This window comes from Acetobacterium sp. (assembly GCF_030652775.1).
Lineage (GTDB): Bacteria > Bacillota > Clostridia > Eubacteriales > Eubacteriaceae > Acetobacterium.
In genome coordinates this window covers 1-92,610 of record NZ_JAUSPS010000030.1, presented here as the reverse complement: position 1 = coordinate 92,610, position 92,610 = coordinate 1, and the positions used below count along the sequence as shown (strand labels likewise).

The 92,610-nt window shown below is 40.7% G+C and carries 89 protein-coding genes, 2 tRNA genes and 3 riboswitches; of the genes, 81 read left to right on the top strand and 10 right to left on the bottom strand.

Going from position 1 to position 92,610, the window contains the following annotated elements; translation table 11 throughout:
• The 9 genes from Q7J41_RS05585 to Q7J41_RS05550 form a co-directional block, all read left to right on the top strand.
• Positions 1-552 (top strand): amino acid--tRNA ligase-related protein (locus Q7J41_RS05585; RefSeq protein ID WP_304886039.1); only part of this gene is annotated, 552 nt, incomplete at its 5' end.
• Positions 552-1,022 carry a SoxR reducing system RseC family protein gene (locus Q7J41_RS05580; protein ID WP_304886037.1) on the top strand — a complete coding sequence of 157 codons (471 nt, stop codon included), beginning with the start codon at positions 552-554 and terminating at the stop codon, positions 1,020-1,022. The genes Q7J41_RS05585 and Q7J41_RS05580, both read left to right, overlap by 1 nt.
• A 130-nt stretch (positions 1,023-1,152) precedes the next feature.
• Positions 1,153-1,229 (top strand) — tRNA-Pro (locus tag Q7J41_RS05575).
• 142 nt (positions 1,230-1,371) lie between these two features.
• Positions 1,372-2,487 (top strand): hypothetical protein, encoded by a 1,116-nt coding sequence (locus Q7J41_RS05570; RefSeq protein WP_304886035.1) that lies wholly within the window; start codon positions 1,372-1,374, stop codon positions 2,485-2,487.
• Between the two features lie 14 nt (positions 2,488-2,501).
• Complete coding sequence (locus tag Q7J41_RS05565; protein WP_304886034.1) at positions 2,502-3,149, top strand: YggS family pyridoxal phosphate-dependent enzyme; 648 nt, start codon at positions 2,502-2,504, stop codon at positions 3,147-3,149.
• Positions 3,150-3,163: 14 nt separating this feature from the next.
• A complete protein-coding gene (locus Q7J41_RS05560; RefSeq protein ID WP_304886033.1) occupies positions 3,164-3,652 on the top strand; it encodes a cell division protein SepF in 489 nt (162 codons plus the stop codon).
• Positions 3,636-3,929, top strand: a complete 294-nt coding sequence (locus tag Q7J41_RS17770; protein WP_370650984.1) for a YggT family protein — start codon at positions 3,636-3,638, stop codon at positions 3,927-3,929. Before Q7J41_RS05560 ends, Q7J41_RS17770 begins: the two co-directional genes overlap by 17 nt.
• A 38-nt stretch (positions 3,930-3,967) precedes the next feature.
• The gene (locus tag Q7J41_RS05555) at positions 3,968-4,705 is read left to right on the top strand and encodes an RNA-binding protein (RefSeq protein ID WP_304886031.1); all 738 of its coding nucleotides are present in this window, start codon (positions 3,968-3,970) and stop codon (positions 4,703-4,705) included.
• Positions 4,706-4,726: 21 nt separating this feature from the next.
• Complete coding sequence (locus tag Q7J41_RS05550) at positions 4,727-5,644, top strand: RluA family pseudouridine synthase (RefSeq protein WP_304886030.1); 918 nt, start codon at positions 4,727-4,729, stop codon at positions 5,642-5,644.
• 1 nt (position 5,645) lies between these two features.
• Here Q7J41_RS05550 and Q7J41_RS05545 read toward each other — a convergent pair whose 3' ends face one another.
• Positions 5,646-7,415, bottom strand: a complete 1,770-nt coding sequence (locus Q7J41_RS05545; RefSeq protein WP_304886028.1) for an NFACT family protein — start codon at positions 7,413-7,415, stop codon at positions 5,646-5,648.
• Between the two features lie 349 nt (positions 7,416-7,764).
• On the opposite strand from Q7J41_RS05545, the gene Q7J41_RS05540 reads away from it, so the two are divergent.
• The 13 genes from Q7J41_RS05540 to Q7J41_RS05480 all read left to right on the top strand — a co-directional run bounded on the left by Q7J41_RS05540 (position 7,765) and on the right by Q7J41_RS05480 (position 21,109).
• On the top strand, positions 7,765-8,643 hold the full coding sequence (locus Q7J41_RS05540; protein WP_304886026.1) for a YicC/YloC family endoribonuclease: 879 nt from the start codon (positions 7,765-7,767) through the stop codon (positions 8,641-8,643).
• A 17-nt stretch (positions 8,644-8,660) separates the two neighbouring features.
• On the top strand, positions 8,661-9,332 hold the full coding sequence (gmk, locus tag Q7J41_RS05535; RefSeq protein ID WP_304886025.1) for a guanylate kinase: 672 nt from the start codon (positions 8,661-8,663) through the stop codon (positions 9,330-9,332).
• Between the two features lie 2 nt (positions 9,333-9,334).
• Complete coding sequence (gene rpoZ / locus Q7J41_RS05530) at positions 9,335-9,628, top strand: DNA-directed RNA polymerase subunit omega (protein ID WP_304886024.1); 294 nt, start codon at positions 9,335-9,337, stop codon at positions 9,626-9,628.
• 10 nt (positions 9,629-9,638) lie between these two features.
• On the top strand, positions 9,639-12,032 hold the full coding sequence (gene priA / locus Q7J41_RS05525) for a primosomal protein N' (RefSeq protein WP_304886022.1): 2,394 nt from the start codon (positions 9,639-9,641) through the stop codon (positions 12,030-12,032).
• Positions 12,033-12,069: 37 nt separating this feature from the next.
• Positions 12,070-12,510: a peptide deformylase gene (gene def / locus Q7J41_RS05520; RefSeq protein WP_304886020.1), complete on the top strand. Its 441-nt coding sequence runs from the start codon at positions 12,070-12,072 to the stop codon at positions 12,508-12,510.
• Complete coding sequence (gene fmt, locus Q7J41_RS05515) at positions 12,507-13,448, top strand: methionyl-tRNA formyltransferase (protein ID WP_304886018.1); 942 nt, start codon at positions 12,507-12,509, stop codon at positions 13,446-13,448. The genes def and fmt overlap by 4 nt, the downstream gene beginning before the upstream one ends.
• A 57-nt stretch (positions 13,449-13,505) precedes the next feature.
• Positions 13,506-14,207 (top strand): zinc metallopeptidase, encoded by a 702-nt coding sequence (locus Q7J41_RS05510; RefSeq protein ID WP_304886016.1) that lies wholly within the window; start codon positions 13,506-13,508, stop codon positions 14,205-14,207.
• On the top strand, positions 14,207-15,529 hold the full coding sequence (gene rsmB, locus Q7J41_RS05505; protein WP_304886013.1) for a 16S rRNA (cytosine(967)-C(5))-methyltransferase RsmB: 1,323 nt from the start codon (positions 14,207-14,209) through the stop codon (positions 15,527-15,529). Before Q7J41_RS05510 ends, rsmB begins: the two co-directional genes overlap by 1 nt.
• A gap of 181 nt (positions 15,530-15,710) precedes the next feature.
• Positions 15,711-16,742 carry a 23S rRNA (adenine(2503)-C(2))-methyltransferase RlmN gene (rlmN, locus tag Q7J41_RS05500; RefSeq protein ID WP_304886010.1) on the top strand — a complete coding sequence of 344 codons (1,032 nt, stop codon included), beginning with the start codon at positions 15,711-15,713 and terminating at the stop codon, positions 16,740-16,742.
• Positions 16,739-17,485, top strand: a complete 747-nt coding sequence (locus tag Q7J41_RS05495) for a Stp1/IreP family PP2C-type Ser/Thr phosphatase (RefSeq protein ID WP_304886008.1) — start codon at positions 16,739-16,741, stop codon at positions 17,483-17,485. The genes rlmN and Q7J41_RS05495 overlap by 4 nt, the downstream gene beginning before the upstream one ends.
• Positions 17,475-19,394 carry a Stk1 family PASTA domain-containing Ser/Thr kinase gene (gene pknB / locus Q7J41_RS05490; protein WP_304886006.1) on the top strand — a complete coding sequence of 640 codons (1,920 nt, stop codon included), beginning with the start codon at positions 17,475-17,477 and terminating at the stop codon, positions 19,392-19,394. Before Q7J41_RS05495 ends, pknB begins: the two co-directional genes overlap by 11 nt.
• A 192-nt stretch (positions 19,395-19,586) precedes the next feature.
• On the top strand, positions 19,587-20,477 hold the full coding sequence (gene rsgA, locus Q7J41_RS05485) for a ribosome small subunit-dependent GTPase A (RefSeq protein WP_304886004.1): 891 nt from the start codon (positions 19,587-19,589) through the stop codon (positions 20,475-20,477).
• A complete protein-coding gene (locus tag Q7J41_RS05480; protein ID WP_304886002.1) occupies positions 20,474-21,109 on the top strand; it encodes a thiamine diphosphokinase in 636 nt (211 codons plus the stop codon). The genes rsgA and Q7J41_RS05480 overlap by 4 nt, the downstream gene beginning before the upstream one ends.
• A 170-nt stretch (positions 21,110-21,279) precedes the next feature.
• Here Q7J41_RS05480 and rpmB read toward each other — a convergent pair whose 3' ends face one another.
• On the bottom strand, positions 21,280-21,468 hold the full coding sequence (gene rpmB, locus Q7J41_RS05475) for a 50S ribosomal protein L28 (protein ID WP_304886000.1): 189 nt from the start codon (positions 21,466-21,468) through the stop codon (positions 21,280-21,282).
• A gap of 138 nt (positions 21,469-21,606) precedes the next feature.
• On the opposite strand from rpmB, the gene Q7J41_RS05470 reads away from it, so the two are divergent.
• The 14 genes from Q7J41_RS05470 (at position 21,607) to Q7J41_RS05405 (ending at position 39,559) form a co-directional block, all read left to right on the top strand.
• The gene (locus Q7J41_RS05470) at positions 21,607-21,951 is read left to right on the top strand and encodes an Asp23/Gls24 family envelope stress response protein (RefSeq protein WP_304885998.1); all 345 of its coding nucleotides are present in this window, start codon (positions 21,607-21,609) and stop codon (positions 21,949-21,951) included.
• 12 nt (positions 21,952-21,963) lie between these two features.
• Positions 21,964-23,577 (top strand): DAK2 domain-containing protein, encoded by a 1,614-nt coding sequence (locus tag Q7J41_RS05465; protein WP_304885996.1) that lies wholly within the window; start codon positions 21,964-21,966, stop codon positions 23,575-23,577.
• 44 nt (positions 23,578-23,621) lie between these two features.
• Positions 23,622-25,661 carry an ATP-dependent DNA helicase RecG gene (gene recG / locus Q7J41_RS05460; RefSeq protein WP_304885995.1) on the top strand — a complete coding sequence of 680 codons (2,040 nt, stop codon included), beginning with the start codon at positions 23,622-23,624 and terminating at the stop codon, positions 25,659-25,661.
• An 8-nt stretch (positions 25,662-25,669) separates the two neighbouring features.
• Entirely contained in the window at positions 25,670-26,266 is a 597-nt protein-coding gene (gene rsmD / locus Q7J41_RS05455) for a 16S rRNA (guanine(966)-N(2))-methyltransferase RsmD (RefSeq protein WP_304885993.1), read from the top strand.
• Entirely contained in the window at positions 26,229-26,726 is a 498-nt protein-coding gene (coaD, locus tag Q7J41_RS05450; protein ID WP_304885991.1) for a pantetheine-phosphate adenylyltransferase, read from the top strand. The genes rsmD and coaD overlap by 38 nt, the downstream gene beginning before the upstream one ends.
• 14 nt (positions 26,727-26,740) lie before the next feature.
• Positions 26,741-27,169, top strand: coding sequence for a hypothetical protein (locus Q7J41_RS05445; protein ID WP_304885989.1), 429 nt, complete (start codon positions 26,741-26,743; stop codon positions 27,167-27,169).
• A gap of 73 nt (positions 27,170-27,242) precedes the next feature.
• Entirely contained in the window at positions 27,243-28,082 is an 840-nt protein-coding gene (locus tag Q7J41_RS05440; RefSeq protein ID WP_304885986.1) for a S1 RNA-binding domain-containing protein, read from the top strand.
• Positions 28,072-29,247 carry a DUF362 domain-containing protein gene (locus tag Q7J41_RS05435; RefSeq protein ID WP_304885983.1) on the top strand — a complete coding sequence of 392 codons (1,176 nt, stop codon included), beginning with the start codon at positions 28,072-28,074 and terminating at the stop codon, positions 29,245-29,247. The genes Q7J41_RS05440 and Q7J41_RS05435 overlap by 11 nt, the downstream gene beginning before the upstream one ends.
• 111 nt (positions 29,248-29,358) lie before the next feature.
• Positions 29,359-31,002, top strand: a complete 1,644-nt coding sequence (gene ilvB, locus Q7J41_RS05430) for a biosynthetic-type acetolactate synthase large subunit (protein WP_370650987.1) — start codon at positions 29,359-29,361, stop codon at positions 31,000-31,002.
• Between the two features lie 11 nt (positions 31,003-31,013).
• A complete protein-coding gene (ilvN, locus tag Q7J41_RS05425) occupies positions 31,014-31,511 on the top strand; it encodes an acetolactate synthase small subunit (protein WP_304885981.1) in 498 nt (165 codons plus the stop codon).
• Positions 31,512-32,083: 572 nt separating this feature from the next.
• Positions 32,084-33,241: an iron-containing alcohol dehydrogenase gene (locus Q7J41_RS05420; protein ID WP_370650983.1), complete on the top strand. Its 1,158-nt coding sequence runs from the start codon at positions 32,084-32,086 to the stop codon at positions 33,239-33,241.
• A gap of 476 nt (positions 33,242-33,717) precedes the next feature.
• On the top strand, positions 33,718-34,290 hold the full coding sequence (gene nuoE / locus Q7J41_RS05415) for an NADH-quinone oxidoreductase subunit NuoE (protein ID WP_304885979.1): 573 nt from the start codon (positions 33,718-33,720) through the stop codon (positions 34,288-34,290).
• Positions 34,287-36,038 (top strand): NADH-quinone oxidoreductase subunit NuoF, encoded by a 1,752-nt coding sequence (locus tag Q7J41_RS05410; protein WP_304885977.1) that lies wholly within the window; start codon positions 34,287-34,289, stop codon positions 36,036-36,038. The genes nuoE and Q7J41_RS05410 overlap by 4 nt, the downstream gene beginning before the upstream one ends.
• A gap of 14 nt (positions 36,039-36,052) precedes the next feature.
• Entirely contained in the window at positions 36,053-39,559 is a 3,507-nt protein-coding gene (locus Q7J41_RS05405) for a molybdopterin-dependent oxidoreductase (RefSeq protein ID WP_304885974.1), read from the top strand.
• A gap of 162 nt (positions 39,560-39,721) precedes the next feature.
• Here Q7J41_RS05405 and Q7J41_RS05400 read toward each other — a convergent pair whose 3' ends face one another.
• Genes Q7J41_RS05400 through Q7J41_RS05390 form a run of 3 tightly spaced genes read right to left on the bottom strand, consistent with a single transcriptional unit; the run spans position 39,722 to position 40,996 of the window.
• Complete coding sequence (locus Q7J41_RS05400; protein WP_304885973.1) at positions 39,722-40,024, bottom strand: hypothetical protein; 303 nt, start codon at positions 40,022-40,024, stop codon at positions 39,722-39,724.
• Between the two features lie 26 nt (positions 40,025-40,050).
• Positions 40,051-40,794: a DUF3169 family protein gene (locus Q7J41_RS05395; protein ID WP_304885972.1), complete on the bottom strand. Its 744-nt coding sequence runs from the start codon at positions 40,792-40,794 to the stop codon at positions 40,051-40,053.
• 4 nt (positions 40,795-40,798) lie between these two features.
• Positions 40,799-40,996 carry a helix-turn-helix transcriptional regulator gene (locus tag Q7J41_RS05390; RefSeq protein WP_370650986.1) on the bottom strand — a complete coding sequence of 66 codons (198 nt, stop codon included), beginning with the start codon at positions 40,994-40,996 and terminating at the stop codon, positions 40,799-40,801.
• Positions 40,997-41,201: 205 nt separating this feature from the next.
• Here Q7J41_RS05390 and polA point away from each other — a divergent pair, with 205 nt between their 5' ends.
• From polA to Q7J41_RS05355, 7 genes are all read left to right on the top strand, one after another.
• Positions 41,202-43,844: a DNA polymerase I gene (gene polA / locus Q7J41_RS05385; protein ID WP_304885968.1), complete on the top strand. Its 2,643-nt coding sequence runs from the start codon at positions 41,202-41,204 to the stop codon at positions 43,842-43,844.
• Between the two features lie 12 nt (positions 43,845-43,856).
• The gene (gene coaE / locus Q7J41_RS05380) at positions 43,857-44,462 is read left to right on the top strand and encodes a dephospho-CoA kinase (RefSeq protein WP_304885967.1); all 606 of its coding nucleotides are present in this window, start codon (positions 43,857-43,859) and stop codon (positions 44,460-44,462) included.
• 115 nt (positions 44,463-44,577) lie between these two features.
• Positions 44,578-44,663: transfer RNA gene (locus Q7J41_RS05375), tRNA-Leu, on the top strand.
• Between the two features lie 188 nt (positions 44,664-44,851).
• Entirely contained in the window at positions 44,852-45,679 is an 828-nt protein-coding gene (locus tag Q7J41_RS05370; protein WP_304885965.1) for a DUF1002 domain-containing protein, read from the top strand.
• A 259-nt stretch (positions 45,680-45,938) separates the two neighbouring features.
• Complete coding sequence (locus Q7J41_RS05365; protein WP_304885964.1) at positions 45,939-47,009, top strand: HD-GYP domain-containing protein; 1,071 nt, start codon at positions 45,939-45,941, stop codon at positions 47,007-47,009.
• Positions 47,010-47,035: 26 nt separating this feature from the next.
• Positions 47,036-47,686: an adenylate kinase gene (locus Q7J41_RS05360; protein ID WP_304885961.1), complete on the top strand. Its 651-nt coding sequence runs from the start codon at positions 47,036-47,038 to the stop codon at positions 47,684-47,686.
• Between the two features lie 167 nt (positions 47,687-47,853).
• Positions 47,854-48,822 carry an aromatic ring-hydroxylating dioxygenase subunit alpha gene (locus tag Q7J41_RS05355; protein WP_304885959.1) on the top strand — a complete coding sequence of 323 codons (969 nt, stop codon included), beginning with the start codon at positions 47,854-47,856 and terminating at the stop codon, positions 48,820-48,822.
• 53 nt (positions 48,823-48,875) lie between these two features.
• Here Q7J41_RS05355 and Q7J41_RS05350 read toward each other — a convergent pair whose 3' ends face one another.
• Complete coding sequence (locus Q7J41_RS05350) at positions 48,876-49,148, bottom strand: DUF5661 family protein (RefSeq protein ID WP_304885956.1); 273 nt, start codon at positions 49,146-49,148, stop codon at positions 48,876-48,878.
• Between the two features lie 185 nt (positions 49,149-49,333).
• On the opposite strand from Q7J41_RS05350, the gene Q7J41_RS05345 reads away from it, so the two are divergent.
• The gene (locus Q7J41_RS05345; protein ID WP_304885955.1) at positions 49,334-49,669 is read left to right on the top strand and encodes a Rieske (2Fe-2S) protein; all 336 of its coding nucleotides are present in this window, start codon (positions 49,334-49,336) and stop codon (positions 49,667-49,669) included.
• 113 nt (positions 49,670-49,782) lie between these two features.
• On the opposite strand, the gene Q7J41_RS05340 is transcribed toward Q7J41_RS05345, so the two are convergent.
• The 3 genes from Q7J41_RS05340 to Q7J41_RS05330 all read right to left on the bottom strand — a co-directional run bounded on the left by Q7J41_RS05340 (position 49,783) and on the right by Q7J41_RS05330 (position 55,470).
• Positions 49,783-52,353, bottom strand: coding sequence for a chemotaxis protein CheW (locus tag Q7J41_RS05340; protein ID WP_304885953.1), 2,571 nt, complete (start codon positions 52,351-52,353; stop codon positions 49,783-49,785).
• Positions 52,354-52,554: 201 nt separating this feature from the next.
• Positions 52,555-54,111: a carboxylesterase/lipase family protein gene (locus Q7J41_RS05335; protein WP_304885951.1), complete on the bottom strand. Its 1,557-nt coding sequence runs from the start codon at positions 54,109-54,111 to the stop codon at positions 52,555-52,557.
• A gap of 75 nt (positions 54,112-54,186) precedes the next feature.
• Entirely contained in the window at positions 54,187-55,470 is a 1,284-nt protein-coding gene (locus Q7J41_RS05330; RefSeq protein ID WP_304885949.1) for a nucleotidyltransferase, read from the bottom strand.
• Between the two features lie 148 nt (positions 55,471-55,618).
• Here Q7J41_RS05330 and Q7J41_RS05325 point away from each other — a divergent pair, with 148 nt between their 5' ends.
• From Q7J41_RS05325 to Q7J41_RS05235, 19 genes are all read left to right on the top strand, one after another.
• A complete protein-coding gene (locus Q7J41_RS05325; RefSeq protein ID WP_304885947.1) occupies positions 55,619-56,809 on the top strand; it encodes an acetate/propionate family kinase in 1,191 nt (396 codons plus the stop codon).
• A 70-nt stretch (positions 56,810-56,879) separates the two neighbouring features.
• Positions 56,880-57,338, top strand: a complete 459-nt coding sequence (locus tag Q7J41_RS05320; protein WP_304885945.1) for a DUF177 domain-containing protein — start codon at positions 56,880-56,882, stop codon at positions 57,336-57,338.
• Positions 57,339-57,371: 33 nt separating this feature from the next.
• Complete coding sequence (gene rpmF, locus Q7J41_RS05315; protein ID WP_084504954.1) at positions 57,372-57,551, top strand: 50S ribosomal protein L32; 180 nt, start codon at positions 57,372-57,374, stop codon at positions 57,549-57,551.
• A gap of 125 nt (positions 57,552-57,676) precedes the next feature.
• On the top strand, positions 57,677-58,672 hold the full coding sequence (gene plsX, locus Q7J41_RS05310; RefSeq protein WP_304885939.1) for a phosphate acyltransferase PlsX: 996 nt from the start codon (positions 57,677-57,679) through the stop codon (positions 58,670-58,672).
• Between the two features lie 3 nt (positions 58,673-58,675).
• Positions 58,676-58,900: an acyl carrier protein gene (gene acpP, locus Q7J41_RS05305; RefSeq protein WP_026394766.1), complete on the top strand. Its 225-nt coding sequence runs from the start codon at positions 58,676-58,678 to the stop codon at positions 58,898-58,900.
• Positions 58,901-59,050: 150 nt separating this feature from the next.
• On the top strand, positions 59,051-59,716 hold the full coding sequence (gene rnc / locus Q7J41_RS05300) for a ribonuclease III (RefSeq protein WP_304885936.1): 666 nt from the start codon (positions 59,051-59,053) through the stop codon (positions 59,714-59,716).
• Positions 59,717-59,725: 9 nt separating this feature from the next.
• The gene (gene smc, locus Q7J41_RS05295) at positions 59,726-63,298 is read left to right on the top strand and encodes a chromosome segregation protein SMC (protein ID WP_304885935.1); all 3,573 of its coding nucleotides are present in this window, start codon (positions 59,726-59,728) and stop codon (positions 63,296-63,298) included.
• 86 nt (positions 63,299-63,384) lie between these two features.
• Entirely contained in the window at positions 63,385-64,287 is a 903-nt protein-coding gene (ftsY, locus tag Q7J41_RS05290) for a signal recognition particle-docking protein FtsY (RefSeq protein ID WP_304885933.1), read from the top strand.
• A gap of 126 nt (positions 64,288-64,413) precedes the next feature.
• Entirely contained in the window at positions 64,414-64,770 is a 357-nt protein-coding gene (ylxM, locus tag Q7J41_RS05285; RefSeq protein ID WP_304885932.1) for a YlxM family DNA-binding protein, read from the top strand.
• A 9-nt stretch (positions 64,771-64,779) separates the two neighbouring features.
• Complete coding sequence (gene ffh / locus Q7J41_RS05280) at positions 64,780-66,117, top strand: signal recognition particle protein (protein WP_304885930.1); 1,338 nt, start codon at positions 64,780-64,782, stop codon at positions 66,115-66,117.
• Positions 66,118-66,178: 61 nt separating this feature from the next.
• Positions 66,179-66,424, top strand: coding sequence for a 30S ribosomal protein S16 (gene rpsP / locus Q7J41_RS05275; RefSeq protein WP_304885928.1), 246 nt, complete (start codon positions 66,179-66,181; stop codon positions 66,422-66,424).
• 16 nt (positions 66,425-66,440) lie between these two features.
• Positions 66,441-66,671: a KH domain-containing protein gene (locus Q7J41_RS05270; RefSeq protein WP_304886045.1), complete on the top strand. Its 231-nt coding sequence runs from the start codon at positions 66,441-66,443 to the stop codon at positions 66,669-66,671.
• A 68-nt stretch (positions 66,672-66,739) separates the two neighbouring features.
• Positions 66,740-67,255, top strand: a complete 516-nt coding sequence (gene rimM / locus Q7J41_RS05265) for a ribosome maturation factor RimM (protein ID WP_304885926.1) — start codon at positions 66,740-66,742, stop codon at positions 67,253-67,255.
• A complete protein-coding gene (trmD, locus tag Q7J41_RS05260) occupies positions 67,252-67,947 on the top strand; it encodes a tRNA (guanosine(37)-N1)-methyltransferase TrmD (protein WP_304885924.1) in 696 nt (231 codons plus the stop codon). Before rimM ends, trmD begins: the two co-directional genes overlap by 4 nt.
• 120 nt (positions 67,948-68,067) lie before the next feature.
• Positions 68,068-68,415 (top strand): 50S ribosomal protein L19, encoded by a 348-nt coding sequence (rplS, locus tag Q7J41_RS05255; RefSeq protein ID WP_370650985.1) that lies wholly within the window; start codon positions 68,068-68,070, stop codon positions 68,413-68,415.
• Between the two features lie 76 nt (positions 68,416-68,491).
• Positions 68,492-69,019, top strand: coding sequence for a signal peptidase I (gene lepB, locus Q7J41_RS05250; RefSeq protein ID WP_304885918.1), 528 nt, complete (start codon positions 68,492-68,494; stop codon positions 69,017-69,019).
• A gap of 2 nt (positions 69,020-69,021) precedes the next feature.
• Positions 69,022-69,861, top strand: coding sequence for a ribosome biogenesis GTPase YlqF (gene ylqF / locus Q7J41_RS05245; protein WP_304885916.1), 840 nt, complete (start codon positions 69,022-69,024; stop codon positions 69,859-69,861).
• Positions 69,862-69,882: 21 nt separating this feature from the next.
• Positions 69,883-70,662: a ribonuclease HII gene (locus Q7J41_RS05240; RefSeq protein ID WP_304885915.1), complete on the top strand. Its 780-nt coding sequence runs from the start codon at positions 69,883-69,885 to the stop codon at positions 70,660-70,662.
• Positions 70,662-71,027, top strand: coding sequence for a YraN family protein (locus Q7J41_RS05235; protein WP_304885913.1), 366 nt, complete (start codon positions 70,662-70,664; stop codon positions 71,025-71,027). The genes Q7J41_RS05240 and Q7J41_RS05235 overlap by 1 nt, the downstream gene beginning before the upstream one ends.
• An 80-nt stretch (positions 71,028-71,107) precedes the next feature.
• On the opposite strand, the gene Q7J41_RS05230 is transcribed toward Q7J41_RS05235, so the two are convergent.
• A complete protein-coding gene (locus tag Q7J41_RS05230; RefSeq protein ID WP_304885911.1) occupies positions 71,108-71,428 on the bottom strand; it encodes a nucleoside triphosphate pyrophosphohydrolase in 321 nt (106 codons plus the stop codon).
• 425 nt (positions 71,429-71,853) lie between these two features.
• On the opposite strand from Q7J41_RS05230, the gene Q7J41_RS05225 reads away from it, so the two are divergent.
• The 18 genes from Q7J41_RS05225 to Q7J41_RS05140 all read left to right on the top strand — a co-directional run.
• A complete protein-coding gene (locus Q7J41_RS05225; RefSeq protein WP_304885909.1) occupies positions 71,854-73,101 on the top strand; it encodes a glycosyl hydrolase family 28-related protein in 1,248 nt (415 codons plus the stop codon).
• Positions 73,102-73,199: 98 nt separating this feature from the next.
• Positions 73,200-74,321, top strand: coding sequence for a DegT/DnrJ/EryC1/StrS aminotransferase family protein (locus Q7J41_RS05220; protein ID WP_304885907.1), 1,122 nt, complete (start codon positions 73,200-73,202; stop codon positions 74,319-74,321).
• On the top strand, positions 74,314-74,928 hold the full coding sequence (locus Q7J41_RS05215) for a sugar transferase (protein WP_304886043.1): 615 nt from the start codon (positions 74,314-74,316) through the stop codon (positions 74,926-74,928). Before Q7J41_RS05220 ends, Q7J41_RS05215 begins: the two co-directional genes overlap by 8 nt.
• A gap of 65 nt (positions 74,929-74,993) precedes the next feature.
• Positions 74,994-75,614 carry an acetyltransferase gene (locus Q7J41_RS05210; protein ID WP_304885905.1) on the top strand — a complete coding sequence of 207 codons (621 nt, stop codon included), beginning with the start codon at positions 74,994-74,996 and terminating at the stop codon, positions 75,612-75,614.
• Positions 75,614-76,867, top strand: coding sequence for a glycosyltransferase family 4 protein (locus Q7J41_RS05205; protein WP_304886041.1), 1,254 nt, complete (start codon positions 75,614-75,616; stop codon positions 76,865-76,867). The genes Q7J41_RS05210 and Q7J41_RS05205 overlap by 1 nt, the downstream gene beginning before the upstream one ends.
• A gap of 14 nt (positions 76,868-76,881) precedes the next feature.
• Positions 76,882-78,186 carry a nucleotide sugar dehydrogenase gene (locus tag Q7J41_RS05200; protein ID WP_304885903.1) on the top strand — a complete coding sequence of 435 codons (1,305 nt, stop codon included), beginning with the start codon at positions 76,882-76,884 and terminating at the stop codon, positions 78,184-78,186.
• A gap of 12 nt (positions 78,187-78,198) precedes the next feature.
• Entirely contained in the window at positions 78,199-79,281 is a 1,083-nt protein-coding gene (locus Q7J41_RS05195; protein WP_304885901.1) for a Gfo/Idh/MocA family protein, read from the top strand.
• Positions 79,278-79,838, top strand: coding sequence for an N-acetyltransferase (locus Q7J41_RS05190; protein WP_304885899.1), 561 nt, complete (start codon positions 79,278-79,280; stop codon positions 79,836-79,838). The genes Q7J41_RS05195 and Q7J41_RS05190 overlap by 4 nt, the downstream gene beginning before the upstream one ends.
• Positions 79,839-79,867: 29 nt before the next feature.
• Positions 79,868-80,989: a DegT/DnrJ/EryC1/StrS aminotransferase family protein gene (locus Q7J41_RS05185; RefSeq protein WP_304885896.1), complete on the top strand. Its 1,122-nt coding sequence runs from the start codon at positions 79,868-79,870 to the stop codon at positions 80,987-80,989.
• 12 nt (positions 80,990-81,001) lie between these two features.
• A complete protein-coding gene (locus Q7J41_RS05180) occupies positions 81,002-82,105 on the top strand; it encodes a glycosyltransferase family 4 protein (protein WP_304885894.1) in 1,104 nt (367 codons plus the stop codon).
• Between the two features lie 24 nt (positions 82,106-82,129).
• Positions 82,130-83,314, top strand: coding sequence for a glycosyltransferase family 4 protein (locus tag Q7J41_RS05175; protein ID WP_304885892.1), 1,185 nt, complete (start codon positions 82,130-82,132; stop codon positions 83,312-83,314).
• On the top strand, positions 83,292-84,626 hold the full coding sequence (locus Q7J41_RS05170; RefSeq protein ID WP_304885890.1) for an O-antigen ligase: 1,335 nt from the start codon (positions 83,292-83,294) through the stop codon (positions 84,624-84,626). Before Q7J41_RS05175 ends, Q7J41_RS05170 begins: the two co-directional genes overlap by 23 nt.
• On the top strand, positions 84,616-86,364 hold the full coding sequence (locus Q7J41_RS05165; protein ID WP_304885888.1) for a glycosyltransferase: 1,749 nt from the start codon (positions 84,616-84,618) through the stop codon (positions 86,362-86,364). The genes Q7J41_RS05170 and Q7J41_RS05165 overlap by 11 nt, the downstream gene beginning before the upstream one ends.
• A 254-nt stretch (positions 86,365-86,618) precedes the next feature.
• The gene (locus Q7J41_RS05160) at positions 86,619-87,719 is read left to right on the top strand and encodes a DegT/DnrJ/EryC1/StrS aminotransferase family protein (protein ID WP_304885886.1); all 1,101 of its coding nucleotides are present in this window, start codon (positions 86,619-86,621) and stop codon (positions 87,717-87,719) included.
• Between the two features lie 151 nt (positions 87,720-87,870).
• Positions 87,871-89,361, top strand: coding sequence for a lipopolysaccharide biosynthesis protein (locus Q7J41_RS05155; RefSeq protein WP_304885884.1), 1,491 nt, complete (start codon positions 87,871-87,873; stop codon positions 89,359-89,361).
• A 20-nt stretch (positions 89,362-89,381) separates the two neighbouring features.
• Positions 89,382-90,842: a lipopolysaccharide biosynthesis protein gene (locus Q7J41_RS05150; RefSeq protein ID WP_304885882.1), complete on the top strand. Its 1,461-nt coding sequence runs from the start codon at positions 89,382-89,384 to the stop codon at positions 90,840-90,842.
• Between the two features lie 58 nt (positions 90,843-90,900).
• Positions 90,901-91,620: a WbqC family protein gene (locus tag Q7J41_RS05145; protein ID WP_304885880.1), complete on the top strand. Its 720-nt coding sequence runs from the start codon at positions 90,901-90,903 to the stop codon at positions 91,618-91,620.
• A gap of 444 nt (positions 91,621-92,064) precedes the next feature.
• Positions 92,065-92,140, top strand: a riboswitch (cyclic di-GMP riboswitch).
• A gap of 65 nt (positions 92,141-92,205) precedes the next feature.
• A riboswitch (cyclic di-GMP riboswitch) is annotated at positions 92,206-92,281 on the top strand.
• 32 nt (positions 92,282-92,313) lie between these two features.
• Positions 92,314-92,388, top strand: a riboswitch (cyclic di-GMP riboswitch).
• Positions 92,389-92,400: 12 nt separating this feature from the next.
• Positions 92,401-92,610, top strand: a 210-nt coding sequence (locus Q7J41_RS05140; RefSeq protein WP_304885878.1) for a hypothetical protein, incomplete at its 3' end; no start/stop codon positions are given.

The following is a 92,610-nucleotide window of genomic DNA, read 5'->3' as shown; positions in this document are numbered from 1 at the left end:
GCTTTGGGTCAATTACGATTGGAACTGGCACGTAAATTGGAATATGATTTAAAAGACCAATACAATTTCCTCTGGGTAACTGATTTTCCTTTGTTGGAGTATGATGCGGAAGCAGGTCGTTATACGGCGAAACATCATCCCTTTACGATGCCGCTGGAAGAAGACTTGCAGTATCTGGAAACAGATCTGTTAAAAGTCCGGGCGGACGCCTATGATATGGTCGTGAACGGTGTCGAACTGGGGGGCGGAAGCATTCGTATCCACAACCAGGATATCCAGGAAAAAGTATTCAAAGCCTTGGGCTTTACCCAGGAATCAGCATGGGAACAGTTTGGATTTCTGCTGGAAGCCCTTAAATATGGAACGCCACCCCATGGTGGACTGGCATTTGGTTTGGATCGTCTGGTGATGCTGCTTACCGATAATGATAATATCCGTGACGTTATTGCTTTCCCGAAAACTCAAAATCATGGTTGTCTGATGATGGATGCACCAGCTAGTGCAAGTCTGGATCAACTCATCGATCTGGGCATCTCTGTGGATGAATTGTAATGAAAGAAATAGGAACGGTTAAAGCGCTTCGGGGAAATAATGCCGAAGTTGAGATTAAGCGTAATTCAGCGTGCGGTGATTGCGGCGCCTGTCATGTCAGCAAAGACCAATCGGTTATGTTGACAACAGCTAAAAACTCAGTCAATGCTCACAGCGGCGAAACCGTTGAGGTGGAGATGCAATTTGCAAATGTCTTTGTTGCGGCATTTATCATGTATGGCATACCGTTGATTGCCTTCATCTTGGGAAGTTGTGTTGCGTACTATCTGGTTGACGCTTTAAGCGTCGGGTGGGATCAAGTGCTGACCTCGTTTTTAACAGGTATTGGCCTGACTGCCATAGCTTATCTGGTGATCCGTTATTTTGATCGGCAGGGGCGGTTTAATAGTAAATACCAGCCGGTGATCATCGCTGTCATTGAGAACACTGAAACCATCTCCACACCCATGGAAAAACGCATGGGGAATTAAATAAAAAGCGGTATCTGCGGGTATTTGACGCAGATACCCTTAAATATTTATATATTTTAATGGGTTTAAATGAATTAAATAAAAAAAAGCTTGATTAATCCTTCATTTATCATTATAATATATTTACTGTCTGGGTGTAGCGCAGCTTGGTAGCGCGCTTGACTGGGGGTCAAGAGGCCGGAGGTTCAAATCCTCTCACTCAGACCATTTTTTATTAAGGTGAAAATATGGGACAAATTAAAAGAAAAAATAATAGACGAGTCAATTCTTTAAGAAAAATTGTTGTTGGCATCGTTTTTTTTTTATTGTAGCAATAATTATTATTTCGAGTTATCGAGGTAATATGAGCATGCTGCTCGAAAAAAAGGATTATACCGAATCGTACAAAACAGAGATGTATTTTTTTAAAGATATTGACTATCGGGTGATCGATGATTTCCAGGCCAGTGATCTTTCCCTGCTGGAAGGAGAAAAAGCCAACGGGTACAAACCGTTGACAAATGCACCAAAGGTTGTCAATACAGATTACTTAAACGAACAAATTGCTGTCATTGACACGATTATCAAAGAAGAGTATTATAATAATTGGGGTCGGATTGTTGGTGACATCGTGTCGAACTATCAGGGCATTTCGAGTATTACCAATCAAATCGGAGAAACTGAACGGGAACGAAAAAACTTCCTAATTGAATCGGTTCAATATATGGGTCTTGATTTGGCGGCGCTTCAACAAAAACGGCAGACACTTGTTGGACTGCTTGGTGGAGAGACCAGAAATATTGCACTTAATGAATTGGGTCTGCTGTCAAGTGGATATGTATACACATCCATTCAGCCAGTTGAAAAAGCCTTAAGTGAAAGCATGCTTCCGTACATTAATGCAACATTTCTAAAAACTGCGAGCAAAGTTGATCAGGAATCTGAGGGACTTTTGAAGGTTGTCAATAACGACCATATTTATGTGGCTTTTTCGATGCCCACTGATATGACCATTATGGGTGAAGAAGAAGTTGTTACCCTTAAAACTGAATTAATGGGTACAGCTGACAGTGGGATAAACCAGGACTACTATGAATTTTTGGTCAAGCGGGTAGATCAGCTTTACTATTTTCCCAAGCTGCGCTTTGAATATGAAGATAAGGTTTATTCCGGCTACTTTGTCGATGTTGTAGATGAAGGAAGTCAAAAAATTGTCGTTTTGATGCTTAAAGATTATGTCAATGATTTTTCAAAGGTGGTAATCGGCAAAACAGACATTTATATTCAGGACTACAGTGCTTATGAAATCCCCAAAAGCGCCGTTTACAAAAAAAATGAAGAAACAATGATTAATACCGTTACAAAAGGATACTTCAGCGATTCCCGGTCAGTTGTTGTCGAAAAATATAACAATGGCAATGCGGTTTTAAAAACAGTAGACAATCCAAACTTAAACAGCGGGATGCGCATCAGTATTTACCCTTAAGGATGTGAAAAACAGTGATTTCAGATAATATAAATCGGATAAAGTCAGAAATACCAGATCAAGTCACCCTTGTTGCAGTTTCCAAATATCAAAGTTTAGAAGATACCAAAGCGGTGCTGGAGTCAGGGGTCGATGATCTCGGCGAAAGCAGGGTTCAGGATTTTCTCAAAAAGTACGAGGTTCTGGGAGATCGTCCCCGGTGGCATTTTATTGGACATTTGCAAAAAAATAAGGTGAAATATATCATTGGCAAGACATTTCTGATTCATTCAGTCGATTCAATTGAATTGCTTGATGTACTTGAACGCGAAAGCAAGAAACAGGGAATTGTTACTAATGTGTTACTTCAATTGAATTTGGCTCGGGAAGATAGTAAATCAGGAATTCTGCGGGAAGATCTGAATGCTATTTTGGAAGCATTGACCGGATATCAGTTTGTCAGAGTCAAAGGACTGATGGCAATGGGACCATTAACCCAAAATAATGACAAAATTCGTGAGATTTTTGTGGAATTAAAGAAAATTTATGATAGAATAAAAGAAGAATCTGTGGACGGGATTATTCAAATGAATTATCTGTCTATGGGTATGACTGATGATTATACCATTGCAATAGAAGAGGGATCCAATATGATAAGAGTTGGACGCAAAATATTTAGTTAGTTAGGAGATATACAATGGCAGCAGAGAAATTTAAGGATAAAATTATTAAGGTTTTTGGCATGGAAGTAGACAATGAGGATGGTTACGACGAGATTTACGAAGAAGATGTATATGACGACGATGTCGAAGATACAAAAAGTGCCTTTAGTGCGCCAAAAGCAAAGAGAACGGCACCTTCAAGACGAAGCGAATTATCCCTTGACGACGGTCCAGAAGTTTTAGTGTTGGAACCTGAAGTTTTCAAAGATGCTCCGAGTATTTGCAATAAAATTCGCAATAACAAAACAGTAGTGCTGAATTTAAAAAATACCGATTATGAAAATGGTCGTAAGATTTTCGATTTCTTAAGTGGTGCTCTATTTGCATTGGATGGTTCAATTAACAAAATAGCGGACAATGTATTTATATTAGCTCCGAAAGCGGTTGCTGTTTTAACAAATCCTCAGCATGATGATTTGGATTTCAATGCCCCGATTTTAGAGTGGGATGAGGATATGGAATAGGTCGTTTATGATCCAGGGAATTCTTATACAAGCGGGTAATCTATTATTTGAATTGGTCACGCTATTAATCTTTGTGAACATTATTTTCAGTTGGGTAAGCCCTGATCCAAATAATATTTTTGTTAAGACAATTTATGGCTTAACGGAACCCATTTTATCACCGCTACGACGTTTTACAGTCATAGGGCCATTGGATTTATCAGCTTTTGCCGCTATTCTTTTAATGCAAATTGTGCTGTTTCCGCTTTATAAAATGATCGTAATGTTCATTTTTTAAAATTAAATTCTGACATTTAAATGTTGAAGGGATGTCTTATGACAGATAAAAAAGATATTTTTTTATTATCACGTATTGCAGATGCGTGCGATAAAAATTTTGAACCCCGATTCTTTGATTTTTATGATGAAGTGTTTCAACAAAAAATAAAGGACACCATTAAGCATAGTGGTGTCCCTTATCTATTTTTTGGAGGACACCCGGATGCCGAGCGAAAAATGCTATGTATTTATCCGGATTATGTATCATCGGAGGATCTGGAATGGCCAATTTTTGCCATTGAGTTTGACAAAATAATTCCCATCGATCATCGAAATGTATTGGGAGAACTCATGCATCTGGGGATAACCCGGGAGAGCATCGGCGATATCGACGTGGGTGAAGATAAGGTGCAGATTATTGCTCATCAGCGACTGCAGGACTTTTTATGGATCAATTTGAATCAGGTTAAAGGCCGAGAAATAAAAACCACGATTAAAGACTGTCAGCAGATTCAGAGCTTTGAAAAGAGTTTTAAGCGGATGTCTGTGGTTGTCGCTTCGAACCGGATCGATGGGATCATCAATAAAATATGGGGCTTTTCCAGACAGAATAGCCTTATTTTAATCAAACAGGGTAAGGTGCGGGTGAATTATACGGAGATCAATAAAAATGATTTCCGGCTGAAATCCGGCGATATTATTTCACTGCGAGGAAAAGGCAAGGCAAAAATAATTGGGATGGATGAGCGGACAAAAAAAGGAAACATCCGTCTAGAAGTGGATCGATACATATGATTGATAAAAAGGGAGAGCTATATGACTAAAGAGCGAAATGAATTTATTGTCCCAGAAGAGACCGAGCAGCGACTGGATCATTTTTGCTGCGCTTTGCCGGGGGATTATTCAAGAGAATATATTAAGCGATTGATTGCGACCGGGGATGTTTTGGTTAATGGGCTGAAAAAGAAAGCCAGTTATCATGTTAAACCAGGAGAAAACATCACCTTGATGATTCCTGAACCGGTGGCATGTCATATGGCAGCAGAAGACATTCCGCTTGTCATCATCTATGAAGATGAAGATGTGATCGTCGTTAATAAGCCCCAGGGAATGGTAGTGCACCCTGCCCCGGGGAACAGCAGCGGGACCCTCGTTAATGGATTACTGTATCATACAAAAAATTTGTCAAATATAAATGGCGTCATGCGGCCGGGCATCATTCACCGGATTGATAAGGATACCTCAGGATTACTGATGATTGCCAAAAATGACATTGCGCATCGAAGTTTGTCTGAACAGCTAAAGGAGCATAGTATCCTCAGACGCTATTATGGTCTGGTCAAGGGAAATGTCAAACCCAACCGTGGTACGGTGGATATGCCCATTGGCAGACATGAACAGCTCAGGATAAAAATGGCAGTGGTGGAAAAAAACTCAAAACCGGCGATTACTCATTTTGAAGTGGTTAAGCGGTATGCCCAGTATACCCTCCTCCGTTTTCAGCTGGAAACCGGTCGAACCCACCAAATCCGCGTGCATATGGAGAAAATCGGTCATCCGCTGGCCGGCGATCCCTTGTATGGCAAAGGAGACAAGAACAATCCCTTTAAAACAGCGGGTCAATGTCTCCACGCCCATACTCTGGGTTTTACCCATCCCAGAACCGGGGAAAGTCTCGTTTTCAGAGCTCCGGTTCCACCGGCGTTTAAATCAATATTAAAAAATCTGAAATAGGCTAAATAGTATCGGTGATGATTTCCATTGTTTCAACCCCCTCCTGAGTTGGGGTTACATACATGGTATTTTGGTTGGTAAAGATAACCATGCCCGGTTTTGCCTTGCTGGGCTTTTTTAGATATTTAAACTCAAGATAATCAACCGGAACATTGCTGGAACCTCTTGATTTACTGTACCAGGCGGCCAAATTACCAGCTTCTAACAGGGTCTTCTCGGTGATGAAACGACCGCCAGCCATAATCAGCACATGGGAACCAGGGGCATCTTTGACATGAAGCCAGCAGTCCTCGCTCTTGCCCATTTTTGTCGATATGAAATCATTCTGATAATTGTTTTTACCAACAAAAATATGGAACCCTTCGGAGGAAACATAGTGCAGGGGTTTAGAAGGAATCTGTTTTTTCTTGTCTTCCTTGGAAAGGGCTTTTTTATTAAATTCGGAATGGAGAAATTCGTGACGGATTTCATCCAGTTCGGCCAACTCAGTGGATTGATCCAAGCTGTTGACCAGGCTCTCCAGATAGTAAACTTTTTCTTCAGTTTCTAAGATATAGCCAGCCAGATGTTTCAGGGCAATTTTGCTTTTGTTGTATTTTTTATAATAGTGTTGGGCGTTCTGGGCGGGAGTTCGGTTGACTTTTAGCGGAATATCAATAGTCTGAGCGTCAGGATCGTAATAGTTAACCAGTGTCGCAATTTCCTGACCTTTTTCAATGGCATAGATATTGGCGGTGATTAAATCGCCGTAAAGCTTAAACTTCTCGTTTTTGTGAGAAGCGTCCACATCTTGTTGGAGGTTGTTCAGCTTTTTTTTATTCTTTTTAACAAGAATATCAAGCTGTTGACGAAGATTAGCTGCCCGTGTTTTGAAGCGCAGGGCTTTATCCCGTTTAAAATAATATGCCTCGAGCATTTCTGAAATGGAGGGGTAGGATTCATAACGATGATCAGCCCGTAAATAATGGAGGTCGACCGTTGAAAAGTCCACCATTTTTCGACCAAGGTAGATAATGACAGGTTCAGCTTTTTTTTCTATTTCCGAAATAACCTGAGTAAACCCTTCGCATAAAAATTGCTTTTGCTTTTTGGTGAGATTGGTTACGAGGCAATTGGAGTCGATGCCGCTTCTGAAAGCAATCTCTTTACCAATGTTGGGGCTGATTCCCAGAAAAGCCTGAATAAAGAATTTTTCCACCGTCGCTTCGCTATAATTGGTCAGCAACGCATTAAAATGTTCTGCTTCAAGATCAAAAAACCCATGACGGTTATTTTCCGGGGGATAAATATAATCTCGACCAGGAAGAATTTGGCGGTAGCGACTGGAAGTTGAACCGACTTTTTTCATCGAATCGAGGATTTTCATCGATTCATCAACCAGGATAATATTGCTGTTTCGTCCCATTATTTCTACCAGCAGTTTGCGGATCACCGTTTCATTAAAATCATTTTTTGATGATATGGAAATTTCCATGATTCGATCCGTTTCATGCTGGGTGATATCAACAATCGTTCCGTTAAGAATGTACTTCCTCAATACCATACAAAAACTGGGTGGTGCACTGGGATTTTCTTTGATCTTTTCGGTCATATAAGCGCGCGGATTACTAGCGTTGGCCGAAAGTAAGACATGATGTTTTTGATTTCCATGATTCACTAAAAGCCGGATTTCATCGATTTCCGGTTGATAGATTTTTCGTATACGACCTCCAATTAAGAGGGTTTTAAATTCTTGTATTAAGTGATATAGGGTAACGCCATCATAAGCCATATAAAAATGCTCCTTTCAAATAGATGGATAGAGATGGGATGATTTTATCACGTTCTCCAAGGATGTAAAAGGGTTTTTAAATGATAGACATAAGGAACCATTAAGGAAAGTAAAATTAAATGCTATTTAGTGTTTAATAAGTAGGGAATCGTTGACTTTTTTATGGGAATTAGATATAGTATATTGATTAGGTAGCTATGTAAAAAACGCTTTTATGTCATAGTACTTAATAATCTTGCAGTAAAAATACGAATGCAATTACTAAAAAAAGCAGTGGCCGGGCAATAATTTCACTAAACTATTTAACTGAAATTAACCGGGTGGATTAAAATGGAAATGGAGAAACATCATGAAAAGTATGACAGGCTTTGGGCGGAAAGATTATCGTGATGAGGCAATTGATTGTTCAATTGAGATTAAAACAATTAACCATCGTTTCAGAGATTTTTTTGTTAAAATTCCCAAAACGCTTAATCCAATCGAAGAGAAAATCAGAAATACGGTTTCGCAAAGTGTTGCGCGAGGACGGATTGAGATATTCATTAAATATTCGGAATTGGGCACAAAAAATCGTCGGATTGTCTTTAATCGGGATTTAGCCAAAAATTATATTTCGGTATTAAACGAAATTCGTCGACTTGATTCAATGATTGGCGATGACCTGAGTTTATCGCTGATTTCGAAATTTCCGGATGTCATTATGATTGAAGAAGACATTGATGATTATGAAAGCATCTGGTTGAAGCTTCAACCGGTTTTGGTAAAAACACTTGAAGAAGTCGATGCCAGCCGTGAATGCGAAGGAAGTGCATTAAAAAAGGATGTGGTCAATCGCTGCTGCGTCGTCCGGGAGCATGTTAAAAAGATCAAAGAAAAAAGTCCGGACATGCTGGAACGGTACAGAAATGAATTGCGGGAAAAAATATCTTCCTATATCGATTCGGTTGAAATAGACGAAAAACGTTTATTAACTGAGGTTGCCCTAATGACCGATAAACTGAACATCGATGAAGAATTAACCCGGCTTCAAAGCCACTTGGATCGGTTGGAAGGCATGGCCGAGGAAACGGAACCGGTTGGCCGAAAACTGGATTTTCTGATTCAGGAAGTGAATCGAGAAATCAATACCATCGGTTCAAAAGCCAGTGATTTAGCCATTGCAAATATTGTTGTTGATGTTAAGAGTGAGATTGAAAAAATAAGAGAACAAATTCAAAATATTGAGTAGGGGTGTTAAATAAGTCTATGAGTGATTGTCCAGTAGTAAATAAGGAATTAAAAGAAGAACAATTAACTGAAGCTTTTTTTGAACGTGAAAAAGGTATTCTCATTGTTATATCAGGACCATCCTGTGCCGGCAAGGGAAGTGTATGTAAGATCATCTGCCGAAAAAATCCAGATTTGCGGCTGTCAATTTCGGAAACAACACGTCAGCCAAGAAACAGTGAGAAGCATGGACGGGAGTATTTTTATATTTCCAAAGAAAGTTTTGAAGAAAGAATCAAACAAGGACAATATCTGGAATATGCAACAGTCTATGAAAACTATTATGGAACACCTAAAGATTACGTCGAGGATTTATTGGAATCTGGATTTGATGTGATCCTGGAAATTGACATCCAGGGAGCCGCAAAGGTTCGAACCAATTACAAAGAAGGTATTTATATTTTTATCGTTCCGCCATCGATGCAGGAACTGCGACGGCGAATTGAAGAACGGGGAACCGAAAGCAAAGAACAAATGGAAATACGTTTAAATTGTGCCTATGAAGAAATGAAAAATGCCGATGATTATAGTTATATTGTCATCAATGACGATCTGGACGATGCGGCACAACGGGTACAAAGCATCATAACGGCGGAAAAATGCCGAACCGAACGACTTAAAAATAAAATTGAAGATATTCTTGGGAGGTAACAATGCGATATCCAGCATTAAATGAGTTAATTGCTAAAGCAGAAAATAAATATTCTCTGGTTCTGGCAACAGCAAAGCGGGCAAGAGAAATAGTGGATGGGGATGAGCCGCTGGTAAAAATTAAAATTGACAATCCGGTTACGATTGCGACCAATGAGATTGCCGAAGATATGATTCACTGCGTTCACAAGGTTCCTGAACCGGAGGCTGATCAACATCATGAAGCGGTCAAAGAATCAGATTCGGTTTTATTTAGCAGTAACGAAACTGAAGAAAAAATAACGATTACTGAATAGGTTATTGACCGTGAAAATTGCCGAAGTTTTTTTAAACCAGACGAACAAACGTATCGATCACGCCTATGACTATCTAATTCCACAGCAGCTGGAAGCGGTTATTGCAGCGGGGATGCGCATTGTTGTTTCATTTGGATTCGGAAATCGGCGGGTTGAAGCTTTCGTCATACGAATTAAAGAAACAACTGATTATTCGGGCAAAATTAAAGAAATTAATGAAAATATTGATAATCAGCCAATTTTAAATAAAGAACAAATAGAATTGTGTCTTTGGATGAAGACCACCTATTGTTCTTTATTTTATGAAGCCCTTTCTTATTTTACCATGTCGGTTCAAATCAAACAGGAGACCTATTATTATAAAAAACAGGGTAGCTTTGATCTGGATTTGAAAGAAAACTGGTTTCTAGAGCACTATTTTAGTGATGACAGCAGTGCGCTTTTAATAAAAAGAGTAAAACCGGAAGATCGAGTTATTCTAACTGGCCTGGCCGAGAAAAAAATTGTCGATGCTAAGAAGAATTGGAGAATTCTGAGCGATCTAAACGGAGAGGATGATTCGCCCGAAACAAGCTATCATCTTACCGACATAGGGCGGGAAGCCATTGACAGGGATAAAAAAATTGGTAAAAAACAGCGCGAGCTGATGGACTGCCTGTGCCATCATGACATGACGGCAGGAGATCTGAAAATGGTATCGGCACAATTTGAAAAAAGCTTGAATCCTTTAATTCAAAAAGACTATGTTATTAAATACAAGACTTTATCACAAGCGCAGCGGCTTAATTCGCCAGGAGCAGAAAAAGAAGACCAGTCAGTCATTTTATCAAACCAAGAACAACAGTATTACAGCCGGTACCAGGAATTGACAAAAGTGATGGCGGGTGTTTTTTTTCATGTTTTTGATGGGGCCAGTAAATATCGGCTGTTTTTCAAAGCCATTGAAGACCAGTTGAAAGCTGACAAGTCTGTCGTTATTATCTTTCCAGAAGTCAATATGACATTTCAGCGGATGGAAATGTTCTACAAATACTTTGGTGATCAGGTTGGTGTTTTTCACGGACGGCTCACCCAAAAACAACGCGCAGAACTGTATCAGCGGGTTCAAACCGGGGAGATAAAAGTTGTGATTGGGGTACGATCAGCGCTGTTTTTGCCGTTTGAAAATTTGGGTCTGATCATCATTGATGACGAACATGATCCGTCTCATATCAGTATCTCAACACCACGGTTTCACATCGTTGATATTGCCAAAAAAGCATGTGAAATAATGGGGGCTACTTATATCATCGCAGATGACACGCCCCGGGTTACCACCTGGTACCAAATCGAAAAAAAAGCGATGGCAATGATTCAAATCGGTTCAGAACAGAAACTTCGACACGCCATTGAAATCGTCGATATGCAAAAAGAAATGCACCAGGGAAATATGGGCATTTTAAGCCGGATCTTACTTAAGTATATGCAAAGCGGCTTTGAGCAAAAACGCATGAGTGTACTATTTATTAATAATAAGGGCTATGCCAACAGCATCTTATGCCGTAATTGCGGCCATATCGAAAAATGTCCTCACTGCGGTGTCTCATTAAAATACTTTAATTATGATCATTCCCTGCATTGTCATTATTGCGGATATAAAATGGCGGTTCCTTTGCGATGTCCGGATTGCGGCAGCGACAAAATCAGACACATGGGTTTTGGGATCGATCAATTAGAAGAGTATCTTGGAAAAGTTTTTCCAGGGATCCGAATCGGCTCCGTTTCGGGGAATATGAAGCGAACTGAAATAAAAAAAATGAACAGGGCTATTGGCAACGGTGAAATTGATGTTTTAATCGGAACTCAGGTTATTATCAAGCACTTTAATTTAACAAATGTTGGGGTTGCGGCCGCCGTTCTTATTGATCGGGATCTTAATCAGGGGAACTATCAGGCCTCGGAAACAGTTTATCAGACATATAGCCGTTTTTTTGAAAAAGCGATGGATGACGAAACAAAGGGACTGATTCAAACCCATGAACCGGAAAATGAAACAATTTATTCGATCAGAAACGAAAGCTTTCAGGAGTTTTACCGGGGCGAAATTCACTATCGAGAATTGCTGAAATATCCGCCGATTGTCGACATGGTCAGTTTCGGGGTTTTTCAAAAGAATGAAAAGGAAGCGGAAAATGACGCATTTCGACTGTATGTTGCCATCAAAGAAGAATTGAAAGAATACGGAATTGGACATGGGGTTTACAAACCGGTGCGAATTGGTGTGACTAGGGGTGGGAATATCACCTATCAAATTGTCCTTAAGACATCGGAAACAGGTGTTTTTCGAAATTTAATGCCAAAAATCATCAGGCTTGGTATAATAGAAGAATTGAAATCAAAAGTTTCCATTCAAATAAATGTATAAAAAACAGATTTAATGATCAGCGAATCAGGAGGAAAAAATGGCTACACGACAAATCAGAATCGATGAAGACCCAATTCTTAGAAAAAAATCTCGGGTGATCGAAGAAATAGACGAAAAAATAAAAATATTAAATGATGACATGGTGGAAACCATGAATAATGCCGATGGTGTTGGATTGGCAGCCCCACAGGTCGGCATTTTAAAACGCTTGTTTGTGATCGATGTTGGTGACGGAGCGATGACCTTTATTAATCCCACCATCATATCGACCGAAGGTGAAGAAGAGGATGAAGAGGCCTGCCTCAGTCTTCCGGAACAGTCGGGTTTGGTTAAACGACCACAATCATTGGTGGTTGAAGCAACCGATCTGGAAGGCACGGTTTTTCAACTTTTCTGTTCGGATTTGCTGGCGCGAGCTGTTTGTCACGAACTTGACCACCTAGATGGGATCTTGTTTATTGATCGAGTCGAGAAATGAAAAAAATTAAGGTGATATTTATGGGGACTACCGATTTCGGTGTTCCCGCCCTGGAAAACCTGGTATCTGACGAGTATCAAGTTGTCGCAGCAATCTGCCAGCCGGATCGACCCAATAAGAGAGGAAATAAGGTAGAAATACTGCCGTTAAAAGCTAAAGCATTAGCACTGGGTATCACAGTTTTACAGCCCGAACAAATTAAAGATCCCCAATTTATTGAACAATTGAAGAGTTTTGAAGCGGATATTTTTATTGTTGCGGCGTATGGACAGATCCTGTCTAAAGAAATCTTAGAAATGCCGCCTTTGGGGGCATTAAATATCCATGGTTCACTATTACCGGAGTATCGCGGCGCAGCACCGATCCAACGGGCTATCATCGATGGAAAAGTAAAAACAGGGGTCACCATTATGCAAATGGGTGAAGGAATGGACACCGGAGATATGTTGTCAAAGGCAGAATGTCCGATTAACGAGACCACAACTTTTCAGAGTCTTTACCAGGATTTGTCTGTTTTAGGCGGAGGTCTATTAATTGAAACCCTGAAAAAGGTAGTGGAAGGATCGCTAAAACCAGTTCCCCAAGACGAAGTGATGGCCACTTATGCAGAGAAGATACTTAAAGATACCGGCCATATCAATTGGGGCAAAAACAGCCGGCAAATATTATTTCTGATTAATGGAACGGATCCGGCACCAGGGGCTTATGTAATGTACCATGATGAAAAAATTAAGTGCTTTCATCCGGAGATCATGGCCTGGGAAGGGCAGGAAAACCCGGGAACCATTCTTATTGCCAACGACCGGGATGGTCTTGTGATTAAAACCCAGGACGGCGCCCTTAAAGTTGGATCAATTCAAGCACCAGGTAAAAAGCGGATGGATGCCACTGTTTTTTTACGCGGGAAAAAACTGGAGATTGGAACTACTTTAAACTAGTCTAAGCAGTTCTTTAGAAAATTATGCTAAGATAAAAAAATTACAGGAGGATATGCGATGTTTTTTTTAGAATATTATTGGACACTGTTGATACTTGTTCCGGGAATCATTTTCGCCGCCTATGCTCAGCACCAGGTGAGCAGTGCCTACAAAGCATACAGCAAAGTGCCGACTAAAAATGGGATGACCGGAGCCGATGCAGCACGGCGATTATTAAATGCCAATGGTTTGAATGCCGTTGGCATCGAAAATGTGGCTGGTAATCTGACCGACCACTATGACCCCCGGAGTAAAATCATGCGCTTGTCTTCAGGGGTTGGCCAGCAGGCCAGCGTGGCAGCAGTTGGCATTGCCGCCCATGAAACCGGGCATGCCATACAGGACAAGGAAGGATACTGGCCACTGCGGTTTAGAGGTTTTATTGTGCCGATTACCGGTTTTGCCTCAAATTTAGCCTGGCCGATTTTCTTTATCGGACTTTTCTTCGGGCAAACTTCTGGCTGGGGGACGATGTTTATGAATCTGGGAATTATTCTGTTTTCATTTAGTCTCTTCTTCACGGTGATTACCTTACCGGTCGAATTCAATGCCAGCAAGCGTGCCATTACGGCACTGGTTGACAACAATCTGCTGCAGCCGGGCGAAGAAGTTGGGGTGAAAAAGGTTTTAAGAGCCGCCGCCCTGACCTATGTCGCAGCAGCGTTGATGTCTTTGTTAACGTTGATCAGACTAATCGTATTAAGAGGTTCGAGAGATTGATGAATATTCGAAAACTTGCGTTAGAAACCCTGCTGAAAATTGACTATGATGGCGCCTACTCTAATTTGGAAATCAAGAGAAATTTACAGCGCTTTTCCATTAAAGATGATGACCGTCGGCTTTATTTAAATATTGTTTATGGTTGTCTTCAGAATCAGATCTATCTGGATTATTTAATTAAACAGCAAAGTAGCCGACCAGTGAATAAATTGCATAAAGAGGTCAGTGAAATATTAAGAATAGCTATTTATCAACTCTATTTTTTGGATAAGATTCCCAACTATGCCATTGTTAATGAATCGGTCAATTTAGCCGCTGAAATTCAACCCCAGGCGAAAGGCTTTATCAACGGCGTGTTGCGAAACATTATGCGAAAAATAGAAAGTGACGGAAAAGGATTCAAGTTCGAAAACTGGGATAATGAAAAGGAAGCTTTATCAATCCGTTATTCGCTACCGCTGTGGATTGTCCATAAATATTATGAAGTCTATGGGGTCGAGAAGGCCGAGGCGATTATTCCCTTGCTGAATGAAAAACCCCCCTTTACAGTGCGGTGTAATACCCTGAAAACGTCACAAAAACAATTAATTCAAGATTTACAGGAGGCCGGAGTCGAGGCAATACCCGGAAACCTGTCGCCTAATGCCATTCATCTGACAAACCTGGGGATTTTTGAAAACAACATTGAAAATTCCCATTTGTATCGAGATGGCCATTTTCTGATTCAGGATCAGGCTGCGATGCTAACGGTCGAACGGCTGAATCCCAAGCCGGGGAATCGCATTTTGGACATGTGTGCAGCACCTGGCGGGAAAACAACCTATCTTAGCCAGATGATGGATAATGACGGGCAGATCATTGGACGCGATGTTTATGCCAGCCGGCTGAAACTTATTGAACAAAGCATGCAGCGGCTGGGTTGTACGAATATCAGACTGGAAGATCAGGATGGCTGCGATTTTTCACTGGCCGATGAAGCCTCTTTCGACAAAATTCTATTGGATGCCCCCTGTACAGGGCTTGGGGTTGTCAGACGAAAACCAGAAATAAAATATCACAGTACCAAAGAAGGCCGCAAGGCCTTGGTAAAAATACAGGCCACCCTGCTTGAAAACGCCGTCCGGTATTTAAAACCCGGAGGTGAGCTGCTTTATTCAACCTGCACCATTAATAAAGATGAAAATGAAAACCAGATCAGTAAACTGCTGGTTAAATTTCCTAAGCTTCAGATCATTCCTGATGACAACGGCAATGACTATACCTATACCAGCCCTCAAATGGATGGCTGCGACAGTTTTTTTATGTGCTTACTAAGAAAATAGCACGGCCAGTCAGCAATTGACTGGCTGTAAGAATAATGACCAAAGAAAAGATACCACTTTAAACAGAGAAAAAAAGAATTTTGAAAAAATTGAATTCGATCAATTATTTTGATATAATAGAATAATCTATGTAAAGCATCCCGTTGAGTGTAATGCTTCTCTGATAGTATAGGAGTAAAACATGAAGGAAAATATTTTTGGCAAAGACATCAATGAGTGTGAAGGACTCATGACTGACCTTGGCGAGGCCAGGTATCGTGGGAAACAGTTGTATCAATGGCTGTACGAAAAAAGATGTGAAAAATTCAGTGAGATGAGCAATTTTTCCAGTGGTTTAAGGGAAAATTTGGCTGATCAATATGAGTTGTTTCATGGTAGAATTGAAACCAAACAAGAAGATCATCATGATGGTACAAAAAAATATTTAATTAAGCTAAAAGATGACCAATACATTGAAGCTGTGTTAATGCACTACGAACATGGCGCTTCGTTATGTGTGTCAACACAGGTTGGATGTAATATGGGGTGTAAATTCTGTGCTTCCACAAGAGGCGGAAAAATCAGAGATTTAAGCGCCGGAGAAATATTGGCTCAAATCTATTTAGTGGAAAAAGAAGAAAAACTGCGAATTTCAAATGTCGTGATTATGGGGATCGGCGAGCCGCTTGATAATTATGATGAAGTGATCAAATTTATTCGTATCGCCAATACAGGCTTTGGAATCGGACAGCGAAAAATCAGTCTTTCCACTTGTGGAATCATTCCGGGAATTGAGGCTTTAGCTGAAGAAAATCTCCAGATTAACCTTGCCATATCGCTTCATTCGGTTTTTTCAGAACGTCGAAAAATGTTAATGCCGATCGCAAACCGCTATGATTTTGAGTCGTTGATGGATGCCTGTAAAGCTTATTTTAAAAAGACGGGAAGACGGATTACTTATGAATATGCACTAATTGACGGTTATAATGATCGTGACGAAGATATAGCCGGATTGATCAAACTTTTAAAAGGAAGTCAAAACCATTTGAATCTGATTGGTTTGAATGAGATCCAGGAAACCGCTTATAAAGAGAGCCTGCGATTGAGTTATTTTCTGGGGGAGCTGGAAAAGCACGGAATTAATGTTACGATGAGACGCAAAATGGGAAGAGAAATTGATGCGGCATGTGGTCAGCTTCGAAAAAAAAGAGATGAGGATAAGGTGAGTTTATGAAATGTGCCTATGGATCCAACGTTGGATCACTGAGAAAGGTAAATCAAGATGCCTACTTGGCAGCAACCATAAAAAACGTTGATCGTATTTCTTATGTTTTTGCAGTGGCTGACGGATTGGGAGGACATCGCAGCGGCGAAATAGCAAGTAAAACGGCGGTGGACTTTATCAAGAACAATTTATCAGGGATAAAGAATTATTTTGATCCTGAAGAAATGATGTCGTTTGTAAAATCTATTAACTTAGAGCTTAAAAAAATTGGTGATGATGAACCCGCACGTTTGGGCATGGCAACCACCTTAACCATGTGTATCGTTGACGGGAATTATTTATGTATTTGTCATGTCGGTGACAGCCGCACCTATAGCATCACAGCGGACGAAATCATCCGCATGACGAAAGACCACTCGCTCGTGCAGATCCTCGTTGATGAAGGAAAAATAACCCAGGAGGAAGCAGAAATACATCCTCAAAAAAATGTAATAACTCGGGCGTTGGGAACCGATAATTCCGTGAATGTTGATTTTTACCGTTATCAGATCAATCCGGAAGCAATCTATCTTATCTGTTCGGATGGCCTTTTTAATATGGTTTGCGATCAGGATATGAAGACCATTATTTTGGAAAATAGTCTGGAAGATGCAGCTAAAAAACTCATCGATCTAGCAAACATAAACGGAGGCAAGGATAATATAACCGTTGTCCTATTCAAGCCTCTGGAAGGAGTGCCTAATGCTCAGTAGAACTTTAGGAAAACGATACGAAATAGTGGAGCTGATTGGACGAGGTGGTATGGCCTATGTTTATAAAGCTCGGGATTTAAAGCTGAATCGTTATGTGGCAGTCAAAGTACTGCGTGAAGAATATACCGAGAATGAACAGTTCATTAAAAAATTTGATCGGGAATCCCAGGCCGTTGCCTGTTTATCCCATCCTAATATAGTCGGTGTTTATGATGTCGGGGTTCAGGATAATATCTATTATATCATCATGGAATATATTGATGGGATTACCCTGAAACAATATTTAATGAGAAAAGGGCGTCTGGATTACACCGAAGCGACTCGATTTGTGATGGATATATCCAATGCCTTGCGCTGTGCCCACGAAAACAAAATTATTCATCGGGACATAAAACCCCATAATATCCTGTTAACCAGGGATCTGGTTCCTAAGGTGGCAGATTTTGGAATCGCCCGGGCGATTACCAGTTCAACCGTCACCATGACCAATCAAACGATGGGCTCGGTTCACTATATTTCACCGGAACAGGCCAAGGGTGGATTTGTCGATGAACGTTCAGATCTCTATTCGCTGGGGATTTTATACTATGAATTACTAACCGGGAAGCTTCCCTTTGATGAAGAAAACACGGTTACCATCGCCATTAAACACATTCAGGAAGAGATTGTCCCACCCAAGATGCTGGAACCAAAAATACCAGAACGGGTCAATCAGATTGTTGTTAAACTGACTCAGAAAAAACCGGACGAGCGATATCAGAATACGGATGAACTGATGGAAGATCTTGAAGCAGTATTGGAAAATACGAGTTTTGCTGCCGGGGATGGCAATCATCTCAGTAATGATACCCACATTATTCGGGAAGGTCTTTTTCATGTCGAAAATACTGGCAGTCACGCCACTGTTCGTCCCGACGAAGAAGAGGACGATGACGAATATTATTATGAAACACCAAAAGAAACAGCCGCCAGGAAAAAGAAGCGCAAGATCATTCTTATTTCGGTTTTTGCAGCGGTGGCCATCCTGGCTATGGGCGTTATGGCATACGCTTTCTTTTCGGGAAAGACGGTGCAAGTACCGGATATTAAAGGTAAAACGACGGCAGAAGCTAAAACAGCGCTGGAGAAACTGGATCTGGTTCTGGAAGTTGAAAAAGAAGTTTATAACGCAGAGGTTGAAGCAGGGCTGATCATTACGCAAAATCCGGAAAGTGGGCAAGAACTTCAAAGTGGAAAAACCGTCAAAGTTACGGTCAGTAAGGGTGTTAAGACCGGAACCGTGCCCTCTGTTATTGGCTTAAGTGAAACAGAAGCAGTTAAAGCCATTGAAACCGCTAATTTTGTGGTCGGTGAAATAAAAAGAGAGTATAACAGCAACTATAGTGCCGATATTGTCTTTCAAATGAATCCCAATGCCAATACGACCGCCAATGAGGGAACCAAGGTAACAATTTATGTTAGTAAGGGCGAAGATCTGATCACCGTGCCAAGCGTAATCGGTCAAACTGAAGCTGATGCCAAAAGCACCATTGCAAATGCTGAGTTGACAGTCGGGGCGATCACCCATGAGACCAGCGCTGATTATTCCAAAGGCATGGTTATGAAACAGTCTCCCGCTGATGGTAATCAGGTTGCAAAAGGTTCAGAAGTAGCGATTGTGGTCAGCAGCGGTAAGAAATCAACCCAGAAATTAACCATTGATTTAAGTGAATATATTGACAAAAATCCATCAAAATCAGTTAAGGTCAAGGTTGTTTTAACCGCCTCTGATAAAACCGAGACAGTGATTTATGAAGGCACAAATATGTCAGACGATGTGTTCTCGGTGAATGTCGAAGGCATTGGCCGAGAAAACTATGAGGTATTTATCGATGGGTCCAGTGTTGGAACTGGTTACATTGATTTTTGATAATGGTTGATTAAAGATTTAAATGATATTTACGGGTTTATATAACAATTAAGCATTCAATTCGTACATTTCCTTGAAAGGTTCGACTGGAACGATGTTTCAATTGTTTATAGAAACCCGTATTTAATTTACAAAAGGTATTGCGATTGCGATATCAGAAAGAATTTATTATTTAAAAGAGGAGGATTAATATTGATATCAAACGAACAAGTGCCAGGAAAAATTATTAAGGGTATTGGCGGATTTTATTATGTAAAAACTGATCGGGATAATGATGTGCTAGAATGTAAGGCAAGAGGCGTGTTAAGACACCAGAAAATTATTCCCACCGTTGGTGATGAAGTGCTGATTCAATCGGATAATCCCGGAGAATGGATGATTGAGTCAATTCTACCCCGAAAAAATATTTTTTTAAGACCGCCTGTAGCTAATGTCGATATTGGGCTCATTGTTTTTTCAATGACAAATCCGAAACCGAATCTATTGCTGTTGGATATGCTTCTAATCAGCTCAGAAATTCAAAATGTTATTCCAGTTGTTTGTTTTACAAAACGGGATTTAACAAGTTCGGCTGAGGAGATGGCGATTAGAGAAATCTACGAAAAAACCCCATATAAACTGTTTTTTTTCAGCAAGAACGATACCGATACGATGGATAAGATTATCGCCGAAATAGGTGGTAAAACGGCTTTTATGGCAGGTCCGTCAGGCGTTGGCAAATCGACCATGGCTAACTATTTATGTGCTGATCAAACCATGGAGACCGGTGCCCTGAGTCAGAAATTAAAAAGAGGGAAACATACGACCCGTCATGTCGAGTTACTGGATACCAAGAATGGTGGTTACCTGCTGGATACCCCGGGGTTTTCTTCGTATCAGATTTCGGAAATGATCAAACCGGAGGAATTGCGGGAATATTTTCCAGAATTCTCCCGCGGCGAGTGTCGCTTTAAGAGCTGTCTTCATAATGAAGAGCCTGGCTGTGATGTTAAGAAATCAGTAGCGGCAGGAGAAATAAGTGCCGTCCGATATGAACATTATTTAAGTTTGCTGGATGAAATTAAAAAGGATCAATACCGATGAAGGTGATCATTTTTACAAATGGTGAGTACAAGAATAAAGTTTTTTATGAGGAATATTTAAAAGATATCAAGGCCGACTATCTGATTTGTGCTGATGGTGGAGCAAACTACGCCAGAGAACTTAATCTCATACCAAATATTATTATTGGTGATATGGATTCAATTACCGCTGAAACCAGGGCGTTTTTTAAAGCCGTAAAATATGAGTCTTATCCATCAAAAAAAGATGAAACAGATACCGAACTGGCGATTACCCATGCTATAAAAATGGGGGCCGATAAGGTAATCATTCTTGGCGGTATAGGTTCCCGGATAGACCATAGTCTTGGTAATATCTATTTGCTGAAACGGTTCGTGGATGTTGGGATCGATGCTGAAATGGTTAATGAAAACAATCACATTCGGCTAATTGCGAAAACAACAACATTTCACTTTCCGATTGGTACGATTGTATCACTATTGCCGATTTGCGGAGCTGTTGAAGGACTGACGATTACTGGATTTGAGTATCCCATTAATGAGGGACAAATGACGATCGACAAACCATATGGCATCAGCAACGTGACAAACGAAAACAGACAGCACATTGCTTTTAAAAAGGGGATGCTGCTGATGGATACGCCAGAAGATTAAAGAGAACTGAGAAGGATTTACTGAAAATAGGATGATCAGAGAGTTGCTTTTTTAATTGGTGTCGGACAACTGCCAAACGAGTAAAACACTCGCCTGGCAGTTTGTTTTGACACAAGAAAAAAGAGTCTATTTAAAGACTCTTCAACGATGGTTCCGTAGATAAAAGAGAACTAAGCTCTTTCGACTTTACCGGATCTCAAACAACGTGTACAAACACTAATTCGTTGTGGTGTGCCTTCAATTACAACTTTAACTCTTTGCAAATTGGGTTTCCAAACTCGTTTACTGTGTTTATTTGAATGACTAACCTGGTTGCCACTAACAACGGTTTTTTTACATACAAAACATTCTTTAGCCATGACATAACCTCCCTTACGCTTACCTTTTATAAAACAAGGTGTATTATATCATGAGAATTAAAAATAAAGCAATAGAAATTTTGACTTAGCAGGATTTATTATGTAAAATAGAGAAATAAAAATAAAAGGAGCAATTCGATGAAAGTAAATAATGAGTTAGGATATATTGATATTACCCGAAAAGCGATTGCAGATATTGCCGGAAACGCCGCAATGGAATGCTATGGATTGGTGGGAATGGCTCACAAACGCGGAAAAGACGGTCTGATCGAAATTCTTTCAGGTGATCAGGCAAATAAGGGAGTGGGTGTAATTATCGAAGATGATCGATTAGTGATTGATCTTTATGTCATTGTCGAGTATGCGATAAAAATATCGGTTGTTGCTGAAAATATCATTTCCAATGTAAAATACCGGGTGGAAAAGGAAACATCATTAAAAGTGAAACGTATCTCTGTGAATGTAGTCAGCGTGCGTGTGTAAATGGAGGACAGTATGAAAACCCAGACAGTTGACGGTGAAATGCTCATAAAAATGTTTCGTTATGGGGCGAAAAATCTAGAAATCAACAAACGAATTGTGGATGAACTTAATGTTTTTCCAGTGCCGGATGGTGATACCGGAACGAATATGTCACTTACATTTAGTCATTCGGTTTCAGAATTTGATAAAATTGAAAAACTGAATGTCTACAGTGTGGCCAAGTCGGCCTCATCAGGCGCTTTGATTGGTGCTCGGGGGAATTCAGGGGTAATTCTCTCGCAGTTGCTAAGAGGGTTTGCCGAAGGTTGCAAAGCCCAGGAAAATCTTGATATCCCAACATTGGCTGGTGCTTTAAAACTGGCATCAGATGTCGCTTATAAGGCGGTGATGAAACCCACCGAAGGAACGATTCTCACGGTTGCCCGGGAAATGGGTGAGTTTGCCATGGCGAAATACAACGCTTATGACAACCTGGAAAGTTTCATTGCAGATGTCATTGCCCATGGTAAGGTCACATTGGAAAAGACCCCGGAGATGCTTCCGGTATTAAAAGAAGCGGGCGTAGTTGATGCCGGTGGGCAGGGTCTGATTTGTATTGTTGAAGGAGCTCTTAAGGCACTACTTAACGAAGAATTAGGAGTGGAGCTGGAGATCAAACCAAGCAACCTTGATAAGTTTGTCGACGACTCCCATATGAAACCTGAAGACATTACCTTTGGTTATTGTACTGAGTTTATTATTCAGGAAGCTGAAGAAGTAGATGAGGGTGAACTAAGAGGTTATTTAGACACCCTTGGAGACAGCATTGTTGTTGTTAAAGATGATGCCATCGTCAAGGTTCATCTACATACCGATAATCCTGGGTTGGCATTGGAACGGGCTGGCAGTCTTGGTAGTTTAATCCGCATCAAAATAGACAATATGCGGGAACAATTTGCAGCCAAGGGAACCGAAGCCGATGAGGCTCAGATACCCTATGGGTTTATTGCAGTTTCGCCGGGCGATGGATTAACGAAACTCTTTAAAGACCTTGGTGTGACCCGAGTTATTTCAGGCGGTCAGACGATGAATCCCAGCACCCAGGATTTTTTAAATGAAGTAGATAAATTGAATGCGGAAACCATTTTTATTTTTCCTAACAACAGCAATATTATTATGGCCGCCAAACAGGCCAGTGAAATATCTGATAAGCAAGTTCATGTGATCGCTTCCAAAAATATTCCCCAATGTATTGCGGCGATGCTGGCTTTTTCGCCGGAAACTGTGCCAGCAGAGAATGCGTCAGCAATGTCGGAAGCCATTAATCATGTGGCAACCGGGGAAGTGACCTACGCTGTCAGAGACACGAAAATTAATGGCTTGAAAATTAAGAAATCCAATGTCATCGGTATTACCGGGGGCGAAATCAAGTTCACCGGAAAAAGTATTAAGGCGGTTACCGAAGAACTGCTCAGTGATATGGTCGACGAGGATAGTGAGCTGATCTCGATTTATTACGGAAAAGATGTTTCCGAAGAAGATGCCAATACCCTGGCCGAGGAACTGGCCGATAGTTTTGAAGAATGCGATGTAGAAATGCATTATGGCGGACAACCCCTGTACTATTACATTGTGTCAGTGGAGTAGCCTTAAATCGAAATTTATTCACAAGATAAACACGAGGAAAAACCATGAAATGGGAAGATTCACTGGAAAAAATAAAAGGTGTTGGACCCAAGCGGCGTGAAGCCTTGGCCAAGGCCGGGATTAAAACAGTCGGGAACCTATTGTCCTACTATCCCAGAAAATACATTGATCGCAGTGTTTTTGGAAACCCGGAACAATTTTTTGAGGATCAGGAAATTTCGATCAAAGCCACTGTTTTAAATAGCGGTCGACTCAATCGGATTCGGGGAAATCTCTCGATTTTCACAGTGCCGCTGTTATGGGAAGAAAAAAAAATATCGGCGGTATTTTTTAATCAGCCTTATTTAAAAAGCAGCTTCCAGGAGAATCAGGATTATTATTTTTATGGCAAGGTTAAAAAAGCCTATAACGGAACAAAGATCACCAATCCACAGTTTGTGATCGCCAGTAATCCCGGTAATTTTTTTGAGTTGACACCGGTTTACCGGAATATTCAGGGGATCCCCGGCAGTGTCATCCCCAAAACCTTGAGTCAAATTTTTGCCGCCGAGCTGGACGTTCTGGATGCGATGCCGGAAGAGATCCGTTTAGCTGAAAAATTGCTGGACATGAAAAGAGCCTTAAAGGTCATTCATTTTCCCCAAAAGGCAGAGGATGTGATTCAGGGAATAAAACGGCTCAAATTTAATGAAGCCCTGAAAATAAATATGGGGATCATGTCAGGGGCTCGGGAAAAAAGGTACTCAGATATTGACATTAATTTATTTGCGGGGTTAGAACCTTTTATCAACAGCTTACCCTATGATCTGACCGCCAGCCAGCGATTGGTGATTGATGACGTCATTGCTGATTTGAAAAGTGGCCAGGTCATGAATCGGCTGGTTCAAGGTGATGTCGGTTCCGGGAAAACCGTTATTGCGGTAATTGCAGCCTGTCTGATGGCACAAAATGGCTATCAGACCGCTTATATGGCTCCCACCGAGATATTGGCTCAGCAGCATGGCCGCAGCTTTAAAGAGCTGTTAAAAAATACCGGCATTACTGTGGCCGTGGTGACCGGTAGTCTGAAAGTCAAAGAAAAACGCGAGATTCTTGAGCGGGTTGCGCAGGGTCAGGTATCGGTGATTATCGGGACCCATGCCCTGATCCAACAGGCGGTGGATTATTATAATCTGGGGCTGGTGATCACTGATGAACAGCATCGATTTGGGGTTAAGCAGCGGAGCCAGTTATCATTAAAGGGAAACCAACCCCACACCATGGTTATGAGCGCCACGCCGATTCCCCGAACTCTGGCTCTGATACTGTATGGGGATTTGTCAGTTTCTTATATCGATGAACTGCCCAAAGGCCGGAAACCGATTAAAACCTACTGTTATAATGAAGCCTCACTGCATAAAATTCTGGGCTTTGTTCAGGAGCAAATGTCAAAAGGCCGGCAGACCTTTGTGATTTGCCCATTTATCGAGGCGTCCGAAGAACTGGAAGAGGTTCGCGATACGGAATCGGTGTATTTGGAACTATTGCAAAAAATTGATCCTAAATATCGGATGGCATGCCTCCATGGTCGTTTAAAAAGCGAGGCTAAAGAATCAATCATCCAGGAATTCAACCAGGGCGAGATCGATTGTCTGGTCGCAACCAGTATTATTGAGGTTGGTATCGACGTGCCCAATGTCAGCGCAATGGTGATTCTCAGTGCCGAACGATTCGGACTATCCCAGCTCCATCAGTTGCGCGGTCGGGTAGGACGGGGAAACCATCAGTCGTTTTGTTTTCTGGTTACCAATTCCAAAAGTGCGGATACCCTGGCTCGGATGAGGGTAATTGTGAACAATCGCAATGGCCGAAAGATTGCTGATGAGGATTTTAAATTACGGGGGCCAGGGGATTATTTTGGTTTTAAACAGCATGGCTTGCCGAAGCTCGGTTTGCTTAATCCCACCGAAGAATTGGCCTTGATTAAACGAACCAAAGAAATTGCCGAGGTCATTTTTGAATCCCATAATCAGGAAATGATGACCTTTCGACATGACGTGCTAAAATCATTTTATATCGATATAGCTGATATATCATTTAATTAGGAGGAAAAATGCGAATAATTGCCGGCGAAAAGCGTGGTAAAAAATTGGTGTCCATCACTGGGGACCGGATCCGACCAACCGCTGACAAAATCAAGGGGGCAATTTTTAATAGCCTCCAGAATGAAATAAGGGCGGCCGCCGTATTTGCGGACTTATTTTCGGGAACTGGCGCTATGGGCCTGGAAGCTCTGAGCCGGGGCGTGGCGTTGGGATATTTTTTTGATCTCTCCAACGAGAGTATTCAAACAACAAAAAAAAACATCAGCCTTCTGGGTTATGAAAATCGCACCCGGGTGTTTAACCAGTCTGCCCGTAGCGGAGTAGAAATGCTGGCGCACAATAAGGTTCAGTGTGATATTATCTTTATGGATCCGCCTTATTGTCAGGTCGATGAGATTTATCAATTACTAGAAATCATTTCCGAAAAAGAAATTCTTTCGGAAAATGGAAAATTAGTGATAGAAACAGAAAAATCTGTTATAATGCCATTAGTAAAAAATAAATTAACGTGTTACAAGTCAAAAAAATACGGTATCACGACAATTAGTTATTATTCTAGGGAGAATTATGAGCACAAAAATTGCAGTTTACCCCGGGAGTTTTGATCCCATAACAAAAGGTCATCTTGATATGATTGAAAGAGCAACAAAAATATTCGATAAGGTGATCGTTTGCGTGATGGTTAACAGCACCAAAAATTATCTTTTTACCTGTGAGGAACGGGTGGAGTTGATTAAGGATGTTCTTTCTGGAATCGAAAATGTTGAGGTTGATTTTTATAACGGACTTCTGATCGATTATGTCAGACTGAGAAATACCAATATCATTGTCAAGGGGCTTCGGGCTTTTTTGGATTTTGAATATGAATTTCAAATGGCATTAACCAATAAGCATCTTGATAATGAGATTGAAACATTTTTTATGATAACGAGCAATAAGCACTCTTATTTAAGCTCGACTTTAGTAAAAGAGCTTGTTAAATATCAGGGAGATGTTTCCGATTATCTCCCTAAAAACGTAGAAAAAGCGATACAAAAGAAGTATGAGGAAGGATGTATGAAATGAGGGTACTTGACTTATTGGCAGAATTAGAAGAAGTCGTGGAAAAAGGAAACACGCTTCCCTTTTCATCTAAAGCGTTAGTAAATCCTGAAGAAGTTATAGAGATCATTGATGAAATCAGAGATTCATTACCAGAAGAACTGGCAGAAGCAAAAAAAATCGTAGCAGAACGGAAAAAAATTATTTTTGCCGCCCAAAGTGAAGCAGACCATATTAAAGCAGAGGCAGAAAAACGGCTGAGAGAATTAATCGACACCAATGAAATAACTAAAAACGCCACTGCCAATGCTAATGAGATTATGCGAAATGCAAACATGAGTGCGAAGACTTTAAAAACAGGAACGCAAAACTATGCAGACAAGCTGCTCTATAGTTTTCAGATACAACTAAAAGAAATGAACGATCAAATTGAACAGAATCGACGAGAATTAAAAAACATGAAATAATTGGTAAAATGAGGGTTGTGTGATGAACACGGCCTTTTTTATGCCTAGCTACTAAAATAAAAGAGGTAAAAAAATGATAGAAATAGGAAAAGTACAAACACTGACCATCGAACGGATTACACCCATTGGCGCATATTTATCGGATGGATTTGATACAACTGACGTGGTTTTGTTACCAGAGAAAGAAGTGGCAAAGAATTCCCGGGCGGGTGATCAAATCGAAGTATTTATTTACCGGGATTCTAAGGATCGGTTGATATCGACAACCCGGGAACCGAAAATTCAAGTTGGCGAATTCGCAGCGCTTAAGGTTGCGGATGTTACCAAGGTTGGTGCCTTTCTTGATTGGGGACTGGAGAAAGATCTGTTATTGCCATATAACGAGCAAACCGTCAAGGTACAAAAAGGCCGGGAGTACCTGGTAAATCTGTATACTGATAAAAGTGATCGCTTATGTGCAACCATGAAGATCTACCCACTGCTGAAAGTCGGCGCACCCTACAAGATGGGTGATTGGATTGAAGGTTACGTATATCAGATCAATCCCGAAATTGGCGCCTTTGTGGCCATTGATAATCTGTATCACGGATTGATTCTGACCAAAGATGCAAACTCAGACATTCATTGCGGCGAAAAAGTCCATGCCCGAGTATCTGAAATCCGGAATGATGGCAAGCTGGTCTTGAGTCCCAATAAAAAGGCTTACAAAGAAATTCCTAAAGATGCCGTTGTTATTCTGACGAAATTAAATGAAAGTCAAGGTTTCTTACCATATAATGATAAAACCGATGCGTTTGTAATAAAAAAAGAATTTGATATGAGTAAGAGTTCTTTTAAGCGCGCTGTGGGTAAATTATTAAAAGAGAAAAAAATCAGAATAACGGAGAGAGGCATTGAGAAAAATGGAAAATAAAAAATCGCGAGTTGTTATTATGGGTTGTGAATCCTATGACAATGAACTGGTTTATGAAAAATTGAAAGCGGCCGTCGATCTCCTCGGCGGGATCGGGCAATTCGTAAACGGACAAGAGCGGATTTTACTCAAACCCAATTTGCTTAGAGGAAAAACTCCAGACGCTGGCATTACCACCCATCCGGCAGTATTTGAAGCGATGATCAGGCTGCTACAGGAAGCGGATTGCCGCCGCCTTTCCTATGGGGACTCGCCAGGCTTTGGCTCACCGTCTGGAGCCGCTAAAGAAAGCGGTCTCGCTGCCATTGCGGCAAAGTATGAGATACCTCTAAAAGAATTCAGTCACGGTCAGCAGATGGATTTCTTTCTGGGTATCGGAACCAAAAAATTTGATATCGCCCAGGGGGTTTTAGAGAGTGATGCCATTATCAGTCTTTCAAAAATGAAGACCCATGGTCTAACTCGCATCACCGGAGCCATCAAAAACCAATTCGGTTGTGTTTATGGTTTAAATAAGGGGATGTCCCATGCTCATTATCCAAATGTCAGAAGCTTTTCAAAAATGCTGGTGGATTTAAACCGTTATCTCATTCCCAAACTGAGACTTTTTGTGATGGATGGAATTGTTGCCATGGAAGGTAACGGCCCGGCATCGGGAAAACCCGTGCCAATGAAGGTATTGCTGGTATCGGAGGATCCCGTTGCGCTGGATGCGACCTTTGCCAGAATGATTAATCTGGATCCCACCTTCATTCCAACGATTACCTATGGCGAAGAAATGGAACTGGGATATTGGACAGAAGAAAACATTGAAATCCTGGGGGAGCCACTCGAAAAGTTTTACAATCCTGACTTTGATGTGGTTCGGATTCCCGTTCATGAAAGTGAACCGTCTACCCTTTCAGCATTAAAACCGATTCAGGATTTTATAATTCAGAAACCAGTGGTTGATAAGGAAAAATGCATCGGTTGCGGAGTCTGCGAAGCGAGCTGTCCAGTTGAGAACAAGGCCATCCGCATTGTAAAACGAAAACGGAGAAAATATCCTTTGTATTTCTATAATCGTTGCATTCGCTGCTATTGCTGTCAGGAAATGTGTCCGGTCGGCGCAATTTCAGTCAAAACCCCGCTACTGGGAAAACTGACCATTTATAAAAATAGTTAACTTGACTTTCAGGTGCTTCCATACAAAAATCTCTTCGTCCAGAGGGAAAAAAGTCATTGACAAAATGCTTAAATTTTAATATGATAATTCGAAATACTTAAAAAGGGAGTGATTCCACTGTTAGCATCGAAATTAATTTTAAAATGTCTCGAACGAGAAAATGTTGAGTTTGTGTTTGGTTATCCGGGAGGTGCCCTGCTGCCTCTCTATGAAGCATTTAGAACATCTCCGATCAAACATATTTTAGTGCGAAACGAGCAGACGGCACCGCATTATGCGAGTGGATATGCCAGAGAATCTGGGCGTGTTGGCGTATGTTTAGCAACATCAGGACCTGGCGCAACCAATCTGGTAACCGGTATTGCAACCGCTTACCTTGATTCAATTCCAATTGTCGCCATTACCGGCCAGGTGGATCGGGCACTTATCGGAACAGATGCCTTCCAGGAGGCAGATATCACCGGTGCAACCGCTCCCTTTACAAAACACAGTTATTTGGTTCAAAATGCGGCAGATATCCCCAGAATCATCAGAGAAGCTTTTCATATTGCTTCAACAGGTCGTCCGGGACCGGTTCTGGTCGATATTCCCAGAGATGTTCAGTTGGAAAATGTTAAAACCGGGCTGACCTATGACAAAGTTGACATTATGGGGTATAAACCAAATTTGAATGGCCACAGCGGCCAGATCAAACGGGCTATCAAAAAAATTAAAGAAGCGGAAAAACCGATTATTTATGCCGGCGGTGGTATAGTTCTGGGAAATGCCCAAAAGGAGCTGCTTACTTTTGCGGAGAAAAATAACATTCCGGTGATTACCTCGTTGATGGGGATTGGTGCTTTCCCGGAAGATCATCCCTTATATTGTGGTATTGTTGGCAGCCATGGCTATAAATATTCCAACGTGGTGATGAATGGAGCCGATTTAATCATTAATATTGGTGCTCGGATGTCCAATCGAGCCACATCCCATCTGACTAAATTCGAAAAAGATACAGATTTTGTTCATATTGACATTGATCCGGCGGAAATTGGCAAAAACATGGAGACGAGCATCCCCATTGTAGGGGACGCCAAAACTGTTTTAGCCGAGCTGATCCCAAAAGATACCATCACCGATCATGCGACCTGGTTGGCCGAAATAGAAACCATTCGTCTTGACAACCCCCTGGTATACGATGCCGATCCGCCATGCAGCGATCTGATTAATCCCAAGGTGTTATTTAGAGATATGTCCGAGATGACTGCGGATAATACGACGGTTGTTGGTGATGTTGGTTTGAATCAGATCTGGTCTGCTTTGTATTACCGGATTATTAAGAATCGAAGATATTTTACTTCCGGCGGATTGGGAACCATGGGTTACAGCATTCCGGCAGCCTGCGGTGCTTCATTCGCAACCTTAGACAAACCCAAGGAAATTTTCATCGTCTGCGGAGATGGTAGTTTTCAGATGAGTATGGGTGAGCTGGGAGTCATTGCTGAACATCAGCTGAATGTTAACATCATTTTGATTACTAACACCAAATTGGGGATGGTGCGGCAACTACAGTTTGATACCTATGGAAAAGGACATTACAGTGGAACAGATATTAATTTTGATATTGATTTTATGAAACTGGCCGAAGCCTATGGCATAAAAAGTTATAAGGTTGATAAAAACGCCGACTTTAACAAGGTACTCCCGGAAGCAATTAAACACCAGGGTCCGACCTTGATTCAATGCCAGGTTCATCCTGATTTCATAAGGATTTAGGGAGAGTGATTATGGAAAAAAAAACCTGTTTATCATTATTGGTAGAGAATAATTTTGGAGTATTAAGCCGCATTTCTGGTCTTTTTGCAAGACGTGGTTATAATATTGACAGCCTGACAGTAGGGACCACCGAGAATGCTGAGCTTTCCCGGATTACCATCACGGTTACCGGAGATGATCAAATCTTAACCCAAATAAAGAAGCAGTTAAATAAACTCATTGATGTGATTACGGTTATTGAACTCAAAACCGATGAATCCATTATCAGAGAGTTGGTCTTTATTAAGGTGAAGGCAGATGATACAACCCGATCTCAGATTGTTGAGATTGCAAATATGTTTCGGGCTAATATTGTTGATGTATCCAGAGAAAGTCTGGTCATCGAAATTACCGGTACCCGGTACAAAATTGAAGGCTTCTTTGAAATGGTTGAACCTTATGGAATTTTAGAATTTGTCCGATCGGGAGACACTGGTTTACAACGGGGTGGAAAAATTCTATCAGTCTAAATAGTCTGCCGCTGTGAGATTCGATTTAAACGCTAACTTCATAATAAAACGAAGACCTTTTGAAGATTTTTTTCAAAGGGTCTTTTTGATGTTCATTAATTACATAGTTGAAACTTGGATGGCTCCCATCGCATTTTGGTGTGACCGCATCAATATGGCATAAGGACGCGGATCGGCGGATATCGTAATCGTTTAAAGAAAAGATATCCTGATTTTTGAAAGAATTAGTTTAGAGGGATATTAAATATGATATGTTACCTCAACAAAATAGATATGTAATGATAGTAAAGGTTTCGTTGATAAATGATAAAATCGGTGTTACCATGAATTTCAAGAGGAAGGGGTGAACTTGCAGAGCACAGTTTAAATGTGATGATGCTTAAAGGTGTAATCAATTACACTCATAGGCTAGTAGGTGGTTATTCAAAAGGGGATGTATTTTGAAGAACGAACAAATCCCAAACTTGCTTATCCAATGACTGTGTTTAAATTAAAGCAATGATCAGAATTTGGTTGTAACGCAGTGGTAGGATTTACGGATAACAAATTAAAAATTTCAAGGAGGAAATAAAATGGCATTGAATTGGTTTAGAGTTCCGAAAGATATTGTATTTGGAGAAGGTGCACTTTCATATTTGGCAGGACTAGAAGGTAAAAGAGCAACGCTGGTAACGGGCGGAAGCTCAATGAGAAAGAATGGATTCCTGGATGAAGCAAAAGCCCAATTAGAAAAAGCGGGTATGGAAGTTTCTATTGTTGATGGTGTGGAGCCAAATCCATCTATTGAAACAGTCATTCGTGGCGGCAAGGAAATGGCGGAGTTTGGACCGGACTGGATTGTTGCCATTGGCGGTGGATCGGCATTAGATGCTGCCAAAATAATGTGGGTATATTATGAATATCCTGATACAAAATTTGAAGATTTGGTCGCAGGAAAGTTTCCGAAGCTGAGAACAAAGGCAAAATTTATCGCAGTGCCATCAACAAGTGGAACAGCTTCAGAAATTACGGCCTTCTCAGTTATTACGGATACCCAAAATCACATCAAATATCCATTGGTGTCGTATGAAATGACTCCAGACATAGCGTTATTGGATGCTGTAATTCCGTCAAAAATGCCAGCGCATATTACCGCTAATACTGGCATGGATGTTTTGGCTCATGCAGTGGAAGCCTGGGTCTCGACAGAAGCCACAAGTTTTACAGATCCATTAGCTTATGAAGCCATTCGATTGGTGTTAAAACAATTGCCGGTGGCATATAACGAACCAAGTGATATCAAAGCCAGAGAAGATATGCATAATGCCTCAGCACTTGCCGGGATGGCATTTACAAATGCTTCCCTCGGTCTTATTCATAGTCTGGCACATAAAATTGGCGGCGAATTTGGGATCACTCACGGCCTTGCAAACGCAATATTAATGCCGTATATTATTGATTACAATAGAAAATCAACCAACAAAGTAGCAGAATTAGAAAAACAATTAGGAATTGAAAACTTAACGGTTGCAATTCAAGACTTAAATCAACAACTAAACATTCCACTAACACTTAAAGAAGTAGATGAAGTTGAAATTAATGAAAAAGAATACCTTGAAGTGCTTGACAGAATGAGTAAAAATGCTTTTGAAGATCCGTGCACATTGACGAATCCAAGAAAGTCATCGCCAGAAGATGTCAGAAAAATTTATGAATGTGCTTATTATGGAAAGTCAGCCTTAGAAATTTAGTTAAAAAAACAATGTAATGAAAGCTATTTAATGAAAGTTATTAAAAAAAAGTAATTATCAAACGATGTTTAAATAATATTGATAGAATTACAATTGCGGGTTATTCGTACCGAAGCACAAGCCGGAAAAAAATGTTGCGCTTGGGAACGGATGACCCGCATAAAAATTCTAGTCGAGCTGTCAATGTTCCAATTGACACGAGGATTTTCATCAATTTAATAAGAATAATCAGATATTAAGTTTGACACCGCAACCAAGAAATTAATTTAATATAAATTTCATTCTTTTTTCTTTTTTTTGCTTTTAACTATTGGTAAATATGGTAAACTATCCATGTATACTCCTGATCGCTAATAGTTTTCAAATCTGAATTTTCCGCAGTCAGTTGGGAGTATTTTATTCAAAAAAAACGTTTTATTACAGGCATTAGTGTTCTACTAATGCCAATTATTAGTTGAACCTGAAAGGAGTCTTATATGAGTCAAGAAAAACAAGAACATGGACATGGATGCGACTGCGGCTGTCACGGAGAACAACCAAATCCCTTTGTGGAACTGAACCCAGTACTGGACCACTACGCCGACATTCCTGGTAGTTTAATTACTGTCCTGCAGAAAGCTCAAGAACTTTATGGATTTTTATCCATCGAACTGATGCGCTATATTGCCATCGAAACCCATAACAGCATTGCCAAGGTTTACGGGGTTGCTACCTTTTATACCCAGTTCAGGTTTGAACCCGTTGGGAAATATCTGATTATGCTATGTCAGGGAACGGCCTGTCACGTCAACGGTTCAAAAATGATCGAAGAAGCCGTGATGGACTTTCTTGAGATCAAAGAAGGAGAGACCACTCCTGATGGACTGTTTACATTAAACAACGTGGCCTGTCTGGGTTGTTGCAGCTTATCCCCAGTGATGATGATCAACGACGACACTTATGGTCAGCTGACCAAAGACAAAGTGACCCATATTCTAGCTGAGCTGAAAGAAGCCGTTAACAATGAAGCTACCGTTTCTGAGACAGTCTCACAGGAGGTGACGGCATGAAAATCGTAATCGGAGAAGGAAGTTGTGGGATTGCCGCCGGTGCCCATAAAGTTCAGAATGCATTTGAAGAAATAATCGCCGAAAAAGGCCTGGATCTAAGTGTTGAAAAAACCGGGTGCATTGGCACCTGTTACCTGGAACCAATTGTTGACGTGGTTGACGATGGCGGAAAGAAGATAACCTTCGTTAATGTCACCGCTGACGATACCCGACGCATCATTGAGGATTATGTCCTTGGCGAGAATGAACTGAAAGAGTTGCAGATATCAGAATCTGACATTACCATGATTGGTAAACAGAAACGGATTGTTCTTAGGAATTCCGGTATCATTGATCCTGAACGAATTGAAGACTATCTGGCTGTTGACGGTTACCTCGCTGCTAAAAAATGTCTCACCGAACTGACCCCGGAAGAAATAATCGAAACCATCAAAATTGCCGGTTTAAAAGGCCGGGGTGGCGCCGGATTCCCGACCTGGTTCAAATGGGATGCCGCTAAAAAATCCCCCGGTAAAACCAAATATATGGTCTGTAACGCCGACGAAGGCGATCCCGGTGCCTTTATGGATCGATCCGTTCTTGAAAGCGATCCCCATGCCCTGATTGAAGGGATGCTGATTGGCGCCAAAGCCATCGGTGCCAACGAAGGGGTTATCTATGTCCGGGCTGAATACCCGTTGGCGATTGTTCGTTTGCAGAACGCCATCGATCAAGCGCGGAAAAAAGGCTTCCTGGGACACAACCTCTTTGAAACCGGATTTGACTTTGATCTGCGGATTAAAGCCGGTGCTGGAGCTTTTGTCTGCGGTGAAGAAACGGCTCTGATTGCATCCCTGGAAGGGGAACGGGGAATGCCGCGGTTAAAACCACCCTTCCCGGCGCAAAAAGGTTACTGGAATAAACCGACTAACATCAACAACGTCGAAACCTTTGCTAACGTACCCTGGATCTTCCGTAACGGTGGTGACGCATATGCGGCTCTGGGAACGAAAGAAAGCAAAGGCACCAAAGTCTTTGCCCTCACCGGTAAGGTGAAAAAAGGCGGTTTGGTGGAGATCCCCATGGGACTGACTTTGCATGATGTTATTTTCGATATCGGTGGTGGCATTAAACAGGATAAAGCCTTTAAAGCCGTACAAATGGGCGGGCCATCTGGCGGATGTATTCCGGCCAGTCTACTCGACACCCAGATCGACTATGCTGAAATCACCAAAACTGGGGCGATCATGGGCTCCGGTGGGATGGTTGTCATGGACGAAACCACCTGTATGGTGGACATGGCGCGGTTCTTCCTGGACTTTACCTGTAAAGAATCCTGCGGAAAATGTACCTATTGCCGTGTCGGCACCACCCGAATGCTGGAAATCCTCAATCGGATTACTCATGGTAAAGGACAGGATGGTGACATCGAACTGTTAGAAGAACTCTGTTACAAGATCAAAGACGGTTCCATGTGCGGTCTCGGTCAGACTGCGCCTAATCCGGTGCTGACCACCATCAAATATTTCCGAAACGAATATGAAGATCATATTTATCATAAAAAATGCACCGCCAAAAGCTGCAAGCCGTTGCTGACCTACACCATTGATGTCGAAAAATGCGTAGGCTGCGGAGCCTGTAAGAAGAACTGTCCCGTCGACGCCATTGCCGGTGAAAAGAAAAAAGTCCATGATATCAATCAGGACACCTGCATCAAGTGCGGCAAATGTTTCTCTGTCTGTAAATTTGATTCCGTCATCATTGACTAGAAAGGAGTGGGAGAATGAAACAATATAAAATGAACATCGATGGAAAAGAAGTAACCGGTAATCCCGGACAAACCATTTTAGAAGTAGCCCGGGAAAATGCAATTGATATTCCCACTCTGTGCTATGACGAACGACTGGAGATTTATGGATCCTGTGGACTCTGCGTGGTGGAGGTTGCCGGCATCCCCAAGATTTTAAAAGCCTGTGCCACTGAAATTACCGACAACATGGTGGTGAACACTAAGACTCCCCGGGTGATTGAATCCCGCAAAACAAATCTGGAGTTACTACTTTCCAAACACATCGGCGATTGTGTCGCCCCTTGTAAACGGGCTTGCCCTGGGACCACCGACTGTCAGGGCTACGTTGGCTTAATCGCCAACGGCGAATTTGCCGAAGCCTTAAAACTGATCAAAGAACAATTACCTCTGCCCGGGGCGATTGGCCGGGTCTGTCCGCATCCCTGTGAAGATGCCTGCCGTCGCAGCGAAGTCGATGAACCGATTTCGATCGCCTGGCTGAAACGTTTTGCGGCTGACTTTGATATGACCCATGAGATGTTTATGCCGGAAATAGCAAAAGCCACCGATAAATCCATTGGCATCATCGGCGGCGGTCCTGGTGGACTCACTGCCGCCTACTACCTGATCCAATCTGGCCATGCCGTTACTATTTATGACGCCATGCCTAAAATGGGCGGGATGCTGCGGTACGGGATTCCCGAATACCGGTTACCCAAAGGGGTTGTGGATGAAGAAGTGGGACTGATCGAAGAGATGGGTGTCGTCTTTAAAAACAATACCCGGGTCGGCGTCGATATCCCCTTTGAAACCATCCGCCAAAACCATGACGCCGTCTATGTCGCCCTAGGCGCCTGGACAAGCTCTGGACTGCGTTGCGAAGGTATTGACGCCAAAGGCGTCATCGGCGGGATCGAACTGCTACAACAGGTAGCTAATAACGAACCGATCACTCTCGGCGAAAAAGTCGCCATCGTCGGTGGTGGCAATACCGCCATGGACGCCTGTCGAACCGCCCTGCGACTCGGCGCCAAAGAAGTCTATAATATCTACCGCCGCACCAAAGCTGAAATGCCAGCGGAAGAAATTGAAATCATCGAAGCCGAAGAAGAAGGCGTTATTTTTAAAAACCTGACCAATCCGATTGAAGTCATTAAGGGTGATGACGGACAGATCGTCAAAATAAGGCTTCAAAAAATGGCTCTCGGCGAACCCGATGCCAGCGGGCGCCGATCACCAGTACCCATCGATGGGGAAGAAGAGATCCTTGATATCGATACCCTGATTCTGGCCATTGGCCAGGGGATCAACCCTAAGGGATTGGATGGATTAGAACTGACCAAATGGAACACCGTTCTGGCCGATGAACAGACCTTTAGAACCAATCTCGATGGCGTCTTTGCTGGCGGAGATTGCATCAACAGTGGTGCCTCCATTGTTATTAAAGCCGTTGGCGATGCTAAAAAAGCCGTACCTTTTATTGAAGGCTACCTGAAAGGTGAAACCATTTCCTATCACGAACCCTACTTTGTGATCCGGGAAGCGGTGGATCAGGATTATCTCGAAAGCATCAAGAAAAATAAACGTCCGGTGATGACCCATCTGGCCCCAGACGCCCGTAATAATAACTTCCTCGAAGTAATGGAAGGTTACAGCCCTCTCCAGGCTGTGGAAGAAGGGAAACGCTGTCTCGAATGCGGCTGTCAGGATTACTTTGAATGTAAACTGGTTGCTTATGCCAACGAATATGACGTTAAACCCGAACGCTTCAAAGGCAAGAACCCCGAAGCCAAAATCCAGGACGACCACCCCTTTGTCATCCGGGATAACAGCAAGTGCATTACCTGTGGTCTCTGTGTCCGGGTCTGTGAAGACATCGTCGGCGTATCGGCACTGGGTCTGGTTGACCGTGGCTTTGAAACGATTGTGGAACCAGCGCTGCGTCAGCCGCTGAAAGATACCGGTTGTGTCAGCTGTGGGCTATGTATCTCCGTCTGTCCCACCGGCGCCTTAAGAGAAGGGCTCACAGGGATTAAACAGATTCCCCTGAATACGGACAAAACCGAATCAACCTGCGGCTATTGTTCGGCTGGTTGTCAGATTATCATCGAATCGAAGGGTGATACGGTGATCAAAGCCGTTCCTCAGAAAAACCACCAGGACATCAATCAAGGCGTTATGTGTGGTCGGGGGCGCTTTGGCACCAATCTGGTTCAGTGGGGTGACCGACTGACCAGCCCGCTGATAAGAAATAATCAGGGTGAACTGACAGAAGCCAGTTGGTATGATGCGTTTGTGATGATTGCCAAGAAATCCCAGAGCATTGCTGCCCGTTATGGTGCCGAAGCCGTAAAGATGGGCATCTCACCCAAGTATACCAATGAGGAAATCTATACCTTCACCAGGCTGGCCGAAGTGCTGAGAGCTGAAACCTTTAGTTTTTCTAATTGCGAACGGGGTGAAGACAAGGTTCTCCAGGGCAACTATACGGTTGGCGACATGAATGCAATAGTGACCGCTGATACTATTCTGGTACTAGGGATGCTGCCCGTAAATAACCCCATTGTCAAATACAAACTGACACAGGCATCAAAAAATGGTGCTAATATCTTTGTCATTAACCATCTGGAAAACGGTTATGATCATATCGCTGATGAGTTTATCACTGAATGTGAAGATCTGGAGTTCCTGGGCGAAATTACCAAATATGTCCTGGAAAACAGCAACCGCAAAGGCGACCTCAACAATCTGGACGCATTAAAAACTTCCCTGGCAGATTTTGAACTCTGCGACGAAGCTAAGATCATTGGTGAAGGCCTGATTAATGCCAAAAATCTGGTAGTCGTTATGGGTGACAAGTATGTCACCAAAGAAGCGTCAACGCTAGTTGGTGACATCCTCGGACTGCTAGGCAAAGCTGATGGCAAACGCAGCGGTATTTTCAGAGTCGCCGTCAAGAACAACAGCATGGGATTAAACGCCCTGGGTGTAACCAATACCGCAGCTGTTCTGACAGACACCAAAGTCCTGTTGCTCTTTGGTGAAGATCCTAATGCCGATCTAAGTGGGTATGAATTTTTGATGGTCCAGGATACCCACCTGTCGGCTGCAGCAGAAAAAGCTGATGTGGTGTTACCAGCACTGGCCTTCCCGGAAGTCGATGGCACCTTTGTGAATACTGAAGGACGGTTGCTCAAGGTAAAAAAAGCCGTGGATAACCCACTGGAAATAGGGAATCTGATAATGGCTCAGGCGATTGCGGATATTCTCTCAGCAGATCTGGGATCGGCTTGTCCGGATGAGATTTTAAATGTTATTGGAGAAACCTGTATGGCGTTTAAAGATGTCAACGTGGGAGAAATCCTTAACAGCCAGAAAAACGAAACAGCCAGCATAGAACTCAAACCATATACCGATGGACGTCTCTTTACCGAGATTCCGTATACCGATTATCTGATGAATGAGATTCAGGGGGAATTGAACAAGGTTATAAAACATTAAATTCCCGGTAGTTTGGCAGTTCCAAAAGTTGAATGATCATAGAAATCACAATTACTAACTATTTCTTTAATACAAAAAGTACCGTTTTGATAGTAGATATCAAAACGGTACTTTTTTTAGATTGAATAATCAAAAACTAAAATTGGGATAAGGTAGGGTGTGTTAGTCTTCTTCGCAAATCAGTAAAAAAATCTCTCGGGCGACACCAGTTAGATTGGTTTGATCTTCAAAGGACAGGTTTCGTATTTTAGTTACAATGGGATCATTTCCTGAATATAAAGTGTCAGCTTCCATCACAGTTTTCATTTGTGTTGGCGACATGTTTGTTAGTTGATAGGAAGCCGGATTAAGAGTGATACCAATCCGCTTATCGTTTTTTTCAAACTCCATCCGATTTCCACAAACAAGACCTTGTTCAAGATAGATCCAACCTTCACTTTGGGCTTTTTCTAAAATTTTCTTCATTTTTCACAGCTCCTATTAAAATAAAATTATTGAACATTGTCCAACTGTCCATGCTGAAATCGATTGGCTGCGATCGAGTAAACGAGGGTTTGAGTTATCCATAAAAAGCCAATCAGTAAATAGGGAAAGATACCAATATTAACGGCAATGGAAATGAGCAGACAAAGGGTAACGACGCCACAGTAAACAAAATTCATCAGCTGATAGCACCGATAGGAAGCCTTGTAAATCACAAATTTTTCGGCTTCATCACAGCTTTTAAGCCATTCTTTGTCAAAATTAAAATCGAGTGGATTGCCTTTTTTATCAGGGTATAAAACTTTGGTCAATTTTATGGAAAGTATTGTCATAATCAAGGTGAAGGCCATATTTACCAGAAAGATAATGAGGCCGAGGAGTTTAAAATCTTCCATGGAATTGGTAACCGTGACGCCGAATAAACAGAATCCAAAAATCATCGTAACTGAAATAAAAGGAATTAAAAACCCCAGTTGATGGTCGATCTGATCAAACAGCAGATCATCATTTTCGTCTAAATGTTTTAATTTAAGGTTGGCAGAAATATAGAGAATTAGAATAATCAGTGCGCAGAGACCAAAAACAGATGACTGGATTAATAAATTATTATTGATCATAAAATTCTGAAAATTAATCAGACTTTGGATAATGGCATCCTCACCGTGGATAATACTGCCTCCCAACAGTCCACCGATAAATGCGGATATAACCAGGACAATAAAAAATTTGATTGTTGGATTTAGTTTTTTCATGAGTTTACTCCTCTTCATATAAAAATAGTTCTTCAACGGTTGTTCCAAAAATTTTAGCAATTTTTAGTGCCAGAATAACAGAGGGTGAATAATCGCCCCGTTCAATCAGACTGATGGTTTGCCGGGATGCACCAACCAGCTTGCCCAGATCTGACTGATTCAGATTATCTCGAGCCCGATATTCTTTTAAACGGTTTTCCAATCCCACAATGGCACCTCCAGAGCCTAGTATTTTAATTTGTCAATAAAAATTGTCATTATGACAACAATCATTGTCAAATGCATTATAACTCTGACAATGATTGTTGTCAAGGGTAGCTTTTAAATTTATTCAATGTTCAATTCTCAATACTTTTGATATAATAACTATGTTTGTTAAATTGAGCAGAAAGAGAAAGAGAGATCAAATGAAAAGTATCTTAATCGACGGGAACAGTCTTTTTTACCGGACCTTTTATGCCATCCGGGAAATGTCAAATTCAAAGGGTGTACCGACAAATGCCATTTATGGTTTTGTTAACATATTAGTTAAAATTCAAGAGGAGTACCAACCTGATTACTTAGGGGTCGCTTTTGACTTAAAAGGGCCAACCTTCAGGCATTTGGCCTATGACGACTATAAGGGTGGACGTCAAAATATGCCAGAACTGCTGGCGGAACAGTTTTCTATTTTAAAAAAGCTGCTCAGAAAGATGAATATTGCTATTGTTGAGCTAGAAGGTTTTGAAGCCGATGATATCATTGGAACCTTGGCAACGATCGGATCTGAAAAAGGGATCGAAACAGAAATCATTACTGGTGACCGGGATGCCTTTCAGTTAGTTGGGCCGCGGATTAAGGTCTTGTATACAAAAAAGGGCATCTCCCAATTGGAAGAGGTGGATGAAGCCTGGGTTCAGAATCAGTATGGACTGACTCCCAAAGATCTGATTGATTTAAAAGCCCTGATGGGAGATAAGTCTGACAATATTCCCGGAATAGTGGGAATCGGTGAGAAGACGGCAATTAAGCTGGTTCAGCAGTACGGAAACCTGGAAAAGATATATGAACATATCGACGAGCAGAAAGGCAAACAAAAAGAAAAAATAATAGCGGGAAAAGATGACGCCTTCATGAGCCGAATGCTGGGAACGATAAAATTGGATGTTCCCTGGGATGGTGACTATGAAGAACTGACCTTCCACAATATTTTTAATCCGGAGAGTATTGCCTTACTCAAAGAATTGGAATTCAATACCCTACTGTCAAAAATAGACGCCGCTGAAGCAGTGGAAACCATTGAAAAATCAGTGGCGTTTCACTGGATTAAAACAGCCGCTGACATGGATAGCTTGTTCAACGATTTGGGAAATACCAAAGAAGTGATCATCTATTTTCATGAAGAAGCGCCTCAGATTTATTTGGCGCTGGAAATCGCAGACTGTTATTATTATCTTAACCATGAAGCCGTTGACGGCTTGAATTTTTTTGAAAAACTTAAAAATCTGCCAAATATCAGCGCATTGGCCATCACCAGTCAGGATTTAAAGAATCTGATCCATATTTTTCATAAGAATGACATCAATGAAGTCAATGAAGCCTTTGACACCTACATTGCCACCTACCTTTTGAGTCCCGGCGATCAGCGCTATGATTTAAAATCAGCCGCCTATCAATATCTCAATCGAACCATTCTGGATGACGAGGAAATGTTCGGTAAAGGTAAAAAAATGGTACCGGCTGAAGGCCTCGATGAACAGTTGTTGGCTGATTATATGATCAAAAACTGTGAAACCATCAAAGACTTAAAAACCGTTCTGGAAAAAGAACTCCATGCAACTGACATGATGACCTTGTTTAAAACGATTGAGATGCCTTTGCTGGAAGTGATGGTATCGATGGAGGAACTGGGGTTTAAAATTGACTTAAGCCAACTGGAAGTTCTTTCCAGTGAATTTGAAACCAAGCTTACCAGTCTTACCAGTGACATCTACGAACTGGCCGAAACAGAAGCCTTTAACATTAATTCGCCCAAACAATTGGGCGAAGTTCTGTTTGAACAATTAAAACTGCCGGTGGTAAAAAAGACTAAAACTGGTTATTCCACCAATATTGAGGTATTGGAACAACTCATCCATTTTCATCCAATTATTGAAAAAATTATCGAATATCGGATGCTGTCCAAATTGGATTCTACCTATGGTCGCGGTCTGATGGCCTTTGTTGAGCCAAAAACGCACAAGATTTATTCGACCTTTAATCAGACCGTGGCGGCAACCGGACGGCTTAGCAGTTCCAATCCTAATTTGCAGAATATTCCCGTAAAAACAGAAATGGGACGAGCGATCAGGCGGGTATTTGTGCCATCAGCGAGCGATCGGATTCTAGTTGATGCCGATTATTCTCAGATCGAGCTTCGGGTTTTAGCCCATCTTTCCGGTGATGAGAATCTCATTGACGCATTTAGAAAAGAACAGGATATTCACACCCGCACCGCCTCTGAAATTTTTGGCGTCCCTCTGGATGCGGTCACCAGAACCCAACGCGGCCAGGCCAAAGCCATCAATTTTGGACTAATCTATGGCAAACAGGCCTTTAGTCTGGGCAAAGATCTGGGGATCTCCAGAAATGAAGCCCAGGATTATATTAATCGCTACTTTTCGCGCTATCCCAAGGTTCAGGCCTATATGGAAAATATCAAACAACAGGCCAAAGAAGAAGGCTATGTCACTACCATCTGGGGAAGAAGACGATATATTCCGGAAATGAACTCGCGAAATGCGATGTTGGTTCAGGCGGGCGAAAGAATGGCCCTAAATACGCCCATTCAGGGCAGTGCAGCGGACATTATCAAGCTTGCCATGATCAAGGTCTATAACCGCTTAAATGCGGAGAATCTGGAAGCCGAACTGATCTTACAAGTCCATGATGAGTTAATCATCGACACCCCCCAGAATGAAAAAAGCCAGGTGGAACGACTGATTAAAGAAGAAATGGAAGGGGCAGCTAAGCTTTGTGTACCGCTGACCGTAGATGTGAACACCGGGATGTCCTGGTATGATGTGAAATAGCAGGAGCAGGTTATGAGAATAATAGGAGTAACCGGTGGGATTGCATCAGGCAAATCGACCGTCACAGATATTTTAAAGAAACGTTTCAATTACATTGTTATCGATGCCGATCAATTAGCCAGGCAGGCAGTGGCGCCGGGGAGCCCCGGTTTAATAAAAATAACCGCAGTCTTTGGGTCGGAAGTTATCAATGAGAACGGGGAATTAAACCGCAGCCTGGTGGGGGAGCTTATCGCTAATGATGAACAGGCCAGAAAAAAACTCAATGCGATTGTTCATCCCGAAATAAAAAAACTGTACGATCAGCAAATTGATTTTTTCCGACGGTCTGGGATACCAACAGTTTTTTATGATTGTCCCCTGCTTTTTGAAACAAATCTGCAAAATACTGTCGATGAGACGATTCTGGTGGTAGCAGATAAAGAGATTCGCATTGGTCGGCTAATGGAAAGAGATAAATTGACCAGAGCGCAGGCCATTAAACGAATCGATATGCAAATGTCAGATGAGGATAAAATCGGTCTGGCTGATACAATTATTGAGAATAACGGTAGTCTTGATGATTTGCTGATCACAACAAATGTCTATTTTACCAGACGAAAGCTATTGGTGAAATAAACGTCAGCAACACAAGCGATCAGTAAATAAATTTTTAAAAACCCAAAAAAATAGTTGATATTTTTTCTTCATTCCTTTATAATAAGAAAACAGGGTCAAAACGCCTGTTACTTATGCGAGGATGGTGGAACGGCAGACACGCAGGTTTGAGGGATCTGTTGCAGCAATGCAGTGAGGGTTCAAATCCCTTTTCTCGCACCAATATTTAGAATAAAAAGTCGATTGCGTCAGCAGTCGGCTTTTCTTTTTATAAACGCCGATATCTGCGGAAACGAGCACCAATCTCTGTGTATTTAGAAAATTAAGTTAAAAAATAGGATTAATTGTTATGATAATTTCGCTGTACACAAAGTGACTTATAAAATGACAGTAATTATACGAGGTGAAGAATGAAAAAGAAAATAGTATCAGGAATTTTAGCGATTGTTTTATCGATAGCAATGGTCAGTCCCGTACTGGCGGATTCAAAAAGTGCCTGTGTCGCCATTGGTGCCGATAATACCGAAGCCCAACTCAAAACGGTATACGGTTATTTCAATATTAAAAGAGGCGATGTTGAAGAAACCGTGGTAACCAATGAGGATGAACGGGAATATTTGGATGGGGTGGTATCTCTTGATAAGATTGGAACTTTGGCGCTATCCAGTGTTTATGTTCAAGAAAAATCGTCGGGAGGGATCGATCTGGAATCCCATAATATTGATTGGGTAACCGACAAGATGTATCAATCAGCATTAGGAACGGCTGGTATTAAAAATGCCAAAGTGATTGTGGCGGCCTATACGCCAGTATCAGGGACCGGTGCGTTAACAGGTATTTACAAAGCCTATGAGGCCGCAACTGATACCAGTTTGGATGAAGCGGCAAAAACAACCGCAGTTGAAGAAGTGGTGGTCGTTGGCGAACTCCAGGATGCTATTGGCGATGATGCAGTTAATATTATCAATAGTCTGAAGGGCGAAATTGCCCAAACTAAAACGATGAGTGAAGATGAAATCCGGGAACTGATTGTTGCGACTGCGAAAAAATATGACACCGTTTTGGATGATCAGCAAATCGAAGAGATCTTAACCCTGGTAAATAAATTTAATGAGTTGAATATGGATCCTGATACATTTATTAAGTTGATGGAAGCGGGTCAGGGTACCCAGGGTTTTTTCCAACAGGTACAAACTTTTTTTGCCGAAATAGGAAACTTTTTCAGTAGTTTGAAATAAGGATCAAAGAACAAAATAATAAACGCCTAAGTAAACAAACGTCATTACAATCAATTCGATTGTGATTGCGTTTGTTTTTTTGTTATGCAAGCCAATAAACGTTTGCAAAATGTTATTGACAAAAATTAGGTAAAAAGATATCATCGTAGCTAAAGAAATAAACTTTATTTTAGCTAAAACAATATTATTATAATGACAAAAGCAACATAAACTCATTCAACAAATAATGGGTTTATAAAGGCTCCAGGGAAGGACTATCATGAGATTTGTACCAATATTTTGCTTGCGAGAAGGAATGATTATTGCTTCAGATTTTTATGGGGATCAAGGCGAACTGGTGCTTGCAAGGCAAACAGTTTTAGATGTCGAATTAATAAAAAAAATTCGTAAGTTCCGCTGTAATGGGCTCTATGTTGAAGAGGATCAAATAAAAAATATCCCCATCGTGAATACAATTAATAGTAGTTTGAGAGCAAAGACCGTCAGTGGAATAAAAGAAATATTTATTTGTAAGGAGAATAATCTGCCGGTTCAAAAAGAGCAATTCACTGAGATGGAAGATCAGGTTGAGACCATTGTCGATGTGATCCTGAAAAATAAAGAAATGATGCTTAATATGGTCGATCTAAAAGTTTTTGACGACTATACTTATTTTCATTCGGTGAATGTCGCGGTTTTATCGATTGGCCTTGGTACGGCTCTGGGTCTTGATAAAACAGATTTATGTAATCTGGGGTTTGGGGCATTACTTCATGATATTGGAAAAGTCTTTGTACCGAAAGACATTCTGCACAAGCCTGGTCCATTGACCAATAATGAATTTATGGAAATGAAAAAGCACTCATATTTAGGCTTTGAATATCTGGCAAGTGAATATGTGGGAAGCGTGGGTGCCCAGGCCGGAATTCTGGATCATCACGAAAAATTTTCAGGTGGGGGGTACCCCAATAATGCTAAAGGCGAGAAGATTTCGTTGTATGGCAGAATTATATCCATCGCCGATGTCTATGATGCGTTGACATCAGACCGGCCTTACCGAAAAGGACTACTTCCATCAGAAGCAATCGAGTACATTATGGGCGGTACTGAAAACCTGTTTGACCCAGATCTGGTTAAGGTGTTTGTCCGAAAAATAGCGCCATATCCGGTCGGCACGTCGGTTAAGTTAAGTAATGGTTTGTCAGGCGTCGTCATCGACAATTTTGAAAGCTTTTGTATGCGTCCGAACATTCGGGTTTATAAAAATGGTGATTATGAAATAAAACCCTTTGACATCTGCCTGGCAGATCGTCAAGCTCTCAATATTACCGTTGTAGATTTTAAAAAGTAGGATAATCAAATAGTGGAGGTAGTTTTTTGAGAATTATTTTATTAGGAACACCCGGAGGGGGAAAAGGGACTCAAGCAAAACTGATATGTGAACATTTTGATATTCCACATATTTCTACGGGGGAGATCTTCCGCAGAAAAATTAAAGAAGGAACACCAGAAGGCAAAGAAATAAGTGACTATACCGGGAAAGGCCAACTGGTTCCCGACCGCCTTACCATCGCACTGGTGGAGGAGCGATTAAAAAAAGATGACTGCAATCTGGGTTTTTTGCTGGATGGATTTCCGCGGGATGAAAAGCAAGCCCAGGCCCTTGATCTGATCATGAATAAAAAGAATCAGCAGATCAATTTTGTTTTTCTGATCGATGTTCCCAAAGAAATAATCCTTGACCGTATTCTAGGAAGACGGGTCTGCCCAAAATGCGGAGAAAGCTATCATATAAAATACAATCCCGCAAAGGTCCCAGGAAAATGTGATGTTTGCGGAACCACTTTAATTCATCGGGCCGATGATCAGGAAGAAATCATTTTAGATCGCTTGGCTATTTATAATCAAACAACAGCACCGATCCTGAAATTCTATGAGAAACAAGGAATTCTTCATAAAATCAAAGGCGATGGCGGGATTCATGAAATATTTTCGCAGATTAATGAGATTTTAGAGACCACAACGTAAATCGTGGATTGGAAAATAGTTGATGAATTTCATGAATAATGAACAACACAAAAATGGAATTTTAGATTCTTAAAATTGATTAAATGCTATTCTCAATGGTTAATGTGGATTGTAGAGTGAAATATATTTGGATTGAATAAAACTGGCACTTGAATGAGGTATTAGTTATGATAAAAAATCAGTGGTACGGAATTCTTGAGAGTAAAGAGATAAACAAAAATAAACCCATTGGTGTAACACGAATGGGCGAAAAACTCGTTCTTTGGAGAGATGATAAGGGCAACATCAACTGTATTTTTGACCGATGTTGTCATCGGGGAGCATCTTTAAGTGCAGGAACCTTAGTAAACGATACAATCAGATGTCCATTTCACGGTTTTGCCTATGACGGAACTGGTAAAGTTGTTAAGATACCGGCCAATGGAAAAAATGCACCAGTTCCTGATCATTATCAGGTGAATGCTTATGTTGTAAAAGAACAATATGAGTTTATCTGGCTTTGGTATGGGGTTTTCCAGGAAGTTCTTCCGGAAATCCCATTTTTTGAATATCTAAGGGAGGGGTTTTCCTATGGCAGCCTTTCGGAAGTTTGGCCGGTGCACTATACTCGCGCAATTGAAAATCAGCTGGATGTGGTTCATTTGCCATTTGTTCACGGCAATTCCATAGGACGCGGGAATAAAACCATGGTTAATGGTCCAGTGGTCAAATGGGAGAAAAACCGGATGACTTTTTTCGTGAATAATGTGATTGATGACGGTATTTCAATTCCGTTAAAACCTCAGGAAATTGAAAATTACAAAGAATTTTTCAGTCTTGAATTCCAAATGCCGAATATGTGGCAAAATAAAATAAGTGCGGATGTGCGAATAATGGCTATTTTTGCCCCGATTGACGAAGAAAATACTAAGATCTACTTGCGGTTTTATCAAAAGTTCATGAAACTACCGGTCCTAAAACAAATTGTGAATCGGCTTAGTAATGTAAGTAATCGCTATATTCTTCATCAGGATCGGCACGTTGTATTAACGCAAATTCCCAAGAAAACAGAATTGATAATGGACGAAAATCTTATTCAGGGGGATGCGCCAATTATTGAATTCCGTAAAAAAAGAGCACAATTAAAAGGCGAATGAATATAAAAGAACCTCTAAGTTTAGAGGTTCTTTTATATTCATTCGCTAAATAGTTATTTACCTTCCCAAAAAGCTTCAGCTTCCTTTTCCATTTTTTCAAGACGCGTATAGTAATCAGGAAATTCATTTAAATGAGCAAGTGCAATTTTTCCAGTTAGGAACGCATCATCACCAGTTACATTCGTATGGGAGTCACAGGTTCCGTGTTCCAGCTCGACATCCATCCCCATTCGGAATTGTTCAATATCGAATTTTTTCCAGCTGACCCCGAGCATTCTACCCGTTTCCTTTGCCTGTTCAGTTGAAAATACTTTTTTACCTGACATAAAATCACCTCTTCTTTAAAATTTTGAAACATGACGATTTCTTTTGTTGAATTCTAATAGTAGTTAACTCATTATATGCAGTTATCATAAGTTTGTCAATCCTTAAGAATCATCAGATCTATTGTTTTGTATGGTGATAATTGGGTAGCTATTACATATAGTTTGAATGATAGATGGAGGAAACAATGGGATTTAAAAAAGTTGCGCAAATACAAGAGTTTGAGAAAATTGAAAAAAAACTGATCGAATTGGATGAGAAAAAGATTTTATTAACAAAAGTGGATGGGGCTTACTATGCCATATCGAATAAATGCCCTCATATGGGCGGATCTTTGTATAAAGGCACCTTCCAGGATGGAATTATTACCTGTCCCAGACATGGCGCAAAATATGATGCCAAAACAGGTAAAGGAGTGGGAAAACCGAAGATTTTATTTTTGGAGTTCAAAATGGAAGACGATCGCAGTTATCCGGTAAAGGTCGAAGATGGTGCGATTCTGATTGATATCAGCGCAGAGTAAACTTTTAGCGGAGTAAACTCAAAAATGAACAAATAAAAATCCCGACTGTAAAAAGTTATTTTTACAGCCGGGATTTTTTTATATAATGGGGTTCATTTTATGAGATACATGTGTTAATTAATTTCCATCGTTTCCAGCAGCGGCAGAGCCGCTTCCAAATCTTCATCGACCTGGTTTTCAACCAGCTTTTCAAGAATAATCTGAGGATCCATTTCTAATATTGTCCGGTCAGAACCATCGGTTAGGCAAATAATACCGGTAATTGCCGAGGAAATTTCTACTGGTTGAATATCATTTAGATTAATTTCGAGAACACTTACCAGTTTTTCGACTTGAATGGCGATCATTTCATCATCGCACAACTGCAGCAATAGCAGATGAGAGGCGTTCAAGCTGGGCTCATCTTTGTCGAATAAAGCGAGGGCATCAACAACAGCATAATAATGATCATTAAACTCCACAGCACCACGGATGACGGCGTTGGTTCCGGGGACGGAAATGGTCTTGCTGGCTTCTAAAGCTTCAACAACGTAAGATTGTTCCAATCCATAGACCTGGCCATTGATGACAAAGGTGGCCAGTTTTTTATGTTCATTCGTCATTGAGAAGGCGAAATCAGACTGTTCGATTTCTTTGTCATTGGATTTATTGATGGTAATTTCTGTATAATCCGCCATTTTTTCGAAAACAAAGGCAATGACATCATTTTGATAGCCGTCAGAATTTTTATATTCTCGATAACAGGATGAACAGGCACAGCCAATTGAGTAATAGCTATTTTCATAAACTAAAATTTCGGATTGGGTTTTGCCATTAGCTACGGTGAATAGCTCGTCCGGTAAATCTAGAATTTCACCAACTTTATAGGTATCATTGGTTGACGAGAGAATCATTTTTTTACGGTCAGCAAATACTGCAAAGGTGTTGTTATCTGAATGAAGTGATTCTTCCAGGATGGTTTTGAACTGGTCCTCGCTGTCAAAGACAATGCCAATACCGCCAACGGTGCGGTTATAGTTATTAAAGTCAGTAATTGATGCACCATAAATATAAGTATGACGATGATCATACAATTCAGTTTGTTCAAAGGGGGAGACAAAATACTTTTCCTGTTTGGCATTTGCTAGAATTTCACCGATATATGGAGCGGTGAGGGTTTTGCCAATGTCTTCTGTGCGATTGGGGTTAGATACAGCGATAATGGTTCCGGTCTTATCAAAAACAAATAAGCTGCGGTAAACTGTATAAAGATCATTAATGTAAATGAGAATATCGGTCAATTGTTTTTTGTCGGCAGTGGTTATTACATCTTTGGCAAGAATGCGGCGAATCGTCGAATCCAATGCCCACCAACGGCAATCGTTGGCTCGCTCGTAAAGATTTCGATCCATAATGTCAACACAAAGAGAGGCTAAAAAGCTGGTGTCGACAAGGCTAGTTGATACAACCGTCGAAAACAGGTTGGAAACGGAGCTCTGGAAAAGACTGCTGGTGTTGGTGCCAATCCGTCCAATCGCTCTTAAAATCGGCTTTAATCGCGAATATTCGGCATCGATACTGTCATCTCTGGCAATAATCTGACCGTTGTAGACAATTCGTTTTAGTGAACCATTAATGGTTTGGGTCTTATTGATTATTTCATTTAGTTCGGTAGAAAATGAATCAGCCTGGTGCATCAGACCGGTGGTGACGGATGAGTCGATGCTTTTAAGATTTCGATTGTCCCGGAAAGCCAGATGGAGAGGAATCATCACATGACCCTTCCAACCCAGACCATAATATTTTTGATAGCCCTGGGTTGCGATGGTTTTCGAAATATAATCGGATCCCCGATAGTAGACAACGCCGTTAACACCAGATTCAACGGGTTCAACGATGATGCCGGTGGGGACGTGATTTTCATCACTACTGGCGATCACCGTATTGGTATCATCAATGATGGTCATAACAGAGCCATCATAATCATTGGTCAGTTTTTCAAAGATCTGTGCCATTTCATTTTCAAAGCGAAAACACAAACAAATCAGACCTATGGACTGGGAAGTGCCTTCTCGGCAGATACGGCTAGAAAACACATGCGAATTCTTTTCTCCATACTGGAGTTTTGAGTTTTTAAAATATTCCACAAAGCTCTGCTCGCCATCCATCGTTTTGATCAGATTCGGCCCTTTAATCTGTTTTCCCAGGATATCATTTTTATCATCTAGATTTGCCAGCACCCGGTAATTATTATCGAGTACAATGATATCTTCGTAAACAGAATATTTGGAAACATAGTCACGCATCCGTTTTAAAATTAAGCTACGGTCACTGTCAGTGCGATCCTGATTTTCGACAAAGCGACGAATGTCGTCATCGGTGGCCAGAAAACCAATATCAGCAGTTCGTTCAAATAGGTTTCGAATCAGGATATCAATGGCTACCTGGGTTTTCGAAATGATTTTCTGCTCCATCTTTTTCAGTTTTTCAGCAACCAGGGTATCAATCAGTTCTTCCTGTAGATCAATGAAGCCATTTTGAATTTTGGTCATATTGGGGAGAACACTTTTTGATTGGATGGGGCAATTGATTTCGGAAAGCAGTTTAATATTATCCCATTGATCATTGAGATCAGAAATGCTTTTGTTGCATTCCTGGACATCCGGCATATAGGTTAAAAAATCTTTTTGTTTATATATTATCATTTTCAATCTCCTCACTTCATGAAAAAGATGCTTAGCGGCAAGGTCATCCCAAGTTAAGCATCTTTGATATGATTTCATGGTTAGCTAAATGTATCATTATTTTTAATTTTTTGCAAGTTAATATACAAAGAAAAGCAGTTCAGAAAAGCATTTTAACAGTTTTTTGAAGGCCGGATAAGTTAGCGAAATCTGGGACAAGATTTAATCAAACATCAGCCTTTCCAGGAATTCCAGATCATCCTGGTTGGGAAGGTTTTTACTGGCCAGTCGAGCGTCAAAAACCATGATGTATTTATTCTCGGGATCAAATTTTGGCCAGACGATCTGCCCCTTATATTCTTCTTTGAAATTTGGATTGCCATATTTTATGAAGTTAACCCATGACTGCTGCATAATCCAGGACAAATTGCTGATCTTGGTGGCTCGACGCTGTCCGATGCCGTTGCCAAAGACAAAGGGCAGTTCCATGCCATGAGCTGTATTCAGTCCAACTATTTTCAGGATTGTCGGATCAAAATCGAAATTATAAAAATAGACATCTAGTCCTAATTGCGCATATGCTTTTGCCATCATGACCATGCCGATCAGAAAAGCGGAATAGGTATAAATCTCCAGGGCTCGCTCCAGGGGTGAGTGATCAGCATCCACGAAAAAGTGATCCATTGCTTTCGGTGCTTTTTCGGGACCAAAGATATGATAGCAGAGCATCTGATAAATCCCCAGATTGGTATGTCCTTTAATAAATAAGGATGATTCATCGGTGTTATAACCAACCAGAATTTTGACTGGGTTGATTTCGCCATTTTTAAGAGCCTTGACGGGGTCTCTGGGAAGAACGACCCCATCGTAAACCGGCCAGAAACCAAAGGCATTGGGAACCGTGGATTGATCTGACTTAACCATCGAGAGGGCGGCAAAAATATCGCCGGAAAGGGATCTAAGCTGTTCCAGTCCATTTAGGGAATCATCAATGCCGTATAAGTCGCATAAGAGCTTCCCGTTGTCCATGGTCTTTTGTAAGTCGCCCCGATTGAGCGAAGAAAAAGCAGAAATTGAGAAAATTGATCCACTTTCAACCACGGCCTGATGAAAAAGACCTTTAGCCAGCGGCGATAGCATCAGTGCGGTAACACTATAAGCACCGGCGGACTGACCGCCGATTGTGACTTGATCGGGATCTCCGCCAAAGCTTTCGATGTTATCCTGAATCCAATGAAGAGCCTGAATCTGATCCAGCAAACCGTAATTGCCGGTGGTGCCGGCTTCCGCTAGTAACCCCCGGGTCGCCAGAAACCCCAGAGCCCCCAATCGGTAGTTGATGGTGACAACAACCACCCCTTCCTGAGCCATCCGCCCACCATCATAAATCATTTCTGAGCCGGAACCCGAAGAAAAAGCACCGCCGTGGATAAACACATAAACCGGATAGCGTTCTGCGGCAGTGACGGCCGGGGTCCAGACGTTCAGAAACAGACAGTCTTCGCTTTTACCGTCCATTTGATAGGTGCCTGGGGAATCAACGGTAATACCGCCCATCTGCAGAGAAGTATCACCTGGTTTTGAACAATCACGAATCGCTTCCCAGGGTGGCATCGGTTCAGGTGCTTTAAACCGGCGGCTGCCGATAGGAGGCATGGCGTAGGGAATCCCTTTATAGCTGGAAACACTGCGGCGGAATTGCCCCTGAACGGGTCCGCAGAAGGGTTGTAGAATGGGTCTTTTTGGCATGTCTGTTTTTTCGTTAGTAAAAAATGGCATGAAGTTCTCCTTTGAGTTTGATTGACTTGGATTATTGTCAGGCTGATAAAATTGCTCAGGTTAATTTTGAATTATTTATTTTGGTGACTTTGCTAATACTGGTATTTCTTGTTTTGGATACTGAACCGGACTCTGCCGGTAATCGCGATGATAACAGTAGACCGTTTCATAAAATTGATTATGAAGGTCAGTGGCACGACAGTCGTAGCGGAGCATTTTATTTTGGGTGGGAGTCAATAAAAACCGGCTCTTTTTGAGACTGGTTAAAATCGGCAACTGGCCCTGATCCTTAATCGCCTTCAGGATCGCTTGGCCCGTTTCATTAAAACCCAGTACCCGCAGATACGGGACAAAAGATTCTGCTTGAAAAAGGTTCAAGGTTTCTTTATCCAGTTCCAGCAGCCGATTGCATAAGATCCGGCGAACCCGGGTTTGGGGAATCCGTTTAGAGATAATCGCATTGACACATTCGTCCAGATTGGTGGCTGTTTTTAGCGCATCTCTGATTTTGTGTTCCAGGCCTTCACTGACATAGGGGGTATTTTTTAAATGTTTTACATCATTTGAGAGAATTTGCAAGCGTAGGGCATTGAGGAAATAGTCGTCACCCCTGGGATTGTAATTCTTTTTAAATGGCAGAATCAGATCATCGGCTGAATAGGGAAGTTTGTTATCCAATGCTTCTAAAATAGCAGATGCTGATTCCGGGTGAGTAAGGGCATCGTTTAAAATGGTTCGAATCCCAGTGGCACTGAGATACTTGGATGGCAACAGACTGTGATAGTCTGCGCCTTGTCGTTTAACGGTCATTGCATCAATATCACTTTGGGTTTTGTGAAGGGCTTTCAGATATTCAAGAGCCAGGATGTTATTGGGTGTTTTTAAGAGTTGGCCTGTCTCATGACCCAAATAGGAGCGGATCGCCAGTTCTCTGGCTCTGGGAAAGGAAACCCCAGATGATAGTTCCTGTTTAAGGAAGCTTTTAAATTCAGCTGGTTCATGAACAAGTATTTCGGCTAGATTAGTTAGTGGGCGTATTTGCCCGAATTCGGAACCAAAGGAGAGGACATCAATCACCCCAGTGGCGTTAAAGATCTTAATCCCCCCATGGGCAAAAGCTTCGGCACTTTGGCAGGCGTAGCCAAACGGCAGTTCGCAAACCAGATCAACACCGGCGGACAGCGCCAGTCGGGTGCGTTCCCATTTGTTTAGAACAGCAAAGTCGCCGCGCTGAGTGAGGCTGCCGCTCATTAAAACCATAACAGCATCGCATTGACTTGTTTTTTTTGAAGACTCAATTTGCCAGGCGTGGCCCATGTGAAACGGATTATACTCAGCAATAATACCAAGAATTTTCATATTAGCCTCTCTTTTGTTAAAAAAATAGCAATTTTTTCATTTATTATCGAAATATGACAAAAAAATAATAGTATTCTTTGCTTATTACTGTTATTATATAGAACGTATGAAATGTAATCAATAAAAAACTAAAGGAGAGTAATTATTAATGAATGTACTTGTTATTAACTGCGGTAGTTCTTCACTAAAATATCAGTTGCTTGATATGACCACTGAAGAAGTTTTAGCTAAAGGTTTAGTTGAAAGAATCGGTATTGAAGGATCTGTTTTGGTTCACGAAGCTCCAGGTCAAGACAAGGTAAAATTGGAACAACCTATGAAGACACATAAAGAAGCTTTGAATCTGGTTATGGCTGCTTTAGTTGATCCTGCTCATGGGGTAGTGAAGTCTTTGGAAGAAATTTCTGCTGTTGGTCATCGAGCTGTTCATGGTGCTGAAACTTTCTCTGATTCTGTTGTTATTGATGATGCGGTTATTAAGGGCTTGGAAGCATGCTCAGAATTAGCACCGCTTCACAATCCTGCCAACCTGATTGGAATTAATGCATGTCGGGAATTACTGCCAAATGTACCCATGGTTGCAGTATTTGATACCGCTTTCCATCAGACCTTACCAGGTGAAGCTTACATGTATCCACTCCCTTATGAATTATATGAAAAATTCAAGATCAGAAAATACGGTTTCCACGGAACATCCCATAAATTTGTGAGCCAGGCAGCTGCTGAATTAATGGGTAAAAAACTTGAAGATTTAAAATTAATTTCTTGTCATTTAGGTAATGGTGCCAGCCTTTGCGCTATCAAAAATGGAAAATCTGTTGATACATCAATGGGATTAACGCCGCTGGCCGGATTGGAAATGGGAACACGTTGTGGCGATATTGATCCTGCCATCATTCCTTTCCTGGTTAACAAAGGATACACTGTCGATGAAGTTGATACCCTGATGAACAAAAAGTCTGGTGTTCTTGGCGTTTCTGGAATCAGCTCTGATTTCCGTGATGTTGAAGGCGCAGCAAACAGTGGCAATAAACGTGCTCAGTTAGCTCTGGATATTTTCCACTATCGGGTTCGTACGACAATCGGCGCTTATGTTGCCGCAATGGACGGCGTTGATGGCATTATTTTCACTGCCGGTTTAGGAGAAAACTCAACAACTTCCCGGGCCGCAATTTGTGGTGGTTTAAAATACTTAGGTATTACTTTAGATCCCGTTACCAACAGCAAACGTGGCGAAGCGACAGTTATCTCTGATAAAGACTCAAAAACAACGGTAATGGTTATTCCAACCAATGAAGAATTAATGATTGCCAGAGACACCCTGGCTTTAGCTAAATAATGTAAAGTATTTCACTTGACAAAACGGGTAATCGTCTATATAATGATGATTGCCCGTTTGGAGTGATAAAATGAATTTTGAAATCAATAAGCTATTGCAGGAAAAAATAATCCCTTTTGAATTTGTTGTAAAAAATACGGATTTAAATGATATTGAGGGAGAACTGGATGAAAATGGCGCCTTAGTGCGTGGAACCATTGAGAAAATATCGAAAGGTAATTTTCTGGTGACCTTCACCCTTGAGATGACCATGATCTTTCCCTGTGCGCGTTGCCTAGAACCAACCCCCATCAATTGTCTTTATGACTATACGGATACGGTAACGGTTGAAGATGATGAAGCAATACTTGATTTATTGCCCATCGTTGAAGAATGCATTTATATTAATGAACCTTTCCGTGTACTGTGCAGTGAAGATTGTGCGGGTTTGTGTCCAAAATGCGGCAATAATTTAAATCACGAGCAATGTGAATGTGACAAATTTGGTGATTATGATCCGCGATTTGAAGCGTTGAAAAATTTATTGTAAGTGAAATGACTTTACTATTAGGAGGTGTGAGTGATGGCTGTACCAAAGAGAAAAACTTCTAAGTCCAGAAGAGACAAAAGAAGAACACATTACAAATTAAATATTCCAGGAATGAGTACTTGTCCAAAATGTGGTGAAATTAAATTGCCTCATCGAGTTTGCAAGTCTTGTGGCACATACAAAGACGTTAGCGTTATCAGCTTTAACGAATAAACAGAGTTTAGACTCTGTTTTTTCTCTATCTGGGATTATTTTTAACCCGGATAATTTTTACTGATAGTATTTACTGAATAGATTTTTTCTGGGATAATAGACAGATATAAAGGAGGGCGTTTATTTTGAACATATTTTTAGATGCCATGGGTGGCGATTATGCGCCCTATGAAATCGTCAAGGGTGCTATTGATGCCGTAAAAGAATATGACGTCAAGCTGACCCTGGTGGGTCGCAGGCAAGCCATTTTAGATGAGCTTTCAAAATACGATTACCCTAATGACAAAATAGAAATTCTACATGCGGAAACGGTCATCGAAAATACTGAAGAACCGGCCATGGCGATTCGCCGAAAACCGGATTCATCATTGGTGGTGGCGTTGGAAGAAATGAAAAACAGGGAAAATGCAGTACTGATTTCGGCAGGAAGCACTGGAGCACTTTTATCCGGCGGGCTTTTAAAATTGGGTCGGATCAAGGGTATTAAACGGCCAGCTCTGGCGGCGACTTTGCCCAAAACAGATGGCGTGTTTGTGCTCATCGATACCGGTGCCAATGCCGATTGCAAACCAGAATATCTGGAACAGTTTGCCCAATTGGGAAAAATTTATTCAGAAAATGTTTTAGGTAAAACAAATCCGGGGATCGGGCTGATTAATATCGGTGCTGAAGCAAAAAAAGGCAATAGTCTTGTAAAAGCCGCCTACGAGCTTTTAGAAGCTGGCGAATTTAATTTTTTGGGCAATGTAGAAGCACGCGATATCCCCGAAACAAAGGCCGACGTGTTAGTCTGTGATGGATTTACGGGTAACATCGTATTGAAATTAACCGAAGGCATTGCTGAGTTTCTGCTTAAGGGAATGAAGACCTCAATCATGAGCAATACCAAAGGTAAAATTGGAGGAATGCTGATTAAAGACAATTTAAAAAGCTTTAAAAAACAATTTGACTATGCTGAATACGGCGGCGCCCCCTTTTTAGGCGTAAAGGGTGGCATTATTAAAGCTCATGGCAGCAGTGATGCCTTTGCCATCAAAAATGCGGTCAGACAGAGTATCAAGTTTATTGAAAATGATGTGTTGCAAAAAATAACCGATAATGCGAAAAATATGGAGGCTTAAGTCATGGATGAACGATTTTTAAAAGTTACGGCAATTATTTCAGAACAACTTGATGTTGATATTGAAAAAATTACCCTTGAAACCTCACTCATTGATGATCTGGAGGCAGATTCACTGGATGTAGTTGAGCTGATTATGGCATTCGAAGATGAATTTGGAACAAAAATTGACGAAAGTGCATTAGAAAATATTCAAACCGTTGAAGATATTATTAACGCAATTTCCTAAGCAAACAAAAGGGTGTCGCTGTGAAACACCGGCACCCTTTTTCAATAAATTAGGACATTTGCGCCAGGTCTTGTTCGGTTTGGTTTTTTTGATGGGGAATAGCGAGAAATGTCCAGGTGACATCTCGTAATCGATAAGGGGGGATATTAAGTGACAATCGAAGAAAAAATCGATTACCGTTTCAAAAAAAAGGATTTATTAAAAGTAGCATTAACGCATAGTTCACATTCAGGAAATTCAACCAACAACGAACGACTTGAATTCTTGGGGGATGCAGTATTGGAACTGATTATCAGTGAGTATTTATTTTTATCTCACAAATTATCCGAGGGTAAAATGACGAAAATCCGTTCCAATATTGTATGTGCCGAGTCGCTTTCCAAGGCTGCCTATGAGCTCCAGTTGGGGGATCATATCTTCTTGGGAAAGGGTGAAATTGTCACCGGAGGGCGACAGCGAAAATCGAATCTTGCCAATGCATTTGAGGCCCTGATCGGGGCTGTTTTTTTAGACAGCAATTTCGAAATAACCCGGAAAGTCGTTCTGAAAGTGTTAGAAAGCAATATCCAGTTGGCGTTGTCCGGTGCCCTGGTTAAAGACTATAAAACGGAGCTGCAGGAGTATATTCAGAAAAACAATGACAATGTCATTGAGTATGTCCTGGATCGTTCCGAAGGACCCGAACACAACAAGACCTTTTATATTAAATTGATCTTTAATGGTGATTGTGTGAGCCATGGCATTGGCAAAAGCAAAAAAGAAGGCGAGCAGGACGCTGCCAAAAACTATTTACTTAAGACTAAAAAACTAAATTGAGGTGCGGGCTTGTATTTAAAAAAATTGCGATTGTCGGGGTTTAAATCATTTGCAGACCCTGTAAGCCTTGAGTTTTCAGAAGGTATTTCTGCAATTGTCGGCCCTAACGGCAGCGGAAAAAGTAATATCACCGACGCCATTAAATGGGTCTTGGGTGAGCAGAGTATTAAATCCCTGCGGGGCAAAAAAATGGAAGATGTTATCTTCTCAGGAACAGAAAAAAAACAAGCCTCTGGTTATGCCGAGGTTGTTTTGATTTTAGACAATAAAGATGGCTCGTTGGAAAACTATCCCCAGGAAATAGCGATTTCACGCAAACTATTCAGATCCGGGGAAAGTGACTATGCCATTAATAAAAAAAGCTGCAAACTAAAAGAGATTCACAGTATTTTTATGGATACCGGTTTGGGAAAAAACGGTTATTCATTGATCAGCCAGGGTAGTATTGAAAATATTTTGTCGAGCAGTCCCACTGAGCTGCGGAATATTTTTGAAGAAGCAGTGGGCATTGTTTCCTATAAAACAAAAAAGAATGAAGCTGAAAAAAAACTGGAGCAAACCCAGGGGCATTTGGATCGACTTCGGGATATTATGACAGAAATCGAAAAACAAGTGGGACCTTTAAAAAACCAGTCCCGGAAGGCTAAAAGCTGGTTAACCCTTCATGAGGAATTAAAGACCGTTGATATGGTGATCTTTTATCGGAAAATGAGCCGTGCCGTCACGGAACTGGAAGAATTAAAAAAGAATCTTGAAGACCAACTAAAAAGCTGCGAACAAATCGAGGCAACGATCCAGAAAAAAGATGAGCTGTATCAGAAACTGACCATCGAGAATCGGGAGTTGGATCTGTTAGCCGATGCGGAAAAGAAAAATCTATCGGCGCTCAGAGCTGACTTCGATCAGGTTCAGCGGGAAGATATCCGTTGTAAAAGTCAGTTTGAAGCCAATGAAATAACCCAGGAACGCTTAAAAACTGAAGGTGAAAGCTTGTTAACCCGAATGGCTGCAACGCTTAAGCGGATCAATGGGCTGGAACTTGAAAAGAACGTCCTGGTGCAAAATCTTAAGACCCAGGAGTCGGCCTGGAGTGAACTGGAAAACACCCTTAATCTTTTATTACATCAAGAACAGCAAGAAAAAAAACGGATCAAAGCCACTCAAGATGCCATTCTAAATCAGCAATCGCTTTGTGAAAAACTTGAAATCAAGCGTTTTGAAGTTAAAACTTCGATTCAGGCGGCAAAGACTGAGGCGTCTTTTATTGAGAAATATCTGGATGAAACTGGGGTCAGTCAGGATCAAGTCGCTGCCGATCTAAAGCAGCAAAAACAAGAGATGAGTAGTCTGTTGGCAGAAAAAAAGCAACGGGAAGACCGCTATAAACTGTTGCAAACCCAATATAATAATGATTTGAGCGAACAGCAGAAACTTCAGAATCAGACCCATCTGATTTCTAATAATTTAAAGGTTAATGCTTCCAAGGTGGAGTATTTAAAAAATATTCAAAAAAATTATCAGGATTATTTTCCGACTATTCGAAAACTGATGACTTCGGAAAAGTTGTTGGGTGCGGTGATCCATGAGGTTTACGGGCCGGTTGGCGAACTCATCTCTACTGAAGCCAGATATCTCCAGGCCATTGATATTGCCTTAGGCGCAAAAAGTCAGAATATTGTCGTTGCCAGCGTCAAGGTTGCCAGCGATTGTATTAATCTGCTAAAGCAAGAGCGCCTTGGTCGGGCAACATTTTTACCCCTGGATAATTTAAAATACAGTTCAATCGATGACCGAACCCGAGCAATCATTAAAAATATTCCCGGGGTGGAGGGAATTGCCAGTGACCTGGTTAAAACCGATACAGCCTATACGTCTGCCATTGAAAGTCTTTTGGGACGAATCATCGTCGCCAGAGACTTTGCTTCGGGAAAAGATATTCAGAAGAAAATGGCGTCTAAATTTACAGTTGTCACCCTGGAAGGTGAACTGTTTTATCCCGGCGGAGCCATTGTCGGGGGACAAAGCAAGGATAACCGACAGTCGCCACTTTCTAAAAAAATCGAAATCCAGAATCTCGAAAAAGAAATGGATCAGCAAAAAATAGCGATGGATGCGATCAAGAGCCAGGATGTGATCTCACAAAAAGCATTGACCCAGGCGGTTGAGCAGTTAAAAGAGCTGGAAAATCAGTATAATCGCTGCAAACAAGCCCTGTGGGAGAAAAATAAAACGATTGAAGATCTGACCGGAAAGCAGCGTGAGAGCACTCAGGCGATTTCGGTGCAAAGACAAAAACTGCAGACGCTCAGTCAGAAACAGGAACAGTTAAACAATGAGCTAACGGAAATCGAAGCGGCATACAATCAGGCCAAAGAAGCCACAAAGGGTCAGGAATCTGATGATCAGGCTCAGGAGATCAGACAGCAGCTGGATGATTTTCGTTTAAAAATATCAGAAAGCCAAATGATTATCACCCAAATCAAAGGCGAAATTGCTGGGTTTGATCAGCAAATCGTCTTGATGCAGGAACAATTGACGCACCAGACGGCCAGAAAAAGCGCTCTGGAAGCAGAGATAGGGGGCTATCAGAATGACTCCCAGGAACTAACCCGGCTTCAGGAAAAACTTGGGGCTGATCACCAACGCTTAAGCAAGATGATTGAATCCCATCGAGACAAAAATAAACAAGCGGCGGAGCTTCAAAAAACCAACGCTCAGCGACTGGAAACGCTGCAGGAAGAAATAAAAAATGACAATCATCAATTGATTATTGACAACGACAGGAAAAATACCATTTCCACCCAATTAAACAGTCTGCAGTTGCAGATGAACCATTGGGAAGAGAATATCTACAAGAGCTATGAAATCAACTTTTTAATGGCCGAAGATGCCTATCAGCAGCTGGAGGCAGAGCACCGGCTTGATGAGCTGGATTTATCCGAAGAACGTCAGCGTACCTTAAGAGAAAAAATTGGCGCATTGGGGAACGTGAATCTCAACGCCATTGAAGAGTACGAGGAAATTCTCACCCGGCATGACTTTATGAAAGAGCAAATGGATGATCTCAAAGCCGGAAAAAGTGAGTTGTTAGACATTATCAATACCCTGTATGACGCCATGACCGAGCAGTTTAAGGCTAACTTTATCAAACTTCAGGAGAACTTTACCCGAATCTTCAGCATTTTATTTGAAGGCGGCCGGGCTTATCTGGAGTTTACCGATCCCACCGGCGTGCTGGAAGGGGGAATTGAACTGGTGGCGCAGCCGCCAGGAAAACGGCTGCGCCATATTTCCCTGCTTTCCGGAGGTGAAAAGTCAATGGTTGCTATTGCTCTGCTCTTTTCCTTTTTGGAAATTAATCCGTCCCCTTTTTGTGTGATTGATGAGGTGGACGCCGCTCTGGACGATCATAATATATACCGTTACATCACCTATCTCAAAAAAGTCGCGGAACATAATCAGTTCATCACGATCACTCACCGTCGTACCACCCTGGAAGTGTGCGACAATCTCTATGGGGTGTCGATGTCCAAGGATGGGGTGTCCCAATTGGTGTCGGTTCGACTGACGGATTACGCTTAAAATGATGGTCAGGGGAAATTTCAAACTAACCCCAAATAATACTCACTTAGGCAAGGTTCTAAGGGGTTAAAACGAAGGAGGCAATTATGGAATTAAGTTTATATGAACGGATGCGCAACAAACTGTTCAAAACGGCGGACAATTTCAAGGAGAAAATTGAAAATGTCATGTATATGGGAAGCTTTGATGATGATTTCTTTGACGAGCTCGAGGAAACCCTGATTCTCTCGGATTTAGGTGCTCAAACCTCAGTGAAAATCACGGCGGCGCTGCGGGCTAAGATTAAGGAAACCCGCTCAAAAAGCAAGGAAGAAGTAATGGGCTTTCTCAAAGAAATTCTGGTTGAGATGGTTCAGGTGGAAACCGAAAAACCACAGCTACCGACGATTATGCTGATTGTTGGCGTTAACGGGGTGGGAAAAACCACCTCAATTGCCAAGCTTTCCGAGCGCTATAAAAAAGAAGGTAAAAAAGTTGTTATTGCGGCCGCCGATACTTTTCGGGCCGCGGCGGTGGAACAACTGGATGAATGGGCGAGACGAGTTGGGGTAGATATTATTAAAAGCACTACCGGTGCAGATCCAAGCTCAGTTATTTTTGATGCCATTGGCGCAGCCCGGGCTCGTAAGGCCGATATTCTGATTTGCGATACCGCTGGCCGTCTGCATAACAAGGTTAACCTGATGAAGGAACTTGAAAAGATCAGCCGGGTGATTAATCGGGAAGGTGAAGGGTTCTCGATTCATAATTTAATGGTATTAGACGCCACCACTGGTCAGAATGCCATTAACCAGGCCAAGGTCTTTCATGAGTGTGTCGAAATCAAGGGGATTGTCCTGACTAAGCTGGATGGAACCGCCAAAGGCGGCATCGCGATTTCGATTATTGATGAAATGCAGATTCCCATTGAATATGTTGGCATTGGTGAAAAATCAGAGGATCTCATCGATTTTGATCCCAAGAAATTTGTCGATCTGTTATTTGAGTAAAGGGTCTTTAAGATTTTGAAGAAATGTCCAGAATAACGCTAATAAAAGCTTGACATTTTTGCTGCCAAGACTTACAATAATGAGGTCGTCAAGTAAATTTCCTTTACGACGATGATGAAGGTGCATATGGAAAAAAAAGTAGGGGAACAGTATTTATTTGATTTTTATGGTGAACTGCTAACCACTAAACAGAAGCAGATCTTAGAGTATTACTACGACGATGACTATAGCCTGGCAGAAATTGCCGAGGTGATGGCAGTTACCCGGCAGGGTATTTTTGATGTCATTAAACGCTCTAAAGCCATGATGGAAGCCTATGAAGAAAAACTGGGACTCATCGCCAGGTTTTTAAAATCTCAAATTCTTCTGGAAGAAATTGAGAAAGTTTTATTGGATTGTGCTGATCGGGAAAAAGACGAACGGCTTAAATCTGAATTGATGCTGGTGGTTGAAAAACTGAAAAATGTCAGTGAAGAAAACTAGAGGTGACAGATGATCTTTGAAGGATTAAATGAAAAATTTCAAACTATTTTCTCCCAATTAAAGCGCAAAGGAAAATTAAACGAAAAAGACATCCAGGAAGTCAATCGGGAAATTAAAATGGCTCTTTTAGAAGCCGATGTCAATTTCAAAGTTGTTAAGCAGTTCACCAAAAATATCGGCGAACGAGCGATTGGGCAAGAGGTGCTTAGCAGCCTGACCCCGGGACAACAGTTTATAAAAATTGTTAAAGATGAAATGACAACCCTTCTGGGTGGCGAAATTGAGCGCATGGACTTTGTCCAGGGACGCCAGAATGTTTATATGATGGTAGGTCTCCAGGGGGCTGGTAAAACAACCACAGCGGCCAAGCTGGCCAACCTGTTGCGTAAAGAAAAAAAATTCAAACCCTTGCTGGTTGCCTGTGACGTTTATCGTCCAGCGGCAATTAAACAGTTGGAAATTCTCGGGGATGAATTAAAGATTGACGTCTATTCTGAACATGATGTAAAAGATCCGGTGGGCATTGCCAAACGGGGACTGCAAAAAGCGATCGAAGGCCATTATGATCTGGTGATCATTGATACCGCTGGTCGATTGCAAATAGATGAAGCACTCATGGATGAACTGGTCAATATCAAAGATACTATTAATCCTACGGAGATTTTATTAACCGTTGATGGGATGACCGGGCAGGAATCGGTCAATGTTGCCAACGAGTTTAATCGCCTCCTTGATATTTCGGGGGTAATCCTGACTAAACTGGACGGAGATACCCGTGGTGGGGCGGCCTTATCGATTACCTATACGATTGGCAAAGCCATAAAATACATTGGAACCGGTGAAAAATTAACTGATATTGAACTCTTTTATCCAGATCGGATGGCATCGCGAATTTTGGGAATGGGGGATGTATTATCCTTTATTGACAAAGCCCAAAGTATGATGGATGACGAAAAAGCCAAAGAACTGGAAGAAAAGTTCAGAAATCAGGATTTTGATCTTAATGATTTTTTGGATCAGATCAAGCAGATCGAAAGTATGGGCTCCATCAGCAGTTTACTGGAAATGATGCCGGGAGCCAATAAAAAAGCATTGAAGAATGTGGATTTATCTGGCGCTGATACCAAAAAAACCGAGGCCATCATCTTATCCATGACGCAGGAAGAACGACATAAGCCAGGGATCATTAATGCCAGCAGACGAAGACGAATCGCGTTGGGAAGCGGCACCATGGTTGCGGATGTGAACCGGTTGTTAAAGGGATTTGAACAATCCAAAAAGATGATGAAACAAATGTCAAATCCGAGCATGGCTAAAAAAGGACGCATGAAGCTTCCATTTATGTAAAATTATTGTTATCAAGGACATTTTGTCATTAGATAAAGAAGTTAAGAAAGGGGGAACGAACATGGCAGTTAAAATCAGATTAAAAAGAATGGGTAAAAAGAAAAAACCTTTTTATAGAATCGTTGTTGCAGATGCACGAGCACCACGTGATGGTAAGTTCATCGAAGAAATTGGATACTACAACCCTTGTGTTGACCCTGCGCTCGTAAAAGTAGATGCAGATAAAGCCAAAGCATGGTTGGCCAATGGCGCAAAACCAACGGACACCGTTAAGTATTTGTTAAAAAGAGAAAACGTAATCGAGTAGTACCAGGAGGTAAATGATGAAAGAACTTGTGGAAATTATCGCTAAAGCTCTTGTTGAACACCCCGATGCGGTATCTGTCCAGGAAGTTGAAGGCGAACAATCCATTGTTTTGGAATTAAAAGTTGCTGACGACGATATGGGCAAAGTCATTGGAAAACAGGGGCGTATCGCAAAAGCAATTCGTACCGTCATAAAAGCCGCTGCCACGAAAGAAGATAAACGTGTCATGTTGGAAATTATCCAATAAAGGCATTGGGCTGTGTATACAGCTCTTTTTTTTCGTGTCTTTTCAGGGCATAAATACAGGAGATAATAATGGAAAATAATAATCGTTTAATCATCATTGGCCGTATTCTTGGTGTTCATGGAATCAAGGGCGAAATAAAAGTACTGCCCCTTACCGACGATCCGGGGCGTTTTTATGATCTCGATGCGATCACCCTGATCCATGGCAAAACTGAAACAGACTACAAGATTACCAATTGCCGCCTCCACAAAAATAACGTACTACTGTTTCTCGAAGGCATCGCCAACCGCAACGATGCCGAGGCATTGACTGGCAGAGAGGTCGGTATCCCTAAAGAACTGGCGGTTTCTTTGGCGGAAGATGAATTTTTTATCGAAGATTTGCTGGGCTTGCCGGTTTATAATGACGGCCAGCTGTTAGGGAAAATTACCGATGTGATGCAAGCCGGAGGGGTGGATGTTTATACCATCACCGCCGGTAAGAAAGTCTACTGCGTTCCGGCGCAAAAGATCTATTTCAATGAAATCAATGTTAGCGCCGGCCGGATTGATGCCAGCATCCCGCAGGAAATATTGGATCTATGAGGTATTATTTTTTAACCTTATTCCCGGAAATATTTGAAACTTATTTTCAAAGCGGGATGATCGGTCGCGGGGTTAAAGCTGGTCTGATTGACTATACTGTGATCAATATTCGGGATTTCTCCGACAATAAGCATCATAAGGTCGACGATACTCCTTACGGGGGCGGTGCCGGAATGGTGATGGCGGCTCCGCCAATTGTTGCGGCTTTAAAAAGCATTCCCGATTTTAGCAATTATCCGGTCATTTATTTAACTCCGGGGGGCAAACCATTTGAACAAAAAGATGGGCTGAAGCTTTCGGAGTACTCGGGCATCATTTTTATCTGCGGCCATTATGAAGGCATCGATCAACGGGTTATTGACGGGTATGTCGATCTGGAATTTTCAGTGGGTGACTATGTTTTGACCGGTGGGGAATTACCGGCCCTGACGCTGGCTGATGCCATTGCCCGACATATTCCCGGCTTTCTGGGAAACTGTGACAGTTTGGCGGAAGAATCTTTTGAAAGTCATCTACTGGAGTATCCTCACTATACCAAACCCCGGGAATTCGAAGGTGAAGAAGTACCAGAAGTCCTCTTATCCGGTAATCATGCCGAGATAAATAAATGGCGTTTAAACCAGGCAGAAACACGGACGCGCTTGAAACGGCCGGATTTATTTGAAAAATACAAAAAAACACAAAAAACATAATAATATAAAAAAAACTTGCATAAAGAATAAACAAAGTGTATAATATGTCAGTATGTTATTAAGAGAGACGGTCCTCTGTACGAGATGCATGAACGTCGGAAATCGAATATTAAGGAGAAAATAATGGACATTATCAAAAAGATTCAATTAGAAAATATGAAAGCAGAGCCACCAAAGTTTAGCGTTGGTGATACTGTTAAAGTTCATGTTAAAGTAATCGAAGGTAAAAAAGAAAGAATTCAGATTTTTGAAGGCATTGTGCTTAAAAGACAAAACGGCGGTGTTGGCGAAACGTTCACCGTGCGTAAAATCTCTTCTGGTTTTGGAGTTGAACGAACCTTCCTGATCCACTCACCTAAAATTGAAAAAGTTGATGTAGTGCGTCGAGGTAAAGTGCGTCGAGCTAAACTTAACTATCTTCGTGATCGAGTTGGTAAAGCAGCAAAAGTCAAAGAAAAAAGAGCGTAATTCAGAGGCTGTCAAGCCTCTTTTTTGGTTAACTGGCGTTATAAAAATAATTAGTTGCTAGCGAGGAAGTGAAGAAATGAAAGAAGATCAGGAATCTAAAGGTAATTTGGAACTTAAAGAATGGATACAATCCGCAGTGATTGCCATTGTTCTTGCTTTTATCATAAAAATGTTTCTATTCGACTTTGTCATGGTTCAGGGAAGCTCGATGTTTCCCACCCTGGTCGAGGGTGATCGGCTGATTGTCAATAAAATCGGCTACACCATTGGCGAGCCGGACTATGGCGATATTGTGATCCTTAGTTATAGTGACAGCGTCGAGTATGTTAAACGGGTGATTGGAAAAGGCGGAGATACCATTGAAATAAAGGATATGGTTGTTTACCGGAACGGCGAGCCTTTATCTGAAGATTATATCAACACGGATACTTACGAAGATTTTTCAAAAGTCACCGTTCCATCCGGCACTTATTTTGTCATGGGCGATAATCGGGCTAATAGTTCGGACAGCCGTTATTCGAGTCTGGGATTTGTGGAAAGGGATGCGATTGACGGGAAAGTCATCTTCAGAATTTGGCCCCTTTCGGAAATTGGCCTGGTATAAAAATGTCAGCAGAAAAAATTGAATACATCCAATGGTATCCGGGTCATATGGCCAAAGCCAACCGTGAAATAAAAGAAAAGCTCAAGCTCATCAATGTGGTGGTCGAGGTGGTCGATGCCAGGCTGCCGTTATCAAGTAAGAATCCCGAGATTAACCAGTACACCTGGAACAAGCAGCACATCTTGCTGCTGAATAAGTCGGATTTAGCCGATCCAGAAGTGAGTCTTGAATGGATGGACTGGTTTAAGAAAAATACCGATATTGAGAAAATCGTGCTATTTGACGCCTTTGACCGACGAATGAAAACCGACCTGGTCAGAACCATTCATGAGTTGAATATTAAAGAAAAAGCGCAGGTAAAATGCCTGGTTTGCGGAATTCCCAATGTGGGGAAATCAACGGTTATCAATAGCCTGATTGGCAAAAGGAAAACCCAGATTGGCAATAAGCCAGGGGTCACAAAGGGCCAGCAATGGCTTAGCACCCCAGATCATCTGATGCTGCTGGATACCCCAGGAATATTATGGCCAAAATTTGAAGACCCACTGGTCGGGCTCCATTTAGCCTGGTTAGGCTCCATCAAAGATACCATTTATGAAAAAGAAAATATTGCGGCAGATTTGCTTAAATACCTGTTGATGTATTATCCCGATGAATTGGAAGCGATTTATAAAATCGAGGTTGCGGGAAAAAATCTTCCCGAGATCTTTGATGCCATCGCTAAAAGCCGGGGATTACTTATTAAAGGCGGCGAATATGACTATGCCCGAACCAGTGTGTTGATTCTCAATGATTTTAAAAATGGTCGGATTGGCCGCATTACGTTGGAACGACCGGAATAGCAGTGCTTTTTATAGGAGGTAATGATGATTTTATTTGCAGATATGACCGTCACCGGCATCAAAGAATATATTTCGAAAAAGCAAATAGAATCATATCCTGATCTGATCCCGGTGCTAAGAGACGATCCCCGGGCAGCTGTTAAAAAAATTGGCGAAGCTTTGGAGAAGAAAGTTGCCGCCAGAGATAAAGAAGTCGATCGAATCATCAAAATGAAATCAATTGAAGCGGCATATTATCATAAAGGTATCCAAAGAATCGGCGGCATTGATGAGGTTGGCCGGGGGCCGTTGGCTGGACCAGTGGTCACCTGTGTCATTATTTTAAAACCGGAATCCAACCGCTTATATGTCAATGATTCAAAAAAGGTATCCAAAAAAATCCGCGAAAGTTTATGCGAACAGTTGCTTGAAGACGCTTTGGATTATGCTATCGGCCAGGTCGAGAATGATGTGATTGACGATTTGAATATTCTCAATGCCACCAAAAAAGCCATGACGGATTCCTTAGCCACGCTATCAGTTAAACCCGAGTTGTTGCTGATCGATGCTCTGCATATTAATTCTGAAATCCCCCAAAAAGCGATTATTCATGGCGATGCCACCAGTTACGCCATTGCGGCGGCAAGTATTGTTGCCAAGGTTTATCGGGATAATTTAATGCAGATTTATCACGAGGAGTATCCGGAGTATGGTTTCGATCACAATATGGGTTACGGTACTGCCGAACATATCAAAGCCCTTCACAACTATGGACCAACGCCGATACACCGCCGTAGTTTCATTAAGAATTTAGGCTTATAATGAAAACGCATAATGTAAAAAAAGGGAATGCCGGAGAAGCATTGGCGGTAGCATTTTTAAAAAATGCCGATCATCAGATTCGTGATCGGAATTATAAAAAACCTTCTGGTGAAATTGATCTCATTACTCAAGATGGTGACACCCTGGTTTTCATCGAAGTGAAGTATCGAAAGAATCTGGACTACGGATATCCGCGGGAAGCAGTGAACCGGACAAAACAAAAACGAATTGCCAAAACAGCACTCTGGTATTTAAAAGAAAACCTGCTAGATGATGTTAGTGTTCGTTTTGATGTTATCGAAATATATTATTGTTCCGACGGAGAGCAAGTGATCAACCATTTCGAAAATGCGTTTTCGTTTTAATCAAAATTTCATTCAACCAGAAAAAACAGGATTGAAGTCAGAAAATCTGACAACAGTCCTGTCTTTTTTTTGTGAAAATACTATTGGCCGTCATCCACCGAGATCAGAAAAACCTTTTCAGAATAGGTACCTTTATTTTCTTTATTCTGAATTTTTAAATAATCAATATGAAGTGGCTCATACTCAAAGGTTTCCACAATTGCATCTAACAATTCGTAGATATCCGAAAGTTCATCTTCCGAGGGTCTTTTCAAAAATATTTGAGCCTTTTCAAGAAGCTTGTCTTTTAATGCATCTCGAACTTCTGATTCACCTAAGATTTTGTACTCACAGGTACGTCCGCTGTCTTTAATGATTTCGGGAATTTTATCCCGGACAATTTTGTTGTACTCAACTTTCATAATCTATCACCTCAAGCATATTATACCCAATGGTTCCAGTTAAAAACAAGAGGGATAATTTATTTTTAAGAAATAACCTGACTGATTTCGATTTGACGATATGATATGATAAAAGGATAAGATAATTGAAACGAGTGCCACAAATTTTATGGGCAGAGAAGTAGCCTAAAGTCCGTCTCTGCGTTTTTGTGGGAATTTTGGGTATGTATCTCTTAATTGATTGCGGTAGTCATTTTGATTAAAGATCAAAACAAGCTACTCACCAATAAAAATAAAACTAGCGCTTGTGTTTTTGCGAAATAAATACTATTATAATTAGAATAGTTCTAATTTAAGACGAGGATCAAACAGATGATTTTAGAACTACTATAATCCTATCTAGATAGCCGCAAAGTTTTGGTAAATGTCGGAAGGAAGGTTTAAGTATGGGTAAGCTAATGATATCAGTGTTAATATTGGCAGTGATCAGTGTAAGTGTTTTTGCTTTTAACTTTATAAGTCCCGGAAAATTGGACTCAACAGAAAAGCTTTCTACAAATCCAAATCAAATAAAAGACGTTCTAGTACCAACTGATAGAAAAATAAATGCAAAAGATTACGGAGCAAAAGGAGACGGATTATCTGATGACACAACGGCCTTACAAAATGCAATTGATGACTCAAGTAAAGAAAACGCACTGTTAGTGATCCCAGAATCGGATGAGCCGTATCTTATCACGAAACAATTAATAATAAATAAAGATACGCATATCAGCGGCTATGGAGCAATATTATTTATGGCTCCTGAAGAAGACACAATCAGAAATATACTTTGGTCAAATCCCGATGACACCATTTCAAATGTTTCAATTGAAGGGCTGACGTTAAAATCAGAGAATACAATTGCAGGTGTTGATTATTATGAAAATAGTATGGTCAGCAATGTTCAGGGAATATACTTTCAAGGTGTCGAGACAATAAAAATTAATGATGTTTTGATGGATAATGTCTATGTTGGCTTGAAAATATCCCAAGCTGGTAATCTGAAAAATAAGGATATCAAAGTAAGTAATTTAAAAATAAACCATTCTGGGATGCCAATACAGATTTCTGGTACCAATGGCTTTAGTATGGTTGACAGTGTCCTGAATTCAAATGAAGGAGGAACGAAATGGTTGCATTCCGCATATCTGAGAGGTGACAACAGTAATTTTTATTTTAAAAATGTTGAGTTCAATAATGCGTCTGGAGGAGGAATAGCAATTGCTGGAAATCCACAGTATAATAATCCGCCTGAAAACATGGTGTTTAAAGACTGCCGCATCAAAGATAGCGTTGTCGGCGTTCATATCAATAGTGGCGCCAAAAACATAACAATATCTGGCTTGGTTATTGAAGGGAGCAGCTTGGGGTTTAAAATTAACGAAGCATCTGAACTAAACATTGATGGGGTGAGCATCAGCGGATCAAAATCAAATGAGATTGACCATGGCGGTTTTAGCATTGAAAATGTCAGGCAATCGGCAATTTCAAATGTTACAATTGATGCCAGCGATATAACAGAATCCCTGTGTTTGTTGATAGGAAATATTGAAGATCTGAGATTATCTTCATTTGAAGATAATAATGTTAAAAATATTCCCTTATACAGCGTAAACAGCACCGCAAAAATAAAGAATCTGAGTATTGAATAATTTCATTAAGGAATAGAAAAATTATAAAAGAGGATCAGATAATGGCATCTTAGAAATAGTATCACACCAATTAGCGATGTTTTAGGAGGACGACAACAATGGCAGAGAAAATCTATCTGGCATCACCGCACATGAGTGATGAAGGATTTGAAATGGAATATATCAAAGAAGCATTTGCCACCAATTGGATCGCACCGCTGGGGCCGAACGTTAATGAATTTGAAAAGGAATTTGCGTCAAAAGTTGGAGTTAAACATGCAGCGGCTGTGAATACCGGGACAGCAGCGATTCATCTGGCATTGAGAGCGGTTGGTGTTGGGGAAGGCGACATTGTCTTTTGTCCATCTCTCACATTTTCAGCAACCGTAAATCCGATTATTTATGAAAAGGCGGTTCCAGTATTTATCGATAGTGACGAAGAAACCTGGAACATGTGTCCGATTGCCTTGGAAGAAGCTTTTCAGAAATATCCCAATGCAAAAGCGGTGATTGTAGTTCATCTTTACGGACTATCAGCTGATTTGGATAAAATCATGGAAATCTGCAATCGCCATGGTGTCGTGGTTATTGAGGATGCGGCTGAATCTCTGGGAACCCTATACAAAGGCAGACAAACGGGAACTTTCGGAGAATATGGGGTCTTTAGTTTTAATGGAAATAAGATTATAACCACTTCTGGTGGTGGTATGTTGGTTTCAGACAATCAAGACAAAATTGAAAAAGTGCGATTCTGGTCGACCCAATCAAGAGATCCGGCCAGGCACTACCAGCACAGTGAGTTAGGTTTCAATTACCGGATGAGCAATGTTTCAGCTGGTATTGGCCGAGGGCAGTTAAAAATACTGGATCAAAGAGTTGCGAAGAAGAAAAGTATCTTTGAGTTTTACAAAAGAGAATTAGGTCAATTGTCAGGAATCCAGTTTATGCCGGTCAATCATTGGAATGAGCCAAATTATTGGTTGAGCTGTATAACCTTAGATGGCTCAATAAAACCGCTGGTTATAATGGATGCTCTGGAAGAAGAAAACATTGAGTCCCGACCGATCTGGAAACCGATGCATCAGCAACCATTTTTTAATTGGTGTGATTATATTGGCGGAACTGTATCGGAAAAGCTGTTTAAGTCAGGTGTTTGTTTGCCCTCTGATACGAAGATGACAGACGCAGATCAGAAACGAATCTGTCAGATTATTAAAGGATTGTTCAGTGATGATGTATAAAAGATTTATAAAGAGACCGATGGATTTTTGTTTATCGTTGATAGCAATCATTGTCCTCTCACCAGTATATTTTGTTTTAGTTTTGATGATCAGAAAAAAATTGGGTCGTCCGGTATTATTTAAACAACAAAGACCGGGCTTGAATGAAAATATATTTACCTTGTATAAGTTTAGAACCATGACCGATCAGCGGGATGAAAAAGGAGAACTATTGCCAGATGATAAACGACTGACCAAGTTTGGTAATTTTCTAAGATCCACCAGTCTGGATGAGCTGCCGGAACTTGTAAATGTGGTTAAAGGCGATATGGCTGTTATTGGGCCGAGACCATTACTGGTGCAATACTTGCCCCTTTACAATGAAAAACAAAAAAGACGACATGAGGTCAAGCCTGGGTTGTCCGGCTTGGCTCAGGTAAATGGACGGAATGCCATTAGCTGGGAAGCGAAATTCGACCTTGATATCGAGTATGTAGACGCAATCAGTTTTGTGGGGGATTGGAAGATTATCCTATTAACGTTAAAAAAGGTCTTCAAACGAGAGGGAATTAATGCGAATGCATCGACAACAATGGAGTTATTTCAGGGAACAAGAGTTGACGATTAAGAAAAATAGCAAATTAAGAAGACGCTAAAAATTTCACGATACTAATCGAAAGGGGACATGGCATTGTGAAGAAAAAATTATTGATCATCGGAGCAAGTGGACACGGAAAAGTTGTCATTGATATTGCAATTAAAATGAATAAGTGGAAAAATATCGCATTTCTCGATGATGATCCATTAATTACTGAGTGTATGGGATTTAGTGTTGTAGGAAAAACAGAGGATGCCTTTAAATTTGCAAATGAAGCAGATATTTTTGTCGCTGTTGGAAACAATGAAATTAGAGAGAATGTTCAAAATAATCTCGAGTCAGCTGGGATAAAGCCACCACTCTTAATCCATCCTTCAGCGATTGTTGGGTCAGCGGTGGAAGTTGGTATCGGAACGGTGATTATGGCCGGTGTCGTAATCAACAGCGACACTCGAATTGGCAAAGGCTGTATTATCAATACTGCGGCAACAGTAGATCACGATAATCGCCTTGCAGACTTTGTTCATGTATCACCCGGGGCGCATCTGGCCGGGATGGTGGAGGTTGGTAAAAAAACCTGGGTTGGAATTGGCGGGATCGTCAGCAACAATTTGACCATTACCGGAAATTGTAAAATTGGTGCCGGGGCGGTCGTGGTAAACGACATAACCGAATCGGGAACCTATGTGGGAGTTCCGGCAAGGAGTATCCGGTGATGAAAAAAACGGTCTGGATTTGGAACCACTATGCCACAAGTATGTATAAGGATCGTGCTGGCCGACATTACTCTTTTGCCGAAAATCTACTCAAAAGAGGTTATAACCCCATCATTTTCTGCGCCTCAACCAATCATTTTTCAAATGAAAACATTGAAATCATGAATAAAAAATATTTAGTCGATACAATCGATGAGATCACGTTTGTGATTGTAAAAACCCCTGATTACGTTGGAAATGCTAAAAAAAGACTGTATAATATGCTGACTTTTTATAAAAATCTGTTCCCGGTTGCGAAAGAATACGCCCAAATAAATGGGAAACCGGATCTAATCCTGGCGTCAAGTGTTCATCCCCTCACACTGATTGCTGGCATTCAGATGGCAAAAAAGTTTAAAGTTCCATGTATTTGTGAAGTGCGGGATCTCTGGCCAGAAAGTATTGTTACCTATGGTGGTTTAAAGCGAACCAGTTTTATTGCAAAAATCCTTTATTGCGGTGAAAGATGGATTTATGAAAGAGCTGACAAACTTATCTTTACCATGGAAGGTGGCTCGGATTACATCATTGAACAAGGGTGGAACAAACAGCAGGGTGGTTCGATTGATCTCCAAAAAGTTCATCATATTAATAATGGTGTTGATCTGGATGCTTTTAAGGAAAATGAAAAGGTTTATAAATTTGAAGATCTGGATTTAGACAATGAAAAAACCTTTAAAGTGATCTATACCGGATCAATTCGACTTGTAAATAACGTCAAAACCATTGTTAATGCAGCTCAAGTAGTCAAAAAAGATTCGCCCAATGCGATCATCTTCCTGATTTATGGAGATGGCAGTGATCGAAAAAATCTGGAAGACTTCTGTAAAGAGAATAATATTAATAACGTTGTGTTTAAAGGCTATGTCAATAAAAATAGAATTCCTTATGTCTTAAGCAAGTCAAATCTCAATATCATCCACTTTGAGGACAATCAGATAAAAAAATATGGGGCAAGCCTCAATAAAATGTTTGAGTATTTTGCCAGTGGAAAACCGACGGTTTCTGACTGTCAGTTTGGTTATGATCTCATAAAAAGGTACAATTGCGGAATGGTAGTTGATCACGCTGATCCAGAACAATTAGCCAAAACTATTATCGAGTTCAGTAATATGCCCAAAAATCAATATGAACAATACTGTAGAAATGCCATAATGGCTGCAAATGATTATGATTATCAACGATTAACAGATAAACTTATCGAATTAATTTAAAGGGAGTTATAAAAATGACGATCAAAGACAAATTAATTTCTAAAACAGCAATATTAGGTGTGGTCGGTCTTGGTTATGTAGGGCTTCCACTGGCAGTGGAGAAAGCGAAAGCGGGTTTTACAACCATTGGCTTTGATGTGCAAAAAGAAAAAGTTGACATGGTAAATGCCGGCATCAATTATATTGGGGATGTGGTGAATGAAGATCTTGAAAAAATTGTGAAGTCGGGTCGGCTTTCAGCGACAACGGATTTCTCCAAGGTAGCCACCGCCGATTGCGTCTGCATTTGCGTGCCAACCCCCCTCGATGAGCATCAACAGCCAGATATTAGTTATGTCAAGTCTTCAGCAGAGAGTATTGTTCCATACATGCACAAAGAAATGTTGATCGTCCTTGAATCGACCACCTATCCCGGAACGACCGAAGAACTGCTTAAACCAATTTTCGAGTCGTCCGGATTAAAATGCGGTGAAGATTTCTATCTTGCCTTTTCACCTGAACGGGTTGATCCCGGAAACCTGATTTACAAAACGAAAAACACCCCAAAGGTGACCGGTGGCATCACCCCTCAGTGTACAGAAGTGGCAGCGGCAATGTATGAGAGTATTTTACAAGCCCCCATTTATCGGGTTTCATCACCGGCCGTAGCAGAAATGGAAAAGATACTTGAAAACACGTATCGAAATATTAATATTGGTCTGGTGAATGAGCTGGCTATGCTGTGCCACAAAATGGGAATCAGTATCTGGGAGGTCATTGATGCCGCCAAATCAAAACCCTATGGATTTCAGGCTTTTTATCCGGGACCAGGTGTCGGCGGCCATTGTATTCCACTGGATCCTTACTATCTTTCCTGGAAAGCTCGTGAATACGGGTTTCACACATCAATGATTGAATCGTCAATGATGGTTAACGACCGGATGCCCGAGTATTGCGCTGAACGAGCCAGTAAAATTTTAAATCACCATAACAAAACTCTAAAAGACTCGAAAATTCTTTTTCTTGGCGTCGCATATAAGCAGGATATTGGAGATTATCGGGAAAGTCCGGCAATAAAATTAATGGACGAAATCGAAAAAGAAGGTGCCTATGTCGTTTATTATGATTCATTTGTACCAGAATTTCAGGAACATGGAAAAATACGCAAAGGCGAGCTGGAACTAACCAGCGAACTCATCGAGTCGGCTGACCTGGTCATTGTCACCACCGCTCATACAAATATTGATTATAGTACTATCCAAAAACATGCTAAACTTATTTTTGATACAAAAAATGCCATGAAAAACATTGAAGATAGAGAAAATATTGAACTGCTTTAAGGAGGTGTCACCTTGGGTTTAAAATATGCATTAATCGGATGCGGAAAAATATCGGCCAATCATATTGCTGCCGCCCGGGCCAATGATCTTGATATTGTCGCGTTATGTGATGTCTATCCGGATAGTATGAATACACTGATCACAAAATTTGACTTGCCGGAAACAATCCATCAGTATACCGATCATCAAGCGTTAATACAAAATGAAAAGCTGGATCTGGCAGCGATCTGTACGGAAAATGGCAAGCATGGATCGATCGCGCTGGATTTTATTGAGGCTGGCTGCAATTTGATCATTGAAAAACCAATTGCCCTATCGCTTGAAGAAGCAGATGAAATCATCAAGCGATCTAAAGAAAAAAATGTCAAAGTCAGCGCCTGTCACCAGAACCGTTTTAATCAGTCAGTCATTAAAATTAGAGAAGCCCTGGATCAAAAACGTTTTGGGAAACTATTTTACGGGACCGCCCATATCCGCTGGAACCGCGGTAGTGAATACTATGCTGGATCGAAATGGCGGGGGACCTGGGAACACGATGGTGGCGCCCTGATGAATCAATGCATTCACAACATCGATCTGCTGAGATGGATGTTGGGGGATGATATTATTGAAGTGGTGGGGATGACGGATAATCTCAATCATCCCTATATCGAAGCGGAAGACTTTGGGATCGCCCTGATCCGTTTTGCTAATGGCAGTTATGGAGTTGTTGAAGGAACGACGACAATTTACCCCGAAAATCTGGAAGAAACACTTTACTTGTTTGGCGAAAAGGGAACGGTCAAAGCAGCCGGTCAGTCGGTCAACATTATTGAAGAATGGCAATTTTCTGACACCCTGGATGACTCCGGGGAAGTTAAAGAACGGTTCAGCAAGAATCCTCCCAATGTCTATGGCTACGGACATACACCTTATTATGCCGATGTTATTGATGCGATTATAAATGACCGGGAACCATCGATCACAGCGGAAGACGGTCGCAGAGCAGTGGAACTTATTCTGGCAATCTACAAATCGGCCGCAGAAGGTCAACGGATCAAGTTGCCATTGGAAAAATGCAGTACCACAGATTTTAAAGGGAGATTTGAAAAATGAGCTATTTTGTCCATGAAAGCAGCTATATCGATAATGACGTTAAAATTGGTGAAGGAACAAAGGTCTGGCATTTTTGCCACGTACAAGAAGGAGCAAATATTGGCGAAAATTGTTCACTCGGTCAAAATGTCAATATTAGCAGTCGCGTAAAAATTGGCAATGGGGTAAAAATTCAGAACAATGTGTCGGTATATGAAGGGGTCGAACTGGAAGATTATGCTTTTTGTGGACCGTCAATGGTTTTTACAAACGACCTAACCCCACGAAGTAAATATCCCAAAGGTCCGGGTGGTTTTAAAAAGACCCTGGTGAGCTATGGGGCATCAATTGGCGCAAATGCGACCATCGTTTGTGGTAACACCATCGGCCGCTGGGCAATGATTGCTTCTGGGGCAGTGGTAACCAAAGATGTTAAAGACTATGCACTGATGGCAGGAGTGCCGGCAAAACAAATCGGCTGGGTTTGTGAATGCGGAACACCATTAAAAGAGGGACTTGCCTGTGAAGTTTGTGGAAGAACATACCGCCTGGAGAATAATCAATTAATTGAAAAGTAAACGAATAATGGGAATGGAGAGTGACTTCAGTGGAATTCAGAGATTTAAAAACCCAGTATCAAAAATATAGACATGAAATTGATGGCGCCATTCAAAAAGTTCTGGAAAAGGCTGACTTTGTCAGTGGCGCGGAAATTCGAATTTTAGAAGAACGGCTGGCTGAATACGTTGGCGTCAAACATTGCATTTCCTGCGCCAATGGCACAGAAGCCATGACATTGGTGTTGATGGCCTGGGGAATTGAAAAAGATGACGCGATCTTTGTACCGGATTTTACTTTCTTTTCAACGGGTGAAGTGGTTTCTTTAAGAGGCGCAACACCGATATTTGTTGACGTCGATCCACATACCTTTAATATCGACACGATAAAATTAGAAAAAGCCATTCAAAGGGTAATAAAAAAAGGTGAACTCAAACCAAAAGCTATTATTCCAGTTGATCTATTTGGTCTGCCGGCAGATCATAATGAGATTGGCCGGATTGCCGAAAAATACAATCTGCTCGTTTTGGAAGATGCAGCCCAGGGTTTTGGTGGTAGCATTAACGGTCAGAAGGCCGGTAGTTTTGGTCATGCTGCCACAACATCATTTTTTCCGGCCAAGCCACTCGGTTGCTATGGCGATGGCGGTGCGATTTTTACGAATGACGATCAATTAGCCAGTCTGCTTAATTCCTATAAGGTTCATGGTAAAGGAATAAATAAGTATGATAACGTCAGGATTGGACTAAATTCACGGTTGGACACCATTCAGGCAGCGGTGTTAAATGTCAAACTAACCGTATTTATTGAACATGAACTTGAGGATATTAATAAAATCTATCGTCTCTATAACAAAAAATTGGCCGGAGCTGTCGGAATCCCGGTGATGCCGACGGGTTATTACTCCAGCTTTGCTCAATACACCATTAAACTAAACAATAAATCTGAACGCGACGCCCTAAAAACCAAATTAAGCGAGCATAAGATTCCGAGTATGATTTACTATTCAAAACCAATGCACCGACAGGAAGCTTTTAACAATCGGGAGTATGATGAGTCCGACTATCAGGTCGTTAATCAGCTTTGTGACACGGTCTTATCATTACCGATGCATCCCTATCTGAGTGAGGAAGAAATCGATGAAGTTTGCAGTTTGATTCTGAATCGTTAGAGGATCCGGGAGATGAATGTTTTACATGTGAATTCCTATTATGCCCAAGGATTTTTTTATAAGCATTTGTATGACGAACAGATACGAACAGGAATGGCCATCGATGTTTATGTTCCGACGCCGATTGCGGTCAATCGTGATCTGGGAAACTATACAACAATCAGCGTTAACCATAAAAAATACGATCGCTATTTATTCCATTTAAAACACACAAAAATATATCGGGACATAAAAAAAACATACCGACTTGATGATTATACGGTGGTTCATGCCCATTCATTATTTTCCAATGGCTACATCGCCATGCGGATAAAAAAGGACTTTGGCATTCCCTATATCGTTGCAGTGCGGGATACCGATGCAAATGTGTTTTTTAAACAGATGATCTGGCTGCGAAAACTCGGGATTAATATTTTGAAAGAAGCTTCCCAGATAATTTTTCTGTCAACAACATATCGCGATGCCGTGATTAAAAAATATCTACCAGCGCATTTGCAAGATGAGATTCTCGCCAAATGCGCAGTTATTCCCAATGGCATTGATAAATTCTGGCTTGATAATCTGGGGGCTCCCAAAATAAGTCAAGACAATAACAGGCTGAACTTGTTATTTGTTGGCTTAATCAATAAAAGAAAGAATATTCCAGCAACCATCAAAGCGATTAAACGATTGATTCTTCAGGGATATGATGTGACATTTACGGTAGTTGGTAAAGTCAACGACAAGTCAATGTTTGAGCAAATTGAAAAGGAAGATTTTATCCAATATATTTCGCATTGTTCCAAAGAGAAGTTGATTGAGATTTATCGAAGCAATGACATATTTGTGATGCCTTCGATTACGGAGACCTTTGGACTGGTTTATCCCGAAGCAATGAGTCAGGGATTACCAGTGATTTATACAAAAGGACAAGGTTTTGATGGTCAATTTTCCGATGGGGAAGTAGGGTTTGCGGTAAATTGTTTCGACGTTGAAGACATTGCCGATAAGATAATCCAAATAAAAAATCACTACAATGATTTGTCGCAAAATGCTGTAACGAATGCCCGAAAATTCTGCTGGTCTGATATTTGCCGGGAATACAAAAAAATATATGAAGCGATCGGGCAAAAATGATTTTGATGAAGGGGGGAGGCCATCATGCAAAAAAAACATATCTGTTTTGTTGTACCAAACTACCCGACACAGAATGATCCGGTTTATACCTTTGTGAGAGAGCTGGTCTGCTCAATTGCCGAGCGGGGATATCCATGTTCAGTAATCGCACCACAAAGTATCTCAAAAAAGCTACTGAAAAAAAAATCAGCCCGGCCTCAATTTTGGCAGGATTATGTAAAAGAAGGGGTATGGGTGGATGTTTATCAGCCCCGCGTACTGTCGTTTTCAAATCTTAAGATTTTTGGAAGGAACCTTTCGGCACTCTTTGCCCAAAAAGCAGTTATTCGTGTTTTTTCAAAAATTAGGCCACGGCCTGATATTATCTATGCTCATTTTTGGCATTCTGGTGTAACAGCTGGTATAATCAGTAAAATGTATGAGATTCCTTTTTTTGTGGCAACAGGTGAAAGTAAGATTTGGGTGGAAAGTCTCTTTACCCGCAAAACGATTCAAAAATCCCTTGCTGATATAAATGGTGTGATCTGTGTATCAACCAAAAATATGGACGAAAGCATTGAACTGAAACTTGCTTCGCGAAATAAGATGATCGTAATTCCAAACGCCATTGACCCGGAAAAATTCTACAAAATCGATAAACGTGAAATCAGAAATAAACTGGGATTCAGTGCGGATGATTTTATTGTTTCATTCATGGGTTCATTTGATCAACGCAAGGGTATTTTACGTTTATCGGAAGCAGTGAAACAAGTGGAACAGACGAAAGCAATTTTCATTGGATCGGGGGATCTCACACCAACAGGTGATGAAATTGTGTTTATGGGCAAACTCCCTCACAATCAGATCTGTGAATATTTAAACTGTACAGATGCGTTTGTTTTGCCAACCCTGGCTGAGGGATGCAGTAATGCGATTCTTGAAGCAATGGCCTGTGGATTGCCGATTATTTCTTCCGATCTCAGTTTTAATGATGATATCTTAAATGATCTTTATGCCATCCGGGTCGATAGCATGGATATTGTAGCCATAGCTGGAGCAATCAGAACTTTAAAAAATGATGAAAATCAGCGTAAAAGAATGGCAACAAGTGCTTTGGCGCAGTCACAAGAATATCATATCAATAATCGCGCTGAAAAGATATTGGGGTTTATTAACAATGCGATTAATGACGAAAAAGAGGTTCAAAATGATAACCAGGAAATCAACTAATTCGATAGTGATATTAGGTTTGGCACTGACATTTATTATTCTCGGTCTATCGAATGTTCTATTTTTGATGATTGGAATTATCATTGCCAGTAGCTACATCTTTATCAGTGGGGCGGAAGGGATTTATGGTTTGTTTTTTATGCTGCCATTTTCTCCAATCATGAAATTAGCGCCAGGGGGGAATACTTTTTTTAATGTTCTCATTGCGGTGTACATCCTCAGGATGCTTTTTTTGAATCAGAAAACCAAGATAACACTCTATCAAATCCTAGCGATTCTCGCACTTATTATTTTTTCCCTGCTTAATACAGGGGACCCAAGTTTGGTAAAGCTGGTGGAGCTGGTTATTTATTTTGTGTTGGCATTTTTAGTAATGAATACTAAGGAAAATATTGATGTGCGGAAATTATTGATGTTTTTTGTAGCCGGCATCATAATTGCATCAATTTTAGGGTCTTTTAGCGAGTTAATACCTGGTCTAAGCGGTTTTATGCGAGAAACCCGGATTAAATTGGAAGATGGTGATGTAATTGGCAGATTTGCAGGAATTCAGACAAATCCAAACTTCTATACCATGGACATAACGATTGCAATTGCTGCGTTATTATATATGATCGGCATGAAAAAACATCAGTGGTATGACTATGTTTTAGTGATAATTTTATTAGGATTTGGAATATTATCGTTAAGCTTATCTTTTATGCTCGCAATGGGCGTGGTATTCTTACTCTATTTAATTTTCAAGATCGTTCAATTGTCGAAATTATCCTTTGATGTCAATGTTATTTTAAGAGGTATCTTTTTTATCGCACTGACATTATTTATTATTACTGAAATTAGCAATCTACCTTATATGGATATTTATTACCAACGATTGGGAATCGGTAGTTTTGTTGATCAGAGCCTATCGGATCTTACTACGGGTCGTTCAGATATCTGGTCAGATTATTTAAGCTTGTATTTTAGTGACTGGCGAATTTTTCTGATGGGAGTGGGCTACTCGGTTGAGGCTTATAATTTAAGACAGGCACATAATTTCTTCCTCGAACTCTTAGTGCATTTGGGGATCATTGGAACAATCCTATATTTTAATGTCTTGAACTCAATTTTCAAACCGTTTTCGATGAAAGTCAAAGGTCGAATGCTATGTCTTTTGCCTTTAGCAGCATTAATTTTTCGAGGGTTTGGGATAAATTTATTTTTTAGAGAAAATTTCATTTTTTATTTGATAATCTGCGCACTGATTATGGCTGATTATAATAATGTTGATAATTTGCGAATACCTCGAAATGGAGCTGCAGATGAAAAATAAAATAATATTTCTGGAGTTTAACGGAATTCCCGGTTCGGGAAAAACAACGCTGTCAAACAGGGTGATTACGGACATGAAAAGTGCGAATTACCAAGTTGAATCCTATCATCAGGTAATTAAGAAACCAACCAAAAAAAAATTAAAACATCTGCTGCTGTATCTTTTTAGGATAAAACCTTCAAGTTTTAAAATAGGGTATTTAGCATTGATGTATCTGATTACAAATAAAAAACTCAACCAAGAAAACTGGTTAAGGGTGATTTCTTTAGTTGTGCTTTTTGATTTTTATCAAAAAAAAAGCCGGGACAATAGCGAAGAAGTTATTTTAGTTGATCAGGGAATTGCTCAACAAATTATTTCTATGCTTTACGAGTCTGAGCTGATTGCGGACAAATATGTCAAAAAATTAATTAGATATGCGAAAAAGAAAGATCTGGGCATATTCATTGTCAATGTTGATCTTGATATCAAAGAGTCTTTTAAGCGATTGACTCAGCGAAAAGGAAATATTTCACGGATACAGAAGCTAAATGAAGAAAACGCCATACATACTTTAACCATCCAGCAAAATAATTTTAATAAAATCAGAAAGATTATTGAAGAACTGGAGTTGGAGAGTATTGACGTGAATACCCAGGCGTGTATCGAGGAAAACGTGTTGCTGATAGAAGGTTTTATAATGAAAGTTCGAAAGCAATGGCCTAATAACAGATCCAGATTATCCTATATCGATGATTTAAGAGGTGAATTACCTAAATCAGAGGTCTTGCTTATGAAAAATAAAGTAATGGTCAGTGTGAATTGCATCACCTATAATCATGAGAAATATATAGCCGAAGCTTTAGATAGTTTTATTATGCAAAAAACTAACTTTGACTACGAGATATTGATCCATGACGATGCATCGACAGACAAAACTGCAGAAATTATCTGCGAATATGAACGAAAATATCCTGATTTAATAAAACCGATCTATCAAAAGGAGAATCTTTATTCAAAAGATGTTGATGTTGATGATCTGAACACCGAAAGAGCAACTGGAAAGTATATTGCTTTGTGCGAAGGTGATGATTATTGGACAGATCCACTTAAACTTCAGAAACAAGTTGATTATATGGAGGCTCATTCTGATTGTACACTTTGTGTTCATGCTGCATATATTGTCAACGTGTACGGCAGAAAGATAAAACCGATACGACCACATGTGGGGAATAAAATATTTGCAATCGGAGAAGTAATTGAAGGCGGTGGCGGATTATTTGCAACAAATACGATGATGTATCCGCGTTATTTAGATACCAATAAACCAGATTTTTATAAAAAGGCACCAGTAACGGATTATCCCTTAGCTATTTACCTTGCTTTAAAAGGAAAAGTTTATTATATCGATGAATACATGGCGGCATATCGGAAAGGTGTTAGTGGCTCCTGGACAAATACAGAACAGTCAAGTCTTGAAAAAATAATCAAACACGTTAATAATACTGAAATAATGTTGGAGCATCTTAATCAGCACACGAATTATCAGTATGAGGAAGCAATAAACAACAAAAATAATATAAACCAGTTTAAAATTATGATTGCGCAAGAACGATTTGAAGCATTAAAGGAAGGCAAATTCAAAACAATTTTTAAAAACCTGAAAAAAAGGGAAAAAACCAAGATATTGATTAAACAGTACTTTCCACGGTCAGTAAGAGGCTATAAAAAGCTGCGGAAAAAGTATAAACTGAAGTGAACTGATATGTCGGATTATCAAGTAGATTATTAGAAATGAACTTCGCCATTATGGAGTGTGAAATTTGCCGATAGAGCATATAAAAGTATAGGCGCTATTGTTATTTCACGAGATGAGTTTCTTAGATTCTGGATAAAGCAAGGAGGTTCCTAAAATGATTGCGAATTGGAGTGCTTTGTTTGAAAACTGGGATTTGATACAAGCTGTGCTAAATCATCGGGATGGTTTGACTACGAAGTGAAAGGAGACTTGACATGAAAGACCAAATCAACGTAACACGGTCATCGATGCCAGAATTCGAAGAGTTTGTGGCGGAAATAAAAGAGCTTTGGGACACGCACTGGCTGACAAATATGGGCGTAAAACATAAGGAATTCGCAAAATGTTTAAGAAACTATTTGAATGTAGAAATGGTTACACTACTAGCAAACGGTCACCTTGCGCTTGAATGCGCTATTGCCGCCTTCGATCTCCAGGGAGAGGTGATTACGACTCCTTTTACCTTTGCGTCAACCACCCATGCGATCGTCAGAAATGGTCTAGACCCAGTATTTTGTGATATCAATGAGGACGATTATAATATCGATGTAGGAAAAATTGAAAGTTTAATTACCGAAAAAACCTGTGCAATTGTTCCCGTTCATCTGTATGGAAACGTATGTGATATAGAAACTATCGAAAAGATTGCTCAAAAATATAATTTGAAGGTGATCTATGATGCAGCCCATGCGTTTGGAGTAACGGTAAACAGTATCGGCATCGGTAATTTTGGTGATGCGTCAAGCTTTAGTTTTCATGCTACAAAGGTTTTTAATACCATCGAAGGTGGTGCCGTTACCTACAATAATAGGGAACTGAAAAAAGTCCTCTACTTTCTCAAAAATTTCGGGATTACTGGACCGGAGTCAGTGGAGTTTGTCGGTGGTAATGCAAAGATGAATGAGTTTCAGGCAGCAATGGGAATTTGTAATCTCCGTCATATCGATACAGAAATTATCAAGCGTCAGCAAGTAGTTAAACGGTACAAAGAGAATTTGGGGAATGTCAAAGGGATTAAGTTAGTCAAACCACAAGTTGGTGTTAAAAGTAACTATGCTTACTTACCGGTAGTATTCAGTGGAGAAGTTAATTTACGGGATTGTGTTTTCGATGAGCTGGAACTCAATAATATTATTCCCAGAAAATACTTTTATCCACTTACGACTGACTATCAGTGCTATGCCAATCGATTTAATTCCAATCTTACCCCAATAGCAAAATATATTGCTGATCGGGTTTTGACTTTGCCACTTTACGCTGATTTAGAGTTGAAACAGGTTGATCGTATTTGCTCTATAATCGAGACACGATTATAAACAAGGCAATTCTGTACGCTAATCAACGGTAGAACGAAATTTTAGCAAGGAAAATGATTCGTTTATAATTGCTTGAGAAAATATTGTTGTATTAAAAGAAGATGAACTTTTTAATTAGTGGGAATTGCTAAGTGAAAGCGGGTAACAGGGGATGAAGGAATCCAACAAAGATAAGGCCTTTTTAGGCGTTTACTGGATGACAATCATGGGATTGGCGAGTGTTGTGATCAGGTTGTTGATCACAATGATTTTGTCAAGATTATTACTACCAAAAGAATTTGGTCAGGTCGCAACGATTCAGATCATCATCAGTTTTGCAGAAATATTCTGGATGATGGGAGTGGGAAGCGCCATCGTCCAGAAAAAACAGTTGTCAGACGACTATATCGCAACAGGGAATACCCTAAACTTAATACTGGGCCTCATTATTTATGTGACCATCTTCATTTTTGCATCCTTTATCGCCGGGATTGTCGGATCAGATAATATTACTATGTTGCGGGTTCTTTCGATCGTATTTGTTGTTCATAGCATTTCAGGGGTGTCAGAAGCATTGCTTCAAAAAGAAATGCGATTTAAAGTCATCAGCATCATAAATACGGTGGCGGCTGTTGTGAATGGAGCCGTTGCAATCATACTTGCCTTTAATGGATTTGGTGCATGGTCGCTTGTGTTTGCCCAGATTATCAGCGTTGTGATACAAACGGTACTGTCAATAGTCAATAAGCCCATCAAATTTAAATTAAAAATTGAAAAAGGATCGGCAAAAGAACTGCTTAATTTTGGAACCGGATACGCACTTTCGAAGGTATTTAATAATATTGCCAATCAGGGGGATTATTTTGTCGTGAGTCAAACGCTTGGAAGTGCAGCTTTAGGATTTTATAATCGAGCCTATCAATTGTTACTGGTACCCACAAATCTGATTGCCACAGTGATGGAACGGGTTTTGTTTCCACTTTTGGCCATGTATCAGGATGAACATGAAAAAATCCGCTATGTCGTAATGAATTTAACAGCATTGATTGCAATTCTGGCTTTTCCAATTACGATTATATCATTAACGATGGGGTCTGATTTAGTTCAAGTGGTTTTGGGTTCGAAATGGGTTGAAACCATCCTCCCCTTTAAAATACTGATTATCAGCTTATTTTTTAGAATGGCATATAAAATTGGGGACGCTCTGGTACGTTCGTTGGGAGCGGTCTATAAACGGCTATGGGTACAAATTGTGTATGCATCACTGGTTATTGGGGGGGCATATATTGGTAAAGAATGGGGAATCGTCGGGGTTGCAGTGACAACAACAATTGCAATTATCATCAACTATTTTATTATGACGTTGCTGATTGGGCATTTGGTTGAATTGAAAATGAGAGAATTATTAGGGTATTTAACCCCGATAATTCTTGTCAGTGCAGTCATTGGGGGCATCAGCTTTCTGATAAGTAGTCCTGTAGCAACTTTACCCTATGCTCTGGTCAGACTGATTGTAATGACTTTAGCAGTCGGCTTGATGTATCTGTTTGCTTTTAAGTTCTTTATTATTAAATATATGCCTGAAGATTTCAAGGGTTTTATTAGTATTGTAAGAGATCAAACGATCAATAAGCTTGTGCCTAAGAATAAGAATACCAAATAATTGAACCTGGAAGAAGGATTATGGACGATAAGCAAATAAAATCTAAAGTGATTTCATCTTTGTTCTGGAAATTTATGGAGCGACTAGGAACTCAGGGAATACAATTTATTGTTCAAATTGCTCTGGCACGCCTCATATTACCAGAAGAATATGGCACAATTGCCATAATTGCAATTTTTATCTCATTTGCCAATGTGTTTGTTCAATATGGATTTAATACAGCACTTATCCAAAAGAAGGATGTAAATGAAACTGATTTTTCATCCGTGTTTTTTTTAAGTTTAGTGGTAGCTGGGTTATTCTATACGATCTTGTTTGTTTCGGCACCACTGATTGCCGAATTTTTTGAAAATACAATGCTCATACCGTTGCTTCGAGTCTTGTCGATAACATTGTTTTTAGGCGGTTTGAATTCAATTCAAAATGCCGTTATCGCTAGAAATCTGGAGTTCAGAAAATTGTTTTACAGTAGTCTGGGTGCGGTTGTGGTTTCAGGAATCGTCGGTATTGCGATGGCTTACAATGGGTTTGGTGCATGGGCACTGGTAGCCCAACAGCTAACAAATCAATTGATGGTGGCATCGATTCTGTGGTTTACAGTAAGGTGGCGGCCAGGTTATCTTTTTTCCTTAGAAAGTTTGAAAGGTCTTTTTTCATTTGGTTGGAAACTATTAGTTTCGGCACTCATTAATATGCTATATAACAATATCCAGAGCTTATTTATAGCAAAAATTTACAATCCGGCGATGTTGGGTTATTTTAACCGTGGGCAGCAATTTCCATCACTGATTGTTTCAAATATTAACGGATCAATTCAGTCGGTTATATTTCCGGCTCTGGCGCTCAAACAAGATAACCTACACCGTGTCAAGGAAATGGTCAGAAGAGCGATTGTGACCAGTGCTTTTTTTATCTTTCCGATGATGGTTGGACTGGCTGTAGTAGCAGAGCCCCTTGTTAAAATTCTATTGACTGATAAATGGCTGCCCAGCGTTCCATTTTTGCAGATTTCCTGTGCAGCGGTTGCCTTATGGCCAATACACACAGCAAATCTTCAGGCAATTAATGCCTTAGGACGCAGTGATATATTTTTAAAGCTGGAAATTGTTAAAAATATCGTTAGTCTTGCAATACTGGGAATATCGCTATATTATGGCATCTATGCCATTGCCGCCGGGATGTTTTTAAGCAGCGTTGCGTGTTCATTTATTAATGCCTATCCCAATAAAAAGTTGTTAAATTACAGTTACATACAACAGTTGAAGGATGTAATGCCGTCGCTTTTATTGTCCCTGGCAATGGGGGCGATTATCTATTGTTTTTCATGGTTTAATATGAATCCCGGATTAACATTGACAATTCAGGTATGTGTTGGAGTCTTAATCTATTTTGGAATGGCAAAAATATTAAATTTTGAATGCTTATCTTACTTAATGATAACGGCGAAAGAGTTGTTCGATAATAGAAAGAAGCGTAAATAAGATAATTATCGGAAAAATATTAAAAAGTGCGGTCAGGATTAAAAAGTGAGGAATCAGAATGGATATTTCAATAATGCAACCTTATTTATTCCCCTACATTGGATACTATCAAATGATTAATTGTTCAGATTATTTTGTTATAGCGGATGATGTGCAGTTTATAAAAAAAGGATGGATAAACAGAAACCGGATATTATTAAATGGAGAACCGTCAATGATCACATTACCACTAAATCGAGATAGTACGTATCTGAAAATATATGAACGGAGTTTTGAAAATCAAGCTGGCTCAAAGCGGAGGATCACATTTCTGAACAAAATAGTGAATTCTTATCGAAAGGCACCAGAGTTCACAAACATCTATCCCCTTATTGAAAAGATAATGCGTTTTGAAAATTATAATGTAGCTGAGTATTTACATAATAGTATCAAAGAAATTTGTTTTTATCTGGATATAAAAACGGAAATTATTGTAGAGTCGTCACTTAATCTATCACCTGAAATGGAGTATCAGGAATCAGTAATTTATGTATGCAAAGAATTGAAAGCGGATCGATATATTAACCTGATCGGTGGAATGGATTTATATTCAGCAAAAAAATTTAAAAATAACAATATACTCTTAAAGTTCATAAAAACAAGAGAAACGCTTAAGTATCGGCAATATAACAATAAATTTGTTCCGAATTTATCGATCATTGATGTGATGATGTTTAATTCCAGGAAGGAGATTAAAGCACTGCTAACAGAATATGACCTAATTGATGGCAGGGATTAGTTATTTCTATGACTGATAAAGGAATTCATTGCGATCGGCTATGCAATACCGCTTTTGTGACCATTTTCCAAAACTGGAAATATTCTCGTGCTAGGGGCTTAAAGGGTTCTAAATATCGAATGAGAGAAAGTGATTTGCGTGTCAAGACTAACAATCCATAAAATCACATACAAGATATTGATAAGAATACTTAACAATATCAATATCCTGTATCCATGAAGGGTAGTTATGAAATGTTATAAAAAATGTGAAAATGTATTGACTAAATTATGGATGTGTGATACAGTGACTATAAGAAAATTAAATAACTTAATATTCGAATATTTATCTATTAAAAGTAATTTTGACAATAATAATTCTGTTCAAAGGCATACTGTTTAAGGAAAGAACTTTGTTAGTCAATTAGTTACTGCTCGCTGAGTAGTTCATGTGTTGATTTGTTTTCTACGATAAAAGCAAATCTGGTGAAAGTCAGAGACGCAAAGTTAGAGGGCCTGTAAAATGGCAGCCAGCTACCGAAAGGAAGGTATCATACTAAAACAATGTTAAAGAACCCAATTTAATATCTATCGTGGAATAACTTTCCAACGATAAAGGCAAACCTGTTGAAAAATAGGGACGCAAAGCTAGAGGGCCTGTAAAATGGCAGCCAGTTACCGAACGGGGAGTTTTTTATTTGCAATTCATCGTTATTCAACGAAATGGCAAACCAATTGAAAAGTTGGGACGCAAAGCTAAGGGCCTGTAAAATGGCAGCCAGCTACCGAAAGGAATACCATCATGAAAAAAATATCTGTTTTTTTAGTCACATTATTTGTGTTATTTAGTGTTATGCCTGTAAATGGAGTATTTGCAAAGGTTAAACATCCGAAAACGCCAGTAGTAACACCACCAGTAGTTACAGAACCAGTAGTTACAGAACCAGTAGTTACAGAACCAGTAGTTACAGAACCAGTAGTTACAGAACCAGTAGTTACAGAACCAGTAGTT

What these genes read in the sequence shown, in the direction of transcription:
- Q7J41_RS05580 (WP_304886037.1), top strand. Translation starts at nt 552, where the DNA reads ATGAAAGAAATAGGAACGGTTAAAGCGCTTCGGGGAAATAATGCCGAA.
- Q7J41_RS05570 (WP_304886035.1), top strand. Translation starts at nt 1,372, where the DNA reads ATGCTGCTCGAAAAAAAGGATTATACCGAATCGTACAAAACAGAGATG.
- Q7J41_RS05560 (WP_304886033.1), top strand. Translation starts at nt 3,164, where the DNA reads ATGGCAGCAGAGAAATTTAAGGATAAAATTATTAAGGTTTTTGGCATG.
- Q7J41_RS17770 (WP_370650984.1), top strand. Translation starts at nt 3,636, where the DNA reads ATGAGGATATGGAATAGGTCGTTTATGATCCAGGGAATTCTTATACAA.
- Q7J41_RS05555 (WP_304886031.1), top strand. Translation starts at nt 3,968, where the DNA reads ATGACAGATAAAAAAGATATTTTTTTATTATCACGTATTGCAGATGCG.
- Q7J41_RS05550 (WP_304886030.1), top strand. Translation starts at nt 4,727, where the DNA reads ATGACTAAAGAGCGAAATGAATTTATTGTCCCAGAAGAGACCGAGCAG.
- Q7J41_RS05545 (WP_304886028.1), bottom strand. Translation starts at nt 7,415, where the DNA reads ATGGCTTATGATGGCGTTACCCTATATCACTTAATACAAGAATTTAAA.
- Q7J41_RS05540 (WP_304886026.1), top strand. Translation starts at nt 7,765, where the DNA reads ATGAAAAGTATGACAGGCTTTGGGCGGAAAGATTATCGTGATGAGGCA.
- gmk (WP_304886025.1), top strand. Translation starts at nt 8,661, where the DNA reads ATGAGTGATTGTCCAGTAGTAAATAAGGAATTAAAAGAAGAACAATTA.
- rpoZ (WP_304886024.1), top strand. Translation starts at nt 9,335, where the DNA reads ATGCGATATCCAGCATTAAATGAGTTAATTGCTAAAGCAGAAAATAAA.
- def (WP_304886020.1), top strand. Translation starts at nt 12,070, where the DNA reads ATGGCTACACGACAAATCAGAATCGATGAAGACCCAATTCTTAGAAAA.
- fmt (WP_304886018.1), top strand. Translation starts at nt 12,507, where the DNA reads ATGAAAAAAATTAAGGTGATATTTATGGGGACTACCGATTTCGGTGTT.
- Q7J41_RS05510 (WP_304886016.1), top strand. Translation starts at nt 13,506, where the DNA reads ATGTTTTTTTTAGAATATTATTGGACACTGTTGATACTTGTTCCGGGA.
- rsmB (WP_304886013.1), top strand. Translation starts at nt 14,207, where the DNA reads ATGAATATTCGAAAACTTGCGTTAGAAACCCTGCTGAAAATTGACTAT.
- rlmN (WP_304886010.1), top strand. Translation starts at nt 15,711, where the DNA reads ATGAAGGAAAATATTTTTGGCAAAGACATCAATGAGTGTGAAGGACTC.
- Q7J41_RS05495 (WP_304886008.1), top strand. Translation starts at nt 16,739, where the DNA reads ATGAAATGTGCCTATGGATCCAACGTTGGATCACTGAGAAAGGTAAAT.
- pknB (WP_304886006.1), top strand. Translation starts at nt 17,475, where the DNA reads ATGCTCAGTAGAACTTTAGGAAAACGATACGAAATAGTGGAGCTGATT.
- Q7J41_RS05480 (WP_304886002.1), top strand. Translation starts at nt 20,474, where the DNA reads ATGAAGGTGATCATTTTTACAAATGGTGAGTACAAGAATAAAGTTTTT.
- rpmB (WP_304886000.1), bottom strand. Translation starts at nt 21,468, where the DNA reads ATGGCTAAAGAATGTTTTGTATGTAAAAAAACCGTTGTTAGTGGCAAC.
- Q7J41_RS05470 (WP_304885998.1), top strand. Translation starts at nt 21,607, where the DNA reads ATGAAAGTAAATAATGAGTTAGGATATATTGATATTACCCGAAAAGCG.
- Q7J41_RS05465 (WP_304885996.1), top strand. Translation starts at nt 21,964, where the DNA reads ATGAAAACCCAGACAGTTGACGGTGAAATGCTCATAAAAATGTTTCGT.
- recG (WP_304885995.1), top strand. Translation starts at nt 23,622, where the DNA reads ATGAAATGGGAAGATTCACTGGAAAAAATAAAAGGTGTTGGACCCAAG.
- rsmD (WP_304885993.1), top strand. Translation starts at nt 25,670, where the DNA reads ATGCGAATAATTGCCGGCGAAAAGCGTGGTAAAAAATTGGTGTCCATC.
- coaD (WP_304885991.1), top strand. Translation starts at nt 26,229, where the DNA reads ATGAGCACAAAAATTGCAGTTTACCCCGGGAGTTTTGATCCCATAACA.
- Q7J41_RS05440 (WP_304885986.1), top strand. Translation starts at nt 27,243, where the DNA reads ATGATAGAAATAGGAAAAGTACAAACACTGACCATCGAACGGATTACA.
- Q7J41_RS05435 (WP_304885983.1), top strand. Translation starts at nt 28,072, where the DNA reads ATGGAAAATAAAAAATCGCGAGTTGTTATTATGGGTTGTGAATCCTAT.
- ilvN (WP_304885981.1), top strand. Translation starts at nt 31,014, where the DNA reads ATGGAAAAAAAAACCTGTTTATCATTATTGGTAGAGAATAATTTTGGA.
- Q7J41_RS05420 (WP_370650983.1), top strand. Translation starts at nt 32,084, where the DNA reads ATGGCATTGAATTGGTTTAGAGTTCCGAAAGATATTGTATTTGGAGAA.
- nuoE (WP_304885979.1), top strand. Translation starts at nt 33,718, where the DNA reads ATGAGTCAAGAAAAACAAGAACATGGACATGGATGCGACTGCGGCTGT.
- Q7J41_RS05410 (WP_304885977.1), top strand. Translation starts at nt 34,287, where the DNA reads ATGAAAATCGTAATCGGAGAAGGAAGTTGTGGGATTGCCGCCGGTGCC.
- Q7J41_RS05405 (WP_304885974.1), top strand. Translation starts at nt 36,053, where the DNA reads ATGAAACAATATAAAATGAACATCGATGGAAAAGAAGTAACCGGTAAT.
- Q7J41_RS05400 (WP_304885973.1), bottom strand. Translation starts at nt 40,024, where the DNA reads ATGAAGAAAATTTTAGAAAAAGCCCAAAGTGAAGGTTGGATCTATCTT.
- Q7J41_RS05395 (WP_304885972.1), bottom strand. Translation starts at nt 40,794, where the DNA reads ATGAAAAAACTAAATCCAACAATCAAATTTTTTATTGTCCTGGTTATA.
- polA (WP_304885968.1), top strand. Translation starts at nt 41,202, where the DNA reads ATGAAAAGTATCTTAATCGACGGGAACAGTCTTTTTTACCGGACCTTT.
- coaE (WP_304885967.1), top strand. Translation starts at nt 43,857, where the DNA reads ATGAGAATAATAGGAGTAACCGGTGGGATTGCATCAGGCAAATCGACC.
- Q7J41_RS05370 (WP_304885965.1), top strand. Translation starts at nt 44,852, where the DNA reads ATGAAAAAGAAAATAGTATCAGGAATTTTAGCGATTGTTTTATCGATA.
- Q7J41_RS05365 (WP_304885964.1), top strand. Translation starts at nt 45,939, where the DNA reads ATGAGATTTGTACCAATATTTTGCTTGCGAGAAGGAATGATTATTGCT.
- Q7J41_RS05355 (WP_304885959.1), top strand. Translation starts at nt 47,854, where the DNA reads ATGATAAAAAATCAGTGGTACGGAATTCTTGAGAGTAAAGAGATAAAC.
- Q7J41_RS05350 (WP_304885956.1), bottom strand. Translation starts at nt 49,148, where the DNA reads ATGTCAGGTAAAAAAGTATTTTCAACTGAACAGGCAAAGGAAACGGGT.
- Q7J41_RS05345 (WP_304885955.1), top strand. Translation starts at nt 49,334, where the DNA reads ATGGGATTTAAAAAAGTTGCGCAAATACAAGAGTTTGAGAAAATTGAA.
- Q7J41_RS05340 (WP_304885953.1), bottom strand. Translation starts at nt 52,353, where the DNA reads ATGATAATATATAAACAAAAAGATTTTTTAACCTATATGCCGGATGTC.
- Q7J41_RS05335 (WP_304885951.1), bottom strand. Translation starts at nt 54,111, where the DNA reads ATGCCATTTTTTACTAACGAAAAAACAGACATGCCAAAAAGACCCATT.
- Q7J41_RS05330 (WP_304885949.1), bottom strand. Translation starts at nt 55,470, where the DNA reads ATGAAAATTCTTGGTATTATTGCTGAGTATAATCCGTTTCACATGGGC.
- Q7J41_RS05325 (WP_304885947.1), top strand. Translation starts at nt 55,619, where the DNA reads ATGAATGTACTTGTTATTAACTGCGGTAGTTCTTCACTAAAATATCAG.
- Q7J41_RS05320 (WP_304885945.1), top strand. Translation starts at nt 56,880, where the DNA reads ATGAATTTTGAAATCAATAAGCTATTGCAGGAAAAAATAATCCCTTTT.
- rpmF (WP_084504954.1), top strand. Translation starts at nt 57,372, where the DNA reads ATGGCTGTACCAAAGAGAAAAACTTCTAAGTCCAGAAGAGACAAAAGA.
- acpP (WP_026394766.1), top strand. Translation starts at nt 58,676, where the DNA reads ATGGATGAACGATTTTTAAAAGTTACGGCAATTATTTCAGAACAACTT.
- ftsY (WP_304885933.1), top strand. Translation starts at nt 63,385, where the DNA reads ATGGAATTAAGTTTATATGAACGGATGCGCAACAAACTGTTCAAAACG.
- ylxM (WP_304885932.1), top strand. Translation starts at nt 64,414, where the DNA reads ATGGAAAAAAAAGTAGGGGAACAGTATTTATTTGATTTTTATGGTGAA.
- ffh (WP_304885930.1), top strand. Translation starts at nt 64,780, where the DNA reads ATGATCTTTGAAGGATTAAATGAAAAATTTCAAACTATTTTCTCCCAA.
- rpsP (WP_304885928.1), top strand. Translation starts at nt 66,179, where the DNA reads ATGGCAGTTAAAATCAGATTAAAAAGAATGGGTAAAAAGAAAAAACCT.
- Q7J41_RS05270 (WP_304886045.1), top strand. Translation starts at nt 66,441, where the DNA reads ATGAAAGAACTTGTGGAAATTATCGCTAAAGCTCTTGTTGAACACCCC.
- rimM (WP_304885926.1), top strand. Translation starts at nt 66,740, where the DNA reads ATGGAAAATAATAATCGTTTAATCATCATTGGCCGTATTCTTGGTGTT.
- trmD (WP_304885924.1), top strand. Translation starts at nt 67,252, where the DNA reads ATGAGGTATTATTTTTTAACCTTATTCCCGGAAATATTTGAAACTTAT.
- lepB (WP_304885918.1), top strand. Translation starts at nt 68,492, where the DNA reads ATGAAAGAAGATCAGGAATCTAAAGGTAATTTGGAACTTAAAGAATGG.
- ylqF (WP_304885916.1), top strand. Translation starts at nt 69,022, where the DNA reads ATGTCAGCAGAAAAAATTGAATACATCCAATGGTATCCGGGTCATATG.
- Q7J41_RS05240 (WP_304885915.1), top strand. Translation starts at nt 69,883, where the DNA reads ATGATGATTTTATTTGCAGATATGACCGTCACCGGCATCAAAGAATAT.
- Q7J41_RS05235 (WP_304885913.1), top strand. Translation starts at nt 70,662, where the DNA reads ATGAAAACGCATAATGTAAAAAAAGGGAATGCCGGAGAAGCATTGGCG.
- Q7J41_RS05230 (WP_304885911.1), bottom strand. Translation starts at nt 71,428, where the DNA reads ATGAAAGTTGAGTACAACAAAATTGTCCGGGATAAAATTCCCGAAATC.
- Q7J41_RS05225 (WP_304885909.1), top strand. Translation starts at nt 71,854, where the DNA reads ATGGGTAAGCTAATGATATCAGTGTTAATATTGGCAGTGATCAGTGTA.
- Q7J41_RS05220 (WP_304885907.1), top strand. Translation starts at nt 73,200, where the DNA reads ATGGCAGAGAAAATCTATCTGGCATCACCGCACATGAGTGATGAAGGA.
- Q7J41_RS05215 (WP_304886043.1), top strand. Translation starts at nt 74,314, where the DNA reads ATGTATAAAAGATTTATAAAGAGACCGATGGATTTTTGTTTATCGTTG.
- Q7J41_RS05205 (WP_304886041.1), top strand. Translation starts at nt 75,614, where the DNA reads ATGAAAAAAACGGTCTGGATTTGGAACCACTATGCCACAAGTATGTAT.
- Q7J41_RS05200 (WP_304885903.1), top strand. Translation starts at nt 76,882, where the DNA reads ATGACGATCAAAGACAAATTAATTTCTAAAACAGCAATATTAGGTGTG.
- Q7J41_RS05190 (WP_304885899.1), top strand. Translation starts at nt 79,278, where the DNA reads ATGAGCTATTTTGTCCATGAAAGCAGCTATATCGATAATGACGTTAAA.
- Q7J41_RS05180 (WP_304885894.1), top strand. Translation starts at nt 81,002, where the DNA reads ATGAATGTTTTACATGTGAATTCCTATTATGCCCAAGGATTTTTTTAT.
- Q7J41_RS05175 (WP_304885892.1), top strand. Translation starts at nt 82,130, where the DNA reads ATGCAAAAAAAACATATCTGTTTTGTTGTACCAAACTACCCGACACAG.
- Q7J41_RS05170 (WP_304885890.1), top strand. Translation starts at nt 83,292, where the DNA reads ATGATAACCAGGAAATCAACTAATTCGATAGTGATATTAGGTTTGGCA.
- Q7J41_RS05165 (WP_304885888.1), top strand. Translation starts at nt 84,616, where the DNA reads ATGAAAAATAAAATAATATTTCTGGAGTTTAACGGAATTCCCGGTTCG.
- Q7J41_RS05160 (WP_304885886.1), top strand. Translation starts at nt 86,619, where the DNA reads ATGAAAGACCAAATCAACGTAACACGGTCATCGATGCCAGAATTCGAA.
- Q7J41_RS05155 (WP_304885884.1), top strand. Translation starts at nt 87,871, where the DNA reads ATGAAGGAATCCAACAAAGATAAGGCCTTTTTAGGCGTTTACTGGATG.
- Q7J41_RS05150 (WP_304885882.1), top strand. Translation starts at nt 89,382, where the DNA reads ATGGACGATAAGCAAATAAAATCTAAAGTGATTTCATCTTTGTTCTGG.
- Q7J41_RS05145 (WP_304885880.1), top strand. Translation starts at nt 90,901, where the DNA reads ATGGATATTTCAATAATGCAACCTTATTTATTCCCCTACATTGGATAC.